Consider the following 112515-nt stretch of genomic DNA (forward strand, 5'->3'; position numbering starts at 1 on the left):
CCCTTCTGGGGGTGCTGAGGAGCGGAGCTTTTCGCGGATCAGGGCTGCGCGTGTTTGAGCGAAGCGAGTTTCGCGCGGACCCCGCGAAAAGTGAGCACCGCAAGTTGCCCGTAGCGAAGCGAAGGGACGCCCACAGCAGGGTCGCCTTTTCTTTGCCTACTTTCTTTTGGCGAAGCAAAAGAAAGTAGGTCGCCCGCCGGGGCGAGACCCGGCCCCCACCCCCAAAACAATAGTCACCTTCCAAGATAAACCTCAATCACCCGCTCATCCGCCTGAACCTCATCCAAGGTCCCTTGAGCCAACACAGCCCCATCACACAACACAGTAACGATCTCAGAAATAGTCCGAATAAAGCTCATGTCATGCTCAACAACCATCAACGAGTGCTTCCCCTTCAACGAAAGAAACAACTCCGCAGTCCGAGCAGTCTCCTCATCCGTCATCCCCGCAACCGGCTCATCCAGCAGCAGCAACTTGGGGTCCTGCATCAGCAGCATCCCAATCTCCAGCCACTGCTTCTGCCCATGACTCAAATTCCCCGCCAACCGCAACACACTGCCGTCAAGATGAATCGTATGGAGCACTTCGGCCAGCCGATCGCACTGCTCCGAATCCAGCCTGAACAGCATCGAAGCCTTCACACCCTTGTCGGTCTTCAACGCCAGTTCAAGGTTCTCGAACACGGTGAGATGCTCGAAGACAGTAGGCTTCTGAAACTTCCGCCCAATGCCAAGTTGCGCAATCTCCGCTTCCTTGTGCCGAAGCAGATCGATCGTGCTGCCAAAGAAAACCGTCCCCTCATCAGGCCGCGTCTTGCCCGTGATGATGTCCATCATCGTCGTCTTCCCCGCGCCATTCGGCCCGATGATGCAGCGCAGTTCGCCCGGCGCGATGTCGAGCGACAGCTTGTTGATGGCCTTGAACCCGTCGAAGCTCACGCTCACGTCTTCGAGGTACAGGATGCGCCCGTGCGTCGTGTCGACTTCGCCCGCCGTCATGTGCCTGCCGTAGCCGGCCGCACGTCCACCCGACTCGGTCTGCAACGCATGGTCAAAGGCCATGTGCCTGGCGACACGCTCAGCGCCGGCGTCCATCAGATCGGGGGTCATGCCCGTGCTCCCTTCGGTTCGACTGCGAGAGGCGGAGTCAGCGCCGCAGGCTCGACACCATGCTCCGCCGCCACGGCTCGCTGTGCCTCGCGCCGGCCTTCGCTCGGTGCCGCTTCTTCGCGCGGCGCCTTTTCCCGCGACGCCCACTTCTTCACCAGCCCGACGATGCCGTTCGGCAGGAACAGCGTGACGGCAATGAACAGGGCACCGAGGAAGTACAGCCAATATTCCGGATAGGCAACAGTGAGCCAACTCTTCGCGCCATTGACGATGAAGGCGCCAATGATCGGTCCGATCAGCGTCGCACGCCCGCCGACTGCCGCCCACACGGCGATCTCGATCGAGTTGGCCGGGCTCATCTCGCCGGGGTTGATGATGCCGACCTGCGGCACGTACAGCGCGCCGGCCACACCGCACATCACGGCGGAGATCACCCAGATCGTGAGCTTGTAGCCGAGCGGGTTGTAGCCCGAGAACATCACGCGTGATTCCGCGTCCCGGATGGCCTGCAACACGCGGCCGAACTTGCTGCCGATCAACCACTTCGAGAACAGGAAGAAGCCCAGCAGCGTGAGTCCGGTCAGCGCAAACAGCGTCATGCGCATTTCCTGCGTCGCCATCGGGATGCCGAGGATGCGCTTGAAATCCGTGAAGCCGTTGTTGCCGCCGAAGCCGGTCTCGTTGCGGAAGAAGAGCAGCATGGCCGCGTAGGTCATGGCCTGCGTGATGATCGAGAAATACACGCCCTTGATGCGCGAACGGAACGCAAAGAAGCCGAACACGAAAGCGATCACGCCAGGCACCGCGACAATCAGGATCAGCGTCGCGATGAAACTGTCGCTGAAGGTCCAGTGCCAGGGCAGCGTCTTCCAGTCGAGAAAGACCATGAAGTCCGGCAAGTCGCTCTTGTAGTTGCCGTCGCGGCCGATCTGCCGCATGAGGTACATGCCCATCATGTAGCCGCCGAGCGCGAAGAACATGCCGTGCCCGAGCGACAGGATGCCGGTGTAGCCCCAGATGAGATCCATCGCCAGCGCGCAGATCGCATAGCACATGATCTTGCCGACCAGCGCCACCGCATAGTCGCTCATGTGCAGCGCGCTGCCGGTGGGCACCATGATGTTGAGCACCGGCGCCAGCGCGCACACGACGATCAGCGCGACGAAGAAGGCTGTCCAGCCCTTACCGCTGAGCAGCGGACCTTTGGACGGTAGTTCGACTTTGCTCATGCCTCTGCACTCCGACCCTTCATGGCGAAGATTCCTTGAGGCCGCTTCTGGATGAAGATGATGATGAAGACGAGCACTGCAATCTTCGCAAGCACTGCGCCGGCCCAGCCTTCGATGAATTTGTTCAGGATGCCGAGACCCATGGCCGCGTAGACGGTACCGGCGAGCTGGCCGACGCCGCCCATCACGACCACCATGAACGAATCGACGATGTAGCTCTGCCCGAGATCAGGACCCACGTTGCCGATCTGCGAGAGCGCGCATCCCGCCAACCCGGCGATGCCGGAACCGAGCGCGAATGCGTAGGTGTCGATGCGCGCCGTGTTCACGCCCATGCACGAGGCGATGGGACGGTTCTGCGTCACGCCCCGCACGAAAAGACCGAGGCGTGTGCGGCCGATGAGCCAACCCATCGCCAGCAACACGAGGCCCGCGAAGATGATGATGCAGATGCGGTTCCACGGCAGCGTGACGTTGCTGAGCATCGTGAAGCCACCGCTCATCCAGGCCGGGTTTTCGACGCCGACGTTCTGCGCGCCGAAGATCGAACGCACCAGTTGCTGCAGCATCAGGCTGATCCCCCAGGTGGCGAGCAGCGTCTCCAGCGGCCGGCCATAGAGGAAGCGGATCACACCGCGTTCGAGCACCGCACCGACCAGCGCCGAGGCCAGGAAGGCGACAGGAATCGCGGCGACCAGGTACCAGCCGAAGGCCGATTCAGGAAAGTAGCGTTGAAAGATGCCCTGCATCACGTAGGTCGCATAGGCCCCGATCATCATCAGCTCGCCGTGGGCCATGTTGATGACGCCCATCAGCCCGTAGGTGATCGCAAGCCCGAGTGCGGCGAGCAGCAGCACCGAGCCCAGGCTGATGCCGCTGAAGATGGCATTGATGCGGTCGCCCCAGACAAGCGAACCGTCGATGCTGCTGATCGAGGCCCCGATGGCGGCCTTGACGTCCGCCTCCGTCTCGTCGGCAAGGCGCTGATTGAGCAGAAGCTTGGTGTCCGGGCTGCGGCTTTCACCGAGCTCTTTCGCAGCGGCCAGGCGCTTGCCCTTGTCGGTGCTGTTCAGCATGCTCGCTGCGCGCACCAGTTCGAGCTGTGCCTTGATCTTCGGATTCGTCTCCGCGGCCAGCGCTTTCTCGACCATCGGCAAGCGCGACTCGTCAGGCTCCTTGAAGAGTGCCTGCGCGGCCTCGGCGCGCACCGCATCGTCCTTGCTCGTGAGCTTGAGCGCCGCCTGCGCGGCATCGAACGCCCCGCGCATCATGTTGTTGTTGACCACGTCCTCGGCATCGTCCGGCAGCTTGAGCTCCGCACCGGTGACCGGGTCGTAGGCCTTGTCGTCCTTGATGACGAAGACCTTGTTCTCAGTGAATTTGACAGCATCGTCCGACATCGCCTGGATGAACGCAGCAGTCTTCTCATCGGCGGTAAGGACAGCCTGATTGAGCGCAGCAATACGAGCTTCCGTATCGCCGGAGGCAATCGCCTTGGCCTCATCGCCAGTCAGCGCGTAGCCCGGAAAAGCAGCAGTCAGCAAAACCGCCGCCAGCCAAAAGTAGATAGAGCGCATAAAACAGTGCACGGCGTTCCCATTTCCAGAAACACCGCGGATCCGGCTTTGCCGGTCCGCTGGTGTTGCCCCCTGAAAGGGGGTGGGCGGCTACACGAAGTGAGCCAACCTGGGGGTTAGAGAGATTTCCCGGCCGGGTAGTCAGGCTTCTTGTCGTTGCCTTCGATGTACGGGCTCCAAGGCTTCGCCTTGACCGGGCCCGGCGTCTTCCACACCACATTGAACTGGCCGTCGGCCTTGATTTCGCCGATGAACACGCTCTTGTGCAGGTGGTGGTTCTTCTCGTCCATCTTCGAGACGATGCCCGACGGTGCAGTGAAGGTCTGGCCGGCCATCGCGGCGATCACCTTGTCGGTGTCGGTGCTCTTCGCCTTCTCGACCGCTTGCTTCCACATGTGGATGCCGATCCACGTGGCTTCCATCGGGTCATTGGTCAGCGGCTTGTCCTTGTGGCCGGCGATGTTGTGCGCCTTGGCGTAGTCGCTCCACTGCTTGATGAACGCCGTGTTGGTCGGGTTCTTGATGCTCATGAAGTAGTTCCACGCAGCCAGGTGGCCGACCAGCGGCTTGGTGTCGACGCCGCGCAGTTCTTCCTCGCCCACGGAGAAGGCAACCACCGGCACGTCCTTGGCCTTCAGGCCGGCGTTGCCGAGTTCCTTGTAGAAGGGCACGTTGGAGTCGCCGTTGATGGTCGACACGACGGCCGTCTTGCCGCCGGCCGAGAATTTCTTGATGTCGGCAACGATGGTCTGGTAGTCGCTGTGGCCGAAAGGCGTGTACTTCTCGTCGATGTCCTTGTCGGCCACGCCCTTGCTCTTCAGGTAGGCGCGCAGGATCTTGTTGGTCGTGCGGGGATAGACGTAGTCGGTGCCCAGCAGCACCCAGCGCTTGGCGCCGCCGCCTTCCTTGCTCATCAGGTAGTCGACGGCGGGGATGGCTTGCTGGTTGGGCGCGGCACCTGTGTAGAACACGTTCTTGCTGAGCTCTTCACCTTCGTACTGCACGGGGTAGAACAGCAGGCCGTTCATTTCCTCGACCACCGGCAGCACCGACTTGCGCGAGACCGAGGTCCAGCAGCCGAAGATCACGGCGACCTTGTCCTGACCGAGCAGTTGCTTGGTCTTCTCGGCGAAGAGCGGCCAGTTGGAAGCCGGATCGACCACCACGGGCTCGAGCTTCTTGCCCAGCACGCCGCCCTTGGCGTTGATGTCGTCGATGGCCATGAGCACCGTGTCCTTCAACACGGTTTCAGAAATCGCCATGGTGCCGGAGAGCGAGTGCAGCACGCCGACCTTGATGGTGTCCTGCGCGAATGCGGGCACGGCAGACAAACTCGCCAAAGCGACGGCGGCGGTGAGTGCCTTGAGGGTGAAACGACGTTGCATGATGACTTCCTTCTCCTGGTGTGTGAACGATGGAGAGGAGTCTGCGGAAGAGGTCGCGAGCCGGAAATACGCCGGGTGGCGTACAGGATGTTGCTCAGGCGAGCAGCGCTGCGTGGTGTCGCTTCAGGTGTTTCTTCACCAGCACCAGCAAGGCCTTGGCCTGCGCTGCACATTCCACCACCATGTCTGAAGTGACGACGTCACCCGTGTAGTCGTTCGAATTGCGCTTGCGACGCAGCGCATCGAGCACGACCCAAGCGTCGCGGGCAAGGCCAAGGGTTAGCGGCAACGATTGAATCAGCGTCGAATGGTGTCCAGGTTCGCTGGTCGAAGGTCGATATCCGGAGGCCGTCATGGCGGCCAGTGCGCACTGCATCACGGCTTTGTACGCGGCATCGAACCGCGTTTCGTCGCTGATCTCGGTCACGGCCGCATCGGCAATGTTCCGCTCGGCAGCCACCAACAGCTTCTTGATCTCAAGCGCGGTTGCGACGTGCGCCTTGAGCCTCCCGATGCTCAACAAGTTTTGCAAAGTCATTCTCATCCCCCTTGATCCATATCTTCGGGCTTGCGGCGACGCCGGCCGCAAAGCCCTGCTCTTCCTTCAGCTTCTTTGCAAAGTCCGCGACGCTCATGGGCGTGGGATTTACTTCCCGCCCCAGAATGGATTGCGCTTCACCCAGAGCGATCGCAGCATCGGCAAAGCCAGCGCTTCCAAGAATCATCACGTCGACATCGCTGCGCGCGCTTTCATTTCCCGCGGCGACCGAGCCATAGACGAACGCCAGGGAGACCGTCTCGCCAAGGGGCGACAACGCGTCGCGCAACACATCGGCAACGCCGGCCGTCTTGCGCAGCAGTCCAGTCAGCTCCTGGAAGACCGGACTTTGAACGTTGGCTTGGTAATGCACCTGGCGACCGACTTCGGTCCGCAACAGTATTCCGGCATCGCTCAACCCTCGAAGGTCCCGGTGGAGCGAACCTGGGGAAGCGCCAGTCACACGGGCAAGTTCGCGCACGTGCATGGTCTGCTCCGGATGGAGCAGCAACGCCGCCATCACGCGCGTACGTGTCTGACCCAGAAGATATTCAGCGACGCCCATCTTGTTCTCAAAATTGCTTCAAATGTAGCAATTTTGAGAACGCAATGAAAGCGATTTTGAGAATCCGATAACTGCAATGTTGCTTACGCAAAAAAGGCGCGCGCGTAGTTGATTGGGGCATGGTCCGCCAACTCGCGCAGCAGCACGGAGCCCGTTTTCCATGCATGCTCCGACGCGTAGCGGGCCCGGCCCTGGGCGCGGTCGGCCTCGATCATGGTCGGCGCGGGATCGTCGATGCACTGGCCGTCGACGCAGGTGATGTAAGTCACCGCCCCGGCATGCGCGTAGAAGGACAGCGCAGGCGGCAGTTGCGTCACCACGTCGCAGCCGTCGACCAGCCGCATGATGCTGACGTCCGCAAGCGCGGCCACGAATTCCGCATCGCCTACGCGCGGCGAGCCGAGGGTGACGAGCAATTCGGGCTTCAGCACAGTCGAGATCAACGTCGCGAGTGCGGCGCCGAGGCTGTGCCCGGCGAAGATGAGACGGCTGCGCGGGCTGCCCTCGCCGGCCAGCCAGTCGAGCACTTGCGGCAGCACGCCGCGCGCCGCTTTCGCGAAGCCGGCATGCGCGCGTCCTCCGCTTTCGGTCCAATCGACCTGCTGCGCCTGGAGATTGGTCGCGAGGTGACGGATGTCGTCGGGCTGCGTGCCGCGAAACGCGATGAGCGCGCTGCCATCCCCCGTGTGCAGCGCGCCGAACGCGAAGATGGCCGCGTCGAGAAAAAGGCTTGGCTCCCCGAAGCCCGCTTGTGCCAGCGCGTCAGTCAGACGCTGCAGTTCGGTCGGCGCATGCTCGGCGCGGTAGTACGCGAGCCGCGCAGCTTCGATGGCCCACTGGACAGGCATGTACGCGCGACCCTTCTCGAACAGCGTCTCGTGACGTTCCGGCGAGTAGAGCGCGGTTCGGCTGGCGTCGTAGGGGATGGTCGGCATCAGGTGGGACCTCCGCTCAGCCGAAACTGTCGCGCGGCGAATGCCCACACCAGCTTGGTCGCGTCCGGCCCGGCCGGATCGGTGAAGAGCATGCTGGAGAGGCCACCGCTCCATGCATGACCGAGGCCCGCGATCTCGCACAGCGTGACCACCGTGCGGCCCCGGCGCGCGAAATCCGTGACGCGCATCGGATGGCGTTTGCCGCGCTGCAACACGCGGGTCACGCCGGCCTTGGCACCCGTCGCCATCGCCCAGACGGCCGCGCTGCTCGTGGCGTTGCTCGCGGAGACCACGCCGTCAGCGTCGCCGTGCAGCACGAGCAGAGGCGGTAGCGTGGTGAAGACGGCCGCGGCGCCCATGGCCTTGCCCACCGCTGTGGCCGTGATCGGCGGCACGTGCTGACCGCGCATGGCGCCAAGCGCCGTGACCGGCGATCTGGCAGCGCCCGGCGCGACGCCCGAATGCATTGCAACGGCCTTGAAGCGCGCCGGATAGCGCGTCGCGAGCAAGGCCGCCATGCTCGCACCCGCCGAGAGGCCGGCGATCGCCACGCGTTCGCGGTCCACGGGATAGAGCATTTGCACCTGGTCGACGGCGATCATCAGCGTCGCGGCCTCGGCATCCGCCTTGCCGGATCGGCGGTCGTACCAGTTCCAGCAGCCCTGCGCATTCGCAAGCCGGTCCTGTTCGGGATAGAGCACCATGAAGTGCTCGCGCGCGGCCAGTTGGTTCATGCGGGTGCTCACGGCAAAGTCGCGCCCGGTCTGGCCACAGCCGTGCAGCATGACCATCAGCGGCACCTTGTCGCCCGGCGGCAGGCCGGGCGGGCGATAGAGGTGATAGCGACGCGCGCCCGCCGGACCCAAGGCCACGCCCGGCAGCCAGTCGCCCTGCCCGGGAGGCGGCTTGAGTTGCTTCACGGCCGCACGCTGGACCTGGTTCGCAATGCGCTTGCTACTGCTGAGGGTCGCCTTGGTGAGCGCCTTCAAATTGCGCTGGTAGGCGCGCGTGAGCGGGGAAAGTGAGCGGCGGGACATCGATAGGCGGAGAGCGATCGGGACACGGTAGCAGCTTCGACCGCTGCGATCTACCGGACGATCGCCCTATCGCGGCCCGCGCGGGGCCGGATCAGTACGCCTCGGGCACGTACATGCTGGCCGGCACGGGATGCCGCAGGTAGTCCTCGTTGCGAACGCGGGCAGGCAGCGTCACCGGCGGGTGCTCGACATCGTGGTACGGCAACTGGCCAAGCAGATGGGTGATGCAGTTCAACCGGGCCTTTTTCTTGTCGACCGCCTGGACGACCCACCAGGGCGCTTCGGGGATGTGCGTGCGCTCGAGCATCGTCTCCTTGGTCTTGGTGTATTCCTCCCAGCGACGGCGCGATTCAAGGTCCATGGGGCTCAGCTTCCACTGCTTGAGCGGGTCATGGATGCGGCCGAGAAAACGCATGTGCTGCTCTTCGTCGGTGATCGAGAACCAGTACTTGATCAGCTTGATGCCGGAGCGCACAAGCATCCTCTCGAAGTCGGGCACGGTACGGAAGAACTCCTCGTACTCGTCGTCGGTACAGAAGCCCATCACGCGCTCGACGCCGGCGCGGTTGTACCAGCTGCGGTCGAAGAGCACCATCTCGCCCGCCGCGGGCAGATGCGCCACGTAGCGTTGAAAGTACCACTGGGTGCGCTCGCGATCGTTGGGTGCCGGCAGCGCCGCCACGCGTGCCACCCGCGGATTGAGCCGCTGCGTGATGCGCTTGATGACGCCGCCCTTGCCCGCCGCGTCGCGGCCTTCGAACAGGATCACGACCTTCTGCTTGCTGTGTTGCACCCAGTCCTGCAGCTTCACGAGTTCGCCCTGCAGGCGGAACAGCTCCTTGAAGTAGGCCTGCCGGCCCGCCTTGTCGGTGATCCTGCCCGTTTCGAGCTCTTCGAGGCTGCGGTCTTCGAGTTCGAGTTCGATCTCCTCGTCGTAGCTGTCGACCAGGTCGCGCGCGATGCGCTGCATCAGGTCTTCATGGTCTTTCAGGGTGTCGGGAAGCGTCATGGTCGTCTCTCGGACAGGAAAAACAGCATCGTGGGCCCGACGAATGACCGTCCTGTGACAGAAAGTGAGCAAACGCAACTGCCGTCACGAGACTGACATGTCGCGGGAGGAGCATCCGGCGACTCATCACGACACGCCAAACACCATGAGCTCGATTTCCACCGCGCCATCGCTTGGCACCTCGCCGCCCCCGTCCGGCCGCCCGCACCTGGATTCGAAACCCGGGCCGGCCACGCTGGTCATCTTCATCGGCCTGCTGGCTGTCGGGCTGCTCTACATGGCCTGGAGCCTGGTGGAAGACGTGAGCGCTACGGGCACACGGGTCACGACCTACGTCCCGTTCATCCTGCTCGGCGTGGCGCTGCTGATCGCGCTCGGCTTCGAATTCGTCACTGCTCGCGCTGCGGGCGCTCGTGAAGAACAAGGCGCTGTACGAGGAGCCCAAGGGCAACAAGCCGCCGCCGTGGTGGATTCGAGGCCTGCTGGTGCTGACTTGCACAGGCGTGTCCTTTGCCCATGGATCGAACGACGGCCAGAAGGGCATGGGGCTGATCATGCTGATCCTGGTCGGCACCGTGCCGATGGCCTATGCATTGAACCGCGCGATGCCCGCTGACGAGATGGTCCAGTTCGTCGCCGTCGCGGAAGTGGCACAGAACGCGCTCAACCGGAGCGCGCCGGCCGCGCAGCCGTTGCCGAACGATCAGGCGCGCGACGCCGTTTCCACCTTCATCCGAACGCGGGATTTCAACGCCAACGTCGTGCCGTCCATTGCGGTGCTCAGAGGCAGCATCGGCGCGCAGGTCAAGGCGCACGGATCGATCGCCGGTGTCCCTGCCGAGGCCGTCGGCAACGTGCGCAACGACATGTACCTTGCTTCCGAAGCCATCCGCTTGATCGAGAAAAACCCCGCGGCAGGACTGGACGAGGACGCAAAGGCCAAGGTCAATGCTTTCCGCAGGGAGATCGACGATGCGACCAAGTTCATCCCGCTGTGGGTCAAGGTGGTGGTGGCGATTGCGCTGGGCCTCGGCACGATGGTCGGCTGGAAGAGGATCGTCATCACGGTGGGGGAAAAGATAGGCAAGACCCATCTGACCTACGCCCAGGGCGCCTCCGCCGAACTGGTGGCGATGGTCACGATCGGCGCGGCGGACATGTATGGCCTCCCGGTGTCGACCACGCACGTGCTGTCCTCCGGCGTGGCGGGCACCATGGCGGCCAACCGCTCGGGGCTGCAGTGGTCGACGCTGCGCAACCTCGCGCTGGCCTGGGTTCTCACGCTGCCGGCTGCCATCCTGCTGTCGGGCTCGCTCTACTGGCTCTTCACCCATTTGTTCTGACCTTTCTGACATTTCCCGACCTTGGCACTTCTTCAGGATTGGACGACCGGCGCCTACGGCAGCGATGAAGCCGGCTTGATCTGCGGCTATCTCTTCGACGCGGCCGCTTCAACGCCGGCTCGCGCCGTGAACTCGGTACAAGCAGCGCAATGGCTGACTGACCACCCAGCCGACGCAGACGCCCCGCCCGGCGGCGCCTACATGTGGCTGCACTTCAATCTCAGCCACGCACAGGCCGAGCGCTGGCTGGCGCGGCACGCCGGGCTCTCTGACGTCTTCTTCGAGACGCTGAAGGAAGGACTGCACTCCACGCGCATCGAGCGCGCGGACGATTTGCTGATCGCCGTCATCAACGACGTGCATTTCGATTTCAGCTTCGAGCCGTCGGACATCTCGACGCTCTGGATCAGCGTAGGCCCGCGCCTGGTCGTCACGGCCCGCGCCCAGCCGCTGCGTTCGGTCGATGCGCTGCGAACCGCGGTCAAGGCCGGCGACGCACCGCGCTCGACCACCGAATTGCTCGAACACCTGCTGCGCGCGCAGGCCGATGTGCTGGTGAACGTCGTGCGCGGCGTGACGACGCGCATCGACGCGATCGAGGACGAACTGCTCACCGGCCGGCTCGTCCACAAGCGCGCCCAACTCGGCATGCTTCGAAGGGTGCTGGTGCGGCTGCAAAGGCTGCTCGCACCGGAGCCGGCGGCGCTGTTTCGCCTCCTGCAGAATCCGCCCGCCTGGATCGACGACTCGGACGCACAGGAACTCAGCGGTGCCACGGAAGAGTTCTCGGTGGTGCTGCGCGACATGGCCGCACTGCAGGAGCGCATCAAACTGCTGCAGGAAGAAATCGCGGACAACGTGAACGAGGACAACAACCGCAGTCTCTTCGTGCTCACGGTGGTGACGGTGCTGGCATTGCCCATCAACATCCTGGCCGGGTTATTCGGCATGAACGTCGGCGGCATCCCGCTGGCCGAGCACAAGCACGGCTTCTGGATCGTGGTCTGCATCGTCGTCACCTTCACGGCTGCGGCGGCCTGGCTGGCGTTTCGCAAGAAGCGCTGAACGCCCGTCGGCGTTGGCTGCTATCTATTCGATAGCGCATCTCTCAGACGCCATGCGCCCTGCAGGCAACTTCGAGAAAGAATAAGATCGTGGCGTGACTTCCATCCTCAACGCCGACCTGCATTGCCATTCCGTGGTCTCGGATGGCACGCTGACTCCCGAGGAACTCGCGGCACGCGCCGCCGCCAATGGCGTCGAACTCTGGGCGCTGACCGACCACGACGAAATCGGCGGGCAGCACCGCGCCGCCGCCGCCGCCCGAGAGCACGGCATGAAGTACCTCACCGGCACCGAGATCTCGGTGACTTTCGCCGGCGAAACCGTGCACATCGTGGGCCTCGGCTTCGATCCCGATGACGCCGCCATGTCCGAAGGCCTCTACGACACCCGGGGCGGCCGCGGCAAGCGCGCACAGGAGATGTCCGAGGGCCTGGCCAGGGTGGGCATCCATGGCGCTTACGAAGGCGCGCTCAAGTTCGTCGGCAATCCCGAACTGATCTCGCGCACGCACTTCGCCCGCTTCCTGGTGGAGGCTGGCCACTGCCGCGACACCTCGGAGGTCTTCCGCAAGTTCCTCACCGAAGGCAAGCCCGGCTACGTGCCGCATCGCTGGGCCTCGCTGAAGGATGCGGTGCGCTGGATCACCGCCGCCAACGGGCTGGCCGTGATCGCCCACCCGGGCCGCTACAGGTTCACCGCGAACGAGGAGTACGCGTTGTTCGTCGAATTCAAGGCGCACGGCGGTCGCGCGATCGAAGTCGTGACCGGCAGCCACACGCCCGCCGAATACGTCGAATACGCCGACAAGGCGCTGGAATTCGACTTCGCCGCCTCGCGCGGCAGCGACTTCCACAGCCCCGACGAAAGCCATTGCGACCTGGGCAAGCTGCCCTGGCTTCCGGGAAAGCTCACGCCCGTCTGGGAGTTGCTGGAGAACCGTATCCAGTGACGGCGTTGAACAGCGGCGTCGTGGCCGCGAGAAAGACCACCCGCGACATCGAATCCGAGCGCATCCTCGCCGGCATCGGTCTGGTGGTGCTCGCCGTGGCCTGCTTCGCGACGCTGGACACCGCCACCAAGGTGTCGACCGCCGCGGTGCCGATCCTCATGGGGGTGTGGGTCCGCTACGCCTTCCAGGCAGTCGCGACGACGCTTGTGCTGCTGCCGAAGCACGGCACGGCACTGCTGCGCACGCGGCATCCGCGCTATCAGTTGCTGCGCGGCGCATTGCTGCTGGCGTCGAGCACGCTGGCCTTCTTCAGCCTGCGGTACATGCCGCTGGCCGAGTTCACCTCCATCGTGCTGATCGCGCCGCTGGTGATCACGCTGTTGGCGGCCACCACGCTCAAGGAGCACGTCTCGCCGCTGCGCTGGGCCCTGGTGGCAGGCGGATTCACGGGCACGCTCGTGATCCTGCGACCGGGCGGCGATGCCTTCAGCTGGGCGATGCTGCTGCCGATCGGGCTGGTGCTGACCAACGCGTGGTTTCAGGTGCTGACCAGCAAGCTCGCGCAGACCGAGAACCCGCTCACCATGCACTTCTACACCGGCTGGGTCGGCACGCTGCTCGCGTCGTTCGTGGTGCCCTTTGCGTGGGCCGCGCTGCCTTCCTGGCACTGGTGGGCGCTGCTTTGCCTCATGGGCTTCATGGGGACGGTCGGCCACTTCATCCTCATCCTCGCGTACCAGCGCGCGCCGGCATCCACGCTCACGCCCTATCTCTACGCACAGATTGCCTTCGCGATGCTCGGCGGGTGGGTCATGTTCTCGCACGTGCCCGACCATCTCTCGCTGGCCGGCATGGGGATGATCGCCGTCTGTGGCGCCGCCGGCGCATGGCTCACGGTGCGCGAGCGCCGCGTACCGATCGAGCCGGCGGAATCTTGACCGCCGTGTTCACGGCAGAATGTCGCCCTCCCACCCACGCCCGGTCCCATGGCCCAGTTCTTCGAAGTCCATCCTGACAATCCGCAACCGCGCCTGCTCAAGCAGGCTGCTGCCCTGCTCGCGCGCGGCGAGATCGTTGCCGTGCCGACAGATTCCAGCTATGCGTTGGCCTGCCACCTCGACGACAAGGACGCGGTCGACCAGTTGCGGCGCATCCGCCAGGTGGACGAGAAGCATCACCTGACCTTGATCTGCCGCGACCTGAGCGAACTGGCCAACTACGCGCGGGTCGACAACAAGCAATACCGGCTCCTGAAGGCGGCCACGCCCGGCCCCTACACCTTCATCCTCGAAGCCACCAAGGAAGTGCCGCGCCGCGTGAGCCATCCGCAGCGCAAGACCATCGGCCTGCGGATGCCCGACCACAAGGTGCTCTGCGAATTGCTCACGCTCCACGGCGAGCCGTTGCTGGCCACCACGCTCATCCCGCCCGGTGAAAGCCACGCGCTGAACGATGCTGCGCTGATTCGCGAGCGCTTCGAGAAGCAGATCGGCGCAGTGATCGATTCCGGCGCCTGCCCGTCGGAGCCGACCACCGTGGTCGACCTCACGCCGATGGGCACGGGCGGCGATCCGGTGCTGGTGCGCCAGGGCCGCGGATCGCTCGCGGTGCTCGGCCTCTGAGTCGCCCAAGGGACATCCGACCGGTCTGAGACAATCCGCCAGTGGATATATCCAATCTCATCCAGACCGTACTCATCTACGCGTTGCCCGTGGTCTTCGCCATCACCGTGCACGAGGCCGCACACGGCTACGTCGCCCGCTATTTCGGCGACAACACGGCCTATGTGCTCGGGCGCGTCACGCTCAACCCCTTCAAGCACATCGACCCGGTCGGCACCATCCTGATGCCGCTGCTGCTGTACTTCGCGACATCGGGCGCATTCCTGTTCGGCTATGCGAAGCCCGTTCCGGTCAATTTCGGGCGCCTGCGCAACCCGAAGCGCGACATGGTCTGGGTGGCACTGGCCGGTCCCGCGTCCAATTTCATCCAGGCGATCCTGTGGGGGCTGTTTCTCGTCGGCCTCGTCGGCGCAGGCATCAATGAAACCTTTTTCATCAAGATGGCGCAGGGCGGCGTGCTCGTCAATCTCGTGATGTGGGCTTTCAACCTGTTTCCGCTGCCTCCGCTCGACGGTGGCCGCGTGCTCGCCGGGTTGCTGCCGCGCGGCGCCGCGCAGAATTTTCTGGCGCGCATCGAGCCCTACGGGTTCTTCATCGTGATGGGGTTGGTCCTCGCCGGCATCGTCAGCAACTACTGGCTGCGTCCGCTGATGGCGGTGGGCTACAGCGCCGTCAACCTATTGCTCACACCCATCATCGCCTTGATCCGCTGAGTCTTTCTCCATGGCCTCCTCCTCCGATCCCGATCCCATTCGCTTCCTCACGGGCATCACCACCAGCGGCACGCCTCACCTGGGTAACTATGTCGGCTCGGTGCGCCACTCGGTGCGCTTCAGCCGGCGTGCGGACGTGCAGAGCTTCTACTTTCTCGCGGACTACCACGCGCTGATCAAGGTCGACGAACCCGCGCGCATTCAGCGTTCGACGCTCGAGATCGCCGCGACATGGCTCGCCTGCGGCCTCGACCCCGACCGCGTCACGTTCTATCGGCAATCCGACATCCCCGAGATTCCGGAGCTGACGTGGTTCCTCACCTGCGTCACGGGCAAAGGCCTGCTGAACCGCGCGCATGCCTACAAGGCATCGGTCGACAAGAACACCGCCAAGGGCGAGGACCCCGACGCCGACGTGACGGCAGGCCTCTTCATGTACCCGGTGTTGATGGGCGCCGACATCCTGATGTTCAACGCTCACAAGGTGCCGGTGGGCCGCGACCAGGTCCAGCACATCGAGATGGCGCGCGACATGGCGCAGCACTTCAACCATCTCTACGGCGAGCACTTCACCCTGCCCGAGGCCGAGATCGACGACGCCGTGGCCACGCTGCCCGGCCTCGACGGCCGCAAGATGAGCAAGAGCTACGACAACACGATCCCGCTCTTCACGCCACGCGCCCACTTGCAGAAGCTGATCGCGGGCATCGTGACCGACTCCCTCGCGCCCGGCGAACCCAAGGACACCGAGGGCTCGGCGCTGTTCCAGATCTACCAGGCCTTCGCCGACAGCGAAGAGACCGAGACGCTGCGCCAAGCCTATGCCGACGGCATCGGATGGGGCGACGCGAAGCAGATCCTGTTCGAACGCATCGACCGCGAAATCGCGCCGATGCGCAAACATTACGACGACCTGATCAACGACCCGGCCCAGATCGAAAAGATCCTGCGGGCCGGTGCGGAGAAGGCACGCGCGATATCGCGTCCGTTCGTTGCCGAGCTTCGGCAGGCCGTGGGGTTGCGCAACCTGGCCGCCAGCGACAAAGGCACCGCAGCGCGCAAGGCAGCCAAGGTCTTGCGGCCCAGCTTCAAGCAGTACCGCGCGAGCGATGGTCTTTTCTATTTCAAGCTTCTCGACGCGAGCGGCACACAACTGGTACAAAGCCGGGGGTTTGCGTCGCCGCAGGAAGCAGGCCGGGCGATCGCCACGCTGAAACAGCAGCGCCGCGCCGCACTGGCGCAGCTGACCGAACAACTCGAGCCGATGGGCAACGAGGAAATGAGTGCGGCATCCGCCGCACTGGAGGCGCTGGCTGCGGATGCAGCGAGTGAAGGTTGATTTAAAGTGACAGCAATGCGCGGCGATGGGATCCAGTCCACCCGACCCGCCGACACAGTGAGAAAACCATGAGTATCTACGTCATCGATGACCACCCCCTGATGCGCGACGCCATCGTGATGGTGCTGCGGCGCCTTCGACCGGCCGAGAACATCGTCGAGCTCGAACGCCTCGACAAGCTGGCTGGCGCGGTCAAGCAGCACGGCGCGCCGGGCCTCTTCTGCCTGGACCTGAAGCTGCCGGACACGACCGGTGTCTCCGGCGTGGTCGCGGTGAAGCATGCCTATCCGGACGTACCGATCGCGGTCTATTCCGCGTCGCCCTCCGCCGACATGGAAGAGGCCTGCATCGAAGCTGGCGCCGACACCTACATCGAGAAGTCCGCCAGCTCGGCGGAACTCACCGCCGCATTGCGCGGCCTGCTGATGGCCGATTCCGAAACCGAGGAGCCGGTGGCAGCAGCCAACAGCAAGCTCTCGAAGCGCCAGACCCAGCTCATCGCGATGCTCGATCAAGGCATGAGCAACCGCGACATCGCCACCGAACTCGATATCAGCGAGCACACCGTGAAGGTGCATCTATGGCGCCTGTTCCGTCGGCTCGGCGTGAAGAGCCGGACGCAGGCCCTGCACCACGCGCGCACCAACGGATTGCTCTCGTCTTCGAGCTAAACCAGGCTTGCCCCCTGCCAGGGGCAATGCCTGCGGCTCCGGCGAAGTCAGCCGACTGCGCCTGAAATTCTTGTCTGGGCTTGGGTTTCGTCCGCGTCGTGCAATGCGACGCGGAACACGCTGCCGCGGCCGAGGCGGGATCGCACGCTGACCGGATGGCCCAGGGCGTGCGACAGGCGCGCCACGATGGCGAGGCCGAGGCCAAAGCCGTCAGAGGTGCCGGCATGGTCGGCCACCTTGTAGAACTCCAGGAACACGTCCCGCAGGTGCTCCCGCGCGATGCCGATGCCGGTGTCCCATACCTCGACGCGCAATCCGTCGCGCGTCTGCCTCGATGCCAGCAGCACACCGCCTTCGGCGGTGTACTTGATGGCATTGGCGAGCAGGTTGCCGATCATGCGACGTACGCGGATCGGATCCGTCAGCACCGTCCCGGGCGTCACGTGGATCCTGAAGGTCAGGCCCTTGGCTTCGGCAACAGGGCGGTACTGCAGCTCCAGGTCGTGCAGCAACTGGGCAACGTCGACCCGCTCGATGTGCAGCCTCACCTGCCCTGAATCGATGCGCGCAAGGTCGAACAGCGAATCGAACAGCGCATTCACCGCGTGCGTCGCACGGACGATCTTCGGCGCGATCTCGGCGACCAACTCGGGCTCGTTGCGCAACCAGTCGGCGTAGAGCGAAAGCGCAAGCACAGGCTGGCGCATGTCGTGCGCCGCGCTGGCGAGGAAGCGGTTCTTCATCGCCACGGCCGACACGGCCGCTTGCCGCTGCTGCGTGAGCGAATTGATCAGGATGTGGTTGTGGAACAGCAGCTCGAAGCTGTTGCGCGCGGTCTCGTGGATGCGCCGCCCCGCCCGCAGCAGCAGCCACCAATGCAGGCCCGGCAGCATCAGGAAGCCGTAGTGGAAATGCGGCCGCTCGAAGTTGAGCTCGATCATCCGCAGGACGATCGACGCCAGCATCGTGAAGAACAGCGTGTTGACGTAGCGCTTGAGCAGCGGCGGATGCAGCGCGAGCCCGTTGAGCGGAAAGGTCGCCACGCCGGCGACGATGAGCCAGCTCATGAACTGATTCACGAGCGGCGTGCGCTCGAAGAAGATCAGGATCGACAGGCCCCATGCGAACGCGCTGGTGGCCCAGAGAATGCGATAGTGGTCGACGAAATACTGCTGCGCCGCGGAGTCCCGGTCGGCGTAGTGACGCGCATAGATCTGCTCGCCCCAGATACGGCAACCCGTCGCGGCAATGCCGATGCACAGCCACGCGATCAGTTGCCAGCTCGGTACGTAGCCCCAGCTCAAGCCGACCATCGCGGGCATCAACGCCGCGGCCAGCAGGTACGAGCCGCGCGAAGCCCGCATCAGGCTGCGAATCAGCTCGCCACGGACCCACGGTTCGGCCTCGTCGGCGGAAGCAGGCGCCGGCGTCAAACTCGCAAAAGACGAATTACCCAGACCCGCGAACGACGAATTTCCCATCATGGCATTACTGCCCCCCTGTCAGTCAGGCCGCAAAAAAAGGCCCCTCGCGAGGGGCCCTGCATGCGGCTGCAGACCGCCCACCAAGCAGCGGCCTGCCACGCGCTCCATCTTAATTGCCCGCGCTCGGGTCTTCAGTCGAGACCTTCCCGAAATCGTCGCGCGCGCACAACGTGCCCGCGGCAACGCTAGATGGTCAGGTCGGCAAATCCCGTATTGCCTGTATGCGGACGAGAAGTCCACTCCGACACGAAGTATTCCGCTCGGTATTTCACGCGCCCCAACGCTGCCTCGCGGCTCGGCTGTTGGGCGATGACGAGAACGCAGCGCTGTGCGCCCTTGAAGCTCAACTCCGCCTTGCCCGAGTACGTGCCCTCCGGCGAGGGATTCAGGTCAATTCTGCAAGTCCAGCCAGCCGGAAGGTCTGGCTCAAGTGATGAGTCGAGCATAGCCCTCCAAGCATAACAACGACAGTCGATGGCATCGGGGAACCGCCCGGTCCGGGCGGCTGCCGAAGCATCCCCTACCAGCGCCGATCGACTGTCTACAAGGCGCATCTTGCGGCAAGCCTGTTTCAAGCCCAGGACATCCGGCAGGAGGCCCGCCTGGCGGCGGGGTATCTCAGCCCGTCGTCAGAATCCCGCGCGCGGCGATCCGATGCCTGCGCCCGGACGAGCTTACAGTTGGCGGCCATCAACCCTGGAACCACCATGAGGGAGTTCAGTCGCCTCCATCGCCGCCTGGGCACTGACGCCCAGGTGCGGCAACTCAGAGTCACGATCGCACTCGCGTTCGCCGGGAGCGCGTTCATTGCGGTGTGCAAGACACTGGCAGCCTCGGCGACAGGTTCGGCGTCGATGCTCGCAGAGGCCGTGCATTCGTGGATCGGCACGGTGTCCGAGATCTTCCTCGTGGTCGGCTACCTTGCGGCGCGCCGTCCGGCCGACCCACAACACCCGCTGGGCTACGGCCGCGAGTCCTTCGTGTGGTCTCTGTTCGCTTCGATCGTCATGTTCGTGGTCGGCGCCCAGATCGCCATCTGGCGCGGCATGGCGCAGCTCGGCAGCGCCGAGACGCCCAACGACTACCGCTTCGGATACGCCGTCATCGCGGTATCGCTCGTGCTCCAGCAAGTGTCGTTCGTGCGGGCGGTCCGCTTTGTGCGGGCGCGCGCCGCCGAACGAGACTCGGGCATCTTCAAGCACGTGTTCGACACGTCCGATTCCCAGCTGCGTGCGGTGGTGATCGGTGACTTCATCTCTCTCGTCGGCCTGATCGCGGCCGGGCTGGGCATGGCATTGCACCAGCTCACCGGAAAGGCGTTCTATGACGCGATGGGGTCGATCCTGATCGGGCTCCTGATGGGCGTGGCGGGCTTGTTCCTCATCAATCAGAACCGCCGGTTTCTGGCTGGCGTCCCGTTGTCGGATGAACGCAGCGCGATGGCCGTGCAAGCGATCGAGAAAGATCCCCGCGTCGAACGCGTGACCTACTTCTTCGCCGAATTCGTCGGGCCGGACCGCCTGCTCGTCGCCGCCCGCGTCGTGATCGCGGGCGAGCCGACGCAGACCGAGCTTGCGCGCATCCTGCACGATCTGGAATTGCGCGTGATGGAGCACAAGTCCGTCGCGCGCGCGATCTTTGCGCTCGCCACGCCCGAGGATGTTGGCGTTGCTATTCGATCCGCGCGATGACGGCGCCGACATTCACGTACCCACCGGCCTCGACGCTGCGCGTCAGCCGACCGGCACGGTGCGCGCAGACCTGCATTTCCATCTTCATTGCCTCCATGACGGCAATGACTTCTCCTTGCGCAACCTCCGCGCCTTCCTCGCTCTTCCATGCGCGCAGGGTTCCCGCAACAGGGGCTGCCACAGCAGCCTCGTCGCGATCCGATGCGGCCTCAGGCGCGAGTTTCGGGGAGGCATCCGCGGCGCCGGCAGACTGAGTCCCGCGCAGCAGTTCGGCCGGCAAGCCCAGCGCAACGCGGCGGCCGTCGATTTCCATGACCGTGCGATGAAGCGCCGTAGCGGGTAGAGGCTCGGGGCGCGCCGCCGCCGCCAGTTCGGGAGCGAAGTCGGTCTCGATCCAGCGGGTGTGCACCTTGAAGCCGTCGCCTCCCACGAAGTCGGAATGGGCCACGACGGCGCGATGAAAGGGCAGCACCGAGGCCACGCCTTCGATGCGGAACTCCGCCAATGCACGCCGGGCGCGGGCCATGGCCTGCTCGCGGGTGGCACCTGTGACGATCAGCTTGGCCATGAGCGAATCGAAAGTGCCGGGCACCGTCGAACCGGACACCACGCCGGTGTCCAGGCGAACACCGGGGCCCGACGGCGGCTCGAACGCGAGCACACGGCCGGGTGAAGGCAGAAAGCCGCGGCCCACGTCTTCGGCATTGATGCGGAACTCGATCGCATGGCCGCGCGCCGTTGGCGTCTGCGCGACCGACAGCGGGTGTCCGTCGGCGATGCGCAGCTGCTCCACGACCAGATCGATCCCGCAGGTTTCCTCCGTCACCGGGTGCTCGACTTGCAGGCGCGTATTGACTTCGAGGAAAGAGATGGCGCCCGACGCACTGAGCAGGAACTCCACCGTACCGGCACCCACATAGCCCGCCTTTGCGCAAACGTCGCGCGCGGCCTGGTGAATGCGCTCGCGCTGTGCGTCGTCGATGAACGGCGCGGGCGCCTCTTCCACCAGTTTCTGGTTGCGCCGCTGCAGCGAGCAATCGCGCGTGCCGAGCACGACCACCTGACCGTGCGTGTCGGCAATCACTTGCGCCTCGATGTGGCGGGGTCGATCGAGGAATTGCTCGACGAAGCATTCGCCGCGGCCGAAGGCCGTCACGGCTTCGCGGACGGCCGACTCGTAGAGATCGGCCACTTCATCCATGCGCCAGGCCACTTTGAGCCCCCGACCGCCGCCGCCGAAGGCCGCCTTGATCGCGATGGGCAGGCCATGCTTTTCCGCGAAGGCCAGCACGTCCTGTGCGCCGCTCACCGGATCGGCGGTGCCCGCAACCAGCGGTGCACCCACTTGGAGCGCGATCTTGCGTGCCTGCACCTTGTCGCCGAGCCGCTCGATCGCGGCGGGCGGCGGCCCGATCCAGGTCAGGCCAGCATCGATGACGGCCTGGGCGAAGGCTGCGCTCTCCGACAGGAAGCCGTAGCCGGGATGCACTGCATCCGCACCAGAGCGCGCTGCGACGGCGAGCAGCTTGTCGATGCTCAGGTAAGTATCGGCCGGCCTGTCGCCGTCGAGACCATGGGCCTCGTCGGCCATGCGCGCGTGGAGTGCATCGATGTCGGCGTCGGCATAGACCGCGACCGACTGCACGCCGTAGTCGGCGCAGGCGCGGGCGATTCGTACGGCGATCTCGCCGCGATTGGCAATGAGGACTTTTTTCATGAGCGTGGATGGTTGACGAGCGGTATCGGGCGAAGGCGGACGCGGGCGCCGATTGGCAACTGCCCTGCGCGGTCGAGGTGATAGGTGGCGACCGATGCGATCACGGGATAGCCGCCCGTCAGCGGATGGTCGGCCGTGAACAGCACGGGCTGCCCGTTGGGTGGCACCTGCAGCGCACCGAGCGCCGTGCCTTCGCTGGGCAGTTCCGCGCCTTCCATGGTTGCGGTGCGTGCCAGCGGCCGCTCACCCGAGAGGCGGACGCCGACGCGATTGGATTGGGGGGTGACCGTCCACGTCTGGCTGGCGAGCAACTCGATGGTCTCGGGCGTGAACCAGTCGGTGCGCGGTCCCATCACGACATCGAGCGTGATGACTTCGCTGAGCGTCGGCAGGTCGTCCGGTGCCGACTCGGGCGGCGCCACCACGGCACCGCGCGCCACCGGCCGTATCGGCAGCACATCGCCTGCGGCGAGCGGGCGGGGTCCGATGTTCGCCAGGGTGTCGGTCGCGCAGCTGCCGAGCACGGGCGTCACTTCAAAGCCGCCGCGTACCGCCACGTACGAGCGAATGCCAGCGCGTGGTTCGCCAAGCAAGAGGGCGTCGCCATCGGTCAGCGCGACAGGGGCATGGCGCGGCACAGGCCAGCGCGCGTCATTGCCTGCAATGAGTTCGAGCGGCGCCTCGGCACCTGTGACAGCCACGACTGCCTCACCGCGACAAACGAGTCGGAAGCCGCCGTAGACGATTTCAAGACAAGCTGCGTCAGGGTCATTGCCCACCAGCCGATTGGCTGCGCGCAGCGAGGCCCTGTCCATCGCGCCCGATGTCGAAACGCCCTGCCCCGCCTGGCCGTGCCGACCCAGGTCCTGGAAGAGCGCCAGCAAGCCGCTCTGGCGGACTTCCAGCGCGGCGCCGCCTGCGGGCGCAACAGACCGCACCTCGCTGAGCGCGGACTCCGATGCGGCGGGTGCTGCCGCTTGCGGCCCCACGTCGACGAAGCGCACGCGCTGACCAGGCTGCAACAGCGCAGGCCGTTCACGCGAGAGGTCCCACATGGGCGTGGCGGTCACGCCGATGATCTGCCATCCCCCAGGGCTCGCCTGCGGATAGACGCCGCTGAAACTGCCCGCCAAGCCCACTGCCCCCGCCGGAATACGCGTGCGCGGCGTTGCGCGACGTGGCACGTTGAGACTCGGATGGCCGCCGCTGAGATAGGCGAATCCCGGCGCGAAACCGGTGAAGGCCACGGTGTAGTCGCTGCCCGTATGGCGGCGGACCAGTTCCTCGGGCGAAATCTCCAGCAGCCGGGCCATTTCGTCGAGGTCTTCGCCGTTGTAGGTGACGGGAATCTCGATCCGGTCGCCGGCCACCTCGGCGCGTGCGTCGACGCTGCAAAGGCTGATGCGCTCTATCAGCTCCGAACGCGCAATCGCGGCGGGGCGAAAGCTCACCAACAGCGTGCGCGCAGCGGGCACGATTTCGCCCACGCCTGCGATGGGTTCGGCCTGCAACGACGCCAGCAACGCCAGCGTTTGAGACAGGTCGTCCAGCTCGACGAGCACGGCGTCGAGATTGACGGGGAGGAAGCGCATCAAGCCCCCTGATCGGCGTCGGCCGTGCCGGCGAACGAGCGAACGACGACGCCGGCGCCTTCGAGCAGCAGGCGCACCTGCCGCGCCATCTCGACCGCGCCGGGGCTGTCGCCGTGGACGCAGATCGAATCGGCCTGGATGCTCACCGTGCTGCCGTCGATGGCCGTGACGACGCCTTCCCTGGCGAGGCGCAGCATGCGCTCGGCGACTTCCTGCGGATCGTGCAGCACCGAGCCGGCCTGCCGCCGCGAGACCAGCGAGCCGTCCGGCATGTAGGCCCGGTCGGCAAAGGCTTCCGCCACGACGCGCAAGCCCTGGTCACGCGCCCAGCCCAGCAACGGCGAGCCAGCCAGTGCGACGAGACTCAACCCGGCATCGATCTCGCGGATTGCTGCGATGACATCGTTCGCCTGTCGCTCGTCATGCGCGATGGTGTTGTAGAGCGCACCGTGCGGCTTGACATAGCGCACGACCGTGCCGGCCGCCGCGGCGAGGCCTTTCAGTGCGCCGATCTGGTAGATCACATCCGCCCGCAGGTCGGCACTGGCCACGTCCATCGCACGACGCCCGAATCCGATGAGGTCGGGATAGGACACGTGAGCGCCGACCGCGACGCGCTTGGCCTTGGCCCGCCTCAGGGTCTGGAGAATGCCGGCCGGATCGCCCGCATGAAAGCCGCAGGCCACGTTGGCGCTGCTCACGATGCCGAGCATGGCGTCGTCGTCGCCCATGCGCCATGCGCCCAGGCTTTCGCCGAGGTCGCTGTTCAAGTCGATGTTCATCTGGAGCCCCTGAATGACCACGGCGCGCGATGCGACGCGGTCGGATTTTTCTTCAAGCGGTCAATGGAGTTGACCGCCGGTTTCCCGCGCATCTTCGCGCTCGGTGAGCGCGGTTCGCAGCAGCATGCGCAAACCCTCGATCTGCGTGGCGAGCGCCATGCTGGGTGTACCACCGAGGCGGGCCGCCTGCTCCGGCAAGCAAGGCAGATGGACGAAGCCACCACGCGCGGCGGCCAACTCGGGCCGCGTCGCCAGCCGATGCATCAGCGCATAGAAGATGTGGTTGCAGACGAAAGTGCCCGCCGTGTTGGACACCGATGCCGGAACGCCCGCCGCGCGCATGTCGCGCACGATGGCCTTGATCGGCAAGGTCGAGAAATACGCCGCCGGGGCGCCGCGCACCACCGGCACATCGATCGGCTGGCGCCCGTCGTTGTCGGGGATACGGGCATCGTCGACATTGATCGCCACGCGCTCGGGCGAGATCTCGGCGCGTGTGCCGGCCAGGCCCAGCGCGACGATGAGCGTCGGGCGGTATTCGGCCAATGCGCTGTCGAGCCGATCGATGGCGCTGCCGAACACGCACGGCAACTGCGCCGCCTTGACTTCGGCGCCCTCGCAGACCCAGCCGTCCAGGGCCCTGGCGACTTCCCACGAGGGGTTGACCGTGTCCCGCTCGAAGGGCTCGAAGCCCGTCACCAGGACGCGGCGGCCCGATTCGCGTGGTTGTTTCATGACAGGGTCCTCAACGGAACATGAGGAAGTAGAGCAGGAAAACGTTCACCGTGAGCAGCGTCAGCGCCGTCGGCACCTGCACGCGGATCACCGCGTTCTTGTCGGGCAGTTCGAGCAACGCGGCCGGCACGATGTTGAAGTTGGCGGCCATCGGCGTCAACAGCGTGCCGCAATAGCCGGACAGCATGCCGACCGCGGCCATCACCGCCGGGTTGCCGTGGTACACGCCGACCAGGATCGGCACGCCCACGCCGCCGGTCATCACCGGGAACGCCGCGAAGCCGTTGCCCATGATCACGGTGAACAGCGCCATGCCGATCACATAGACCGCCACCGCGAAGAAGCGCACGTCCATGTTGATGTAGCTGGTCGTGAGATACGCGACCGCCTTGCCCACGCCCGCGTCGGAGAACACCAGCCCCAGCATGCCCAGCATCTGGGGCAGCACGAGCGCCCAGCCGAGCGCATCGGTCAGACGGCGCGATTCGCGGATGGCCTGCGCCGGCGTCTCGCGGGTCAGCCAACAGGCCAGCCCCAGCGCGACGATACAGCCGATACCGAGGCTCACGAGCGTCGTGTTCTTCGGGTCCAGTAGCGGCACGCCGCCGATGATCAAGTGGCTCGCCGACAGCGTGCCCGCCATGGTCAGCAGCGGAATGGCCAGCGCCGGGATGAAGAGCTTGTTGCCCAGTCGCTTGGCGCTGGCGGCGTATTCGGCGACCGAGCGCGCGGCATGGTGGCCCACACCGACGCCGCCGAACCCGGCGATCAACGCCATCACGATCGCGCCCACGCCGACCCAGACGGGCGGCAATTGGTCGCCGACGAGAAACACCAGCGAGTACAGGCCCCAGAACAGTGCGCTGGAGTAGCGCTTCGGATGCTGGCGGTCGGCCAGCGTCATCACTGCGGTGAGCGCCAGGATCGCGCCGACCAGGTAATAAAGGTGAACGATGGACAGCACCATGATCAGACCCCTTGCTTGCTGACGGCGGCTGGCGCCGCATCGGACTCGGAGGCCGCAGGGGCCTTCGCCAGTTCATCGGCCAGCAACTTGTCGAGCCTGCGCAATCGCCAGGCATGGATGATGAACGCCGATACCGCCGTCGGGATACCCCACACCGCAACGTGAATCGGCTCGACATCGATGCCTGCCTCGTGAAGGAAGGTGGTCATGAGCACGATCGCGCCGAAGGCCACGAACATGTCTTCACCGAAGAACAAGCCCACGTTGTCGGTGGCGGCCGCGTAGGCACGCAACTTGTGCCGCACACGCTCGGGCAGCGTGCCGTAGCGGGCTTCCGTCGCACCCTCGGCCATGGGCGCCAGCAGCGGGCGGACCATCTGGGGATGCCCGCCGAGGCTGGTCAGCCCCACGGCGGCCGTCAACTGCCGGGCGCCCAGGTAGACGATGAGCAAACGCCCGGCGGTCGCCGATTTGAAGCGGCTGATCCAGTCTTGTGCATGCTGGCGCAACCCGTGCCGCTCAAGCAAGCCGATCACCGTCAGCGGCAGCAGGATGATGAGCGGCAGATTGCGTGTCTTGACGAACCCGGTGCCGATGGTGGCGAGGATCTTGTCCAAAGGAAAGCCTGCGGCGAAGGCCGTCACGATCGCGGTGACGATCACGACCAGCATCGGATTGAAGCGCAGGATGAAGCCCGCAATGATGACGGCCACCCCGATCAGGGGCCATAGATGGATGTCGCTTGCCATGAGGATCGCTCCTTGAAAACGTCGATGGGATTGAACAGAACCGGTTTCAACGATCGCAAAATGCGTGCCAATCGATCAATCATCTAATTTGATTGACTGGCTTAAACATCTAATATTGTTGAACAATACATAGATTGTTGATCCATCATCGAAGGTCAATCATTGGTGCAAACCCGCAATCCGAGCGGCAAAACTCGTTGACTGATTGGCCGATCTGCTACAACCGCTGGCAACCTTCATCGAATAACTCACCAATGAAACAACCTGCGCCGATGCCGTCGACTCTCTTGACGCTGAGTGAACGCATCGCCGAGCAACTTCGGCGGATGATCACCCAGGGCGAGTTTTCTCCGGGTCAGCGCCTGTCCGAGCAAGCGCTCAGCGAGAAGCTGGAGATCTCGCGCAACACGCTCAGAGAGGTCTTCCGGGTGCTGACCAAGGACGGCCTCCTCAAGCATGCGCCCAATCGCGGTGTGTTTGTTGCGATTCCCAGCATCGCGTCGATCATCGACATCTACCGCGTCCGCCGGCTGATCGAATGCCAGGCGCTGCGGCAGGCGTATCCGCGCCATCCGGCCAAGGCCCGCATGCGCGAAGCGGTGGAAACGGCAACGCGCAGCCGCGCCGCGTCGGACTGGCTGGGCGTGGGGACGGCGAACATGGCCTTCCATATGTCAATCGTCGAATTGGCCGACAGCGAACGCCTCAACCTCATGTTTGCGCAGGTGCTGGCCGAACTTCGGCTCGCCTTCGGACTGCTGCAAGATCCCGAGTTCCTGCATGCGCCGTACGTCGACATGAACATGAAGATTCTCGAGTTGGCCGAAGCGGGCGAGTTTGCCAAGGCCGCGATCGAGCTTGGCGACTACCTGGTGCATTCCGAGCGCATCGTTCTTGCCGCCTACGCCCGTCGTATCGAGAGCGCGGATTTGAGCGGGATCTGAGCCCTCGTCGAGCCTTTCATCCAGTCGACGCGCGCCACGGACCCAGCGATAAACTCGCCCGCATGCAATGTCCTCAGTGTCTGCATGCGAACTCGTTGGGCGCCAAGTTCTGCGAGGAATGCGGCACTGCCTTGCCCCGTCAGTGTGCGAACTGCGGTCATGCGCTTCCAGCGCAGGCCAAGTTTTGCAGCGAGTGCGGGACGCCAGCCCAACGCGCGGCGCCGGGAATCGCCGCGGCCGCCAAGCCGGCACCCGTTACGCCCGGAGGACCCGGGCTCCCGGAATCCGCGACCGCCGACCGCCGCCAGGCGGCCGTGCTGTTCGCGGACATCAGCGGCTATACCGCCATGTGTTCGCGCAGCGATCCGGAGCAGATCCGCGAGATGCTCGGACGCTTCTTCGATGCAATGGACGCGGTGGTCGAATCACATGGCGGCAGCGTCATCGACCGGGCCGGCGATGCGGTCATGGCAGTCTTCGGCGCGCCCGTTGCGCACGGCAACGACGCGCAGCGGGCGGTGCGCGCCGCGCTCGCGATGCACACCGCTGCCGCTACCGTGCTCGACTGCGCTGGCGTTCCGCTGCGGCTTCACATCGGCATCTCCCGGGGCGAGGTCGTCGCCGCGACCATCACTGGCGGCGGCAAGTCCAAATACTCGGTCACCGGCGATACGGTCAACCTTGCCGCGCGTCTCGACGCGCTCGCGAGATCCGGCGAGACGCTGATCTCCGACGCACTGTTTGGCGAGATCTCCACCATCGTCGAAACCCAGGCCGCCGGAGAGCAAGTCGTGAAGGGTTTCGACGCTCCGGTGGTCGTATGGCGCGTGCTCGGGCTGCACGCGCCGCGCGCCGAACGCATGAATTTCGTGGGCCGCCAGGCCGAGTTGCGGCAGCTCGTTGGCGTGCTCGATGCGGCGCGCGAGACGGGCGTCGGATCGGCGGTGCTGGTTCGCGGCGACGCCGGCATCGGCAAGTCGCGGCTGGTCGAAGAGTTCCGCTCCCGCGCAAGTGAACAGTCGTTCGATACGCCTTCGGGGCAGGTGTTGGACTTTGGCGTCGGCAAGGGTCAGGATGCCATAGCGACGCTGTTGAAGGCCGTGTTGCGCGTGGGCGCGCTCGATGACGAGGCGTTACGACAGACGGCGGTCGACGCGGCGACCCAGAGCGGCCTCATGACCGACGATGAATTGCCTTTCGTCACCGAGTGGCTCGACCTGCCCCGGCCGAAGGCGCTCGAGGCGATATTCGAGGCAATGGACAACGAGACCCGACAGCGGCGTCAGAGCGATGCGCTGACAGCCGTGTTGATGCGCGCGGCCACCGTTTGCCCGCAACTCATTCTGGTCGAAGACATCCATTGGGCGTCGCCGGAACTGCTGCGTCTGCTGGGAGCCGTCACGCGGGCCGCGGCGCGCGCGCCGATGATCCTGCTGCTCACCTCGCGCATAGAGGGCGACCCGATCGACAAGGCATGGCGCGCGTCGATCCACGGCAGCGCCTTCATGACCATCGACCTTGCGCCGCTGCGGCCTCATGAGGCGCAGTTGCTGGCAGGCAGCCTGGTCGAGGCATCGAGCCGCTTCGCGCTTCTTTGCATCGAGCGCGCCGAGGGCAACCCGCTGTTCCTCGAGCAACTGCTGCGGACCGCGAAGGCGAACGAGACGCCGGGGCTCATGCCGGCGGTGCCGCCGACCATCCAGAGCCTGGTGCTCGAACGCATGGACCGCCTCGCTGCGGCCGATCGCGGCGCGCTGCAAGCCGCGGCCGTCATCGGCAAGCGTTTCTCCCTCGCCAATTTGCGCGGCGTCGGGGCCGAGCCGAACGCGAACTGCAATGTTCTCCTGGCGGCCGATCTCGTGCGGCCTGATGGCCCTGATTTCATGTTCGCGCATGCGCTGATCCAGGAGGCGGTCTACGCCTCGACGCTCAAGAGCCGTCGACGCGAATTGCACCTGGCAGCGGCGCGGTGGTTCGGCGACGACGATTGCGTGCTTCAGGCAGAGCATCTCGACCGAGCCGAAGACGCGGCCGCCGCACCGGCCTACTTGCGCGCAGCCACGCAGGAAGCCAGCCGGATGCGCTTCGAGTCCGCCCTCCGGTTGGCCGAACGTGGCAGTGCACTGGCGGCCGACCCGGCGCGGGGCGATGCGCGCGTCGGCTGCCAACTTGCGCTTCTCTGTGGTGAGGTGTTGCGCGAGATCGGACGCTCCAGGGAGTCGATCGTCGCCTACCAGGCGGCGCGCGAACTGGCGGGCGACGATCTGCAGCGTTGCAGCGCCTCGATGGGCATTGCCGCGGGCTACCGGGTCACGGGCGAATTCGCGGCGGCGATGGAGGCGCTCGGCGCTGCGGAGCCGATCGCCGAGCAACTGGCGCTGACCGTCGAGCGCTCGCGCATCCATCACACGCGCGGCAATCTCTACTTTTCGCAGGGCCGCATCGAGGAGTGCGACGCCCAGCATGTGCTCGCCTTGCAGTACGCGGAACAGTGTGGCGATGCCGAGAGCCAGGCGCGCGCGCTCAGCGGCCTGGGTGACTCGCGCTACGCGCAGGGGCGCATGGGCAGCGCCCTCGAATACTTCAGGCGCTGCGTCGCGCTCTGCAACGGGCAGATCAGGATCGCGGGCCCCAACCGCTGCATGATCGGTCACTGCCTCTGGTACGAGAACCAGTTGCCCGACGCCCTCGTCGAAGCACGGTCGGCATGCGATGACGCATTGCGGTTCGGTGTCGTGCCGGTGCAGGTGTTCGCCCAGGCGACGGTGACCCAGGTTCTCACCGAAGCCGGACTCTTTGACGAAGCCAGAGTTGCCTACGCGCAGGCGCTTGCACTGGCGAGAATGGCTGGTTCACGGCGCTACGAGGCGACCGTGTTGTATTTTTCGGCGGAGCACAACATGCGGCGAGGCGACCGGGCGCAGGCCCGCGACGATCTCGATCTGGCCTTTGAACTCGCCCGGCAGACCGGTCTCGGATTCATCGGCGCCGCCCTCCAGGGGCGGCTTGCACGCGTCGCCGCGACCCCTGAGCAACGCAGACAGCACTTGGCCGAGGGCGAAGCCCTGTTGAAGACCACCGGCCTGGCGCACAGTCATCTCTGGTTCTACCGGGATGCCATCGAGGCGAGTCTTGCGGCGCGCGAAACGGGAGCCGCGCTGGACTATGCCGGCAAGCTGGAGACCCAGTTCCGCAGCGAGCCGCTTCCCTGGATCGAACTCATGGTCGAGCGAGCGCGCGCCATTGCCGCCGCGATGGAATCAGGCGTGGACGTGGCGGCGCAGGCGCGCTTGGCCCGGGTCCGGGCGAGCGCCATCGCTGCCGGCAACGGCTGGGCCCTGTCGGGCATCGATGACGTCCTGGCATGACCCGCAGGCGAAAAAAAACCTAGGTAAATCAATTACCTAGGTTGTTTTTCTGGAGGAGAGGGAGGGATTCGAACCCTCGGTACGTTCGCACGTACGCCTGATTTCGAGTCAGGTACATTCGACCACTCTGCCACCTCTCCGGTGTCTGTCGAGCCCGCGATTCTAGCAGACCCGAAATCGCGTTTTTTCAGCCGCGCAGCACTTCGATGCCGCCCAGATAGGGGCGCAACGCCGCCGGCACGTTGATCGAGCCGTCTTCGTTCTGGTGATTCTCCAGAACCGCCACCAGGGTGCGCCCCACCGCCAGACCCGAGCCATTAAGCGTGTGGACGAGTTCGTTCTTGCCCTGTGCGTTCTTGAAGCGAGCCTGCAGACGGCGGGCCTGGAATGCCTCGCAGTTCGAGACCGAGCTGATCTCGCGGTAGGTGTCCTGGGCCGGCAGCCACACTTCGAGGTCGTAGGTCTTGGTGGAGCCGAATCCCATGTCGCCCGAACTCAACAGCACGACGCGATATGGCAAGTCCAGCGCCTGAAGCACGGCCTCGGCGTGACCCACCATTGCTTCCAGTGCCTCGTAGCTCATCTCGGGGTGCGTGATCTGCACCATTTCAACCTTGTCGAACTGGTGCTGGCGAATCATCCCGCGTGTGTCGCGGCCGGCGCTGCCTGCTTCCGACCGGAAGCACGGCGTATGCGCCGTGAGCCTGATCGGCAACTGCGACTCGACCACCACTTCGTCGCGCACGAAGTTCGTCAGCGGCACTTCGCTCGTCGGAATGAGGTAGAGCGCTGAATGGTCGGGTGCCGGTTCGCCGTCCTGCCCGCCCTTCTTCGCGGCGAACAGGTCGCCTTCGAACTTGGGCAACTGGCCGGTGCCGCGCAGCGTATCGGCATTGACGATGTAGGGCACATAGCACTCGGTATAGCCGTGCTCTTGTGTCTGGATGTCCAGCATGAACTGCGAAAGCGCACGATGCAGGCGCGCGATCGGGCCTTTCATCACTGAGAAGCGCGAGCCGGAGAGCTTGGCGCCCGTCTCGAAGTCGAGCCCGAGCGGTGTCCCGAGATCCACATGGTCCCTGGCCGTGAAAGACAGCGGCGTTGCGGACCCGCCCGCGCCGCCCTTCGGGCTCCAGCGACGGATTTCGACATTGGCCTGTTCGTCCTCGCCGACCGGCACGCTGGCGTGCGGCAGGTTCGGCACGGCCAGCAGCAGTGCGTGGAGTTCGGGCTGGATTTCGTCGAGACGCGTGGCCGAGGATTCCTGCTCCGCCTTGAGCGCGTTGACTTCCGCCATCAGCGCATCAACCGATTCGCCCTTGGCCTTCAACGGCCCGATTTGCTTGTTCAGGGCATTGCGGCGAGCCTGCAATTCCTCGGTGCGGGTCTGCAAGGTCTTGCGTTCGGCCTCGAGCGCGCTGAACTTGGCCACGTCGAGGTAGGGCTGGTTCTTCTTGCGCGTTTCGAGGCGCGCGACGACCGAAGCGAGGTCCTTGCGTAACAGAGTGATATCGAGCATTGCGCGATTTTAGGTGCGCGTAGGATCGTCTTCCCCTGCCCGTTCACCTCAAGGAGATCGCATGGAAGCCTATTTGACATTCAACGGCAATGCGGCCGAAGCGCTCGCGTTCTACGCCAAGTGCCTCGGCGGAAAGATCGCATTCAGCATGACCTTCGGCGAAAGCCCCATGGGGGCCGACACGCCCGCTGACTTCAAGAACAAGATCATGCACGCCACGCTGGAGGCGCGCGGACAGAAGCTGATGGCCTCCGACGCGCCGCCCGGTTTCAAGTTCGAGGGCTACAAGGGCTTCTCGCTCTCGGTGCAGGCCAAGGACGTGAAGGAAGGCGAACAGCTCTTCAACGCCCTGTCGGCAGGCGGCAAGGCGACGATGCCTTATGCGGCGACTTTCTGGTCCGCCGGTTTCGGCATGCTGGAAGACAAGTTCGGCGTACCCTGGATGGTCAACTGCGAGCAGGCGCCCGCGCAAAGCTGAGCTCTCAGGCGAGCGTTGCCGGATCGACGTTGGCGCCGCAGACGATGAGGCACACCTTCTCGCCCTCGCGCGGCACGTAGGCCCCGCACTGCAACGCGGCCAGCGGCAAGGCGGCGGCCGGCTCGACGGCGAGCTTGAGTTCCTTCCACAGCCACGACTGCGCCGTCCGGATTGCATCGTCGGACAGCAGCAGCGCATGGCGCACGTGGCGCTGTGCGATGTCCCACGCAATGTTGCCGATGCGCCGCGCACCGAGCGAGTCGGCCGCGATACCGCCGACGTCGACATCGACCGGCTCACCTGCCTGCTGCGCGCGAAACAGCGTCGGCGCGCGCTCGGGTTCGAGCGCGACCACGCGCGCGCGTTGCTCGAACCACGCCGCGAGACCGCCGATCAGGCCGCCTCCGCCAACGCTGACGAGCACCGCGTCCGGCAGCCCGCCTTGAACCTCGATCTCGCGCCCGAGCGTGCCTGCACCGGCCACCACTTCGGGCTGGTCGTACGCATGCGTGAGCAACGCCCCGGTTGCGCGCTGGCGCTCCAGGCAGGCCGCCAATGCGTCGGCATAGGCCTCGCCGCCCACCACGACCTGCGCGCCGAGCGCACGCAGCCTGGCGCGCTTGGCCTCCGACGAGACCATGGGAAGAAAGACCTCGCAATGAACGCCGAGTGCTTGCGCCGCGGCCGCCGTTGCGATGCCTGCGTTGCCGCCCGACGCCACGATCACACCGCTGGCCGGGATGTCGTTGGCCAGCAACCGGTTCATCATTCCGCGCGCCTTGAAGCTGCCGCTGGTCTGCAGATGTTCGAGCTTCAGCCAGATTTCGGTGCCTTTCACCCTCACACCAAGAGCGGAGCCTTCGAGCTTCCACAGCGGCGTTTCGCGCAGAAAGTTCGGTGCGCGCTCGCGAATGCGCGAGGCTGCGGCTTCGATGTCCGCGCGCCAGTCGGTTTCAGCGCCGCTCACGAAATGTGTCCCGGTGTTGGCATGTCGTCGAGCTTCAGGCCCTTGGGCAGCGGGAACTTGAGCGTTTCCTGGATGCCGTCCATCTTGCGAACCGACACGGCGCCAAGCGCCTTGATGCGGTCGATCACTTCGTGCACCAGCACCTCGGGTGCCGACGCCCCCGCGGTCAGGCCGACGCGGATCTTGCCGTCGAACCATTCGGGCTTGAGCTCGGCCGCGGAGTCGACCATGTAGCTCTCGGTGCCCAGGCGCTGCGCCAGCTCGCGCAGGCGATTGCTGTTGGAGCTCGTCGGGCTGCCGACCACGATCACCAGGTCGACCTGCGGGCTCAACATCTTCACCGCATCCTGGCGATTCTGGGTCGCATAGCAGATGTCCTGCTGTTTGGGTTCGCGCACGCTCGGGAAACGCGCGCGCACCGCGGCGGAAATCTCTGCCGCATCGTCGACCGACAGCGTGGTCTGCGTGACGACCGCGAGCTTCTCCGTCTGTGCGGGCGAGACGCGCGCGACATCCGCCACGTCTTCCACCAGGTGGATGCCGCTGGAGAGCTGACCCATCGTGCCCTCGACCTCAGGGTGGCCCTTGTGGCCGATCATGATGAACTCGTAGCCTTCCTTGGCCAGCTTGGCGACTTCGACGTGGACCTTGGTCACGAGCGGGCAGGTCGCGTCGAAGATCTCGAAGCCGCGCTCGCGCGCCTCGGCCTGCACCGCCTTGCTGACGCCGTGGGCGCTGAACACCAACGTCGCGCCTTGCGGCACATCCGCGAGGTCCTCGATGAAGACCGCACCCTTGGCCTTGAGCTCGTTCACCACATAGGTGTTGTGCACGATCTCGTGACGCACGTAGATCGGCGCGCCGAACTTCGCGATGGCACGCTCGACGATCTCGATGGCGCGGTCGACGCCCGCACAGAAGCCGCGCGGCTCGGCGAGGATGACTTCTTCGACGCCGCTCACAGAACACCAACCAGCTTGACCTCGAAGGTCACCGGCTGACCCGCGAGCGGATGGTTGAAGTCGAAGCGCACGCCCGTCTCGTTCGATTCGATCACCGCGCCCGCATAGCTGCCGGTGCCGTCGGGCGTCGGGAACTGTACGACGTCGCCGACGGCGTATTGCTCGTCGGGGTCGCCCATCTGCGCGAGCAGCTTGCGCGCCACCCATTGCTGCATCTCGGGATTGCGTTCGCCGAAGGCATCGCCGGCCGGGAGCTCGAAGGTGGCGTGCGTGCCTTCTTCCATGCCGATCAGGCGCTGCTCCATGGCCGGCGAAAGTTCGCCCGTGCCGAGCGACAGCGTGGCGGGCTTGTCCTGGAAGGTGTTGATGATGTCGCCCGCGGGTCCGGCCAGCCGGTAGTGCAGGGTGAGGAAGGAACCGGCCGTGACGACGGCGGGGCGGGTGGTCGAAGACAAGGTGAGACGTCGCTATAGACTGGGGCCCACATTTTAGGGAGTGGGGCTCGAACCCCGTAGAAGACATGTCTTTCAAGGAATTGATCGAGGAATCGCGGCCGCGCGAAAAGCTCATTGACCACGGCCCGGGCGCGCTGGCCGACGCCGAGTTGGTCGCCCTGCTGCTGCGCACGGGCATTGCCGGCAAGAACGTGCTGCAACTGTCACAGGAACTGCTCGAGCTTTTCGGCGGCCTCGCCGGGCTGCTCAACGCCGGACTCGATGACCTGAAGCGCGTCAAGGGCCTCGGCGGCACCGCCAAACGTGCAGAACTCGCGGCGGTGCTCGAACTCTCCCGCCGCGTGCTCGCCGAACGCCTGAAAGAAAGGCCCGTCTTCGATTCGCCGGAAACAGTGGGCCACTACCTGCAGCTTCATCTCGGGGCGCGTCCGCACGAAGTGTTTGCCGCCCTCTTCCTTGACGCGCGACACCGGCTGATCGCCATGGAAGAACTGTTTCGCGGCACGCTCACGCAGACCAGCGTCTACCCGCGCGAGGTGGCCACCCGCGCCCTGCACCACCACGCTGCCGCCGTGGTGTTGGCCCACAACCATCCGAGCGGCTGCGTGGAGCCCTCCCGCGCCGACGAGACGCTCACCCGGACGCTCCAGTCCGCGCTGGCGCTCATCGACGTGCGCGTGCTCGACCACGTGATCGTCTCCAGGGGTTCCAGCCTGTCGATGGCCGAGCGCGGGCTGGTGTGACAAATTCACAGCTTTCCGTGATTCCCAAATGTGAAACTTTATGTAAAAGTTCGCGCGCCTCAGAAACCTTGACCGGCCGCCCTCCAAGGGTCGCATTTCGCAGCCGGTGCAGGGCCTCTTCGGGGCAGCGCACATGTCTTTCTCCTTCTCACGTCCTGACCCGCATCCCCGCCCCACGACCCGGTTACAGATCGCGTCACTGCTGGCCTTACCTGCACTCCTGACGGGCCTGACGGCCCAGGCGCAGATCGATCCCCGCGCAATCGACCGCCAGAACCAGGTCATCGAACGCCAGCAGCAGGAAAGACTGCGCGAAGAACAGGAACGCGCCCTCCAGCAAGCCCCCCGCGGCGGCACCGACTTGCGTTCTGTCGAGCCGAAGGTCAGCGTGCCGGACCTTGGCGTCCCCTGCCGCGACATCCGCGAAATCCACATCAATGGCGCCACCCTGCTGCCCGACGATGTGCGCCAAAGCGTCATCCGCGACAACGCGGGCCACTGCCTGGCCGCGAAGGATCTCGAAGCCATCCTCGCGACGCTGACCAAGAGCTACATCGACCGCGGCTACATCACGACCCGCGCCTACCTGCCCGCGCAGGACCTGCGCACGGGCGTGCTCGAAATCACCGTGGTCGAAGGCACGATCGAGCGCTTCGACCTCCAGCAATCGGGCCGCCAGGCAAACGTCTCGGTCCGCGGCGCCTTTCCGGCCCGGCCCGGCGATCACCTGAACCTGCGGGACCTCGAACAGGGCATCGATCAGCTCAACGGCCTGGCGTCGAATTCGGCGACGCTCGACGTGCAGCCGGGCACCCAGCCGGGCCAGAGCGTGGTGGTCGTGCGCAACCAGGCGACGCTGCCGGTCAACCTCTTCGCGACCTACGACAACCTGGGCACGCCATCGACCGGAAGGGAAAGCGCCTCGGCCACCGTGAGCTTCGACAGCCTGCTCGGCCTCAACGAACTCATCGCGGTCACGCGCCGCCAGTCGGTGCCGCATGACAGCGATCACAACGCCGACGCCACCGCGCTGCACGTCGCCGTTCCGTACGGCTACAACAATTTTTCCTTCGATGCGAGCGAGAGCAACTACGTCAACACGCTGCAATTGCCGAGCGGCAAGAGCCTGGCCTCCGAAGGCACGACAACCACACAGAGCCTCGCGGCCGACCGCGTCATATTTCGAGACCAGGCGACTCGCTTCTCGCTCGTCAGCCGGCTGACAACCCAGGACACCCGCAACTTCCTCGGCGGCGAATATCTTGCCGTCAGCAGCCGCCAGCTCACCACGCTCGACCTCGGCGCGAGCACCTTCACCCAGGCGGCGGGCGGCATCGTCAACGGACGTTTCGTCTACGTGCGCGGCCTGCGCCTGCTGGGCGCGATGGAAGATCCGGCCTACCTGCCCTCCGATCTTCCCCACGCCCAGTTCGGCAAGTTCGCGCTGGACCTGGGATTCAACCGGCGCTTCGAGGCCGGCAGTCAACCGGTGCTGTGGTCCAGCCAGTTCAGCGGCCAGTACGCCACCGACACGCTCTACGGCTCGCAGCAGATCCTGATCGGCGGCGCCAGTTCGGTGCGCGGCTTCATGGTCAACACGCTGAGCGGCGACAACGGCTTCTTCTGGCGCAACGACGTCTCGCTGCCATGGCAGACAACGCTCGGCGATCAGCCGCTGGCGGGCCGGGCCTACGTCGGCTACGACATCGGCAACGTCACCAACAGGGTGCCCGGGGTGCCCTCGGGTTCGATTTCGGGCGTGACGCTGGGCGTCGCCTTCGTGTGGCGCAGCCTGAGCATGGATCTCTTTGCCTCGCGCGCCGCGCACCTGCCGTCCTCGATGACGAGCGAAGGGACGCTCTACAGCGTCCGCCTCTCCTACTCGCTGTGAATCCGACCAAGGAAACGCCATGAACCACGTCTATCGAATTGTCTGGAACAACGCCGTTCGCGCCTGGGTCGCCGTCGCAGAAACCGCCCGCGGGCGCGGCAAGAGCAGCAAGTCCGTCCGCCCGGCCGTCGTCCTGGTCGCCGCCGCGCTGGGCGCAGGCCTCGCACACGCCCAGATGCCGCCCTCGGTCGTTGTCGCTCCGGGAGCGCAAACCAACGCCTATGTCGCGGGCAACGGCGTCACGGTGGTGAACATTGCCAACCCGAACGCGGCGGGGCTTTCGCACAACCGCTATCAGCAGTTCAACGTGAACGCGATGGGCCTGGTGCTGAACAACACGACCACGCAGCAGGTGGCGTACACCTCGCAGCTCGCCGGCCAGATCATGGCCAACTACAACATCGCGAATCCGGCGAGCGTGATCCTCAACGAGGTGGTCGCCAACAACCGAAGCACGCTCGCGGGCTTCACCGAAGTGCTGGGCCGCAAGGCCGACGTGGTGCTGGCCAATCCCTACGGCATCACCTGCTCGAGTTGCGGCTTCATCAACACCGACCGCGTGACGCTCACGACCGGCCTGCCGTTCATGCGCGCGGACGGCAGCCTCGGCGGCTTCAACGTGAGCCAGGGCGACATCCTGGTGACCGGCAACGGCCTCAATGCGACGGCTCAGCAGGTGCTTGATCTTGTCACGCGCTCGGCACGGATCGAAGGGACCATCAACACGCAGGACCTCGGCATCCACACGGGCACGAATTCATGGGACTACGGCACGCGCGCCGTGACCGGCAGCGTGGACGCGCAGGGCACGGCGCCTACCTACGCGATCGACAGCTCCGCACTGGGCGGCATGTATGCCAACCGTATCAAGCTCACGGCGACCGAGGCCGGCGTGGGCGTGCGCATGCTTGGCGATGCGGCGGCCAGCGCGGAAGACTTCACGTTGTCGGCCGCCGGCAGGATCGAGCTGAGCAACAAGATCTCGGCGCAACGCGACGTGCTGGTCGCCAGCAACAGCAATGACGCCGCGGCAATCGCGCTCACCGGCGCGACGCTGACCGCCGCGCGCAACACTAACATTGCCGCGAGCCAGGGCGGTTTGGGCGTCAATGCCAGCACGCTGATCGCGGGCGGCGATCTGCAGGCCAACGGCACGCGCGTCGACACCGGCGAAGGCACGCACCTGCAGGCCGGCGGCGCGCTGAATGTCGCCAGCACGGCAGGCGACTTGAACCTGGGCGCCGCCGCATTGCGCGCCGCGGGCGACCTGCATCTGGGGAGCACCGGCCAGGTCTCCACCGCCGACGGCGAAGGCCAGGGCGTACAAAGCACCAGCGGCCAGATCGGCATCGACGCCCGAACAGGCCTGACCAACGCGGGCGTGGTGAGCGCGGACCAGGGCAGCGTCACACTGCGCGCCGGATCGCAGATCGCCAACAGCGGCACGATCAACGCCGGCCAGAACCTCGACATCGCCGACGCGGCCGGCGGCGCCAGTCAATCGCTCGGCAACACCGGCAACTTGCTGGCCGGGCAGACGATGACCACGCGCGCCGCAGCGATCGGCAACAGCGGCTGGATGCAGGCCGGTGGCGCCAACGCCATCGAGGCCGTGAGCCTGGACAACAGCGGAAAGATCATTGCCGTCGCCGGCTCTGCCGCGCTGAACGTGGCAGACAAGTTCGACAACAGCGGCAGCGTGCGCGCTGCGCAGGACATCACGGCGAAGGCGGGGCAGTTGAGCAACAGCGGCGATCTGCTGGCCGCACGTGCCATGGACCTGCAGGCCGGGGCGATCACGAACAGCCCCGACGGTTGGATCCAAGCCGCGACCCAGAGCAAGATCGCGGCCGGCTCGCTGGCCAACGCGGGCTCCTTGCTGCTCTCGCAGGAGGCCGGGTCGACCGATCAGGTCGATGTGACCGGCAGCCTGACCAACACGGGCGTCGTGCAGTCGGCCGGCGATGCCGCCTTCGCCGCGGGCGACCTGGAAAACCGCAAGGTGATCGCAGCCGCTGGCAAGCTCGACATCGCAACGACCAGCACGCTGAACAACGCATCCGGCGCGGTGCTGCAGGCCGGGCAGGCGCTGTCGCTGGACAGCGGCGGCGCGATCGGCAATGCCGGCGGCACGCTCGCGGGCACGAGCGTCGTGCTGAGCGGCAAACAAGGGCTGGACAACGCCGGTATGGTCACCGCTTCCGTCGGGGACACCACCGTGCGCGTCGATGGCGTGATCACCAACAGCGGCCAGATTCACGCAGCCTCCAACCTCGACATCGCCGACCGGAATGCCGGCGCCAACGAATCGCTGGTCAACAGCGGCCAGTTGCTCGCGGACGGCACACTGGCACTCAAGGCGGATTCGGCGCAGAACCAGTCAAGCGGATGGGTCCAGGCCACGAATGGCAGCAACATTGCTGCGGCAAGCCTCGACAACCAGGGCGTGTGGGTGCTGTCGACCCAGGCTGACAGCCCCGCAAGCCAGGTGAACGTCGCAGGCACGCTGACCAACAGCGGCACGATGCAGGCGCAACAGGACGCCGTCTTCACGGCCGGCCGCATCGACAACAAGACGCTTGCGCTGCTGCGCACCGGTGGCAACCTGCAGGCCAATGTCAACGGCATCAACGGCTTGCGCAACGCCGGCACGATGCAGGCCGGCAATGGCCAGGCGGGCAATGGCGCGACGCTCGGCATCTCGGGCGCCGCGAGCCAGGTCGACAACGTCGATGGCGGCGTGATGCTCGGCGACAAGCTGGCGATCGCGGTCGGCAGCCTCACGAACGCGGGCAATATCCAGGGCGGCGGCAGCGCCGCTTCGAGCATTACCGCCAGCGGCACCGTCACAAACCAGGCCGGCGGCGTGATCACGATGGCAGCGACCTCGACCGGCGGCGGCACGCTGTCGGGCAAGGGCATCGTCAATCAGGGCACGCTGCAATCTCTCGGCGCGCTCACGCTCGGCATCGGCAGCGACGGCTTGCAAAGCCAGGTCGACGGCACCGCCGGCAACGGTGACATCCTGGCCAATCAGGCGCTGACGCTGCAGGCCCTCGGCAACAACAGCTATACGGCGACCCTTGACGGGACGCTGCAGAGCGGCGGCGCATTGACGATCACAGGCAATGGGCAGTCGACGCTGGCGCTCAACGGCACCGCGCTCGGCGACAGCGTGACAGTAAATACCGGCAATGTCGCGATCGGCGCACAAGCGGCGCTGGTCTCTCAGAAACAACTCGACCTCAAGGCCTCGACGCTGTCGCTCGCGACCCAGGGGTCCGGCTCGTCCACCAAGACCGGACGGATCATGGCCGCGTTGAGCGGGAACGGCGCCAGTTCCGTCGAGGTCGCCCAGGCCTTCACCAACAACGGTCTGGTCTTCTCGGCCACCGACCTGGACGTAAAGGCACCTTCCATCTCCGTCGGGGCAACCGGTGCCCTCTCGGCCCTGGGCGCGCTGAATGTGGATGCCAATGGTGGTGCGCTCGACCTGAGCGCCGCCACACCCGCGGCCTCCGCGGGCAATCTCGACAATGCCGGCTTGCTCTACGCCGGCACGCAACTCACCGCAAAGGCCAACGGAACCTTCACCAACACCGGCGACATCAATAGCGAGGGCAATCTCTCGCTCACCGCCAATACATTGGTCAACGGCCGCATCATCAACGCCACGTACGATGCCAACATCGTCGCGGCCACGTTGCGCAACGAGATCATCGGCCTGCAGCGCATTGACCATCAGGGCGCCAACAGCGCTTCCGTCGAGATCGATTCGCGCGACGACAAGGTCTCGCCAGGGGTCTACGACGGCGGCAACAAGGACGTTGCCACGCTCTACCAGTACAGCTACACGGTGACGCAGACCTACTCGCAGCCCTTGCCGGATATAGTGCCGCAGATCACCGCCGGCCGTGACATGACGCTGGCCTTCCATGACGGCAAGAACACCGGCGGCACGATCTTCGCCGGCAACAGCATGACGCTGCAGGGCTTCTCGTACGATTCGGCGCAGGGCAACACGGCGCTCTATGCGGGACAGGGCATCGCTGACGGCGTCCACGGCTTCAAGCTCAGCGGCGCCAGCTTTACCAATGACAACCTGGCACTGACGACCACCGACCACGTCGTGCGCTACTCGCTCACCACGAAGTACAAGGCGGCAGGCGGCATCGGCACCATCTACGACAACGCGCTCTGCGACAGGGGCGGCACCTGGGATTCGGTCTGCTACACCAGCGGCTACGAAGACTCACCCCAGACACCGACTGCCAACAACGTGCTGAATGCCGGCCTGTACACGAAGAGCCTGTACGGCTCGGGCTTCAGCCTGGTCAACAACGGATCGACCGCGCGCAATGTCGGCGCCAACGAAGATCTGACCAGCGTCACCGAGGGCGTCAGCGCGACCAAGGCGACGGCACGCAAGGGCGATGCCCAGTCAGGGCCCTCGGCCGCCGGCACCCAGGCGCTCGACGTCGCCGAGGGCGCCAAGACGGGCATGGCCTTCGGCGGCGCGGCAACAACGCGCCCCGTGTCCGGCATCTCCTTCCTCGATGCCAACGCCGCCAACGGCGTCAAGGGCACTTCCTTCGGCGGCATCAACGTCGTCCTTCCGACCAACCCCAACGGGCTGTTCGTGACAGTGCAGGAGCCCGGCGCCAAGTACCTGGTCGAGACCAATCCTCTCTACCTGACCGGCACCGCCACGATGGGCTCCGACTATCTGTCGAAGCTACTTGGCTACAACCCCGACGAGTTGTCGATGCGCCTGGGCGATGCGAGCTATGAAGCCTGGCTGGTCAAGCAGCAGTTGATCACGCAGACCGGCAGCGCCGTGCTGGCGAGCTACCAGAACGCCGACACGCAGATGAAGGGTCTGATGGAAAGCGCCGCCAGCCAGAGCGAGTCGCTGGGCCTGACCTACGGCAAGGCGCTGACGCCGCAGCAGCAGGCTGCCCTCAAGCAGGACATCGTCTGGATGGTGCAGACCGAAATCGACGGCAAGGCCGTGCTGGCGCCGGTGGTCTACCTGGCGCAGAGCACCAAGAACAACATCGCGAGCGGTGCCGTCATCTCCGCGCAGGATGCGAACCTGAGCCTCACGTCGCTGACCAACACCGGCGGCACGATCGTCGGCGGCAAGTCACTGGTAATCGCCTCGACCGGCGACATCACGAACCTGTCGGGCACGATCAAGGGCGGCAACGTGAGCCTGACGTCCACCGACGGCAGCATCATCAACAAGACCGACAGCCAGGGCGGCGGTGGCGAGCACTTCTACAGCACGGTGCTCGGCAAGACGGCGGGCATCGAATCCACCGGCACGCTGACACTCGACGCGAAGAAGGACATCACCAATATCGGCGCGACGATGAATGCCGGCACCGATGCCAACCTCAAGGCGGGCGGCAACGTCACCTTCGACACCATCGAGAAGAAGGACACGAACAGCACCTACGCCAACATCGACGTCAAGAACGGCAACGGCTACACCTCCACCACGACGACCACCGTGCAGCAGGTGAAGTCGGGCCTGACTGTCGGCGGCAACCTGAGCGTCGACGCCGGCAAGGACATCACGCTGGCCGGCACCGATGCCAAGATCGGCGGCAATGCCGACCTCAAGGCCGGCGGCGACCTCAACATCGTCGCACGCGAGAACAGCACGACCACGCACACCGAGAGCAAGGCCAGTGGCCTCGGCATGAACAACTCGCTCTACGGATCGACCAGCACCACGACCGACAGCCTCTCCGTGCGCAACGTCGGCAGCACCCTGCAGGTCGGCGGCGACGCCAGTTTCACCGCTGGCAAGGACATGACGGTGCAGGGTTCGAACCTCGACGTGAAGGGCAAGGGCGACATCAACGCCACCAACCTCAACGTGCTGGCCGGCCGCAACTACGACGAGACGCACACCACCACCAAGACGACCGGCGTGATGCAGGTGAGCGCTTCCGGCAAGGGCTCGGCCGATGCGGGTGCATCCGCCGAGGCGTCCTCGGGCCGCGGCAGGGCCTCGGCCTCCGCAGAGGCTTCGGCCGGAGCGAAAGGCACCGGCGCCGCGGGCCTGGCTTTCAGTTCGACGACCACGACGCAGACGGACACCACGGACCTCAGGCATGTCGGATCCAACCTCAACTTCGGCGGCGACCTCACCGTCAACGCATCGAAGGACGTGAACCTGCAGGGCTCGACCATCAACACGGGCGGCACCGCCACCGTCAACGCCCAGAACGTCAACCTGCTCGCGGCCGAGGACAAGAAGACGTCCAGCACGACCACCACGTCGACATCGGTCGGCTTGATGGCGAGCACCGACAACAAGGCCGAAGCCAATGCAGGCGCGAGCGCACAGGCATCCGGCGGCAAGGGCACGCCGAGCGCTGGCGCACAGGCGAGCGCGGACGCGTCGGCAACGAGCGAGAACCACCTCGACCTCGTGCAGCACACCAAGACCACCACCGACACGCTCGACACGACCCACCAGGGCTCGGCCATCAATGCCGGCGGCAATCTGAACGTGAACGCCACCGGCACGCTGGCGCTCGAGGGATCGAGCATGAAGTCCGGCGGCGACATGAACCTGAACGCGAAGGACATGAGCTTCAAGGCCGTGGACGACGTACACCAGGTCAGCACCACGAGCGACAAGACAACCGCGGGCCTCTACGCGACGGGCAAGGCCGAAGCGAGCGGCAGCGCCGGCGCGAACGCATCGCTGGGCGCCCAGGCAGGCGCGAAGGGCGAGGCCTCGGCGTCGATCGAAGTCGGCCTCTACGGCTCGAACACGAAGAGCAGCAGCGTCGACGGCTCGACCAAAGCCATGACCTCCAGCCTCTCATCGGGCGGCAACATCAACCGGACCGCGACCAACAGCATCACCGACCAGGGCACGCAGATCGAGGGCGCGGGCAGCCTGAACCAGTCGGCGAAGACGATCACCAGCCAGGCCGCTGCGGACACCACCTACAGTTCGTCGAGCAGCACGACGCACACGGCCAAGGTCGGCGCGTACGCCGAGGCCGGCGTGAGCGCCTCGGCCGACGCTTCCATCGGTCCGGGTGCGGGCAAGCCAGCCGAGAAGGACAAGGGCGCCGGCGCCGGCATCCGCGCGAGCTACCAGTACGACAGCTCGTCCGACCAGTCGAACAGCAGCACGGCAGTTGTCTCCACGATCCGGATGGGCGGCGGCGTGAACAGCACTTCCAGCGGCAAGACGACGCTGGAAGGCACGCAGATTTCCGCCGGTCAGGATGTCTCGCTGAGTGCGGGATCGCTCGACTACAAGGCCGCGCAGAACACCAGCAGCTCGACCTCGAAGAGCACGAGCGCCGGCGCTTCGGTCAGCGTGGACCTCGTCAAGAAGGAAGCGAGCGTCGGCGTCAACTACGACGGCAGCAACAGCAGCAGCAATTCGAGCACCGCGGTCGTCGGCGGTATTCAGTCTGGCGGCAACCTGTCGATCAAGACCACGGGCGACACCCGGCTCGAAGGCACCAACCTCTCGGCCGGCGGCGCAGCCAGCGTCGATGCGGGCGGAAAGGTGGACTTCGCGGCGGCCAAGAACACAGCCTCGTCGAGCAGCCAGGAAACCGGCGTCGACGTCGGCGTCACGGCGGGCAAGTCCGGCGGCAGCGGAAGCGCGGCGGTCGGCTACTCGCAATCGAAGAGCAGTCTCAACGAAGACGTGGCAGGCAGCATCCAGAGCGGCAGCGGACCGCTGACCATCAAGAGCGGCGGCGACGCGAACTTCACCGGCACGCAGATTTCCAGCACGAACGGCGATGTCTCGGTCTCTGCGGGCGGGGCGCTGAACTTCAATGCCGCGCACAAGGTGGAAAGCAGCAGCAGCCTCGGCGTGGATGTTTCCGCATCCGCGTCGGGCGGCAAGAAGGAGAACGTCGGCGGCACGCGCGGTACCGATGGCAAGAAGACCGGCGGCGAGACCATGGACACCCGCAGCGGTGCAGCTTCGCTCGGCGTCGGCACTTCCAAGTCCGACAGCGACACCGCGACCGGCGGCGGCATCACGAGCGGCGGCGCGATCAAGCTTTCGTCCGGCGGCAACACGACGCTCGAAGGCACGCAAGTGAAGGCGGTCAACGGCGTCACCGCCGACGCGGGCGGCGCCTTCATCCAGAAGGAAGCGAAGAGTACATCGAGCTCGCAGACGGTCGGCTTCTCGGCATCCGCTTCGGGTTCGAGCATGACGCCGACCAAGAAGGGCACGAGCGGATCCACCGGCTCGTCCACTGCGCCAGCTTCCACGCCCGCGGCGACCCCTGCGCCAAAGCCGACCGGCACCACGACCGGCGCCAGCAAGCCGCCTTCGACGCCGCCACCGGCCACTCCCGCGCCCAAGCCGGCGAGCGCGACAGCGAAGAAGACCACGACGACGACCGGCGCGAGCAAGCCGCCGTCGACGCCACCGCCGCCCACTCCCACGGCCGCGCCTGCGCCGACCGCCAACGCCCCGGCCGCCGCCAAGGCGCCGGTCTCGCCCAACGCCCAGCAGAAGGGGAGCGGCGTGGTCGACGTCTACGTGGACAATCAGAAGAGCAGCAGCTCGCAAGCCACGCACATCGACGGCGGCACGGGCGGCGTCGTGATCAATCAGGGAGTCTCCAAGCCGAAGTAAGCGACAAGGCCGCCATGACCGTGGAAGACATCCTGATCGTCGACGATGACCGCGCCGTCCGCCAGCGCCTCGAGCGCGTGGCGGCGACGGCCGCCCCGCAGGCGCGCTGCGCCATGGCCTCCACGCTGGCCGAGGCACGCGAACATCTCGCCAACGGCAGGTTCGACCTGGCCCTGCTCGACGTCAGCCTTCCCGACGGCAGCGGTCTCGAACTGCTGCCGTGGCTCCAGGCGAACGCGCCGGAGGTCGATGCAGTCGTGGTCTCCAGCCTGGGCGACGACGCCACCGTCCTGCAGGCGATTCGCGGCGGCGCGGTGGGCTATCTGCTGAAGAACGGCAGCGACACCGAGCTCGAACTCTCGCTGGGCAGCATGCAGCGCGGCGGCGCGCCCATCGATCCGGTGATCGCGCGCCGCATCCTCCAGCTGATGGCCGCTCCCCAGCCCGCGGCCGCCGCACTTGCTACCATCGACGCCGCGCCGGGCCTTGCACCGGCTGCGAAACTGAGCGAGCGCGAACTGGATGTGCTGCGACTGGTTGCACAGGGCCATAGCAATCGCGAGATCGCGAACAGCCTGTCCCTGTCCATCAACACCGTCGAATGCCACGCCAAGAACATCTACCGCAAGCTCGCGGTGCGGTCACGCGCTGGCGCGGTGCACAGTGCGCGCACGCAGGGCTTGCTGCCCTGATGCGCGCGGCGGGCGCCCTTCTTTCCACACTTCTCGCCTGCATCTTCTTCCTCACGGCCGCGCACGGCGCTCCCGCCGATGCAGCCGGCGTCCGCAGCTTCGAGCAAGTCGAGGCCGTGCGTTCCGACTGGAACGCCACCGCTCCCCCATCCGAAGGCTGGACCCGCGTGACCCTGCCCGACAGCTGGACCACGCGGTGGCCCGGCTTCGACGGCGTGGTGTGGTACCGACTGCGATGGAACGAATCCACCGGGTCCGGCCGCGTGTCCCCCATGGGCCTCGCGATCGAATACTTCAACATGGCTGGGGCGGTGTATCTCAACGGGGGCCTGATCGGGAGCGACACTCGCCTGACGGAACCACTCTCGCGCTCCTGGAACATGCCGCGCTTCTGGGTGCTCGATGAACCTCTGCTGCGGCCCGGCGCCAACGAACTCCTGATCCGCGTCTCGGGCCTGTCGGCGTACCAGCCGGGGCTCGGTCCCGCGCAACTCGGCCAACTCGCCGAGGTGAAGAGTGTGTATCACCAGAGCCGGCTCACGCGCCAGACACTGCCGCTGCTCGGCATCGGGCTGACGCTGGTCATGGGCGTCCTCTACGGCATGCTCTGGCTTCTGCGGCGCAAGGAGGTGTCGTACGGCTGGTTCAGCCTTTTCACGCTGCTGTGGGCGCTGTATTCATACAACTACGTAGCGGTCAGCCCATGGCCGTTTACCAGCACCGAGGCCTATCAGCGCACCGACCACATCCTGCTGCTCGCCAGCATCGTGTGCTTCTTCATGTTTGCGCTGAGCTTTTGCCATTTCGACTGGCAACGATTGCGGCGGGTGGTCTTCGCGTCCGGTGGCCTGTGCATCGCGGCGGTCGCCCTCGGCCCGCCCGACATGCAAGTCACGGTGCGCAACATCACCGTGCTCGCGGCACTGTTCACCTATCTCGGCGGCTGCGCGTTGATCGTGCGCCACGCCTTCGCCTCGCGCCGGCTGGAAGCCGTCGTGCTGGCCGCGTGCCTGATGATCCCGTTGGTGGCCGCTGCGCACGACACGCTCGTGTTGCTCGAATGGCTTCCCGGCAATCGCTACTATGCGGCGCTATCGTCGAGCGCCACGCTGCTGGGCATCTCCTTCGCGCTGACCTGGCGCATGGTCAAGGACATGCGGCTGGTCGAGCATTTCAATGTCGAGCTCCAACAGCGCGTGGACGAAGCGACTCGGCGCCTGGCCGAAGGCCTGAGCCGGCAACACGCCGCCGAGCTGATCCAGACACGACTGACCGAACGCCTGAGCCTCGTGCGCGATCTTCACGACGGACTGGGCATGACCTTGAACAGCCATATCCACACGCTCGGCAATCGGCAGGACAGCAGCGGCGACATCGCGCTGTGGGCGCTCAGGGAAGTCAATGACGACCTGCGCCTGATCATCGAGAGCTCGGCCTTCGACGACACGGACGAGCTTGCCGAGCGGCTGGTGCCGCTGCGCCATCGCTGCACGCGTTTGCTGGAGGCCGCGGACATCGAATGCCGCTGGCACCTCGAAGGCCTGCAAGCCTGCCGACTCGACGGCAAGCGCGGCCTGGACTTCCTGCGCGTGCTGCAGGAGGCGCTGGCCAACGTGCTCAAGCACAGCGGCGCCGACCACGTCGACGTCAGGATCGAAGCGGTGAACGGCCAGCTCAGCCTCTCCGTGCGGGACAATGGACGCGGCTTCGCCCACGAGACCACGTCGCGTGCTTCCGGCGGCATGGGACTCCAGAACATGCACGCACGGGCCGCGCGCCTGGGTGGCACGCTGGAGATCCGCTCCAGCGCCATCGGCACCACCCTCGAACTGCGCTGCCCGATCGACACCGCCATCGCCGCCTGAACCCGCCCGTCACGCATGCCCTCCAAGCCCAAGAACCTCAAGAGCCTTGCAGACCTCAAGGACGTTCAGCGCTCGCTCGCCGAACAGCGCGAACGCGAGGCCGCCGAGGCCGCTGCACGGGCCGCGGCGCACAAGAAGCGCGCCGCCGACCAGGACCTGTTCGCGCGTGCGATCGGCGCGACCCAACCGCTGCGGCAGAAAGCCGCCGTTCCTCTCGCGCCCGAACCGCCAGCGCCGATACCCGTGCAGCAGCAACTGGACGAACAACGCGTGCTGCGCGAATCGCTTTCCGATGAATTCGACGTCAGCACGCTGCTCGACGCCGACGACGCGATGAGCTTTCGCCGCCCCGGCATCAATACCGACGTGACCCGCAAGCTACGCGCGGGTGAATGGTCGATCCAGCGCCAGATCGACTTGCACGGCATGCGCAGCGACGAGGCGCGCGAAGCGCTCGGCGCATTCATCCGTGAAGCGCACAAGCAAGGAGTCCGCTGCGTGCGCGTGGTGCACGGCAAAGGGCTGGGCTCTCCGGGCAAGCAGCCTGTGCTCAAGGCCAAGGTGCAGCGCTGGCTGATCCAGAAGAACGAGACGCTGGCCTTTGTGCAGGCCAAGCCGGCGGAAGGCGGTGCTGGTGCGCTGGTGGTGCTGCTGGCGCCGTCGCGGCGCTGATTCGCCTCATTCCCCTCTGTTGCGCATCCAGTCGGCCGTCTGGAAGAAGGACCCGCGCAGCCGTTCGCGCAAATCTTCGGGCACGCCGGTCTCACCCATCGCCTGGTCCATGCACGCCAGCCACTGGTCGCGCTCCTTGATGCCGATGGAGTGGCCGCCGATGCTCTGCGGCAGATGCCTCGCGCGCAGCATCGGATGCCCGAAGCGGTCGGTGTAATGCTGCGGGCCGCCCAGCCATCCGCAGAGAAACCAGAAGAGCTTCTGGCGCGCGTTGTCGAGCGTCGTGCCGTGCACGGCCCGCAATTGCGCATAGGCGGGTTCGAGGTCCATGAGGTCATAGAAACGCTCGACCAGTGCGTGGACCTTGGTTTCGCCGCCGATCCACTCGAACGGGGTGTCGAAAGGCGGTTTTTCCTGAATTTGCATGGTCGACATTGTCCCCAAGAGTTGGAGCAACATCCGGGGATGCGAGATATGTCCCTTCCCTCCGCCGGCGGCAGCTTGCCGGTCATCGATGTTTCCGCACTCACCATCGGCACCGGCGACGCCGACGCACGCAGCGAAGTCGCGGCGCGGATCGGCGCCGCGTGCCGTGCGCACGGGTTCTTCTACGTCGTCGGGCATGGTGTCGACGAAGGGCTCGTTCATCAGTTGGAAGACCTCAGCCACCGCTTCTTCTCGCTCGACGAACCCGCCAAGATGCGCTGGCGAATGGCGCTCGGGGGCCGTGCCTGGCGCGGCTATTTTCCGCTTGCGGGCGAACTGACTTCCGGCCGGCCCGACTGGAAGGAAGGCCTCTACCTCGGCACCGAACTGCCCGCAGACCATCCGTTGGTGCGCGCCGGCACGCCGGTGCACGGGCCCAACCTGTTTCCCGACATCGACGGATTCCGCGAGACGGTGCTCGCCTACATCGACCAGGTCACGCGGCTCGGCCATCGCCTGATGGAAGGCATCGCATCGAGCCTCGGCCTGCCCGCCGCGTACTTCGCACAGCGCTACACGGCCGACCCGCTGATCCTGTTCCGCATCTTCAACTACCCGACCCAACCCGTGCCCGAGGGTATGGACGTGCATTGGGGCGTGGGCGAGCATACCGACTACGGCCTTCTCACGATCCTGCACCAGGACGACGTCGGCGGCCTGCAGGTGCGCACGCCGGAAGGCTGGATCGAGGCACCGCCGATCGCGTGCTCCTTCGTCTGCAACATCGGGGACATGCTCGACCGCATGACGGGCGGGCTCTACAAGTCGACGCCGCACCGCGTGACGCGCAACACCTCGGGTCGCGACAGGCTCTCGTTCCCGCTCTTCTTCGATCCGAACTTCGAGGCACGCGTACAGCGCATCGAAGGACTCGCGGGCGCCGACGCGCACGACGACAGCGCCGCGCGCTGGGACCGTGCGAACGTGCATGCGTTCAACGGCAAGTACGGCGACTACCTGCTGGCGAAAGTGTCGAAGGTGTTCCCGCAATTGCGCGACGAAGTGCTATAGGGAAGTGTTGCGCTCGAGGCACTTGCAACCAGCACGCTGCCGGTCGTGGCGGTGGGCGGCTCACATGCCGAACCGGCCGGCTACCCCGTTGGCGTGCCCTATGCGGCCACCGACAACTTCAAACTCGTCAAGCTCACGCGCGACCACTTGGTCGAAGCCGGCCTGCCACGGCTCGCGATGTACAGCCTGCCTGAAGTCCGGGGCAACAGCTGGTCGCAGGAACGCGAGAAGGCCCTGGCCCACCTGACGCCTGGGTGCCGTGTCTACCGCGGCGTGCAAATCAGCGCCATTGATGCCGGTGTCGTGGGATGACTCGGCCTACGAGCACATTCTCAATTCGCTCGAGAAATTTCTCTATTTGCTGATCAGTACTCCCCGACATAGTCGCACTCGCCAAATTCGGGCTAGATTCCAAACCAATACGCGACAGCGCTACAAACGCTGATTCAAGCAAAGGGAGGTGAGCAATGGAAAATTCAGAAGCAGAAACGAGGCAGTACCTTGATCACTTTTCTTCCGAAAGGGATCGGCTTGCGCCGCTGTTCGATCACATTAAATCGACCAGTGGGAAAAACTCGTTCGATCGCAAAAATACTCCCGGCCACATCACTGCAAGTGGCATCGTTCTACAGGGTGACTCACTCTTAATGATCGCACACCCGGTGCTTGGTAAATGGTTGCAGCCGGGCGGACATGTTGAAGCGGGGGAAACACCTATCGCCGCAGCAAAACGTGAGGTGCGAGAAGAAACAGGGCTGACATCGAGTATCCACTCGTGGCATCACACAAACCGTTTCCCTATCGACATTGATATTCACGAAATACCAGAAAACACCAAAAAATTGGAGCCGACTCATCTCCATTTCGACTTTCGATATTTATTGAGCACAATACCGCACGCCGCAATGAATGGCGAACATCACGCTTCTTGGATTGAGATACCGAACATTAGCGAGCCGAACTTAAAACGGCTCATCAAAAAAATAAAAACACTACGAATCACAATAAATTAATGTATTCACAGCAATTTTTCCAATCATTCTTGTACGGCTTGCAATAGCGCAGCGCGCAGCCACCTTCGAACAATGCTGCGCATGCCATGGTGATCGGCGCTATAGGGACGAGGCGTCGCCGCGCAGCCTATAGAGCTTGTGCAGGCGCAGCGCGTGGCCCACCGGCAGCGCTGGATGCGCGAACACGCCATCGGACGTCATACCCAGACGCTTCATGACCGCCTCCGAGCGCAGATTCGGCACCGCGGTGAACGAAACAATCTCGGAGAGCGCGAGGCGCTCGAAGCCCACGCGCAAGGCGCCGCGGGCGGCCTCCAAGGCGTAGCCCTGGCCCCAGTACCGTTGCGCCAGCCGCCAGCCGACTTCCACGCAAGGAGAAAACGGCAGATCCGGCCGCGGCACCGTGATGCCGACGCAGCCGATGAACGCGCCCCTGGCACGCTCCTCGACGGCCCAGAACCCCCAGCCCCTTTGAACGATGCCTTCTGCGCAGCGGTCGACCATCGCATCGCTCTCGGCGCGCGAGAGCGGCGCAGGGAAGAACTCCATCACGCGCGCATCGGCGTTCAGTCGAGAGAAGGGTTCGCGGTCGCTTTCGCGCCATTGCCGCACCCGGAGACGCTCCGTATCGAACTCGATGCACTCGGCCATGGCGCGATGGGCTCCTATTCCGAAGCCTGCCGCAAGGTCGCGACGACCGGCCGCCGCAGCACCTCGCGCAACCCCCACCAGCCCGCCGCCCAAGCCAGCACCGCGCCCGACAGCGCGCCGGCGATCGGCACGAGCGGCGAAGCGGTCCAGGTGAAGTCGAACACATAGCGCGCCAGCGCCCACCCGATCACCGAAGCGACGATGCTCGCGAGAAAGCCCGCCATCAGCCCCACGCCGGCCAACTCGGCGCGCTGGACCTGGCGCAGCAGGCTTCCCCGGGCGCCCACCGCACGCATCACTGCGAACTCGCGCGCACGTTCCTCGCGCGTGGCCGTGACCGAAGCGAACAGCACCACGAGCCCCGCCGCGAGCGTGAATCCGAAAAGAAACTCGACGGCGCGGATGACCTGGTCGAGCACCCGCTGTACCTGGTTGATGGTGGCGCTCATGTCGACATTGGTGACGTTCGGATAGGTTCTCACGAGCGCGTTGTCGAAGCCCTTCACGTCGGGCGCCCGGAACGCGCCCATGTAGGTGACCGGCACATCGGCCAGCGCAGCGACGGTGTACATGACGAAGAAATTCGCATGCATCGAGCCCCAGTCGACCTTGCGCAGCGAGGTGATTCGCGCCTCGTTCTGCATGCCGCCGATGTCGAAGCGCAGGGTGTCGCCGAGTTTCAGGCCGAGCGTGTCGGCGAGCCCTGCCTCGACGCTCACCTCGCCGGGCGCATCGGGCTTCCATGTGCCGGACGTGATGATGTTGTGCGGCGGCGCATCGGCGCTGTTGCTGAGGTTGAACTCGCGATCGACCAGCCGCTTCGCGCGATCGTCCGCGTAGTCGTCGGGCGACACGGGCTTGTCGTTGATCGCGACCAGCCGGCCGCGGATCATCGGGTACCAATCGAACTTCTTGACGCCGTTGTCGCGCAGGGTCTTCTGGAATTCCGCACTCTGATCGGGCATCACGTTGATGACGAAACGATTCGGCGCGTCGGGCGGCGTCGCCTTGCGCCAGCTCGACACGAGGTCGGTGCGCAGCAGGACCAGCAGGATCAGCGCCAACAGACCGACGGCCAACGCGCTGACCTGCACCACAGCATACGCAGGCCGCGCGGAAATCTGCCGCGTGGCCAGCACCAGCCATCGCGGCGCCGTGGTCTCGTTGACGCTGCGGCGTAGAAGGAGCACGGCGACCCAGCTCAGCAGCGCGAACACCGCCACTGCCCCCGCGAATCCGCCGACCGCGATCAGGCCCAGCTTCAGGTCGCTGCTCGCGGCCACCAGCAACGCGGCGAAACCCACGACGCCCAGGCCAAGTACCGCGATCGATGCGGGCTTGAGGCTGCCAACATCGCGGCGAATCACGCGCAGGGGCGGCACGCGGGCCAGTTGCAGCACCGGCGGCAGCCCGAACGTGAACAACAGCGTGAGCCCCACACCCAGGCCGAATGCGACGGGCCAGATCGTCGGCGCGGGCAGCGCACTCTCGACCAGCCCGGCCAGCAGCAGCACGAACGCGTAGTGCACGCCGAATCCGATCGCGACGCCGAGGCCGCTGGCGATCACCCCGATGACGGCAAACTCGAAAGCGTAGGCGCCCGCGATGGTGCGCTGGCTCTGGCCGAGCACCCGCAGCATGGCGCAATCGTCAAGGTGCCTGGCCGCGAATCCGCGCGCCGCCAGCGCAACCGCCACCGCCGACAGCAGCGCGGCGAGCAGCGCGACGAGGTTCAGGAATTTCTCCGCGCGATCGAGCGTCTGGCGCATCTCGGGGCGGCCGCTTTCGAAGGATTCGAGGCGCACGCCGCGCAGTTCGCCCTTCTTGATCGCTTCGTCGGCCCAGTCGCTGAACTGCTTGACCGCGCCTGCCCCGCCCGCGACCGCAAACCGGTAGCTCACGCGGCTCGCCGGCTGCACGAGGCCCGTGCGCGCCACATCGGCCTGATTCAGCATGACGCGCGGCGCAAAGCTCATGAAGCCGGCGCCGCGATCGGGTTCGAGCGTGATCACGCGCGCGATGCGAAGTCCCGTGTCGCCGAGAAGCAGCGTGTCGCCGACCTTGAGGCCGAGCGAGTCAAGCAACGAAGCATCGACCCAGGCATCCCCCGGCGCTGGAACGTCGCGGGTCGTCTGGCCGGGCCCGGCCGGGTCCTGGCTGACCTGCAGGCTGCCGCGCAACGGATAGCCCGCAGTCACCGCCTTGAGCGCTACCAGTTTGCTCGTGCCGCCCTGCGCATCGCTCGCGCGTGCCATGGTCGGGAATCCGTAGGTGATCGCGCCCTGCAAGCCGAGCGCACGGGCGCGTTCAATGAAGACGGGCGGCGTCGGGTTGTCGCTTGCCAGCACGGCGTCGCCGCCCAGCAGTTGGCGCGCGTCGCGTTGCAGGCCGCCCTTGAGCCGGTCGGCGAAGAAGCCGACGGCAGTGAGCGCCGCCACCGCAAGCAGCACGGCGACGATGAGAAGGCGAAGCTCACCCGCGCGGAGATCGCGCCAGAGCGTTCGCCAACCGAGACGGAGGGAGGCATTCATGGGGCATCACGATAGCCCACAGGCCAACCCCCACCAAACCGAAGGATGATTTCGACTCAACCCAGGAGGCCGAGAACCTTGGTGAAGAGCGCGCTCGCGGGCGACGCGAACGGACGCAGCAGGCTGAAATGATCCGCGTGCGCTTCGATGTGCAGGCTGCTGCGGTTGCCTGCCTCGATCCACGTCTCGTGCATGCGCTGGCTTTGGTCGACGAAGGCGGGGGTCTCCGCGCCGCCGACCACCATCAGCGCCGGCGGTGCGCCGCCGTGCACGCGATGGAGAGGCGAACAGGCTGCGGCGGCGGATTCGTCCAATCGCAGCTTGTCATTGAGTGACGTCGTGACCAGGGGAGCGAGGTCGAAGATGCCGCTCATGGCGACGATGCCGGCAATCTCGGGCTCTGGCGAGGACGAAGGCCAGCGCGTCAACCCCATCTCGACCGCGAGATGGCCGCCCGCGGAATGGCCCGACGCCACCAGCGCAGGCGAAGCGCCGCCACTGGCAGCATGCGCGTGGATCGCCGGGACCGAGAGGCGCGCGGCTTCAACAAGTTCGGCCAGCGACACGGTGGGGCATAACGGATAGTTCACGAGCGCCACGTTCAGGCCGGCCGCACTGTACGCGGGCGCAATGAAGCGAAAGATCGACTTGTCCCGCGTCTGCCAGTAGCCGGCATGAAAGTACAGCAGCGTTCCGCGCGGATGGCCGCGGGCGACAAAGAAATCGAAGGTCTGCCGCTCGAGCGGCCCATAACGCACGTCGAGTACGCAGTCTTCGCTGGTCACGGCAGCGTGACTCTCCGCTTCGTAGGCGGCGAGCAGCGCCGGAAAGGTCTCGCGCATCTGCCCCTGAACGTATTGAAATTGAGGGTCGCTCATGTCGTCGATCGATCTTTCAGGCTGCGGCCGGCGCCCGCGCGCCAGCCAGCTCCGGTTGAAGCACCAGCCGTTGCGCGCCCGCATAGCAGACGAAGCGCCGGTGGGTCGCACGCCCGATGGCGCACAGGCCCACGCGCGTCGCGACCTCGTGGCCCATCTGCGTCATGCCGCTGCGCGAAATCACGATGGCCACGCCCATCTGGGCGGACTTGATCACCATCTCGCTGGTGAGGCGTCCGGTCGTGTAGAACACCCGCGCGTCGCTGAGCGCGTGCGGCGGCTGCATGGCGATCCAGCCGGCAATGGTGTCGATGGCGTTGTGGCGGCCCACGTCCTCGATGAAGCAGCGCATGCGCACGTCTTCGGCACCGTCGCCCAGCGTGAAGAGCGCGCATCCGTGGACCGAGCCGGCCGACTTGTAGGTGCTCTCCTGGAGCCGGATCGCGTTGACCAGCGCATAGAGTTGGGCCTGCGTCATGCGGGTGTCGGGCAGGCGGAGCTTGTCGATGCCGGCCATCAGCTCGCCGAACACGCTGCCCTGGCCGCAACCGGTGGTGACGACCTTCTTGGCGGTGCGCTCCTCGATGCGATCGATGCCGGTGTGCGTCCTGACGGCAGCGCCGCCGACCTCCCAGTCGACAGTGATCGATTCGACATCCCGGGCCGATTCGATCAAGCGCTGGTTGAGCAGGTAGCCGAGCACCAGCAATTCGGGCTGGGCGCCGAGCGTCATCAGCGTAACGAGTTCGCGGCGATCCACGTAGACCGTCAGGTCGCGCTCCGCCGGGATGGAGACCATGCCCGTGTCGCCATGCTCATCGACGATCTCGACCTCGCGCGTGAGCGGCGCCCGGGCCTGCGTCAGGCGCGGCAGCTTCACTTGTTGGGCGCGGGATTGATGTCGGCCGAAGGCTGGGTCGTGCTGGGCGGCGAAGCGGCCGTGGAAGCCGGCGAATGTGCGCCCGAAGCCTCGATCGGCTTGGCCTCTTCCGGCGGCGCGAAGGCAAAGGAGCCTGGATCGGCACAGGGTGGCGTCGGCGTCGCGGTGGGCACGGGCTTGCCTGCTGCCACGAGGTCATCGCGGACGCGGGCGGCCACGCGCTCTTGCGCGCGGCAGAGCAGGAAGCCGTCGACCTTGGCGCTCCAGGCGGTCTTGGCGGCAGCTTCGGCCGCCTTGGCCTTGGCTTCCGGCGTGGTTGCCGGGGCGGGCAGCTTGGCAAAGGCCCCCGGCGCGAACGCCAGGCCCATAACCACGCTGCAGAGAATCAACGAAGACTTCTTCATGAGGGACTTCCTTCAACCCGCGCGCCGTGCCCCGGCGCCTGGGCGCGTGCCTCGGCACTGCGCTGCGCCGGAATCTTGCCCGCGACGATGTCGTTGTACCAGAGGGCGTGATGCTCCTTGGCCCAGGTTTCATCGACATAGCCGTCGCGCATGGCCGGGTAGGCGCCCTTCATGCCGAGGGTTCCGATATAGATGTGGCCCATGATGAGCGCGATCATGAGGAGCGTGGCGACCGCATGGATCATGTGCGCGATCTGCATCTGGCCGCGCGTGTAGACGAAGCCGGGCAGCAGCTTGTCCAGGAAGAGGCCGGACCCGATGACGAAGGCCCCCAGGAACAACACCCCGCCCCAGAACACCGCCTTTTCTCCCGCATTGAAGCGATGCGACGGCGGCTCCGAGCCGCCGAAAAGCCCGCCGCCGCGCTTGAGCCACGCAATGTCGTCCTTGCCGGGCCAGTTGCTGCGAATGAACGTGAACACCATGAAGATCGTCGTCACCACGAACAGCGGCCCCACGAAGTTGTGCACGGTCTTGAGCACGTAGGTCAGCCAGCCGAACAGCGCGCCGCCGATGACCGGCAGCAGGAAGAACTTGCCGAAGGCCATCACGAGGCCCGAGATGGCCAAGATGACGAAGGCGATGGCATTTGACCAGTGCGTGGCGCGTTCGAAAGGCGTGAAGCGTTCGATCTTGCGGCCGGTTTCCTTGCCGTGCAGGCCGATGGTCCCGCGCGTGAAGTAGAAGATCGCCAGCGCGAGCAGCATCACGAACAGCAGCGCGGCCCCGTACGGGATGATCAAGGTGTTGCGCGCCTGCCGCCAGGCTTCGCCCGCGTTGGTGTAGTACGAGCCCGGGTACTTCACGAAACGCTGGATCAGGTTGCCGGCCTCGGGCGCCTCGCTCCGCGGCAGGCTGGTGGTGCCGGTCACGCCGCTGCTCACCTGCCGCCACATCGGCGCGTTGTTGCCCGGCTGCACCCGCTGGCGCTCGCCATTGGTCTGGTTGAGGTAGTCAGGATCGGCGCTCGCGTCGGGCTTGACCTCGAAGATGTTCTGGCCGCGGATGCCGCCGGCGGACTCGGCGGGTGCAGGTGCAGCAGCCGGAGCGCTGGGAGCGGCGGGCGGCGCCTCCGCGGCGGCAGGTGCCGGCGTCTGCGCAACCGCCAGGCCGCAAGCCAGCGACGCGGCCAGGACCAGGGCGTTAAGCACTTGTCTCATGCAACCTCCTCCGGTTCACCTGATCCGGTTGTATTCGTTCTGGCCGTATTGCATGCGCGTCTTGAGGCGCTCTTCCCACGAGGCCCTGTCGCCCGGCGTCCAACCGCTGGCGGTGAAGGCTGTGCCGGTATTCGGCTGCACGCCGGTGCCGGTCCACGGCGGCGCATCAACCCTGACACCGTGAGCATTGGTTTGCGGCTTCTCACCGCAGGCAGCAAGGAACACGGCCGCCGAGACCAGCGCGACGGTCGCCAGTGCGCGCTTCACTTCGTGCCTCCGTGGGTCGGCGTACCGGCCTGCCGAGATCCGTACGCAGTGCCCCAGCCCCAGACTTCGGCACCCTTGCCGCGCTGGACCACGCGTGTGCGAAAGATGTCGGCGACGACATCGCCGTCGCCCGCGAGCAGTGCCTTGGTCGAACACATTTCCGCACAGGCCGGCAGCTTGCCTTCGGCGAGGCGGTTGCGCCCGTATTTCTCGAATTCGGCCTGCGAGCCGTTGGCCTCGGGGCCGCCGGCGCAGAAGGTGCACTTGTCCATCTTGCCGCGCACGCCGAAGGTGCCTTGCTCCGGAAACTGCGGCGCGCCGAAAGGGCAGGCATAGGAGCAATAGCCGCAGCCGATGCACACGTCCTTGTCGTGAAGCACAACGCCCTCTTCGGTGCGATAGAAGCATTGCACCGGGCACACCGCCATGCAAGGCGCGTCGGAGCAATGCATGCAGGCCACCGAGATCGACCGCTCGCCCGGCACGCCGTCATTGAGCGTGACCACGCGGCGCCGGTTCACGCCCCACGGCACCTCGTTCTCGTTCTTGCAGGCCGTGACACAGCCGTTGCATTCGATGCAGCGCTCGGAGTCGCAGATGAATTTCATTCTTGCCATGACGACTCCTCTAGGCCTTTTCAACGTTGCAGACGGTGGTCTTGGTCTCTTGCATCATCGTGACGCTGTCGTAGCCGTAGGTCGTGCCAGTGTTGATCGCCTCCCCGCGCACGATCGGGTGCGCGCCAGCCGGGTAGTGCGCAAGCAGGTCGACGCCCTGCCAGTGACCGGAGAAGTGGAAGGGCATGAACACCGTGTCGGGCCCGACCCGCTCGGTCACCAGTGCCTGCACATTGAGCCGCGCACCGGTGGGTGTGTGGACCCAGGCGCGCTCGCCGTCGCGAATGCCCTTCTCGGCCGCCACCTTCGGATTGATCTCGATGAACATGTGCTGCTGCAACTCGGCGAGCCAGGGGTTGGAGCGGGTTTCCTCGCCGCCGCCCTCGTATTCGACCAGCCGCCCTGAAGTCATCACGTAGGGGAACTTCTCGGCGATCTTGTCGGCGATGTTGCGCTGCTGCACGCTCTTGAAGAGCGTGGGCAGACGCCAGAACGCCATCTTGTCGTCGTGCGTGGGGTACTTGGCCGCGAGGTCGGGGCGTGTGCCGTAGAGCGGTTCGCGATGCTGCGGAATCGCATCGGGGAAGTTCCACACCAAGGCGCGCGCCTTCGCGTTGCCGAAGGGATGGCAGCCGTGGTTCTGCATGAACACGCGGATCATGCCGCCCGAGCTGTCGGTCTTCCAGTTCTTTCCATCGGCCTTGGCCTTCTCGGCGTCGGTCAGCTCATCCCACCACCCGAGCCTTTTCAGCAGAAGGTGGTCGAGTTCGGGGTAACCGGTCGTGATCGCGGCGCCCAGCGAATGCGAGCCGTCCTCGGCGAGTAGGTTCTGGCCATTGCGTTCCACGCCGAAGTTCGCGCGGAAGTTGCCGCCGCCGTCCATCACGTGCTTGGAGGTGTCGTAAAGGTTCGGCGAACCCGGATGCTTGAGTTCGGGCGTTCCATAGCAGGGCCACGGCAGGCCGAAGTAGTCGCCCGCGATGTCGTAGCCGTTGATCTTGTCCTTGACCGAGCCCTTGGCCTTGAGCGTACGCACGTCGAACGCCGCCATGTTGCGCATGTGCGCCTGCAGTCGCTCGGGGCTCTGCCCGGTGTAGCCCACCGCCCAGCAGCACTTGTTGATCTCGCGAAGGATGTCGTCCGGCACGGGTTCATCCATGCCCTTGACCTTCTGCATCTTGTAGTTCTTGCTGAGTTCCTTGCCGAAGCCGAGGCGGTCGGCGAACTGCTGCATGATCATGTGGTCGCTGCGGCTTTCCCACAGCGGATCGATCACCTTCTCGCGCCACTGGAGCGAGCGGTTGGACGCCGTCACGGACCCGCTGGTCTCGAATTGCGTGCAAGCCGGCAGCAGGTAGACCGCGCGATGGGGGTTCAGGTCTTCCGGGCGGCCGGGCATGGCGGCCATGGCCGCGGTCGCAGAAGGATAGGGATCGACCACCACCAGCAGATCGAGCTTGTCCATCGCCCGTTTCATCTCGAGGCCGCGCGTCTGCGAGTTCGGCGCGTGGCCCCAATAGAACACGCCGCGCAGGTTCGAATCCTGGTCGATCAGCTCGTTCTTCTCGAGCACGCCGTCGATCCATCGCGAGACGGTGATGCCGGGCTTGGTCATCATCGCCGGCGAGGCGTAGCGGCTCTTGATCCATTCGTAGTCCACGCCCCAGGTCGCCGCGAAATGCTTCCACGAGCCTTCGAGCAAGCCGTAGTAGCCGGGCAGCGAATCGGGGTTCGGCCCCACGTCGGTGGCGCCCTGCACGTTGTCGTGGCCACGGAAGATGTTGGTGCCGCCGCCTGAAACGCCGACGTTGCCGAGCGCCAGTTGCACGATGCACGAGGCGCGAACGATCGCATTGCCGATGGAGTGCTGCGTCTGCCCCATGCACCAGACGATGGTGCCGGGGCGGTTCTCGTTGAGCCAGGTCGCCACCTTGAGAACCTGCGCCTCTTTCACACCGCAGGCTTCCTCGACCTTGTCGGGGGTCCATTTGGCCATGACATCGGCGCGCACTTCGTCCATGCCGAAGACGCGGTCGTGGATGAACTTCTTGTCTTCCCAGCCGTTCTTGAAGATGTGGTGCAGCACCCCGAAGAGGAAGGGGATGTCGGACCCCGAGCGGATGCGCACGTACTCGTCGGCCTTGGCAGCCGTGCGCGTGAAGCGTGGGTCGACCACGATCATCTTGCAGCCGTTCTCCTTGGCATGGAGCATGTGCAGCATGCTCACGGGATGCGCCTCGGCCGCGTTCGAGCCGATGTAGAGCGCCACCTTGGCACTGCGCATGTCGTTGTACGAATTGGTCATGGCGCCGTAGCCCCATGTGTTCGCGACGCCGGCGACGGTGGTCGAATGGCAGATGCGCGCCTGGTGGTCGCAGTTGTTGCTGCCGAAGAAGCTCACGAACTTGCGCATCAAGTACGACTGCTCGTTGCTGTGCTTGCTGGAGCCGATCCAGTAGATCGAATCGGGACCACTCGCCTTGGAGAGCTCCTTGAGCTTGGCGGTGATCTCGTCGAGCGCGGTGTCCCAGCTGATGCGCTCGTACTGGCCGTTCACGAGCTTCATCGGGTAGCGCAGCCGGTATTCGCCATGGCCGTGTTCGCGCAGGGCGGCGCCCTTGGCGCAATGCGCGCCGAGATTGATCGGCGAATCGAACACCGGCTCCTGGCGCACCCAGACGCCGTTCTCGACCACGGCATCCGACGCGCAGCCGACCGAGCAGTGCGAGCACACGGTGCGCTTGACTTCGACCTTGCCGGCACCGATGGCGACCGGCCGCCCATCGGCCGCGCGTGCCTTGCGGATCAGCGTGAGTTGGCCTGCCGCGAGGCCGACCCCGACGCCGAGGCCGGAACGCCGCAGGAAGGCGCGCCGGTCCATCGTCGGCAACGCGCTGGAAAGGCCGCGGCGCAGGCTGTGCACGAATGACGAGGAGGACGGAGAGGCGCCATCTCGCGCGGCGCCGGACGCTTTCTTGGTCAATAGCATGGGTTCGGCTCCCGTTCTCAGGTCGACGCGGTCTTGTAGTAGCGTTTGACGTGCTCGCTCAGCGAGTAGCCGCCGCCCTTCTCGGGCGGGGGCGGCAGTGCGGAGGCTTCGGAGGTGGCGGGCGACTCGACGACTTTGGGCAGCACCGTAACGGCTGCGGCGGCGGCGCCGACCGTGGCGGCGCCGACAAAGAACCTCCGACGAGAGGCCGGCCGAGGGCCGGATGTTTGGCTGTCCTGCATGACGATCTCCAGGATTGGCTGAACTGATGTTCCAGGTCAGATATGAAACCAGTTACATATGTTTGGATAGTAGTCCAGACCCTAATACGCGCCTGTCGGAAATCACCCCGATTTCAGTCGAGCATGTCGAAGCCCTGCGTTTCGACCTCGGCGAAAGCCCGCGTCAGCGCTGCCAGCGTGGCGTAAAAGCGCGCCTTCGGGTGCCGGGACACGGCATCGCACATGGCCGGCAGCCACGGCTGCACGTGGGTCGAGAAAAAGGCCTGCTGCCGGCTGAGGTTCGCCACCGCGATGTCGTCCCCGGCGATCAGGTAGCGCATCACCTCGAACAGGCAGGCGATGTGATCCTCGGTTTCCGGGATGGCCTCTTCGCGCGCCAGGCCGAGGCGGTCGAGATCGCTGCGGAGTTTCGCCAGCGGCTTGTCGTTGAGGAAGCCGCTCAGGTAGTGCGAGCCGAACAGGTACACCTCCGGCTTGCCGATGCCGCCGAAGAGCGCGTCGTATTCGCGATGCGCCGCCGCTGCGTCGATCCCGCGCGCCGCGCCGACGAGCTGCCGCCACGGCTCTTCCAGAAAGGCGCCGGCGGCCGGCGCTTCGGTGGGCGCGACCTGGAAGGCTTCGAGCAACTCGGCGTCGGGCGCGGCGTACCAGAGGCGCGCCAGCAATCCATAGAGTTCCGCGCGGGCGACTTCTTCGTCGAGAGCCGAGGAAACGGGAACGGGAACGGAAATACGGTCGCTCATTGGCGTGTGATCTTCATTTCGTTCTGCGCGCTGTAGAGGTCGATGACCCGGCAGTCGCTGCACATCTTGAGGCGCTCCAGCGCCTCGCCCTGGAACATCGCGTGGCCGGCCAGCTTGCCGAGCATGGCTTCGATGGCCTTCTCGGTCCCGAACGGCTTCCCGCAGCGGATGCAGGCCCACGGCCTGGCTTCATTGAGCACGACCGCCTGCTTGCGCTCGGCAGAGGCAAGGAGTCGCGGCACGAGCGCGATCGCGTCTTCGGGACAGGTGGTTTCGCACAGCCCGCACTGCACGCAGTTCTTTTCGATGAACCGCAGTTGCGGCGTGTTCTGATTGTCCTGCAGGGCGCTCGCGGGACAGGCGCTGACGCAGGCGAGGCACAGGGTGCACTTGTCCTTGTTGACCGTGACGGCGCCGAAGGGAGATCCCTGTGGCAGCGGGATGGCGAGCGGCGCGTCGGCCGGCGTCTTGAGCGCCGGCGAAGCCTCCAACAGCTGGTCGAGCGCGAGTTCGAACGTGCTGCGTTTTTCGTTGCCGACCGCGAACCGGGCCGCCTTGGGAGGAATCTGCTGACGCGTATCGCGCAGTGCAGCGAGCGCTCCGTCAAGCGTGGCCGGCGATGCCGCCTCGATCACCCGGAAGTGCGTTCCCGCATAGCCCAGCCCGTTCAGCAACGATTGGGCAATCGCCGCCTGCGCCTTCAATGCGGCGAGATACTGCGGCGCTTCCTCGCCCGTGACCAGCACGCAGACCTGCGACGCGCCGAATGCCACGGCGCTCAGCCACAGGTCGATGCCCGTGCTCGCCGCATGGAAGAGAGCGACCGGGATCACGTTCCCCGGCACGCCCTGCGCCTTCCCGAGTTGTGCGTGGCGCCCCAGTTGCGCGACCAGCGCCTGGCCGCCCTCTTCGCTGTGCAGCAGGAGCACCGCATCGCGCCCGCCCGCACCCGCATAGGTGGACAGCAGCGTCCGCAGCTTGAGCCCCTGGTCGGGCGCGCGCGGGTAGGTGTAGCCCAGCGCACCGGTCGGGCACACCGTGGTGCACGCGCCGCAGCCGACGCAGAGGTTGGGGTTGACGACGATGCGCTGGCGTTCCTTGTCGCTGCTCACGGCATGCGCCGAGCACACGTCGATGCAGGCGCTGCAGCCCACGACCTCGTTGCGGCTGTGGGCGCAGAGCTTCTGCTTGTAGTCGAAGAACTTCGGCTTTTCGAATTCACCGACCATGTCGCGCAGGCGCAGCAAGGTCTGCACGCCCAGCGGATGCGCCACGCCGCCCGGCAGATGGAAATAGCCCTGCGGCGGCGCGTGCCAATCGATCCGCGGCGTAGCACCGAGATCCAGCACCAGGTCGAAAGCGCCGTCGAGTGACTCCGGCGCCCGGTCGAATCGGATCGCCCCGGCCACGGTGCAAGCGCGCTCGCAATCACGGTGCGAGGTGCATTTCGCGGCATCGATCTGGTAGTCGAAGCCGATGGCCTGCTCCGGGCAGACGGCCACGCAGGCATTGCAGCGCGTGCACAGGTCGAGGTCGATCGCGTTGTCGCGCGTCCAGTGCAGCCTGAATGCGCCGAGCCATCCGTCGAGCGCGTCGATCCGGCCCGCGATCACCGGCCAGCGCCGTTCCTGCGCGCCGCCCGAAGCGCCCGGACCTTGCGAGAAGATCGTGACGTCGAGGGTGTCGGCGACCAGTGCCGCAGCCTTCTCCGCCTCGTCCAGCGGGCCGACAATCAGCAACCGGCCCTGGCTCGCATAGCTGACGGTCGCGACCGGGTCGGGTTCGGGCAGGCGGGCGGCAGCCAGCAGCGCGGCGATCTTGGGGCTCGCGCCTTTCGCGTCGCGGCTCCAGCCGCCCGTTTCGCGGATGTTGACGAAGCGGATCGTCGAAGTCGCTTCCGGCGTCTGTTGCGCGAGTTCGCCGAAGAGCCGCTTTTCCTGCGTGCAGGCAACCACCACGTCGTCGCCGGACTGGATGGCCCGCTGGAACGAAGAGGCTTCGCGGCGGCAGAGCACCGAGTGGAGGGGCAGTGTTTCAGCCAGTGCCGTCCCGAGCGTCTTCGGGTCGAGGGGCATCGTCTGGTTGCAGTCGCAGATCAGCGTGGTGGTCATCGGTCTCTTGGCTTGCGGGTTGCACATGAGCAACCGGCTGGCTGGGAAGGTCTCCTGAATCGCCCGACTGTGCCACGTCGGGCAATCCACCATCCCCCGGAGTCTCTTCCGGCGTTTCGTCGAAGAGTTTCAGGAACTTGGCGCTCGCCATCTGGCGCAACACGCTCTCGGGCAGGGGCGTCGGCTTCGAATAGTCGTCGACATAGGTGTCCAGGCCATCCATGGCATTGAAATGCGGATCGGCGAAAAGCTTCTTGAAGGCCGCGTTCTTGACTTCCGGCGCCACGTCCTTTGCAACGAAAGGCCTGAAGTCCGAATCGATGGTCAGCGCCTGAGCGTCGGCCAAGGTGAGTGGCGCCGGCGCATCGGGCGCTTCGTTGATCGGATCGGGGCTGGCCTGCACCACTGACGTTGCCGGCGCTTGAGACGGCTCGACAGAGGCGGACAGCGGAGCTTCCGGCTTCGGCTCCTCAGGCAGTTCGCCCGTCCGGGCCTGCTGCTTGCGGCGCGACCACCGATCGAAGAAGCCTTCAGACATCACCCGCTCCCCTGCCACGCCGCTTCTCGGTCGACACGCTCGCGGCGTTGCCGAAGCGATCCACGAGCGGGCGGAAACTCTCGGGCCGCTTCCGTTGCTTGGGCTCGACCACGTAGTGTTCCTCGATGAAGGCGCGCAGCCAGTCGACCACTTCGACCGGCGCCGGCACCTGTTCGACGGTTTCCTGTGCGTCGAGCCAGCGGCCAGCCTCGTAGTAGCTCAGAGTCACGACGACCGGCCTCGGGATCGGTTCCGGCGCCAGGGTCGCCACCTCGTCCATGCGCCACAAGACGAACCAGCACGGCGCCGGGGACGAGGCGTTGAGGTGATAGCCCTCCGCTTCGTCGCGGAACAGCTCGACCTTGAAGCCGGGGTGAAGCCAGCGCTGCCCCTCCGCACCCTCGTCCAGCAGCCGCGGCTCACGGCCGAAGCCCGGCTCGTCGGGCACCACGGCTTCGAGCGCCCAGCGCCACGGCTGCCAATGGCTTGACGGGCCATGCAGCCTTTCGCGTCGCATGATGACCGCGACGTCCAGCGGCGCGCGCTCGACGGTTGCGGGTGGTTCCTCAGAGATCGCCATGTGCCGGACGATAGCCGATGCGCCGCGAGTGACAGCCAACGGGGGATTGGCCGTCCGTCCGGTTTCAACCGCTTGTTGTAGTACTTTTGTGACAAACGTCGCCAAACAATGCTAAACCATAGTTCTCATTTTTCAGCGAAGGGCCGTTTGTACGCTCCAATGAAGCCATCAAGACAAAGGTCCCCGCCATGAGCTACTACAACGATTGCAACTACGCCCACGACGCCCTGGAGGTCAAGGTGTCGGATCTGCTCATCGCAACGCCGGACCTTTGCGACCCGCTGGTCGACCCGGGCATCCATCAGGTTCTGAAGCTGCTGCGCGAACAGCACGGGATGGAAGCCGCCTACGCCTGCGAGGTCATCGACGGCCGGCGCGTGTCGCACCGTTCGCAACCCACGCATCGCGCCCAATTCATCGACGAACAGGCCGAACCGCTGGAGCTGGCCTTCTGCAAGCAGGTGCTCCGCGCCCGTGTGCCCGCCGGCTGCTACCTCAGCGCGCCCGTCGTGCTCGCCAACGGCAGCACGTACGGCAGTCTCTATTCGTTCAGCTTCAGTCCCGATCCGGCCGTCGAAGCCCGCGATCTCAAGAAGCTGGAAATGGCCTCGCAGCTGGCCGCCCGCCTGATCAATGAACGCCGTCCAAGCCCTGCCACGCCAGTGCCGCAGCGCCAGGCCGCTTCCCTGGCGGCCTGAGCGCGCCGCCGCCGGATTGCGGACTACCGGACCGAAGCGAGCTGCAGGAGATCGTCGGGCGTCGTCAGGAGCCGCAACGCTTCGGCTTCCGGCAGTTCCATGCTGCTGTACAGAAACCGCAGTTGGCAGTCGCCGATCACGATCGCGTCGCCGTTCCTCAATGCGCGCGCCCTGACCTTCACGTTGTTGACGAAGGTGCCGTTGCGGCTGCCCATGTCGGTCAGCATGAATCGGTCGCCCGTCCACTGGATGGCGGCGTGGTGACGGCTCACCCTCTCGCTGTCGATGCACACGTTGTTGGAGCCGGATCGCCCGATGGTGGTGATCTGGGCCGCGATGTTGACCTGCCGCACGCTGTTGCGCCGGGCCAGGATGATCAGTCTTGCCATAGCTGTTCCTGTCGTTCATTGCACTGGCAAGGAGCTTAGGCGGGCAGGCTCTGGCCGAAAGACCGAAACAGAAGGATTAATCCATTCCTGTTCGTGACAAGCGGGTAAGTTTCGGCATTGCGCTTCCGCTTCGGAAAACGCGAAATCAGAGCGCGGAGCCCGGCGCGTACAGAACGCCCCGAGGCGCCCTGCACAAGCCCCACAGACGCAGCCCTGCGAGCTGTGCCACCTGCACACCGGTCGCGGTCGGCGCCGAGATGGTGGCCAGCGCCGCGATGCCGAGTCGGGCGCACTTGCGCACCAGTTCATGGCTGCCACGGCTCGACATCACGACGAAACCAGGCTCGCTCAGGCGACCGGCGCGGGCCAGCGTGCCCAGCAGCTTGTCGAGCGCGTTGTGACGGCCCACGTCTTCCATCACATCGGTCAGCTCGCCGCGCAGGGTGGCCCAGCCTGCAGCATGGATAGCACCGGCTTCGGCATTGAGGATCTGCAGCGCGGGCAGTTCGCCGAGCGCGCGCAACACGGTCGGCAGGTCGACCCGATCGATCCAGCCGCGCCGCGCGACGGGCGTGGGCGACAGATCAAGCGCCGCGAAGCTCTCGACGCCGCAGACACCGCAGCCCGTGCGTCCCGCCATGCTGCGGCGACGTCCCTTCAGCCGCTCGAAACTGCGGGTCGAGATATCGAGATGCACTTCGATGCCATCCAGGCCGTCCGGCAACCCGGCGTCCGCCGCATCGACTGTGCGAACCTCGATGTCGCGGCAGTCGCGCACTTGGTCGAGGATGCCCTCGCTGAGCACGAAGCCGAGCGCGAAGGCCTCCAGGTCCCGCGGCGTGGCCATCATCACGGCATGCGACACGCCATTGAAGACCAGCGCGACCGGCACCTCCGCGGCCAAGGTGTCTTCGCGCACGAGCCCTTCGGCGGGCACGCCGGCCTCGCCGATCACGCGCACGGCATAGCGCGAAAGCGGCGCCACGACCGCGTCTTCGACCCTCTCGAAGATCGCATTCAAGCGGCGGCTCCCACGTGCGGCGTCAGGACGACGGGAATGGACTTGGAGGCCGGCGTGCCGGCATCGCGCGCCACGGCAGCCAGCGGCACCAGTGGATTGGTCTCAGGGTAATACGCCGCGAGGTTGCCGCGCGGGATGTCGTAGGCCACCAGCCTGAACCTGTCGGCCCGCCGCACCTGCCCATCGTCCCACACGGTCTGGATGTCGACCCAGTCGCCATCCTTCAGCCCCAGCGCCCGGATGTCTTCCGCGTGGATGAAGACCACGCGGCGCTGGCCGAACACGCCGCGGTAGCGATCGTCGTGGCCGTAGATCGTGGTGTTGTACTGGTCGTGCGAACGCGTGGTGAGCAGCGTGAAGACAACCGCGTCGCGCACACGTGCCCGGGCACGATGCGAGGGCGTGTCCTGCGGCACCGCATGCGTGAAGAAGGTCGCCTTGCCCGCCGGTGTCTCCCACAGCCGCTCACTCGCGGCGTTGCGCAGCCGGAATCCGCCCGGTGCAGCCACACGGCGGTTGAAGTCCCGGAAGTCGCCGAAGACTGCCTCGATCTTGTCGCGGATGCGGCTGTAGTCCTCGACCATCCAGCACCACGGCGTTTGGCTGCGGTGGCCGATCGTGGCGGCCGCCAGCCGCGCCACGATGGCGGGTTCCGACAGCAGGTGCTCGGAGGCCGGCGGATTGATGCCGGAAGAGATGTGCACCATGCTCATCGAATCCTCGACCGTCACGCCCTGCGGGCCATTGGCCTGGATGTCGATTTCGGTCCGGCCCAGGCAGGGCAGGATCAGCGCCTCGCGGCCATGCACCACATGGCTGCGATTGAGCTTGGTGGTGACATGCACCGTCAGGTCGCACCGGCGCAGCGCCTTCCAGGTCTCGGGCGTGTCCGGCGTGGCGGCGGCAAAGTTGCCGCCGAGCGCGAAGAAGACCTTGCCCCTGCCATCCAGCATCGCGCGGATGGATTCGACCGTGTCCCAGCCGGTCTCGCGCGGCGGCTCGAAGCCGAACACATCGCGCAAGCGGTCGAGCAGCGCAGCCGGCGGCTTTTCCCAGATGCCCATGGTGCGGTCGCCCTGTACGTTGCTGTGGCCGCGCACGGGGCAGGCGCCGGCGCCGGACCGGCCGATATTGCCGCGCAGCAGGAGCAGGTTGCCCAGCATCTGGATGGTCGCGACGGAATCCACATGCTGCGTGATGCCCATGCCCCAGCAGACGATGGCTCGCTCGGCGTGGCGATACACATCGGCGGCCGCGCGGATCTGCGCTTCGGTCAGGCCCGACTCCTGCGCCAGGAGCGTCCATGACTCGGCCCGCAGGTCGGCGGCCAGCGCGTCGAACCCCACCGTGTGCTGTGCGATGAACGCGTGGTCCAGCGCGGTCTCGCCCGCGTCTTCGCGCTCGATGAGGTGCTTCATCATCCCCTTGACCAGCGCGAAATCGCCGCCGACGCGCAACTGAAAGTAGTGCGTGCTGATCGGCGTCGAGCCCATCGTCGCCATCTCCAGCTTGTCCTGCGKATCGGCGAAGCGCTCCAGTCCGCGCTCGCGCAGCGGATTGAAGCTGACGATCTTCGCGCCGCGCCGGTGCGCCGCCCGCAGCTCGCCGAGCATTCGCGGATGGTTCGTGCCGGGGTTCTGGCCGAAGATGAAGATCGCGTCGGCCTTCTCGAAGTCTTCGAGCGTGACGGTGCCCTTGCCCACGCCGATCTGCGCCCGCATGGCGTTGCCGCTGGGCTCGTGGCACATGTTCGAACAGTCGGGGAAGTTGTTGGTGCCGTACTCGCGCACGAACAGCTGGTAGAGAAAGGCGGCCTCGTTGCTGGCACGGCCCGACGTGTAGAAGATGGCCTGGTTCGGGTCCGGCAGCGCGTTGAGATGCCGCGCGATCAGCGCGAAGGCGTCGTCCCATTCGATGGGCCAGTACTTGTCGCTTGCCGCGTCATAGACCATCGGCTGCGTCAGCCGGCCCTGGTCTTCGAGCCAGAAGTCGCTCTGCGCGGCCAGTTCCGTCACGGTGTAGCGAGCAAAAAACTCAGGCCCGGCACGCCGCGCAGTGGCCTCGGCCGCCACGGCCTTCACGCCGTTCTCGCAGAACTCGAAGCTCGACGCGTGGTTGCGGTCCGGCCAGGCACAACCGGGACAGTCGAAGCCGTCGGGCTGGTTGGCCGACAACATCGTTCGCGCGCCCTTGACCGCGATGTCCTGCTTCAACAGAGCGTTCGTCACGCTGCGCAGCGCGCCCCATCCTCCGGCCGGCCCTTTGTAGAAGGCGATCTTTTCTTCTTGCATCGGGCGAGTGTTCGTGCCGCCCACCGCAGCGTCAAATTGAATCGGGACATGCGGCGATTCGAAATGGAAATGGCGCAGCCTGTCGAAATCAGGCGGCGCGGAACGTCATTGATGCAAGCGACCCATCCGGGCCGCCTCCATCGAAAGGAATCCCATGTTCGCCACCATTCCAATCACTTCGGCCATCTATGTCGCCATCCACGGCCTGCTTGCGGTCGTCCTGACCGTGCGGGTCATCCTGTACCGGGTGAAGAGCAGCATCACCGCAGGCGATGGCGGCAACGCCGGCCTCGCGCAGGCCATCCGTGCCCACGCGAACTTTGCCGAACAGGTGCCGATGGCCCTCCTCCTGATCGTGCTGGCGGAGATGCTCGGCACGCCGGCCGCCATGATTCACGCGCTGGGCGCCGTGCTGGTGATCGCACGACTGTTCAACGCGGTCGGGCTCAGCCGATCGCTCGGGCCGACGATGCCGCGCCAGAGCGGCGCCGGCCTGACGATCCTGGTGGTCACTGCCGCGTCGCTGTCGATCCTGTACCGGCTGGCAATGGCGCACTGACCCGCGAGCCCGACGGGTCAACTTCTGGTCTTGGTCCGCCCGCTGAAGCGCAATTCGAGGAAGTCGAGCAGCGCGCGCAAGGCCGCGCTGTTGTGGCGCCGCTGAAGGTAGGCGGCCGAGAGCCACATGTCGCTGCGCGTGTAGTCCTGCAGCACCGGCACCAGCTCGCCCTGGTCGACGTGCGGCTGCACCAGCATCTCGGCCATGTAGATCACGCCGAAGCCCTGCATCGCGACCTGGATGAGCGGCGCAGATTCGGTGGCGTCCATGCGGCTGCGCACAGGCACGTCGAAGGGCTTGCCGTCGACCTCGAAGCGCCATTCCGGATGCAGGCCCAGACGTGATTGAGTCAGCGCGTCATGTTCGGAGAGCTCGCTCGGATGCGTCGGCTTGCCGTGCTTCTTCCAGTACACCGGCGAAGCGCACACCACGAGGTTCCGGCGTGCCAGCCTGCGGACGATCAGGTTCTCGTCCTCGATGGGACCGAAGTGGAGCGCGAGATCGATGCCTTCCTCGGCCATGTCGATCGTGCGGTTGGTCAGGTGCAGGCTGATGCTGACGTCGGGGTAGTGGCCCATGAACTCGCCGATCATCTTCGGCAGGTCGCCCTGCCCCGCCCCCAGCGGCGCCGAGATGCGCAGCCGCCCGGTGGGATGGCTCGCGTGCTCCTGCACCTCGGCCTGGGTGAGTTCGAACATCTCCATCATTGGCTTGCTGCGTTCGAGCAGCAGCGAGCCTGCATCGGTGAGGCTCACCGCGCGCGTCGAACGGTTGAGCAGCCGTACACCGAGGCGCGACTCGAGCTCGGCGATGTATTTGCTTACCGTGGCCTTCGATACGTCGAGCTTGGTGGCTGCGCGCGAGAAGCTCCCGTGGGAGGCGACTTCGCGAAAGGTCCTGATCAGGTCGAGGCTGTCCATGTCTGGGGCGCATTGTCCCCTGTTACGCCCGTTCCGTAACCTCTCGGCGCCATCGGCACGCCGCCACGCTCGATGCTCACCGCGCAGTATTTGAACTCGGGAATCTTCCCGAAAGGATCGAGCGCCGCATTGGTCATCAGGTTGGCGGCCGCCTCGTAGTAGGCAAAGGGCACGAACACGGCGCCGTGCGGTGTCCCGTCGTCGCGCCGCACGTGGATCGCCACTTCGCCGCGTCGCGAGCGAATCGTGATCACGTCGCCCGGCTGGAGGCCCATCGCAGCGAGATCGGCCTGGTTCATCGACGCCGTCGCCATCGGCTCCAGCGCGTCGAGCACCGTCGCGCGGCGCGTCATGCTGCCGGTGTGCCAATGCTCGAGCTGGCGCCCGGTGATGAGCACGAACGGATAGTCCGCATCGGGGCGCTCGTCAGCCGGGATGATGTCGGCCGGCACCAGCTTCACGCGGCCGTCGGCGGTCGGGAAGCTTTCGATGAACACGGTCGGCTGGCCTGGATCGTCGGCGCTCAGGCACGGGTAGGTCACGCTCGATTCGCGTTGCAGGCGGTCCCAGGTGATGCCGCTGATGGCGGCGTGCATGGCCTGTCGCATTTCCTCGTAGACCTCTGCGACGCCCGATTCTTCTCCCTGGTAGTTCCAGGCGAGGCCCATGCGGGTTGCAATCTGCTGGATGATCCAGAGGTCGGGCTTCGCATCGCCCGGCGGGTCCAATGCCCGCTTGCCGAGCTGCACCATGCGGTCTGTGTTGCTCACGGTGCCGGTCTTCTCGGGCCATGCGCTCGCGGGCAGCACCACGTCGGCCAGCCACGCGGTCTCGGTCATGAAGATGTCCTGCACCACCAGATGCTCCAGGCTCGCGAGCGCATGTCGGGCATGATTCAGGTCAGGGTCGCTCATGGCCGGGTTCTCGCCCATGATGTACATGCCGCGGATCTTGTGCGGATCGTCGTCGGGCGCGAGCACCTTGTGCATGATCTCGACGACCGTATAGCCGGGCTTCTCGTCGAGCGGAACACCCCAGAAGTTCTCGAACCACGCATGCGCGCCGGCGTTGTCGACGCGCTGGTAGTTCGGGAACATCATCGGGATCAGCCCCGCATCGCTCGCGCCCTGCACGTTGTTCTGGCCGCGCAGCGGATGCAGGCCGGAGCCGGGCTTGCCGATCTGCCCCGTGACCGTGACCAGCGCGATCAGGCAGCGCGCGTTGTCGGTGCCGTGCACGTGCTGGCTGATACCCATGCCCCACAGCACCATGGCACCCTTGGCGGTTGCGAAGGCGCGGGCGACCTCGCGCAAGGTCTCGGCCGGGATGCCGCAGATCGGTTCCATCGCCTCGGGGCTGTAGCCCTTGACGTTCTCGCGCAGCGCCTCGAAGTTGCTGGCGCGATCACGGATGAACGCCTCGTCCACCAGGCCCTCGTCGATCACCGCATGGATGAGCGCATTGAGCATGGCGACGTCGGTGTCCGCCTTGAATTGCAGCGTGCGCCATGCATGCTTGCTGATGTCGGTGAGGCGCGGGTCCGCGAGCACGATCTTCGTGCCGCGCTTCGCGGCGTTCTTCATCCATGTGGCGGCCACCGGATGGTTGGCGGTCGGGTTGGAACCGATCACGAAGATCAAGTCAGCATGCTCGACATCGTTGACCTGGTTGCTCACCGCCCCCGAGCCCACGCCTTCGAGCAGCGCCGCGACGCTCGACGCATGGCACAGCCGCGTGCAGTGGTCGACGTTGTTGCTGCCGAATCCCGTGCGCACCAGCTTCTGGAACAGGTAGGCCTCTTCGTTGCTGCCCTTGGCAGAGCCGAAGCCGGCCAGCGCCTTCTTGCCGTGCGTGTCGCGCAAGTCCTTGAGCTTGCCCGCCGCGAAGGCCAGCGCCTCTTCCCAGCTCGCTTCGCGGAAGGCCTCGCCCCAGTCGCCGGGACGCGGCGCGTCGTCGAAATTCTTGGGCACGCCGGGCTTCCGGATGAGCGGCTTGGTGAGGCGCTGCGGATGATGCGCGTAGTCGAAGCCGAAGCGTCCCTTGACGCACAGGCGACTGTGATTGGCCGGACCGTCGCGGCCGTCCACGCTGACGATCTTCTCGTCCTTGACGTTGTAGGTGATGAGGCAGCCCACGCCGCAGAACGGGCACACCGAATCGACCTTGCGGTCGACCTTCTGCGAGCCGATGTGGCTCTTGGGCATCAGCGCGCCGGTGGGGCAGGCCTGCACGCATTCGCCGCAGGCCACGCAGGTGCTGTCGCCCATCGGGTCGTCGAGATCGAAGACGATCTTCGAATGCTCGCCGCGCATCGCATAGCCGATCACGTCATTGACCTGCTCCTCGCGGCAGGCCCGCACGCAGCGGTTGCACTGGATGCAGGCGTCGAGGTTGACGGCCATGGCGGGGTGCGAGACGTCGGCAGCGGGCTGCTCGCGGCGCAGGACCTTGAGCTCGGGGCGCACGGCCACGTCGAGCTTCGCGGCCCATTCGCTCAGTTCGCCGTGCTGCCGCGTGATGTCGTCGCCGATCCACTTGTAGCCGTCGTCGGGCATGTCCGACAGCAGCATCTCCACCACCATCTTCTGGCTCTTCAGCGCGCGCTCACTGGTGGCCTGCACTTCCATGCCGGCGGTCACGGCACGGCAGCAACTCGGCGCGAGCGTGCGTTCGCCCTTGAGTTCGACCACGCAGGCGCGGCAGTTGCCGTCGGGACGCAGGCCATCCTTGAAGCAAAGGTGCGGGATATCGACGCCGTTACGTTGCGCAGCCTTGAGGATGGTCTCGCCCTCGAAGCCCTGGATGGTCCGTCCGTCCAACTGGAAGTCGATGGTCTGCGGCATCAGTTCCGCAAGATGGGCAGGCGCGTTCATGCGATCTCCTGCGGAAAGTATTTGCGGATGCTGCGGATCGGATTGGGCGCCGCCTGCCCCAGCCCGCAAATGGACGCGTCGCCCATCACCTGCGCGAGGTCTTCGAGCGTGGCGTTGTCCCAGTTGGACGCCTGCATCAGCGCCGCCGCCTTGGCCGTGCCCACGCGGCACGGCGTGCACTGGCCGCAGCTCTCGTGCGCAAAGAAGCGCATGACGTTGAGCGCCGCGTCGCGCGCGCGGTCGTGCTGGCTCAGCACCATCACGGCAGCCGAGCCGATGAAGCAGCCATAGGTCTGCAGCGTGTCGAAATCCAGCGGAATATCGTTCATGCTCGCCGGCAGGATGCCCCCGGATGCGCCGCCCGGCAAGTAGGCGTGCAGCGTGTGCCCTTCCTGCATGCCGCCGCAGTACTCATCGATCAGTTCCTGCACCGTGATGCCCGCCGGTGCGAGCTTGACGCCCGGCAGCTTCACCCGACCGCTCACGCTGAAGCTGCGCAGCCCCTTGCGACCGTGGCGGCCGAAGCCGCTGAACCACTGCGGCCCTTTCTGAACGATGTCGCGCACCCAGTACAGCGTTTCGAAGTTGTGCTCCAGCGTCGGCCGGCCGAAGAGGCCGACCTGGGCGATGTAGGGCGGCCGCATGCGCGGTTCGCCGCGCTTGCCTTCGATGCTTTCGATCATCGCGGACTCTTCGCCGCAGATATAGGCGCCGGCGCCCCGGCGCAATTCGATCCTCGGCAGCGCGCAGGGTGGATCGGCCTGCAGCCTGGCCAATTCCGTCTGCAGCAGCTCGCGGCAGTCGTGGTATTCGTCGCGCAGGTAGACATAGCAGGCCTCGATGCCCACGATGTGTGCCGCGACGAGCAGGCCCTCGAGAAAGCGATGCGGATCGCGTTCGAGGTAGGTTCGGTCCTTGAATGTGCCGGGCTCTCCCTCGTCGATGTTCACGGCCATGAGCTTGGGCGCCGATTGGTCGCGCACGATGCGCCATTTGCGCCCGGTCGGGAATCCCGCGCCGCCCAGGCCGCGCAGGCCGGAGTGCTCCAAGGCCTGGATGATGGCTTCCGGGTCCTCGTCGTTATGGGCCACCGCCACAGCGAGCGCATAACCGCCGTGGGCGCGGTAGGTGGCGTAGTCGGTGTACGCGGGCCTCGCGTCGATGGACTCGGGCAGCGGCGAGACGCCCTGCTCCGCCAACTCGGACGGCTCGAAACGGACAGTGCCACGGGCCGGGTCGGGTGTCTCGGCGCACAGCGAGTCGCCGGACCGAACCACCGCCAACACCTTGTCCGCCGTCGCCAGCGGAACGGCGCATTGGTGGACGGCAACGGCGGGCGCCTGCTCGCAACGGCCAATGCAAGGCGCCGCGATCACACGGACATCGTCGCGCCCCGCCGCGCCCAGCAAAGCCGGCAAGCGAGCGAGCAGGTCCTGCGCGCCGGCCAGCTCGCACGAGAGGCTGTCGCACACGCGCACGGTGAGGCCGGGCGCCTGCGCGTCGCCGCGAACGACTTCGAAGTGGTGATAGAAGGTTGCGACTTCGAACACCTCCGCCATGGGGATGTTCATCAGCTTCGCCAGGGCGACCAGGTGATGGTCGCGCAGACACCCGTGCGCGTCGTTGATGCGGTGCAGGAATTCGATCAGCAGATCACGCGGGTAGCCATCGCCAGCCGGCGGGCCGATCCATTCGCTCACCTGCTGCAGCGATGCTTCTTCGGGCTGCCGCCCCTTGAGCTTGCTCTTGCGCCGAATGCGCTCACGCAACTGGTCGGGCGTTGCAACGGCGACTTCCCTGATTTTTTCTGCGGTGCCTGGGTATTGCATTTGCCTCGGCCTTGGGGCGCCCGCCGTTCGGGCGGGCGCCGGTCTCACACGGTCAGTTGAAGAATTTCGCGGCGGCCACCAGTGTCCGGTACGTGCCCCAGGCCAGCGGGATGCCGACCGCCAGCCACGCCAGGACCACCACGAGGGGGCTGACCGCACCGTTGCCGCGCGCTGACGCCGATCCCATCTCGGCGGCCAGCGCCTTTTCATGGGCGAGCTTCTTCTCTTGCGCGAATTCTTCCTCGGTCATGAAGTGCTTGTCCGCCACGGGCCGCACCAGCAGGTTGCAGATCAGCCCGATCACGAGCATACCCACCAGGATGTACATGGTCTGGTTGTAAACCTGCTCACGCGGAATGCCAAGCCCCAGCTGGTATTCGCGCATGTAGTTCACGACGACCGGACCCAGGATGCCGGCCGTGGCCCATGCGGTCAACAGGCGGCCGTGGATGGCGCCGACCATCTGCGTGCCGAACAGGTCGGCCAGGTAGGCAGGCACGGTCGAGAAGCCGCCGCCGTACATCGACACGATGATGCAGCAGGCGCCGACGAACATCAGCTTGCTGCCGAGGTTCGCCGAGCCCGGAATGCTCCAGTACAGCAATCCGCCGAGCACGAAGAAGACGGTGTAGGTCAGCTTGCGGCCGAGCTTGTCCGAAAGGCTCGCCCAGAAGAAGCGCCCACCGATGTTGAAAAGCGACAGCAGTGCCGCAAAGCCGCCGGCCACCGCGGCGATCGAGGCGAGTTGGGTCTTGTCGAGTTCACCGAACTTCTTGGCGACGCCGATCAGGTTGCCGCCGAACACTTCCTGCAGCATCGGGCTGGCCATGCCGATCACGCCGATGCCCGCGCTCACGTTCATGGTGAGCACCATCCAGACGAGCCAGAACTGGGGGATGCCCCACACCTTCTTCACGTGCACGTGGCGCTGCGTGATCATGGCGTTGGCGGCCTGCGCCGGCGGCGGTGTCCAGCCCTCGGGCTTCCAGCCGGTCGCCGGCACGCGGTAGCCGAACGCACCGCCCAACATGAAGACGAAGTACACGATCGCCATCACGACGAAGGTCTGCATCACACCGACGTCAGTCGGTGTGGAGAAGCGCTTCATCAGGTCCACCGCGAGCGGCGAACCAATCATCGCGCCGCCGCCGAAACCCATGATCGCCATGCCGGTCGCCATGCCGCGACGGTCGGGGAACCACTTGATGAGCGTGCTCACCGGCGAGATGTAGCCCAGGCCGAGGCCGATGCCGCCGATGACACCCGAGCCGATGATCATCAGCCAGAACTGATGCAGGTGGATGCCTACGGCGGACAGCAGCATGCCGCCGCACCAGCAGACCGCCGCCACCACACCGGCCTTGCGTGGACCCGCGCGTTCGAGCCAGCCGCCCCACAGCGCGGCCGCGCACCCGAGGAAGACGAAGAAGAGCGTGTACATCCAGCCCAGCGTGGCGATGCGCCAATCGCAGCCGGTGGCGAACAGTTCGGCGAAAAAGCTCATGTCCTTCGGGCAGGCCTGCGCGCCGGTGCCAGCGGCCGACAGCGCCTTCGACAGCGGCAGCCAGAACACCGAGAAGCCGTAGGCCATGCCGATGCAGAGGTGGATGGCCAAAGCCGCCGGCGGAACCAGCCAGCGGTTGAAGCCGGGCCCCGCGATGATGCGTTCCTTGTCGAGAAGGCCCGGTTGGGGGCCGTAGTCGCCGATGCCGCCGTCCCCGTCGAGGACGCCTGCGTTGGAAGCTGCCATGTGGATTACTCCTGTTGTGGGATTGACACGCCCTCTCTGGGGCCTGCGGAGTGTCGACGGGATTGTTACAAAGCGTCAAATAGGTTTGCCCTATGTGACGATTCAAAACCCAAATGAACGTAACGACGCGGCAGGCGCCGCCGGCCCCGGCTCGCGACCGCGCTCAGTTGTCGAGCGCGCCACTGTGCTTCTTGACCTGCTCGCGCCATTGCGGCGTCTGCAGCATATCCAGCGCTGCGGCGAGCGCGCGTGAAGGCCGCACCCCCTGCTGCGTCATGAAGCCGATCGGCGTCTTCACATCCGGCGACACCAGCGGCAGCGCCTCCAGTTCGCGATGGCTGCGCACGGCGGCAACCATGGCGCCCGGCAGGACGCTGGAGACATTGCCGGCCAGGACGCCGAGCACCAGCGTGAGCACCGAGTTGGTCTCGATGGCCGGTGCGACGGTCACGCCGGCGGTGCGGAAGGCCTGGTCGATGATGAAGCGGTTGTGCATGTCCGGCGTGAGCAGGCACAACGACTGAGAGGCGGCTTCGGCCCAGGTGATGGGCTCGCCGATCCGCAACACATCGGCCGCGGGATTTGCCGCGCGACGCAGCAAGAAGTAGTGCTCGATGCTCTGCGGCCAGGCCTCTAGCTTGACGTCCCGCAGATGCATACGTTCGGTGTAACCCAGTGCGAGATCCAGCGACAGGCTTTCGAGGCCCGTCTCCAGCTCCTGTGAGCTCATCGTCAGCACCGCGGGCACGATGCCGGGATGGCGCTGCTGCAGCATCGCCGCGAAACGGGCCAGCATCGGGATCGCGGTCGGCACCGCCGCCATGCGCAGGTTGCCGCACGGCTTGCCCTCCTCGCTGCGCAACTCCTGTTGAAGGATTTCGCTTTCGCGCAGCATCCGCTGGGCCGCCGCGAGCACGCGTTCGCCTTCGTGCGTCAGGCCCACGTAGGTGCGGCCACGGCGGACGATGACGACACCGTACTCCGTCTCCAGCACGCGCAGTGCATTCGACAGCGCCGGCTGCGTGATGTGGCAGGCCTGCGCCGCGCGGCCGAAATGGCGATGCTCGTCCAGCGCGACGAGATAGCGCATCGAGGCGAGGAGGTTCAGAGCTCGCCCCCAGGCTCCGCGCACTTCGTGTCGCTTCTCCAACCCCCTGCCGGGGGCAACACCGGCGGCCCGGCGGAGCCGGTTCCGCGGTGTTTCCCGAAGTTGGTTCGCCTTGCTGGGCGGGATGCCATGTCAGGTGTTCTTGCTGACTGTGATGGTCGGGAACTTGGCGGAAAAGTCTTTCGCCTTTTCAGCGATACCCACCGCCACGCGCCGCGCGACGGCCTTGTAGATGCCCGCCACTTCGCCGTCGGGATCGGCCACCACCGTCGGCTTGCCGCTGTCGGCCTGCAGGCGGATGTTGATGTCCAGCGGCAGCGCGCCGAGGTAGTCCATGTTGTATTGCTCGGCCATCTTCCTGCCGCCGTCGGCGCCGAAGATGTGTTCGACATGGCCGCAGTTGGAACACACGTGCACCGCCATGTTCTCGACGATGCCGAGGATCGGCACGCCGACCTTCTCGAACATCTTGATGCCCTTCTTCGCATCGAGCAGTGCGATGTCCTGCGGCGTGGTGACGATCACCGCGCCCGTCATCGGCACGCGCTGCGAGAGCGTGAGCTGGATGTCGCCGGTTCCGGGCGGCATGTCCACGATGAGGTAGTCGAGGTCCTTCCAGTTGGTCTGCCGCAGCAACTGCTCCAGCGCTTGCGTGGCCATCGGGCCGCGCCAGATCATGGCTTCGTCCTGATCGACGAGAAAGCCGATCGACATGACCTGCACGCCATGGTTTTCGAGCGGCTCCATGGTCTTGCCGTCCTCGCTCTCAGGGCGGCGGTCGATGCCGAGCATCATGGGTTGGCTCGGACCGTAGATGTCGGCATCGAGCAGACCCACCTTCGCGCCCTCCGCCGCAAGCGCGAGCGCCAGGTTGGCCGCGGTGGTGCTCTTGCCCACGCCGCCCTTGCCCGACGCCACGGCGACGATGTTCTTCACGTTGGGCATCAGTTGCACACCGCGCTGCACGGCGTGGCTGATGACCTTGGTGGTGATGTTGACCGAGACGTTCTCCACGCCCGGGACCGCCTTGGCGGCTGCGACGAGGGACTTGCGCAGCTCCGGCACCTGGCTCTTGGCCGGATAGCCCAACTCGATGTCGAAGGCCACGTCCCCGCCGTTGACCTGGAGGTTCCTCAACGCCTTGCCGCTGACGAAATCCTTGCCCGTGTTCGGGTCGAGGACGGACTTGAGCGCGTTCGTGACCGCCTCTTGTGTAACTGCCATGGGTAACTCCTGAATGACAGCTAGTCTAGTGCGGCGCGAAACCGGCACCCCACGGCGGATATCTTGACCCTACGCCGAAGCCGAAGGACGGGTACGCTTGGGCGCGTCACATGCCTTCCGTCCCGCCCATCCAACTTTCCGACCTTCCTCCCGCCACAGGCCTGGTGCTGACAGGCGGCGGCGCACGCGCGGCCTACCAGGTCGGCGTGCTGCAAGCCCTGGCAAAGCTTCGCCGCGACGCCGGCGCGTCCGCACACGCGAATCCCTTTCCGATCATCACCGGCACATCGGCGGGCGCGATCAATGCGGCCGCGCTGGCCTGCGGCGCCGACGACTTCGATACGACGGTGCGCAAGATCGCGCACGTATGGACAAGGCTCGAGCCGACGCAGATCTACCGTGCCGACGCCCTGACCGTCCTGCACAGCGAGGCGCCGTGGGCCCGGTTGTTGTCCGCCGGCTGGCTGGTTGCGCGCTGGCGGCGCAGCGGCTTGCGCTCCCTGCTCGACAGCGCGCCGCTGCGGCAGCTTCTGGAGCAGCTCGTGTCGCTGGAACGGCTGCCCGGACTGATATCGCAGGGCCACCTCGATGCCCTGGCCGTCACGGCGTCGAGCTACAGCTCGGGCGAGCACGTGACCTTCTACCAGGCCGGTTCGCAACAGCTACCCTGGGTCCGGTCCAAGCGGCAGGCGGTGCCGGTGCAGATCGCACACGAGCATCTGCTGGCGTCGTCCGCGATCCCGTTCGTGTTTCCGGCCACGGCCTTGGAGGTCGGGGACCACGTCGAGTACTTCGGCGATGGCTCCATGCGCCAGTCGGCGCCGCTGGCTGCAGCCATCCATCTTGGCGCGCGGCGCATCCTGGCTGTCGGCGCCGGTCGCATGCAGGAACCGGCCAACGTGCTGGCGCCCAACGCGCTGAGCGGCTATCCGTCGCTGGCACAGATCGCCGGCCATGCGCTGTCGAGCATCTTCCTCGACTCACTGACGGCCGACGTGGAGCGCCTTCAGCGCATCAACGCGACGCTCTCGCTGATCCCGCCCGAAGCACGCGCCGCAACCGAACTGCAGCCTGTGGAACTGCTGCTGATCGCGCCGTCGCAGCGCATCGATCTCATCGCCGCGAAGCACGCCCATGCACTGCCGGCCGCCGTGCGCAGCCTGCTGGGCGAACCGGCCGTGCCCGCCGAGACGACCGATCTCAAGGGCTCGGCGCTCGCGAGCTATCTGCTGTTCGAGTCGGCCTTCACGCGGGAACTGATGGCGCTGGGGCGCAAGGACGCGTTTGATCAGCGCGAGGCGGTGCGTGCCTTCATGGGCTGGAGCCGCGCCGCCTAGGTACAGCCGCGCTCAGGCTCGCCGATGCGCGGCAATGCGCTGCAGCAACTCGAAGAGAAGCGCGCTTTCGCCCGGCGTCAGATGACCGAGGAGCTCCTCTTCCATCGAGGTAGCCACGGCCTCGGCCTTCTTGACCAAGTCGGCGCCTTTGCGCGTCAGCCGCACATGCTGCGAGCGCCGATCGACCTCGCTGCGGCTGCGACCCAGCAAGCCGCGCGCCTCGAGCCGGTCGAGCGTGACGGTGAGATAGGGCACCGACACCGCAAGAGCACGCGAGAGCTGCTTCGGGGTGACATCGCGGTTCGAGTCGACCAGCACCAGGAGCGAGTATTCGACCCGGCGGAGGTCGAAAGGCTCGCCCACGTGCTTGAGGAACAGGTTGGTGGTCGGGATCGCCGCTTGCACGAGGCTGTAGCCGAGAAGCCGGCGCAAGCGCTCGTCTTCCAGGACCCCGCGAGGGGAATGCAGTGCGGCCTCGTGCGTCGGATTGGGGGTGCGTGCCGTCATGTCGGCGGCCAGTGTAGCGGCCGCCTCCCGGGGTTCATGCCGGCACGCAACGCGGCTTCAGGGCGTGCAGACGTAGTTGGCCGGATCGTTCTGCGCCGTCAGCGCCGCAGGCGAGCTACCCGTCGCGCCGGTGTACTTCGCATACTGCGGATAGGGGCACAGCGGCCGCACACGGGTCGTCGCACCTGCAGGCAAGGCCCAGCCGAACTGTGCCGGCGTCGCGGTGCTCGAACTCGCAATCAGGCGGTCTGGCGCCTGACCCTTTTCGACCCAGTTCACGACGGCGGTGAAGGCCGGGAACGAATCCGTTGCCGGACCGCCCGAGCAATGATTCATGCCGGGGACCGGAAAGAGGCGCGCGAAGTCCTTGACCGTGCCGTTCGCGGCCGTCTGGCTCAGCGCGTTGTACCAGTTGGCCGTGTAGTTGAACGAGAACACCGGATCGCTGGTGCCGTGATAGACGATCAGCTTGCCGCCCTTGTTCTTGAGCGTCGACAGGTCGGTCGAATGCGTGCCCATGAAGTCATAGGCCGACGTGCCGTAGATGCCGCTGGTGGTGGTGATCTTCGGTGCGTCGTTGTCCCAGTCGAAATTCAGTTGGTACTGCACCAGCGAGTTCGCCGTCGACAGGCCTTGCGTAGGGGGCGTGGTGAAGATCAGCGGACCGGCACCGCCGCCGAGCGTCACGTTGATCGCGCCGTTCACGCCGGGTGGGCCGAAGGCTCCCGGGATGCCCACTTTCCAGATCAGCCAGCCCGGCGCGCCGATCCCCGCGTCCCACGGCCAATCCGCATAGAGCGCGTCGCCGGCGCTGTTCTTCGGACCGCCCATGACCTTCTGCATGGCCGTGACCTGTGCGGCGCTGAGGCAGGCCGGAGCGGTCGGAGCGCCCGCAGTGCCGCACGCCAGGGTGCTCACATCGAAGGTGCAGGCCTTGTTGATCATGCCGTCCACCAGGCCGTCGTCCGCATCGCACTTGGCGAGGATCGCGTTCTGCATGGCCGACCACTGCGCCGACGTGAATGCCGAGGAAAGCAGTGGCGTGCCAGCACTCGCCCCCGGGCCGTTCTCGAAGAAGCCCTGCGCCGCCGCTGCCGCCGCGAACTGCTGGGTGTCCCAGGCTTCGGCCAGCCAGGCCTTGGGAAGATCCGAACCGGGATCGCCGGCCACGACGCCGTCGAACTCGTCGCCGAAGCGCTGCGACACCATCATCGCCTCGCGTCCGCCCTCGGAGCAGCCCATGAAGTAGGCGTAGTCCTGTTTCTTGCCGTAGTAGCGCGCGATCAGTTGATTGGCCAGTTGCTTGGTCTGGCCGATGGCGTTGTAGCCGAAGTCCAGGCGCGCCTGCGGATCGAGACCGAATGCCGAACTGCCGGCATTGTTCGGATCGCTGTTCACGCTGTCGCTGTGGCCGCTGTCGTCCGACACCGTCGCGTAGCCGGAAAGCAGCGGGTTGACCGCCTCGCCATTGGTGATGACACCCGTCGTGTCGGGAATGGATCCGTCCGTTCCGCCGCCGCCGCTGAAAAAGAGACGGCTGTTCCAGGTGCTCGGCAGGTTGATCTGGAAGCCGATCGCATAGGTGGTCTGCGCATCGGTCTGGCCCGCGGCCTTGAAGCCCGCTCGGCCGCCGTTGATGGTGCCGACCACGGCGCAATAGGTCTGGGGATTGCCGCTCGCATCGGTGGCGGTGGTTTTTGACAGGGTTGTTGACGTGATGCTCACTGTGCGGCCTGTCGCCGACAGCTCCGACGCCAGCGTCGCCACCGCATCGCAGCCGGCCGCGGCGTTGGGATTGTTCAGGAGCGGCGCCGGTGTGGGGGCGGGAGCTGGGGCCGGGGCCGGAGGAGCGCCTGGCGCAGGTGCCGGGGCCGGGGCCGGAGCGGTCGCGATCGGCAACGGAAAACCGCCGCCTCCACCGCCGCAACCGCTCAGTGCGACAGCGGACAAGGCGCCCGCGACCAGAATTTTCAACGTGGCATGGGACTCCATGATGTCTCCTGTTGTTAACTATTCTTTGCCCTGAATCCGCCTTCCAATCGCCTATTCCGATTGGAAAACTGGCACTGCGATGCCCACTATGTGCATCGCAGAATAGTTATTTCAGCTAATCATTTGCTCAGGAGATACCCGCATCGGGGCCAAGTCGCTTCATCATGCGCACCGCATCCTCGACGTCTTCGTAGTAGCCGGGGCTCGACGCGTACTCCGTGAAGCCATGTCGACGATAGAACGATTTCGCCGCAGCGTTCCCGGCCCTGGCTTCGAGGCGGATCGTGTGGATGCCGGCGATGGCAGCCGTCGCTTCGAGCCACGCCAGCAATGCGGCGCCCAGGCCGGCGCGGCGCTGCGATGCCTCGACTGCGAAGAGCGCGATGTGCGCTTCTTCGTCCCCGTACTGCATGATGGCGAAGCCAAGCAGTGCGCCAGCGCGCCGGGCGACCACGACATTGGTCACCGGGTCCCGGATGGCCCGCAACACGCGCCGCTGGGTCCAGCGCCATGAAAGACCGCGTTCGATGGCATCGCGCGACAACGCCGCGATATCGGGCGCGTCGGACTCCTGGGCGAGGGTGATTTCGTAGGCGGCAATCACTGGGAACTCGGGTTGGCGGGACGACTATAGCCCCGCCACCTAAAATGCCGGGTCCTCTCTCTCGTCCCGAAAGCGCCCCTCGCGATGTCCCAGCGCAAACTCTTCGTCACCACCGCCTTGCCCTACGCCAACGGCAAGTTCCACGTGGGCCACATCATGGAATACATCCAGGCCGACATCTGGGTGCGCTTCCAGCGCATGCAGGGGCACATGGTGCACTTCGTGGGCGCTGATGACGCGCACGGCGCGCCGATCATGATCGCGGCCGAGAAGGCCGGCAAGACGCCGCAGGAATTCGTCGGCGAGATCGCCGCGGGCCGCAAGGAATACCTCGACGGCTTTCACATCCGCTTCGACAACTGGCATTCGACCGACAGCGCCGAGAACACCGAACTCGCCCAGGGCATCTACAAGAAGCTCAAGGCGGGCGGGATGATCGCCAATCGCACCATCGAGCAGTTCTACGATCCGGTCAAGGGCATGTTCCTCCCCGACCGCTACATCAAGGGCGAATGCCCGGTGTGCCACGCCAAGGACCAGTACGGCGATGCCTGCGAGGTGTGCAGCAGCGTCTATTCGCCGACCGAGCTGATCAATCCGTACTCGACGCTGACCGGTGCGACGCCCGAGCTGCGCAGTTCCGAGCACTTCTTCTTCAAGCTCTCCGACCCCAAGGTCGTCGACTTTCTCAAGACCTGGACGCAGGACGGCAAGCTGCAACCCGAGATGGCCCGCAAGGCGAGCGAGTGGTTCGAGGCCGGCCCGGACGGTGGAATGAGCGACTGGGACATCTCGCGCGAGGCGCCGTACTTCGGCATCGAGATCCCCGACGAACCCGGCAAGTACTTCTACGTGTGGCTCGATGCGCCGGTGGGCTATCTGGCCAGCCTGAAGAACCACTTCGACAAGGGTCAGGCCGCCAGGCACTGGCACGAGGCATCGCGCACATCGCAGAGCTTCGACGACTTCGTGGCCGATCCGGCTGTGGAACAGGTGCACTTCATCGGCAAGGACATCGTCTACTTCCACACGCTGTTCTGGCCCGCGATGCTGCAGTTCAGCGGCCGCAAGACACCGAGCCAGGTCAACGTGCACGGCTTCATCACCGTCTCGGGCGAGAAGATGAGCAAGAGCCGGGGCACCGGCATCGATCCGCTCAAGTACCTCTCGATCGGCATGAACCCCGAGTGGCTTCGCTACTACATCGCGGCCAAGCTCAATGCCAAGGTGGAAGACGTCGACTTCAACCCCGACGACTTCATGGCGCGCGTGAACGCCGATCTCATCGGCAAGTACATCAACATCGCGAGCCGCGCGGCAGGCTTCATCGCCAAGCGCTTCGGCGGCAAGCTCGGCACGGTCTCGGCCGACGGTGCGGCGCTGCTGTCCGCGCTGCAGGCCGCTTCCGCGCAGATGCAGGCGCTCTACGACGGACGCGACTACGCGCGGGCCCTGCGCGAAATCATGCTGCTGGCCGACAAGGTCAACGAATACGTCGACCAGAACAAGCCCTGGGAGCTTGCCAAGAAGGAAGGCATGGAGGCTCGCCTCCATGACGTGTGCACGGCGTGCATCGAGGCCTTCCGCCTGCTGACGATCTACCTCAAGCCGGTGCTGCCCACGCTGGCCGCACAGGTCGAAGCCTTCCTGGGCACGACGCCGCTGCTGTCTGCGGACGCGGGCAAGCTGCTCGGCGCGGGTCATGCCATCAACGACTACAAGCACCTGATGCAGCGCGTCGACGCCAAGCAGCTCGACCAGCTCTTCGAGCCGCCAGAGCCGGTCGCCGAAAGCACTGCCGCAGCGACGGAGCTGCCGGGCGGCGAAGGCATCGCACCGACCATCAGCATCGACGACTTCGCCAGGATCGACCTCCGCATCGCGAAGATCGTGGCCTGCCAGAAGGTCGAGGGCTCGACCAAGCTGCTGCACCTGACGCTCGACGCCGGCGAGGGCAAGACGCGCAACGTCTTCTCGGGCATCGCCTCGGCCTACCAGCCCGAACAGCTTGTCGGCAAGCTCACCGTGCTGGTCGCCAACCTCGCGCCGCGCAAGATGAAGTTCGGCATTTCCGAAGGCATGGTGCTGGCCGCGAGTCACGCGGACGAGAAAGCGAATCCGGGCATCTACGTCCTCGAACCGTCGCCGGGCGCTGTCGCCGGCATGCGAGTCAGATGATGAATATCCTCAGACTGGTCTCCCGAATCGGAGTACTCGGTGCGGCATGGGTCTGTACCGTTGTACTGGGCGGATGTGCTGTCGCCGGTGCGGCGGTCAGCGTCACGAGCACTGCGGTGAGCGTGGGCGCGGGTGCCGTGGGGCTCGCCGCCGATGCCGCGATCGGAACGGCCCGCATCACGGGCAAGGCCGTCGGTGCAGCAGCCGATGCGGTGTTGCCGGGTGACTCGAAATAGGGCCTGAACCCCGGGCGCATCCACAATAGCGCCCATGACCTCGCCCCTGAAGTTCGCACGCTTCCGGCCGCAGCTGATCGACGCGCTCGCGGACTACAACAAGGAGCGCTTCCTCAAGGACATCGGCGCGGGTGCCACGGTCGGCATCGTCGCGCTCCCGCTCGCAATGGCGTTCGCCATCGCCTCGGGGCTCAAGCCCGAAGCCGGCATCTGGACGGCGATCATCGCGGGCTTTCTCATCTCCGCACTCGGCGGTTCAGCGGTGCAGATCGGCGGCCCGGCCGGTGCCTTCATCGTGATCGTCTACGGAATCGTCGAGCGCTACGGCGTGGCGAACCTGCTCATCTCGACCGCCTGTGCCGGCGTGTTGCTGTTCCTGATCGGGTTGTTTCGTCTCGGCACGCTGGTGCGCTACGTGCCGCTGTCGATCGTCGTGGGCTTCACCAACGGCATCGCGGCGCTGATCCTGATCTCGCAGATCAAGGACTGGCTTGGACTGTCTACACCCAAGATGCCGGCCGACATGTTCTCGCAACTGCACACGCTGGCCACGCACCTCGACACCTTCAACCCCTATGCCTTCGGACTCGGCCTGGCCTGCCTTGTCGGGCTTTTCGCATGGCCGAAGCTGCTCCACGACAAGACGCGATTTGGCTACGCGGTGCGCTTTGTGTTGGGCCGAGTGGCCGATACGCGTGCCGCGCGCGCAGGCTCGCGCGTGCCGGGGCCGATCATCGCGCTGGTCACGCTCACGCTGGTGTCGTGGGGGTTCGGCCTGAAGGTCGAGACGATCGGCACGCGCTTCGGCGGCATCCCCGAAGGGTTGCCGGTGTTCGCGCTGCCGGAGTTCACGTGGACGACGGTCAAGCTTCTGGTCACGCCCACGCTCACCATCGCCATGCTCGGGGCGATCGAATCGCTGCTGTGCGCTCGGGTTGCCGATCAGGTCAGCGGGCTGCCGCGGCATGATCCCAATCAGGAGTTGATGGCACAGGGCATTGCGAACGCGGTCGCGCCGTTCTTCGGCGGCATGCCGGCAACTGGCACCATTGCCCGCACCGTAACCAACGTGCGCGCAGGCGCGAGTTCACCGATTGCCGGCATCGTGCATGCGATCACGCTCATGGTGGTCGTGCTGCTTGCCGCGCCGCTCGCGCATCTCGTGCCGCTGGCGGTGCTCGCGGGCATTCTCATCTTCGTGGCATGGAACATGGGCGAATGGCGCGAGTTCTCGCCCTACATGCTGCGACGCTTCAGCAGACATTACAGGCTGTTGATGCTGGGCACCTTCTTCCTCACGGTGGTGTTCGACCTCACGGTGGCGTTCCAGGCAGGCGTCGTGCTGGCCTGCGCGCTCTTCATCCGACGCATGAGCGAGTTGTTCAGCATCGAGATGGTGTCGCTGGAGCCGCCGGTGCTGACCTTCAGGCTCTATGGCGCGCTGTTCTTCGGCGCAGCGGCCAAGCTGGACCCGGCGGTGCAGGCAGTCGAACGCGCGCCCCGCGGCATGACGGTGGTACTCGACGCACTCCATCTCATCTCACTGGACGCCACCGGGCTCGATGCACTGCGACAGGTTCACAAGGCCGTGCTGTCGCGCGACGGCGTGCTGCGCATCGAATCGCTGCAACCGCAGCCGCTGGAAGTGATCGTGCGCTCGGGGTTTGCCGACGAGCTGACCGGCGGCGCGACGAGCGCGGACAGCGACGAAATCTAGTTCGCCTCGGTCGCGCGGTCCGGCGAGGAACCCGCACTCACCACGCGCTGGTCGTCATTGAGCGTGGCGGTGAACACCATGGGCGAATTCGGCGGCTGCACCCAGCGCCATTCCCATTCGGTCTGGTTCTTGAGCGGATACGGCGTGCGCTTCGCGGGCTTGCCGAGCAGCTTGCGCAGGTCTTCCATCGGCATGCCGGCCTGGACCTTGTTGAAGTTCTCGGGCGTGAGCACCTGGCGCAAGGCGCTCATCTTGCCGTCGCGCCCGATGGTGATCATGTAGTTCTTCTGGCCCTGGGGCTGGCGGTTGTATTCGAAGACCCTGCCCTGGGGCGCATCCCAGATGTTCTCGGGCTCGCCGAAGCGCGCGCGCACGTCGGCTTCGGTGGACACGCCCTCCTCCAGCTCGCTGATGTGCTTCGGATCGCAGCCCGTCAGCCACAACGTGGCGCCCAGCAGCAGCACCGCCAACGCCGAACGGATCACTTGTCGCTCCATGCCTTCCTCGGGAAATCAGATGGGAGCGGCCAGTCTATCCGCCGGCCCGGCGCTCAGTTCACCGCGAAACAGTAGAGCAGTCCTGCGCCGCCTGTGCTCTTCAGCGCATCCATGCTGCAGCCCCGGGTGGGATGCGAGGAATTCCACGACATCGAAGCTGGAGGGGCGTTGGTACCCATGCGGTTGTGATGCCCGACGATGGCCGAGCCGTCGCCGCTCTTCGTCCAGTTGCCGCAGGTCGTGTCCTTGGTGTCGTTGATGGCGCGGCCGTCGGGAGACGAACCAGTCAGGATGTCATGCTGATTGACGGGATCACCGCTCGCGCTGACGACTTCACCCTTTTCGGTCAGCGCGGTTTCCTTGTTGATCTTGTTCACGCCGTGCAGTTCGTCGAGGTTGCTGGCGATCAGCACGCCCTTGGCATTGAACCACGGGCCATTGCCGATGCGATCGCGGGCATTGACCGCAGGGTTGCCCGGTGTGGCCGTGGTGCTCAGATAGGCCCGCCATGTTCGATTGCCGGCACCGACGTTCGCCGCAAGACTCTGGCAATGGCGGTCGGCGCCCGCGAGGCCGCCAAAGTCGGCGCCTTTCCCCGGATTCACGCTGGTGATGAAAAAGCTCATCTTGCTCTGCGGCGTGGCGGGCCCGGTGGTGCTGCAAGCCACCAGCAGCACGCCGGCTGCAGCGGTCGCGGCAAGGAACATCGAGTAACGGCGCTTCATCGGCAGTCTCCTTGGGTGGATGGGAGCCGCCACGCTAGCGCATGCCGACGGTGGCTTCAATGCGGAATCCACCCGTTTATGCGCCCCTGTCCGGCCCACCCGGTAAAATCCGCGCCCAAAGGTCCTATTGCCATGTCCATCTTCGCCCGCCCCCACTACACGTCCGAAATCACCAATTTCATCGAACAGATGAAAGAAAAGAAGCCGACGCTGGAGGCCGAACAACGCGCCGGCCGCGCGCTCCTCTGGGACAAGCACCTCGACCGCAGCCTGCTCGAGGAATACAGCGAAGCAAACGTTCCGCAGCAGCCCTACGTCTACCAGACCCAAGTCAAGTAAGTGACCATCCGGGCCATTCCGGGCTCCGGCGCCCGCCGGCAAGGTGATGGCGCCGAAACGGACGACTCCGTCCGTTCCGTCCAGGACGAAGTCATCGCGGACGACGGCGCCGCCGTGGTGCCATCGATGCCGGACGTGGTCGACCAGGTCGCGCTCGCCCGGCTCTATGGCGAACCGCTGTTCGCCCTTCCGAACGACCTGTACATCCCGCCCGAGGCCCTCCAGGTCTTCCTCGAAGCCTTCGAAGGCCCGCTGGACCTGCTGCTCTACCTGATCCGCAAGCAGAACTTCAACATCCTCGACATCCCGATGGCGGGACTGACGCGGCAATACCTCAGCTACGTCGACGAGATTCGCCAGACCAATCTCGAACTCGCCGCCGAATACCTGCTCATGGCCGCGATGCTGATCGAGATCAAGTCGCGCATGCTGCTGCCGCCGAAGAAGACTGCCGACGGCGAAGAAGCCGAGGATCCGCGCGCCGAACTGGTTCGCCGTCTGCTCGAATACGAACAGACCAAGCTGCAGGCCGCCTCGCTCAGCGCGATGCCGCAGGCCGGACGCGACTTCTGGAAGGGGCAGGTCTACATCGAGCAATCGCTCAAGCCGCGCTTCCCCGATGTGAACGTCGTCGACCTGCGCGAAGCCTGGGCCGACATCCTCAAGCGCGCCAAGCTGGTGCAGCACCATAAGATCTCGCGCGAGGAACTGAGCGTGCGCGAGCACATGAGCATCGTGCTGCGCCATCTGCAGGGCCGCAAGTTCGTCGAGTTCGAGAGCTTGTTCGACGTGACGCGCGGTACGCCGGTGCTGGTCGTGACCTTCATCGCCATGCTCGAGCTCGCGAAAGAGACGCTCATCGAGATCACCCAGGCCGAAGCGTTCGCGCCTATTTACGTGCGGCTGGCGTACTCGCCGGCCTGACTGTTCTCCCCTCCTCTTCACCGTCTTCACTTTCATCGCCCGATCAAGGGCTCACCGGAATTCCGATGGCACTGCACGACTTCGACGTCCTCATCGTCGGCAGCGGGCTCGCTGGCCTCAGCACCGCACTGCACCTGGCGCCCACGCATCGCGTGGCCGTGATCACCAAGCGTTCGTTGCACGACGGCGCGAGCCATTGGGCGCAGGGCGGCATCGCTGCCGTGCTGGCCGAAGGCGACAGCATCCAGTCCCATGTCGATGACACGCTGGTCGCCGGCGCGGGGCTGTGCGACCTCGCGGCCACCCGCTTCGTGGTCGAGCATGCGCCCGACGCCATTGCCTGGCTGCGCGAACTCGGCGTACCTTTCTCCCTGGAGCATGGCGACCTGCACCTGACACGCGAAGGAGGCCACAGCCAGCGCCGCATCGTGCACGCGGCCGATGCCACCGGTGCGGCCGTGCAGCACACCCTGATCGAGACGGTGCGGCGTACGCCGGGCATCACGCTGTTCGAGGAGCACACGCTGGTCGACCTGATCGTCGGCCGCAAGCTCGGCCTTTCCGATGCCGGCTGCCTGGGCCTTCATGCGCTGGACGCGGCGACCGACGAGGTCGTCACCTTCCGCGCACCCCACACCGTCCTGGCCACGGGCGGCGCGGGCAAGGTCTATCTCTACACGACCAATCCCGACACGGCCACGGGCGATGGCATCGCTGCAGCCTGGCGCGCGGGCTGCCGCGTGGCGAACATGGAGTTCATCCAGTTCCACCCGACCTGTCTATATCACGCCGACGCGAAGTCCTTCCTCATCAGCGAAGCGGTGCGGGGTGAAGGCGGGCGACTCCTGCTGCCCGACGGCACGCGCTTCATGTCGGCGCACGACGAGCGTGCCGAACTCGCGCCGCGCGACGTGGTGGCGCGCGCCATCGACTTCGAGATGAAGAAGCACGGCCTGGACTGCGTGTACCTCGACATCTCGCACCAGAGCCCGGCTTTCCTGAAGGAACACTTTCCGAACATCCTCGCGCGCTGCGCCGAACTCGGCATCGACATCACGCGCGAGCCGATTCCTGTGGTGCCGGCGGCGCATTACACCTGCGGCGGCGTGCTGACCGATCTCAGCGGGCGCACCGACGTGCCCGGCCTCTACGCCATCGGCGAAACCGCATGCACTGGCTTGCACGGCGCCAACCGGCTGGCCAGCAATTCGCTGGTCGAATGCATGGTGTTCGCGCGTGCAGCGGCGAAGGCCGTCGCGGATGCTCCGGCACGTGAGCGCGTGGCATTGCCCACGTGGGACGACAGCCGCGTCACCGATGCCGATGAAACGGTGGTCATCTCGCACAACTGGGACGAACTGCGGCGCTTCATGTGGGATTACGTGGGCATCGTGCGCACCAACAAGCGGCTCGACCGTGCGGCGCACCGGATCGCGCTGCTCACCGGCGAGATCCACGAGTTCTATGCGAACTTCCACGTCACGCGCGATCTGCTGGAGCTGCGCAACCTGGTGCAGGTGGCGGACCTGATCGTGCGCTCCGCCCAAGCGCGCCGCGAAAGTCGCGGACTTCATTTCAGCCGCGACTATCCGGCGCTCGCCGCACCGGCGGCGCCGACCATCCTGGTGCCACCCGCGGTGTGAGGCGGTGCCATCCTTCAACCTGTTCGACCGAGAGCACGCCATGTACATCGCCCGCACGATTCCTGAACTGCGCGACCATCTGAGTCGCTTCCGTCGCCCGGCCTTCGTTGCCACCATGGGCAACCTGCACGACGGCCACCTGGCGCTGGTGCGGCAGGCCAAGCCGCTGGGCGACGTGACGGTGGCGAGCATCTTCGTCAACCGCCTGCAGTTCTTGCCGCACGAGGACTTCGACACCTATCCGCGCACCTGGGAGAGTGACTGCGAAAAGCTGCGCTCCGCCGGTTGCGACGTGCTCTTCGCGCCCGACGAACGCGCGCTCTACCCCGAGCCGCAGACTTGCAAGGTGCATCCTGATGCCGCTTTGGCCGACATCCTTGAAGGCCACTTCCGACCTGGCTTCTTCATCGGCGTCTGCACGGTCGTCATGAAGCTGTTCGCCTGCGTGCAGCCCGCCGTTGCAGTGTTCGGCAAGAAGGACTATCAACAACTGATGATCATCCGGCACATGGTGCGGCAGTTCGCGCTGCCCATCGAGATCGTGGGCGGCGAGACCCGGCGAGCGGACGATGGCCTGGCCCTGTCGTCACGCAACGGCTATCTGGGCGAGACCGAACGCGCGGAGGCCGTGCAACTCTCGGCGGCACTTCGGGCGATGGCGGCAGCCATCCAGGCCGGTGAGCGCGACCTGGGTGCGCTGGAGGCGCGTGCGATGCAGATGCTCGAACAGCGGGGCTGGAAGCCTGACTACGTGGTGCTGCGCCGACGCTCCGACCTGCAAGCGCCGACGCCGGGCGAACCGCTGGTCGCGCTCGCCGCTGCACGGTTGGGAACAACGCGCCTCATCGACAATCTGGAAATCGATCCTTGAGATTGCGATGACCTACAGCGTCAAGGAAATCTTCTACACATTGCAAGGCGAAGGCGGCCAAGCTGGCATGCCCGCCGTGTTCTGCCGCTTTGCAGGGTGCAATCTGTGGACCGGACGCGAGAGCGACCGCGCCAGTGCAGTCTGTCGTTTCTGCGACACCGACTTCGTGGGCACGGACGGTACGCTGGGCGGCAAGTTCGCGAGCGCCGATTTGCTGGCCGATACCATCGCCGCGCAATGGCCGGCCGACGACGACGCCCATCGGCTGATCGTCATCACCGGCGGCGAACCGCTTCTGCAACTGGACGCTGCACTGATCGACGCGCTGCACGCACGCCGCTTCCGCATTGCGGTGGAAAGTAACGGCACGCTCGCGGCACCCGACGGCATCGACTGGCTCTGCATCAGCCCGAAAGCCGGCGCGCCCTGGATTCAACGCAGCGGACAGGAACTCAAAGTGGTCTGGCCGCAGCCCGGCCTGGACCTGGACGTGCTGTATGCCGAAGGTCGCTTCGCGCACCATTTCCTGCAACCGATGGATGGTCCCGCCCAGGCCAACAACATCGCGTTGTGCATCGACACCTGCATGCGCCACCCCGGCTGGCGGCTGAGCCTGCAGACGCACAAGCTCACCGGGATCCGCTGAGGTCCGCACGGAAACGATCATGTCCTCGCAGCAACTCACCGTCAGTCAACGCATCTTTTTCGATGCCGCCCACACCTTGCGGCGCGAGATCGAAGCCGAAGGCAGTCGCCGCATTCACGGCCACACCTATCACGCGGAGATCTCCATTCGCGGGCCGCTCGATCCCGAGACAGGCATGGTGCTCGATCTCGGCGTGCTGCGCGCACGTCTGCAGGATGTGCGCGCGCGACTCGACCATCATTTGCTCGACGATGTCCCGGGCCTCGGCATTCCCACGTTGGAAAACCTCTGCCTGTTCATTGCCGCGGCGTTGGGCGACATGCAGCCGCGAATCTCGCAAGTGCGCGTCTGGCGCGACGCGCTGGGCGACGAGTGCCTGTTGAATCTGGCTCAGACCGCACCGATCCCTGCGACGATTGCGCCGGTCGGCTGACCGCTCTTCAGCGCGGCGGTAAAGGCCAGCATGCGATCGATCGGCACGCGGGCGCGCCGGCCGAGCGCCGGGTCGACGTGGATTTCACCGGCCCCCGTCTCCAGCACGCGCGCCAGATCCGCGAGGCCGTTCATGGCCATCCACGGGCAGTGCGCGCAGCTCTTGCACGTGGCCGAATTGCCGGCGGTCGGCGCCTCGATGAAGGTCTTGCCCGGGTTGAGCATGCGCAGCTTGTGCAACATGCCGTTGTCGGTCGCGACGATGAACTCGGTCGCATCCATGCGCTGCGCGGCGCTCAGGATGGCGGAGGTCGACCCCACCGCGTCGGCCAGCGCGATCACATCGGCCGGGGCCTCGGGATGCACGAGCACCTTGGCATCGGGATGGTCCTTCATCAGCAGTTCGAGCTCCAGCGCCTTGAATTCGTCGTGCACGATGCAGGCGCCCTGCCAGCTGACCATGTCGGCGCCGGTTTCGCGGCGGATGTAGTCGCCCAGGTGGCGGTCGGGCGCCCAGAGGATCTTCTGGCCCTGTGCCGTCAGCGCGCGCACCACGTCCAGCGCGCAGCTCGATGTGACGAGCCAGTCGGCCCTCGCCTTCACCGCCGCGCTCGTGTTCGCGTAGACGACCACGGCGCGATCCGGGTGCTGGTCGCAGAACGCGCTGAACGCATCCTCCGGGCAGCCGAGGTCGAGCGAGCAAGTGGCGTCCAGGTCGGGCATCAGCACCCGCTTTTCCGGCGACAGGATCTTGGCGGTTTCGCCCATGAAACGCACGCCCGAAACCACGAGTGTCTGCGCCGCATGGTCGCGGCCGAAGCGCGCCATTTCGAGCGAATCGCTGACGAGGCCGCCGGTTTCCTCGGCCAGGTCCTGCAGGTCCGGATGAACGTAGTAGTGGGACACCATCACTGCATTGCGCTCGACCAGCAAGCGGCGAATGCGGTCCTTCAGCGCACCGCGCTCCGCGGGCGATGGTTCTGGCGGCACGCGGGCCCAGGCCCGGCGCGTGTCGCACACGGCGGCGTCGTTCTCGACGACGGCGTCGTCTTCGGGGCGGTACAACGCCGGTTGTTCGTAATCGACGCTGATGACGGCAGATGACATGGTCAGGCTTCCTGGAATCGCATCGAGAAATCGACCGCCTTCACATCCTTGGTGAGCGCGCCCACCGAGATGCGGTCCACGCCGGTTTCAGCCAGGGCGCGAACGCTGTCGAGCGTTACGCCGCCGGAAATTTCGAGCACGGCGCGTGCATCGCCCGCTGCGTCGTTGCGGCGCACGGCTTCGCGCAGGGTGGGGAGGTCCATGTTGTCCAGCAGCACCATGCGGGCGCCGTTGGCAAGGGCCTCGTCGAATTGCGCGAGCGTCTCGACCTCGATCTCGATGAACCTGGCACGCGCCGCCACCTCTTCGGCAGCACGCAGCGCGGCACGGACGCCTCCTGCCGCGGCAATGTGGTTTTCCTTGATCAGGATCGCGTCATAGAGTCCGATGCGGTGGTTCGTGCCGCCGCCGACGCGCACCGCGTACTTTTGCGCGAGGCGAAGGCCCGGCAGCGTCTTGCGCGTGTCGACGATTTGCGCGCGCGYACCACGGATGGCCTCGACGTAGGTGGCGGTCCGCGTCGCCACCGCACTGAGCAGTTGCAGAAAGTTGAGCGCGGTGCGCTCGGCCGTCAGGATCGACCTCGCACTGCCCGAGATTTCGAGCACCGTCTGGTCGGCAGCGACGCGAGCGCCTTCCTTGTCATGCCACAGCACGCGCGCCTGGGGATCGAGTTGGCGCACGACTGCCTCCACCCAAGGCGCGCCGCATAGCACTGCCGACTCGCGCACGAGCACGCGGGCCGTCGCACGCGTCTCGGTGCCGATCAACCCAGCGGTGAGATCGCCGTCGCCGGCGTCTTCCTTGAGCGCGCGCGCGGCATCCGCCCGCGCCAGTTCGGCCAGTTGGGCCTCGGAAAAATCGAAGAAGGAATTGTTCATGCTGATTCTGCAAGCGGGCGCGGATTCAGGCGGATTCGACGCCCGGCTCCCGCCCCATAAGTTCAGCGACCGCTTCGGCCGGCCGCACCCGGCCGTCGAGTACCGCGACCACACTGTCGGAAATGGGCATCTCGACACCCAGATGCCGCGCACGCTGCACGACCGTGCGCGCGCAATAAACGCCCTCGGCCACGTGGCCGAGCGAATCCACGGCCTGGGCAAGCGTGCGGCCCTGGGCCAACAACAGGCCGACCTTGCGGTTGCGAGAAAGGTCGCCTGTCGCCGTCAAGACGAGATCGCCGAGGCCGGAAAGACCCATGAAGGTATCGACCCGCGCGCCCAATGCGACGCCGAAGCGTGTCATCTCCGCGAGACCGCGCGTGATGAGCGCAGCGCGGGCGTTGAGACCGAGCGCCAGGCCATCGGCAAGGCCGGTGGCGATGGCGAGCACGTTCTTGACCGCCCCGCCGACTTCGACGCCGACGATGTCTTCGTTTGCATAGACACGCAGCGAAGGACCATGAAAAGCCTCCACCAGCGCCTCGCGCAGATGGGCGTGCGGGCTGGCAGCGACCAGTGCGGTGGGCCGGCCCTGCGCCACTTCCAACGCAAAACTCGGGCCGCTCAAGACGCCCGCCGTCAAGCGCGGCGCAACCCTGGCCTGGATTTCGTGGGCAAGAAGGCCTTCCTCGCCCGAATCGACAAGCGCCGGCTCCACGCCCTTGGACAGCCAGGCCAGCGGACACGCCAGTTCGCGCAATACATGGAGCTGCTCGCGCAATGCTGCCATCGGCGTCGCCACGATGACGAGGTCGACACCCGCCACCGCTGCCAGCGGGTCGCCGGCGCAAACGGTCAGGGAAGGAGAAAGCGCGATGCCGGGCAGGTAGCGCGCGTTTTCGCGCGCCGCCGATATCGCCTGCGCCTGAGCGGCATCACGGGCCCACAGGGTGACCGCGTGCCGGCCGGAGGCATTGACCGCCAGCGCCGTACCCCAGGCGCCGGCGCCGAGCACGCAGATTTTCATCGGCGGCGACGGAAGGTGACCGGCTTACTGCGCGAGGGTCGGCGCGCCCTGGGCGGCTGCCTGGGCTTGCTGCTGCTCGAACATCGCCTGGAAGTTGACTTCGGCGAGGTGCACGGGCGGGAAGCCGCCGCGCTGGATGATGTCGGCCACGTTGCCGCGCAGGTAGGGGTAGACGATCTGCGGGCAGGCGATGCCGAGGATCGGGCCCATCTGCTCGTCCGGCAGATTGCGGATCTCGAAGATGCCGGCCTGCTTGGCCTCGACCAGGAATACCGTCTTCTCTTCGATCTTGGTCTGCACGGTGGCCGACACGACGATCTCGAAGATTCCGTCAGCCACCGGCTGGGCGTCGATGCCGAGCTGGATGTCGACGGTGGGTTGCTGCTGCTCGAGCAGGATGGCCGGCGAGTTGGGTTGCTCGAGCGACATGTCTTTCAGGTAGACGCGCTGGATCTGAAAGACGGGATCTTGGGCTTGCTGGTCGGCCATGGCTGAACTTTCTAGGGTCAAAACAACGCCCGCCCCGGGAAAACCCCCGGAGCGGGCTTCTGGATGTAGCCGGGGATTATCGCCCGCGCGCGTTACAGGGCTCAGGCGCCCTGAAGCAAAGGTATCAGGGCGCCGCGACCATCGAGCGCGATGAGGTCATCACAGCCGCCGACATGCGTGTCGCCGATGAAGATCTGCGGGACGGTGCGGCGCTGAGTGATGTCCATCATCGTGGCGCGCGCCTGCGGGTCGCTGTCGATGCGGATCTCTTCGATCTGCTCCACGCCCTTGGACATGAGGATTTGCTTCGCGCGAATGCAGTACGGGCAAACGGCGGTGGTGTACATCTTGACAGCTTGCATCGGGGGTATCTCTGGGGTTCAGGCCTTTTCGACCGGCAGGTTAGCGTCTTTCCACGATTTGAGTCCGCCGGCGACTGCTTGGGCCTGCTCATAGCCGAGCTTCTTGGCCGTGGCCACGGCGCGTTGAGCGCGCGCGCCAGTTGCACAGATAAGCAACAAAGGCAACGATTTGTTTTTGACCGCTGTCGGGAGCTTTTGCTCCAACTGATCGAGCGGCACGTTCTTCGCGCCGGTGACGTGACCCGCGGCGAATTCCTCAGGCTCGCGAACGTCGACCACCACCGCACGCTCGCGGTTGATGAGTTGGACTGCGCCCTGCGCCGTCAGCGAGCCGGCATTGGCGCCGCGCAGCATCGGCCAGGCGAGCATGCCGCCCGAGCTGAGCGCGATCAGGATCAACATCCAGTTGTCGACGATGAATTTCACGGTGTTCCTTGAGTGGCAAACCCCGGATTTTAGAATGTCGGGTTTCCGCACGCGTTCCCAAAGGCCTCCCCCATGCACAAACTGGTACTGATCCGCCACGGCGAATCGACCTGGAATCTCGAAAACCGCTTCACCGGCTGGACCGACGTCGACCTGACGGCGACCGGCATCGAACAGGCCAAGCAGGCCGGTCGACTGCTCAAGGCGGAGGGCTACGACTTCGATGTGGCCTATACCAGTGTCCTCAAGCGCGCCACCCGGACGCTCTGGCACACCCTTGACGAACTCGACCGCACCTGGTTGCCGGTCGTGCATTCCTGGCGCCTCAACGAGCGCCACTACGGCGGTCTGCAAGGCCTGAACAAGGCCGAAACCGCCAAGAAATACGGCGATGAGCAGGTCCTGGTCTGGCGCCGGAGCTACAACACCCCCCCGCCGCCGCTTGAAGCGAACGACCCGCGCAGCGAACGCGGCGACGTGCGCTATGCCAAGCTGAGCCCCGAGCAGATCCCTTTGACCGAATGCCTGAAGGACACCGTGGCACGCGTCCTTCCCTTCTGGAACGAATCCATGGCGCCCGCGATCCGGACCGGACGACGCCTGGTTGTCTCAGCGCACGGCAATTCGATTCGCGCACTGGTGAAATACCTCGACGGCATCTCGGACGACGCCATCGTCGGCCTCAACATCCCCAACGGTATCCCGCTGGTCTATGAGCTCGACGACGACCTCAAGCCGTTGCGACACTATTACCTCGGCGATGCCGACGCGGCCGAAAAAGCCGCGGCAGCCGTCGCAGCGCAAGGCAAAGGCTGACGAAAAGTCGGAAATAGATTGAAGGGATTCACGGAACCCCGGCACACAACCAGCTTCCAAGCTGTGTATATTGGTTTGACAGGCGACAAGGACTCTTACACATGGGCCAGAAATTGAAAATCACCGGCTGGGTTGCCGCGGGCGCCTTTGCCGGCGCGCTGACCACGGTCTCATTGCAAACCGTTGCACGCGGGTCACTGGCTCCCCTGCCACTGGAAGAACTACAGCAACTCGCTGCCGTCTTCGGCATGGTCAAGAGCGACTACGTCGAACCCGTCGACGAAAAGAAGCTCATCTCCGACGCGATATCGGGCATGGTCGCCGGGCTCGATCCGCACTCCCAGTATTTCGACAAGAAATCGTTCAAGGAATTTCGCGAAGGCACCACCGGCCGCTTTGTCGGTGTCGGCATCGAGATTTCGCAGGAAGATGGCCTGATCAAGGTGGTCTCCCCGATCGAGGGTTCGCCGGCATTCCGCGCGGGCCTCAAGCCGAACGACCTGATCACCAAGATCGACGACACCGCTGTTCGCGGACTGTCGCTCAATGATGCCGTCAAGCGCATGCGCGGCGAGGCCAACACCAAGGTTCTCCTCACGATCTACCGCAAGGACGAGAACCGCACCTTCCCGGTCACGATCACGCGCGAGGAAATCCGCACGCAATCGGTGCGAGGCAAGGTGATGGAGCCCGGCTATGCGTGGATCCGCCTGTCGCAGTTCCAGGAGCGCACGGTCGACGACTTCGTCAAGAAGGTCGAGGAAATCTACAAGCAGGACCCCAATCTCAAGGGTCTGGTGCTCGACCTGCGCAACGATCCGGGCGGCTTGCTCGACGCCGCCGTCGCGGTTTCCGCTGCGTTCCTGCCTGAAAACGTGACTGTCGTCTCCACCGACGGCCAACTCGCCGAAAGCAAGGCTGTCTACAAGGCTGCGCCCGAGTTCTATCAGCGCCGTGCTGGCAGCGATCCGTTGCGCAACCTGCCCGCCGGGCTCAAGACGGTGCCACTGGTCGTGCTCGTCAACGAAGGCTCCGCGTCGGCCAGCGAAATCGTCGCCGGTGCGCTGCAGGACCACAAGCGCGCCACCGTCATGGGCAGCCAGACCTTCGGCAAGGGCTCGGTGCAGACCGTACGGCCGCTCGGCCCGGACACCGGCTTGAAGATCACCACTGCGCGCTACTACACGCCGAGCGGCACCTCGATCCAGGCCAAGGGCATCGTGCCGAACGTGCTGGTCGACGAGAGCGCCGAAGGCAGCCCCTACGCCGCATTGCGCATGCGCGAGGCCGACCTCGAAAAGCATCTGGCCAGCGGCCAGGGACCCGAGGCCAAGGACCCCGAGCGCGAAAAGGCACGGGACGACGCCCGCAAGCGCCTCGAGGAAGAAGCCAAGAAGCCGCCGCAGGACCGCAAGGTGCCTGAGTTCGGTTCCGACAAGGACTTCCCATTGATCCAGGCGTTCAACCGGCTCAAGGGCCAACCGGTGCTCGTGAGCAAGACGCAGGTGATCGTCGACAACAAGGAAGAGAAAAAGGAGAACTGATCCCGGGGCGGGCTCCGCAAAGGAGCCCTGGCCGCCCTGGCGATCCACGAGGCGCATGGAAGACCACGACCTCCTGCGCTATTCGCGCCACATCCTGCTTGAAGAATTCGGCATCGACGGCCAGGCGCGGGTGAGTGCGTCGCACGCGCTCGTCATCGGTGCCGGAGGGCTCGGTTCTCCGGCCCTGCTCTATCTCGCAGCAGCGGGGGTCGGCCGCATCACGCTCGTCGACGACGATGAGCTTGACCTGACGAATCTCCAACGGCAGGTGGCACACACGACCGCGCGCGTGGGGATGGCCAAGGTCGACTCGGCTGCCGAAGCCATGCGGGCCATCAATCCCGATATTTCCATCGAAACCCGCAAGCTGCGCGCCAACGACGAGTTGCTGGCGCAATGGGTGACGGCGGCCGACGTCGTGATCGACTGCAGCGACAACTTCCACACGCGCCACGCCGTCAACCGTGCGTGCGTGGCGCACGCGAAGCCCTTGGTGGCCGGCGCGGCCATCCGCTTCGACGGACAACTGAGCGTCTATGACACGCGCGATCCTGCCTCCCCATGCTATGCATGCCTGTTTCCGCCGGACGCGGAATTCGAGGAGACCCGTTGCGCAGTGCTCGGCGTATTTGCGCCAGTGGTCGGCACCATCGGCACCTTGCAGGCCAGCGAAGCCTTGAAGCTTCTCGCAGGGATCAGCCCCTCGCTGGCGGGCAGTCTGTTGATGTTCGACGGTCGCCGTACAACCTTCGACACTCTTCGCGTTGCGCGCGATCCGGACTGCAGCGTTTGCGGCCACCGCCCCGGGCCCTGAGCACTAACTGCCGTTCCCGATGGGCGGCGACTGCTTCCTTGCCTTGGCCGCGCCAGCCGCGGCTTCGCGCGATTCCGGCCGTTTCGCCTGCGTCAGGACGTCCTGGCAGTCGACGTCGCGCCCGGGGCCGGTTTCGATGGTCGCGGCAAGCGCAAGCAGAGGATTGATGACGCTCAACGCCGCGGCGGCCACACCGCGCGTGACCAATGGCCCCATCTCGATGCCGACCTTCGGCGATGCAAACGTGCCGCGGATGAGGAGCGGCGTGCGCACCGCCAGGATGCTCTTGTCCTTGGGCTGCTGCCGAACGACAAGATTCATCGTCTCGTCCCGCAGGCTGACGTTCCCGGCACCGTAGAACACTGTGTCGCTCGTATCGAAGACGAGGCTGCGGCCGTTCATCACGCCCTTTTCGACATCGAACGCCAGCGCTGCGCATCGCAGCGTCACATTGCGATCGCCCCTGAGCAGAAACTTGATGATCTCGCCGCCGTCGAGACCGAGAACCTCCATCAGCAGATTGCTGATCTGCCCGCGGCCCGTGATGGCCGCGACGTCGCCAGACGCGGCACCCAACCAGCCAGCCACCGAATTGCCGCGTCCGGAGAGGTTGATTCGCCCGTCCAACTTGTTGAAGCTCGTCTTCAGCGTTTCGACCTTCGGGATGAGGCGACTAAGCTGTATTCCCCGCACGTCGAGCGACGCGCGGATGTCGGCCGGATTCCGAGTGCCGTCGATACGTATCGCGCCGGCCACCTTGCCGCCGGCGACGCCCAATTCAAGCGGGTCCAGCATCAGCACGCCGTCCTTGAGCGTCACTTGCACGCTTCCCTTGTCCAGCGGCAGTTCCCGCACGTTCTCGATGCGATCGGCGGTGTATTTCACGTCGGCATTCATCGCATGCACGCGCTCGAAGTCGAGCGGCGCATCGGGCAGCACCTTGCGCCCGGCATCGTGCTTCGACCGACTGACCTGCTCGATGGTCGGGGGCGGCGCTACGCCTTCGACCGCGTTGACTGAACGGGCGGTCGGTGCCAGACCGATGAACGGACCGAGGTCGTCCATGTCGAGCACGCGCGAGCGGAGACTGCCGCTCAGGTGCGGCACCTCCTGGGCCTTGTCGAACGCCATCTCGCCGCCGATGTCGGAGAGCCCCAGCCGGCCTTTCATGCCCCGAATTTCCCACAACGATCCTTGTTTGTGGAGATTGCCGCTGAGCGCATAGGGCGGAGTCTGCGGCAGCGCTATGCCAAGAATGGGAAAGAGATTGCCGAGGTTCTGCCCCCTCAGCTCGACCTGGGCATCCAGACCATCCAGGGTTGCCAGCTCGACGACCGTGCCCTTCGCCTTCAGCCGGCCATGGCCGGCCCGGAGATCGATCTCGATCGGGAACGGCGACTTTCCCGGTGTATTGAGTTGCAGCACGTTGCCGGTGCGCCCATCGGCCGAAACCGGCTGATGCCGATAGCGGCCCTTGATCTCGAAGCTCAAGGGCATGTCGCCCCGGCTGCTGTCCAAGGTAAAGGCTGCATGCAGATCCACATCCTCGTGCTTCGCGAAAAAGTCGACAGTGCCGCCGTCGACCTGCAGCAAACCGATGGTCGGAACAGAGTCCTCATTGGCCGTGTCTTGGCCTAGCGCCCATGTGCGCCGCCCATCCTCTTCCACCTGAAGCCCGAGCGTCGGCGAACTCAGCACGAGACGCGGCAGCACAACCTTGCCAACGAGCAGCCGCCAGAATTCGACATCGAACTCCGCGCCTTCAGCCCGCACCAGGTACGGGTCTCGCGCCCAGGAAGGATTGGCGAATTCGACGCCATCAAGCTTGACCGTCGCAACGTGCCAGCCCGGCTTCACATCCAGCCGGCGCGTGATTTCGAAGTGACGGCCGGTGCGTTCGCTGACATAGCGATTGAGCGGCTCACGAAGAACGTCCCACGGGAAAAGCACCACGCCCAGAACGAGCACGGCGAACAACCCCAGCAATGGAACGCCCAGCCTGGGCCAAACCGATCGACGCTTTGGCTTTGACGTTGGAGCCATCGCGGTCAAGGCAGAGCACCCCTTTCATTGGCGATGTCGGGATCGCCGCAACCACGGCGACCGAATGTAACCAGCCTAATGTGAAACGATGCGCACAGCAGGTCGGCGCCTGGCCGCAGCCGCTGTGAGGCCGGGCCTACGAGCGAGACGCCCGGGAACTCGTAAGAACAAGCCTACATCTGCAGACCGCGGAACCTTGCATCATCTGGGCCAATAAACGGTAGCATTTGCAACGACAGCTTTCCTTGGGGAGCAAGCAAGTACTCGCATGGCTCGCCAAGGGGCAGTGGTTCTTATGGACCCAAGATTGAAAACCTACATCGTCGAAGACAACGTCACGATCCGAGAGAATCTCGTCGGCACTCTGGAAGAACTCACGTGCATCTCGGCCATCGGTTTCGCGGAAACGGAAACCGAAGCCAGCCAATGGCTGAGTGAAAACGCCGACGCATGGGAACTGGCCATCGTCGACCTCTTCCTGAAGCAGGGAAGCGGCTTGGGCGTCCTTCAAGCCTGCATGTCGCGCCGTCCAAACCAGAAAGTGGTGGTTCTCAGCAATTACGCCACTCCCGACATCCGCAAGCGCTGCGCCCAGTTCGGCGTGGACGCAGTCTTCGACAAGTCAAACGAAATTGACGCCCTCATCGATTTCTGCATTGAGCAAGCCTCATCTCGCACCAAGCAGCACACCACCCGGAACTGACCCGGGCGATCTCAGGTTCGGGAGGCACCGCGGAACCGGCTCCGCCGGGCCGCTGGTGCCGCCCCCGGTAGGGGGTTGGCGAAGCGACACGAAGTGCGCGCAGCCTGGGGGCGAGCTTAATCAATCAATTTGTTTTTAAGGGCGTAGTACGTCAGGTCGCTGTTTGAAGACAGATTCATCTTCTCCATCAACCGCGTGCGATACGTACTCACGGTCTTGACCGACAACGACAGCGTCTTGGCGATATCCCCTGCCGTCTCGCCCTTTGCCAGCTTGAGGAACACTTGGAACTCGCGTTCAGAGAGTTGTTCGTGAGGCGCAGCGTCGTCCTTGCGATCAAGCTGGCGGGCCAGCAGTTCGGCCACTGCCGGCGTGATGTACCGACGGCCCAGCGAAATGGTGCGGATCGCGTTCACGATCTCGATCGGATCGCACTCCTTGTTGAGATAGCCGCTCGCGCCCTGACGGATGAGGTTCATCGCGTAGTGCTCTTCAGGGTACCCGCTCAGGATAAGAATTCCGACATCCGGCGCCTTGGCGCGAATCATCGCGAGCGCATCGATGCCGCTTTGGCCCGGCATCGACAGATCCATCACCAGCACGTCCAGTTCGGTCGTACGCACAAGTTCGATGGCCTCGCGGCCACTCGCTGCTTCACCTACCACGCGCAGGTCAACGTGCTCGGAAAAGAACTGCCGCAAGCCGGACCGCACGATGGCATGGTCGTCCACAATTCCGATCTTGATCATCTGTTACCTTCGTCGTTCGTCACGGCCATTTTGCGCCGCAACATGTCGATCCCTGGTCGATTTCGATTATTCCCGAATTTGAGATGTAGGCACCCCTCGGAGACCTCATGCGCTGGTTAGCTTTCCCGAAGATGGCCCTGAGCCTCACGCTCGCCACACTGGCAGCGCTGGCGCTTGTGAGCATCAACGAGGCCAGCTACCGCCAGTCCTACCAGGCCCTCGTCGAGGTCAGCGACGCACAGCGGGCGCGCACGGTGCTCAATCTGATGCTGCAGAACATCCTCGATGCTGAAACGGGCCAGCGGGGCTACCTGTTGACAGGCGAGGCGCGTTATCGCGAGCCCTACGACCAGGCGGTCAAGCAGGTCGACGGTCATTTGGCCGCGCTGCAGATCCTCTACGCCCAGCGGCCGGCACAGCTTGCTCAGTTGAGCCAGCTTTCGAAGCATGTGTCACGAAAGCTTGCTGAAATGGACATGAGCGTTCGCCTGCGCCAAAGCGGCAACGAGGACGCATGGAAATTCGTCATCACGACCGATGTGGGCCGCGAGGAAATGGACGCCATTCGCAACGAGGTCGGCGATCTCATCGCGATCAGCAGCGACGAACTCACGCGCGGGCAGCTCCAGATTACAAGGTCCCTCCGCTTTGCCCGCATCGGCATCGGCATCGTGGCGCTTGCCGGACTCATCGCTTTCTATCTCTATCTGAGACAGACGCATGCGCTGCGCTCGGTCGGCGAGCGTCAGCAACAGGCGCTGGAACGCGAACGCAATACGCTCGAGGGCGAGGTCCGCGAGCGCACCGCGACGTTGGCGGAGCTCGCCACCCACCTGCAACAGGTGCGCGAGACCGAGCGCGGCTATCTCGCGCGCGAACTGCACGACGAGCTGGGATCGCTCTTGACCGCCGCGAAGCTCGACGTCGCCCGCCTGAAATCCAGGCTGGCCGATTCGCCGGACGCGACGCAGCGGCTGCAGCATCTGAACGACCTGCTCAACAGCGGAATCGCGCTCAAGCGCCGCATCATCGAGGATCTCCGGCCGTCTTCGCTGGCCAATCTCGGGCTGGTCGCTTCGCTCGAGATCCTCGGGCGAGAGTTCGCTGAGCGCTCGAACATGGAAATCGAGATGGTGCTCGAGCCGGCCTCTCTCGATGAAGCGAACCAACTCACGGTCTATCGCATGGTGCAGGAAGGCCTCACCAACATCAGCAAGTACGCGCAGGCCACCGAGGCCAGCATCGTGATGAAGAACTACGGCAATCACGTCGTCGTCGAAGTCACGGACAACGGCAAGGGCTTCGACCCTCAGCACAGCCGCCCGTCGACCCACGGCCTCCAGGGCATGCGGCACCGTGTCGAGGCAGCCAAGGGCAAGCTCGCCATCGCGTCGAAGCCGGGCGAGGGTACGCGCCTGAGAGCCGTCCTGCCGTCGTCGCCAACCCGCTAGGCAAGCGCCGGCATTCGGCGATCGATCTCATTCGACCCTCTCCTACGCCCCGCGGCCATTGCTGCTGACAGGGCGCGAACGACGGCGCACTTAACGTCGGTTCCACATCAACGAGACCAATCTCGGAAGGAGTTCAACATGTTGCACTACGCAGTCGTGTTCCTCGTCATTGCCTTGATCGCCGCCCTCTTCGGATTCGGCGGCATTGCGGCAAGCGCCGTCGGCATCGCGAAGATCCTCTTCATCATCTTCCTGATCCTCGCGCTAGCAAGTTTCATCGCGGGCTTGATACGACGCGGGTAGCGTCGTTACGATGGGCAGGCACTCGCAACAACTCCCCTGGAAGGAAAACTTTTCATGAACACGACCGTGAAGACCCCCGCCCAACTGGCAGAAGACGCCCGACAAACTGCCAACGACGCCATCGACACAACGCGTGCCTATGCGCAGAACGCGGTGAACGCAGCCGGGGAAAAGGTTCGTGACCTGCGCCGTGATGCGGAGCCGGCAGTCGAACAGCTCGCCGCCCGGGTCCAGCAGGCAGTCCAACGCGGACTGGATGCGGCCTCGACCACCAGTGCCCGCGCGCAGCGCCGCCTCGAACAGGCCGCCGACGTCACCGGCAAGTACATCGCGGACCAGCCCGTTCGCTCCGTGCTGGTTGCCGCCGCAGCCGGCGCCGCGATCGCGGCGCTCATCGTGCTGGCCAGCCGCCGCCGGGACGACTACTGACCTAAGCCGTTTTCATTAACGGCTCCCAGCGAGCCTCAACCCGCCTGGCACCATGCTCCATCCCATTTACTCCACGGTGCTAGGGCATCCGGAGTTGATCGCTGATCACCTTGCGAACTATGGCGCGCTCCTTCGGCAGGAGACTGAAGAAGCAAGCCGCGACCTGATCGCCCGAACGGTCGCGGGCGTTCTTGCCGCAGTGAGCGCCATGCTGGCACTTGGCCTGATCGGCGTCGCCGTCATGCTCGGCTTTTTGCATGGCACGTTTCATTGGGTGCTCGCCGTCGTGCCGGGCGTTGCGGTATTGATCGCACTGATATCAGCCGGTATTGCCATGCGGCCGCGCGAATTCCATGCGTTCTCGGATCTGCGCGCGCAACTCGACGCGGATCTGCATGCGCTCCATCTGGCGGGAGAGCGGCATGAACATTGAACGAGACCAGCTCACTCCCCAGGAACGCCTGACGGTCTCGCGCCAGGCCCTGATCGCGCAGCTGTACGGCGAACAGTCCCATCCTGACGAGATCGATGCGGCCGAAGGGCCGCCTCCCCATCGCGGCGGCAAAGCCGGCGCCCGCCCCTACAACTGGAGTGCTGTGGCCGGCAATGTGGTCCGTCGCTGGTGGCGCAGACACCCGGCAAACGCTGCCGGCCAACTCGCGTTACCCGTGCTTGAACGATATGCACGCGAAGAACCCGCAAAGCTCGTCGCCGCGGCAGCCGCGACCGGCGCGCTGGTCGTGCTCGTCAAACCTTGGCGGCTGCTTTCCATCACTGCCGTGCTGGCGGCCGTGCTGAAGACTTCGGACGTGGCCGATCTGGTCACCACGCTCATGAAGAAAACCACGAACCCACGAAAGGATGCGCCATGAACACTGCTGTCAAAGAACGCCCGACCCGCTTGGTGCTCGATCAACGAGCCATCGATGCCGCGGCTTCCAAGAGCCTTGATGAAGGCGCCGTCACGCCCAGCTACGGGCCGTGGCGCGACGACATCGTCAAGCTGTTGAACGACGCGCTGGCAACGGAGCTGGTCTGCGTGCTGCGCTACAAGCGCCACTACTTCACTGCCAATGGCGAGGCATCGCCGAAAATCGCCGAGGAATTCCTCGTTCACGCGAACGAAGAATCCGGCCATGCGGACAGGATTGCCGAACGCATCGTGCAGCTTGGCGGCGAGCCGGATTTCAACCCAGCGTCCCTGCAAGAACGCAGCCACGCCGACTACGACGAATCCAGCGAGCTGCAGGCGATGGTGCGCGCCAATCTCGTTGCGGAGCGCATCGCGGTGGAGACCTATCGCCAGATGATCTCGCTCATCGGGGACAAGGATCCGACGACGCGCCGCATGCTCGAGGAAATCCTCGCGGACGAGGAGGAACACGCGGACGAACTGAAGGATTGGCTCGGCCACTGAGTCGCGGTCCGCCGACTTTTCCATCAAAAAAACCCGGCAGATGCCGGGTTTTTTGATGCGCGAACGCACAAGCTACATCGCCTTCACCTGAAGGTTGTTGTTGACCGCGCCGACGCCCTTCACGGACTTCGCGATCTCCTCTGCACGTGCCTTGGCCGCCGCATTGGGTGCCGGTCCGCTCAGGCTCACGACGCCGCCCTTGGTGTCGACGTCGATCTTGATCGCGCTCAGGTCAGGGTCCTTGGCAAGGCCCGTCGACACGCCGGCAGTGATGGCTGCATCGTCCATCGTCGCCGACGCATTGGCCGCAGTGGATTCCGTCTTGGCCCTGGCTTCACTGGCCATCTGGCCAGCCTTCGCCTTGGCATCCGCGCCCGCCTGCTCGGTCTTGGCAATTGCCGAATCCACCTTTTCACCCGCGGTCGGGCCCCCTGCCTTGTCACCGCAGGCCGTCAGCGCGAGGGCGCCGCCTGCCAGCAGCACAAAGAGGTTTTTTCGGAACTTTCCGGATGTGGGGTCGAAATCAGTCATGGAGAACCTCCTGTTCCTCGAAGAGAGGTGCCCGTGCATGGCGCGGGCCCTCGGTTCACAACTTGTCCGCATCGTCCTTGAGGGCGTCCTTCACCTGTTCCTTGGTATCGCCATAGGTCTTCTGCACCTTGCCGGCCGCCTGGTCGACGACGCCTTCCGTCTTCAACTTGTCGCTGCCGACCACCTTACCGGCCGCTTCCTTGACCTTGCCCTTGGCCTCCTCGACGCGGCCTGCCACTTGATCCTTGTTCATGTTGAACTCCTTGGTGAATGGGTTGATGGATGGTTCGCCCGAACCACGCAAGTCAATCTAGCCAGCAGCACCCGTCGTCGCGCGGCGGCAGCGGCGCGACCTGCTGTAGGACATGGGGAAGTCAGGCTGTCACGATCCAGCCCTCGAGCGGATCGAGATCTGCCGGAAGGCCGTAGCCGGGGCCTTCGCTCGCCTTGTGTGCGGCGCCCCATGCGGCCTGGACGAGGCAAAGTGCGGCATCGATGAAATCGCCCTTTGCATCCGCCAGCATGCGTTCTCGCAAGGGGCAGGACAGTGCGAGACGGAGCCCTACGCGCGCGGATCCCTTTTCGAGCGCTGCAAGGAGATCGCCACGTGCGACACGGCGATCGACCGTCTGGGATGCCGCATCGTCGCTCTTGTAGCTTCGCCGGCCGATCAACTCCCGCGCCAGCAGTCCCGGATAGCCCTCCAGCGCAATGCGCGATCCGCCCCCTGACGGCATGTGAAGCCCCGGCAACTCGGCACCGGCTTCGATCAGGCAGGGCACGCCAGCGTGCAACATGAAAGCCACCGGCGGATTGACCCACTTCATCGACGGACTGGAGCCCGCCGGGCCATCCGTCACACGATGTGCGAACTTGCCGCCGATCGGGCGCGCCGCGCAAAACGCCGCGAAGGTGCTGCGGATTTCGGACCGTTCGAGCGCAGCGTAGT

The 112515-nt window shown here is 65.5% G+C and carries 102 protein-coding genes, 1 tRNA gene and 2 pseudogenes (1 of these 105 only partly in view); 43 read left to right on the forward strand and 62 right to left on the reverse strand.

Annotated elements, in window-relative coordinates; genetic code table 11:
• Positions 1–233: 233 nt before the first annotated feature.
• From urtD to ppk2, 9 genes are all read right to left on the reverse strand, one after another.
• Positions 234–1109: an urea ABC transporter ATP-binding protein UrtD gene (urtD, locus tag AC1DN9_RS05805; RefSeq protein WP_478098155.1), complete on the reverse strand. Its 876-nt coding sequence runs from the start codon at positions 1107–1109 to the stop codon at positions 234–236.
• Positions 1106–2338 (reverse strand): urea ABC transporter permease subunit UrtC, encoded by a 1233-nt coding sequence (urtC, locus tag AC1DN9_RS05810; protein WP_478098157.1) that lies wholly within the window; start codon positions 2336–2338, stop codon positions 1106–1108. Before urtC ends, urtD begins: the two co-directional genes overlap by 4 nt.
• A complete protein-coding gene (urtB, locus tag AC1DN9_RS05815; RefSeq protein WP_478098158.1) occupies positions 2335–3915 on the reverse strand; it encodes an urea ABC transporter permease subunit UrtB in 1581 nt (526 codons plus the stop codon). The genes urtC and urtB overlap by 4 nt, the downstream gene beginning before the upstream one ends.
• A 116-nt stretch (positions 3916–4031) precedes the next feature.
• Positions 4032–5300, reverse strand: coding sequence for an urea ABC transporter substrate-binding protein (gene urtA / locus AC1DN9_RS05820; RefSeq protein WP_478098160.1), 1269 nt, complete (start codon positions 5298–5300; stop codon positions 4032–4034).
• Between the two features lie 94 nt (positions 5301–5394).
• Complete coding sequence (locus tag AC1DN9_RS05825; RefSeq protein ID WP_478098162.1) at positions 5395–5838, reverse strand: DNA-binding protein; 444 nt, start codon at positions 5836–5838, stop codon at positions 5395–5397.
• Positions 5777–6403 (reverse strand): nucleotidyltransferase domain-containing protein, encoded by a 627-nt coding sequence (locus AC1DN9_RS05830; RefSeq protein ID WP_478098164.1) that lies wholly within the window; start codon positions 6401–6403, stop codon positions 5777–5779. The genes AC1DN9_RS05825 and AC1DN9_RS05830 overlap by 62 nt, the downstream gene beginning before the upstream one ends.
• Positions 6404–6486: 83 nt before the next feature.
• Positions 6487–7338: a lipase family protein gene (locus AC1DN9_RS05835; RefSeq protein ID WP_478098166.1), complete on the reverse strand. Its 852-nt coding sequence runs from the start codon at positions 7336–7338 to the stop codon at positions 6487–6489.
• Positions 7338–8375, reverse strand: coding sequence for an extracellular catalytic domain type 1 short-chain-length polyhydroxyalkanoate depolymerase (locus AC1DN9_RS05840; RefSeq protein ID WP_478098168.1), 1038 nt, complete (start codon positions 8373–8375; stop codon positions 7338–7340). The genes AC1DN9_RS05835 and AC1DN9_RS05840 overlap by 1 nt, the downstream gene beginning before the upstream one ends.
• A 91-nt stretch (positions 8376–8466) precedes the next feature.
• Positions 8467–9384, reverse strand: a complete 918-nt coding sequence (gene ppk2, locus AC1DN9_RS05845) for a polyphosphate kinase 2 (RefSeq protein WP_478098169.1) — start codon at positions 9382–9384, stop codon at positions 8467–8469.
• A gap of 392 nt (positions 9385–9776) precedes the next feature.
• On the opposite strand from ppk2, the pseudogene AC1DN9_RS05850 reads away from it, so the two are divergent.
• From AC1DN9_RS05850 to AC1DN9_RS05885, 8 genes and pseudogenes are all read left to right on the forward strand, one after another.
• Positions 9777–10727: pseudogene (locus AC1DN9_RS05850) on the forward strand (inorganic phosphate transporter); the annotation flags it as partial.
• Between the two features lie 21 nt (positions 10728–10748).
• Positions 10749–11792, forward strand: coding sequence for a transporter (locus tag AC1DN9_RS05855; RefSeq protein WP_478098170.1), 1044 nt, complete (start codon positions 10749–10751; stop codon positions 11790–11792).
• Between the two features lie 94 nt (positions 11793–11886).
• Positions 11887–12741, forward strand: a complete 855-nt coding sequence (locus AC1DN9_RS05860; RefSeq protein ID WP_478098171.1) for a 3',5'-nucleoside bisphosphate phosphatase — start codon at positions 11887–11889, stop codon at positions 12739–12741.
• Positions 12742–12746: 5 nt separating this feature from the next.
• Positions 12747–13679, forward strand: coding sequence for a DMT family transporter (locus tag AC1DN9_RS05865; protein WP_478098705.1), 933 nt, complete (start codon positions 12747–12749; stop codon positions 13677–13679).
• Between the two features lie 48 nt (positions 13680–13727).
• Positions 13728–14363 (forward strand): L-threonylcarbamoyladenylate synthase, encoded by a 636-nt coding sequence (locus tag AC1DN9_RS05870; RefSeq protein ID WP_478098173.1) that lies wholly within the window; start codon positions 13728–13730, stop codon positions 14361–14363.
• 41 nt (positions 14364–14404) lie between these two features.
• Entirely contained in the window at positions 14405–15076 is a 672-nt protein-coding gene (locus AC1DN9_RS05875) for a site-2 protease family protein (protein WP_478098175.1), read from the forward strand.
• Between the two features lie 10 nt (positions 15077–15086).
• A complete protein-coding gene (locus AC1DN9_RS05880; RefSeq protein ID WP_478098177.1) occupies positions 15087–16415 on the forward strand; it encodes a tryptophan--tRNA ligase in 1329 nt (442 codons plus the stop codon).
• 68 nt (positions 16416–16483) lie between these two features.
• Complete coding sequence (locus AC1DN9_RS05885) at positions 16484–17086, forward strand: LuxR C-terminal-related transcriptional regulator (RefSeq protein WP_478098179.1); 603 nt, start codon at positions 16484–16486, stop codon at positions 17084–17086.
• Between the two features lie 47 nt (positions 17087–17133).
• Here the strand turns inward: AC1DN9_RS05885 and shkS are convergent, their stop codons facing one another.
• The gene (gene shkS / locus AC1DN9_RS05890; RefSeq protein WP_478098182.1) at positions 17134–18570 is read right to left on the reverse strand and encodes a surface-behavior sensor histidine kinase ShkS; all 1437 of its coding nucleotides are present in this window, start codon (positions 18568–18570) and stop codon (positions 17134–17136) included.
• A 185-nt stretch (positions 18571–18755) separates the two neighbouring features.
• Positions 18756–19016, reverse strand: coding sequence for a hypothetical protein (locus AC1DN9_RS05895; RefSeq protein WP_478098186.1), 261 nt, complete (start codon positions 19014–19016; stop codon positions 18756–18758).
• A 261-nt stretch (positions 19017–19277) separates the two neighbouring features.
• Here AC1DN9_RS05895 and AC1DN9_RS05900 point away from each other — a divergent pair, with 261 nt between their 5' ends.
• On the forward strand, positions 19278–20261 hold the full coding sequence (locus AC1DN9_RS05900) for a cation diffusion facilitator family transporter (RefSeq protein WP_478098188.1): 984 nt from the start codon (positions 19278–19280) through the stop codon (positions 20259–20261).
• Here the strand turns inward: AC1DN9_RS05900 and AC1DN9_RS05905 are convergent.
• From AC1DN9_RS05905 to AC1DN9_RS05930, 6 genes are read right to left on the reverse strand one after another with little or no spacing between them, the layout of a single operon-like run.
• The gene (locus AC1DN9_RS05905) at positions 20242–21978 is read right to left on the reverse strand and encodes an acetyl/propionyl/methylcrotonyl-CoA carboxylase subunit alpha (RefSeq protein WP_478098190.1); all 1737 of its coding nucleotides are present in this window, start codon (positions 21976–21978) and stop codon (positions 20242–20244) included. The two genes, AC1DN9_RS05900 and AC1DN9_RS05905, sit on opposite strands and share 20 nt — an antisense overlap.
• Positions 21975–23570 carry a 5-oxoprolinase subunit PxpB gene (gene pxpB, locus AC1DN9_RS05910; protein WP_478098192.1) on the reverse strand — a complete coding sequence of 532 codons (1596 nt, stop codon included), beginning with the start codon at positions 23568–23570 and terminating at the stop codon, positions 21975–21977. Before pxpB ends, AC1DN9_RS05905 begins: the two co-directional genes overlap by 4 nt.
• Positions 23570–24352, reverse strand: a complete 783-nt coding sequence (locus AC1DN9_RS05915; protein ID WP_478098193.1) for a LamB/YcsF family protein — start codon at positions 24350–24352, stop codon at positions 23570–23572. The genes pxpB and AC1DN9_RS05915 overlap by 1 nt, the downstream gene beginning before the upstream one ends.
• A gap of 60 nt (positions 24353–24412) precedes the next feature.
• Positions 24413–25087: a pyroglutamyl-peptidase I gene (pcp, locus tag AC1DN9_RS05920; protein ID WP_478098195.1), complete on the reverse strand. Its 675-nt coding sequence runs from the start codon at positions 25085–25087 to the stop codon at positions 24413–24415.
• 10 nt (positions 25088–25097) lie between these two features.
• Positions 25098–26054, reverse strand: coding sequence for a DUF979 domain-containing protein (locus tag AC1DN9_RS05925; protein WP_478098196.1), 957 nt, complete (start codon positions 26052–26054; stop codon positions 25098–25100).
• A 2-nt stretch (positions 26055–26056) separates the two neighbouring features.
• Entirely contained in the window at positions 26057–26803 is a 747-nt protein-coding gene (locus tag AC1DN9_RS05930; RefSeq protein ID WP_478098197.1) for a DUF969 domain-containing protein, read from the reverse strand.
• Between the two features lie 254 nt (positions 26804–27057).
• Between AC1DN9_RS05930 and AC1DN9_RS05935 the strand changes: the two genes are divergently transcribed.
• Together AC1DN9_RS05935 and AC1DN9_RS05940 are read left to right on the forward strand one after the other, a co-directional pair.
• Positions 27058–27747 carry a GntR family transcriptional regulator gene (locus tag AC1DN9_RS05935; RefSeq protein WP_478098707.1) on the forward strand — a complete coding sequence of 230 codons (690 nt, stop codon included), beginning with the start codon at positions 27058–27060 and terminating at the stop codon, positions 27745–27747.
• Positions 27748–27809: 62 nt separating this feature from the next.
• Positions 27810–31115 carry an adenylate/guanylate cyclase domain-containing protein gene (locus AC1DN9_RS05940; RefSeq protein ID WP_478098199.1) on the forward strand — a complete coding sequence of 1102 codons (3306 nt, stop codon included), beginning with the start codon at positions 27810–27812 and terminating at the stop codon, positions 31113–31115.
• A gap of 50 nt (positions 31116–31165) precedes the next feature.
• Here the strand turns inward: AC1DN9_RS05940 and AC1DN9_RS05945 are convergent.
• Positions 31166–31255 (reverse strand) — tRNA-Ser (locus tag AC1DN9_RS05945).
• 47 nt (positions 31256–31302) lie between these two features.
• On the reverse strand, positions 31303–32634 hold the full coding sequence (gene serS / locus AC1DN9_RS05950; RefSeq protein ID WP_478098200.1) for a serine--tRNA ligase: 1332 nt from the start codon (positions 32632–32634) through the stop codon (positions 31303–31305).
• 61 nt (positions 32635–32695) lie between these two features.
• On the opposite strand from serS, the gene AC1DN9_RS05955 reads away from it, so the two are divergent.
• Positions 32696–33112 carry a VOC family protein gene (locus AC1DN9_RS05955; RefSeq protein WP_478098201.1) on the forward strand — a complete coding sequence of 139 codons (417 nt, stop codon included), beginning with the start codon at positions 32696–32698 and terminating at the stop codon, positions 33110–33112.
• A gap of 4 nt (positions 33113–33116) precedes the next feature.
• Here AC1DN9_RS05955 and AC1DN9_RS05960 read toward each other — a convergent pair whose 3' ends face one another.
• Genes AC1DN9_RS05960 through AC1DN9_RS05970 form a run of 3 tightly spaced genes read right to left on the reverse strand, consistent with a single transcriptional unit; the run spans position 33117 to position 35496 of the window.
• Positions 33117–34079 (reverse strand): threonine/serine dehydratase, encoded by a 963-nt coding sequence (locus tag AC1DN9_RS05960; protein WP_478098203.1) that lies wholly within the window; start codon positions 34077–34079, stop codon positions 33117–33119.
• Complete coding sequence (gene ispH, locus AC1DN9_RS05965; RefSeq protein ID WP_478098204.1) at positions 34076–35041, reverse strand: 4-hydroxy-3-methylbut-2-enyl diphosphate reductase; 966 nt, start codon at positions 35039–35041, stop codon at positions 34076–34078. Before ispH ends, AC1DN9_RS05960 begins: the two co-directional genes overlap by 4 nt.
• Positions 35038–35496: an FKBP-type peptidyl-prolyl cis-trans isomerase gene (locus tag AC1DN9_RS05970; RefSeq protein WP_478098205.1), complete on the reverse strand. Its 459-nt coding sequence runs from the start codon at positions 35494–35496 to the stop codon at positions 35038–35040. Before AC1DN9_RS05970 ends, ispH begins: the two co-directional genes overlap by 4 nt.
• A 65-nt stretch (positions 35497–35561) precedes the next feature.
• Between AC1DN9_RS05970 and radC the strand changes: the two genes are divergently transcribed.
• The 6 genes from radC (at position 35562) to AC1DN9_RS06000 (ending at position 50003) form a co-directional block, all read left to right on the forward strand.
• A complete protein-coding gene (radC, locus tag AC1DN9_RS05975; protein ID WP_478098207.1) occupies positions 35562–36239 on the forward strand; it encodes a RadC family protein in 678 nt (225 codons plus the stop codon).
• Between the two features lie 133 nt (positions 36240–36372).
• Positions 36373–38130, forward strand: coding sequence for a ShlB/FhaC/HecB family hemolysin secretion/activation protein (locus AC1DN9_RS05980; RefSeq protein WP_478098208.1), 1758 nt, complete (start codon positions 36373–36375; stop codon positions 38128–38130).
• A 19-nt stretch (positions 38131–38149) separates the two neighbouring features.
• Complete coding sequence (locus AC1DN9_RS05985; RefSeq protein WP_478098209.1) at positions 38150–46774, forward strand: hemagglutinin repeat-containing protein; 8625 nt, start codon at positions 38150–38152, stop codon at positions 46772–46774.
• Between the two features lie 14 nt (positions 46775–46788).
• Entirely contained in the window at positions 46789–47466 is a 678-nt protein-coding gene (locus AC1DN9_RS05990; RefSeq protein WP_478098211.1) for a response regulator, read from the forward strand.
• Positions 47376–49331 carry a sensor histidine kinase gene (locus tag AC1DN9_RS05995; RefSeq protein WP_478098212.1) on the forward strand — a complete coding sequence of 652 codons (1956 nt, stop codon included), beginning with the start codon at positions 47376–47378 and terminating at the stop codon, positions 49329–49331. The genes AC1DN9_RS05990 and AC1DN9_RS05995 overlap by 91 nt, the downstream gene beginning before the upstream one ends.
• Before the next feature lie 15 nt (positions 49332–49346).
• On the forward strand, positions 49347–50003 hold the full coding sequence (locus tag AC1DN9_RS06000; RefSeq protein WP_478098213.1) for a Smr/MutS family protein: 657 nt from the start codon (positions 49347–49349) through the stop codon (positions 50001–50003).
• Between the two features lie 6 nt (positions 50004–50009).
• Here AC1DN9_RS06000 and AC1DN9_RS06005 read toward each other — a convergent pair whose 3' ends face one another.
• Entirely contained in the window at positions 50010–50429 is a 420-nt protein-coding gene (locus tag AC1DN9_RS06005) for a group II truncated hemoglobin (protein WP_478098215.1), read from the reverse strand.
• Between the two features lie 48 nt (positions 50430–50477).
• Between AC1DN9_RS06005 and AC1DN9_RS06010 the strand changes: the two genes are divergently transcribed.
• From AC1DN9_RS06010 to AC1DN9_RS06020, 3 genes and pseudogenes are all read left to right on the forward strand, one after another.
• Complete coding sequence (locus AC1DN9_RS06010; protein WP_478098216.1) at positions 50478–51500, forward strand: isopenicillin N synthase family dioxygenase; 1023 nt, start codon at positions 50478–50480, stop codon at positions 51498–51500.
• Positions 51501–51527: 27 nt separating this feature from the next.
• Positions 51528–51812 (forward strand): annotated as a pseudogene (locus AC1DN9_RS06015) (xylose operon transcription regulator XylR); the annotation flags it as partial.
• A 155-nt stretch (positions 51813–51967) separates the two neighbouring features.
• Positions 51968–52513 (forward strand): NUDIX hydrolase, encoded by a 546-nt coding sequence (locus AC1DN9_RS06020; protein ID WP_478098218.1) that lies wholly within the window; start codon positions 51968–51970, stop codon positions 52511–52513.
• Positions 52514–52612: 99 nt separating this feature from the next.
• Here AC1DN9_RS06020 and AC1DN9_RS06025 read toward each other — a convergent pair whose 3' ends face one another.
• The 14 genes from AC1DN9_RS06025 to AC1DN9_RS06090 form a co-directional block, all read right to left on the reverse strand.
• Positions 52613–53164, reverse strand: coding sequence for a GNAT family N-acetyltransferase (locus tag AC1DN9_RS06025; protein WP_478098220.1), 552 nt, complete (start codon positions 53162–53164; stop codon positions 52613–52615).
• 14 nt (positions 53165–53178) lie between these two features.
• On the reverse strand, positions 53179–55695 hold the full coding sequence (locus tag AC1DN9_RS06030) for an ABC transporter permease (RefSeq protein ID WP_478098222.1): 2517 nt from the start codon (positions 55693–55695) through the stop codon (positions 53179–53181).
• Between the two features lie 56 nt (positions 55696–55751).
• Positions 55752–56573, reverse strand: coding sequence for an alpha/beta hydrolase (locus AC1DN9_RS06035; RefSeq protein ID WP_478098224.1), 822 nt, complete (start codon positions 56571–56573; stop codon positions 55752–55754).
• A 16-nt stretch (positions 56574–56589) separates the two neighbouring features.
• The gene (locus AC1DN9_RS06040) at positions 56590–57453 is read right to left on the reverse strand and encodes a formate dehydrogenase accessory sulfurtransferase FdhD (protein ID WP_478098226.1); all 864 of its coding nucleotides are present in this window, start codon (positions 57451–57453) and stop codon (positions 56590–56592) included.
• Complete coding sequence (locus AC1DN9_RS06045; protein ID WP_478098227.1) at positions 57450–57857, reverse strand: hypothetical protein; 408 nt, start codon at positions 57855–57857, stop codon at positions 57450–57452. The genes AC1DN9_RS06040 and AC1DN9_RS06045 overlap by 4 nt, the downstream gene beginning before the upstream one ends.
• Entirely contained in the window at positions 57854–59077 is a 1224-nt protein-coding gene (locus AC1DN9_RS06050; protein ID WP_478098229.1) for a formate dehydrogenase subunit gamma, read from the reverse strand. The genes AC1DN9_RS06045 and AC1DN9_RS06050 overlap by 4 nt, the downstream gene beginning before the upstream one ends.
• Before the next feature lie 15 nt (positions 59078–59092).
• Complete coding sequence (locus AC1DN9_RS06055) at positions 59093–59344, reverse strand: LptM family lipoprotein (RefSeq protein ID WP_478098231.1); 252 nt, start codon at positions 59342–59344, stop codon at positions 59093–59095.
• The gene (gene fdh3B, locus AC1DN9_RS06060; RefSeq protein ID WP_478098232.1) at positions 59341–59961 is read right to left on the reverse strand and encodes a formate dehydrogenase FDH3 subunit beta; all 621 of its coding nucleotides are present in this window, start codon (positions 59959–59961) and stop codon (positions 59341–59343) included. The genes AC1DN9_RS06055 and fdh3B overlap by 4 nt, the downstream gene beginning before the upstream one ends.
• A gap of 10 nt (positions 59962–59971) precedes the next feature.
• Positions 59972–62950 (reverse strand): formate dehydrogenase subunit alpha, encoded by a 2979-nt coding sequence (locus tag AC1DN9_RS06065; protein ID WP_478098234.1) that lies wholly within the window; start codon positions 62948–62950, stop codon positions 59972–59974.
• A 17-nt stretch (positions 62951–62967) separates the two neighbouring features.
• Positions 62968–63192 carry a twin-arginine translocation signal domain-containing protein gene (locus AC1DN9_RS06070; RefSeq protein ID WP_478098236.1) on the reverse strand — a complete coding sequence of 75 codons (225 nt, stop codon included), beginning with the start codon at positions 63190–63192 and terminating at the stop codon, positions 62968–62970.
• Positions 63193–63305: 113 nt separating this feature from the next.
• Positions 63306–63935, reverse strand: coding sequence for a TorD/DmsD family molecular chaperone (locus tag AC1DN9_RS06075; protein ID WP_478098237.1), 630 nt, complete (start codon positions 63933–63935; stop codon positions 63306–63308).
• Complete coding sequence (locus tag AC1DN9_RS06080) at positions 63932–66046, reverse strand: 4Fe-4S binding protein (RefSeq protein ID WP_478098239.1); 2115 nt, start codon at positions 66044–66046, stop codon at positions 63932–63934. Before AC1DN9_RS06080 ends, AC1DN9_RS06075 begins: the two co-directional genes overlap by 4 nt.
• On the reverse strand, positions 65970–66584 hold the full coding sequence (locus tag AC1DN9_RS06085; protein WP_478098241.1) for a DUF3306 domain-containing protein: 615 nt from the start codon (positions 66582–66584) through the stop codon (positions 65970–65972). The genes AC1DN9_RS06080 and AC1DN9_RS06085 overlap by 77 nt, the downstream gene beginning before the upstream one ends.
• On the reverse strand, positions 66577–67164 hold the full coding sequence (locus AC1DN9_RS06090; RefSeq protein ID WP_478098243.1) for a DUF3305 domain-containing protein: 588 nt from the start codon (positions 67162–67164) through the stop codon (positions 66577–66579). The genes AC1DN9_RS06085 and AC1DN9_RS06090 overlap by 8 nt, the downstream gene beginning before the upstream one ends.
• A gap of 188 nt (positions 67165–67352) precedes the next feature.
• On the opposite strand from AC1DN9_RS06090, the gene AC1DN9_RS06095 reads away from it, so the two are divergent.
• The gene (locus tag AC1DN9_RS06095) at positions 67353–67862 is read left to right on the forward strand and encodes a hypothetical protein (RefSeq protein WP_478098245.1); all 510 of its coding nucleotides are present in this window, start codon (positions 67353–67355) and stop codon (positions 67860–67862) included.
• Between the two features lie 23 nt (positions 67863–67885).
• On the opposite strand, the gene AC1DN9_RS06100 is transcribed toward AC1DN9_RS06095, so the two are convergent.
• The 3 genes from AC1DN9_RS06100 to AC1DN9_RS06110 all read right to left on the reverse strand — a co-directional run bounded on the left by AC1DN9_RS06100 (position 67886) and on the right by AC1DN9_RS06110 (position 71563).
• Positions 67886–68251: an FHA domain-containing protein gene (locus AC1DN9_RS06100; RefSeq protein WP_478098246.1), complete on the reverse strand. Its 366-nt coding sequence runs from the start codon at positions 68249–68251 to the stop codon at positions 67886–67888.
• Positions 68252–68396: 145 nt separating this feature from the next.
• Entirely contained in the window at positions 68397–69272 is an 876-nt protein-coding gene (gene fdhD, locus AC1DN9_RS06105; RefSeq protein ID WP_478098248.1) for a formate dehydrogenase accessory sulfurtransferase FdhD, read from the reverse strand.
• Positions 69269–71563, reverse strand: coding sequence for an FdhF/YdeP family oxidoreductase (locus tag AC1DN9_RS06110; protein ID WP_478098250.1), 2295 nt, complete (start codon positions 71561–71563; stop codon positions 69269–69271). The genes fdhD and AC1DN9_RS06110 overlap by 4 nt, the downstream gene beginning before the upstream one ends.
• Positions 71564–71717: 154 nt before the next feature.
• Here AC1DN9_RS06110 and AC1DN9_RS06115 point away from each other — a divergent pair, with 154 nt between their 5' ends.
• Positions 71718–72122: an MAPEG family protein gene (locus tag AC1DN9_RS06115; RefSeq protein WP_478098252.1), complete on the forward strand. Its 405-nt coding sequence runs from the start codon at positions 71718–71720 to the stop codon at positions 72120–72122.
• Positions 72123–72139: 17 nt separating this feature from the next.
• Here the strand turns inward: AC1DN9_RS06115 and AC1DN9_RS06120 are convergent, their stop codons facing one another.
• The 6 genes from AC1DN9_RS06120 to apbC form a co-directional block, all read right to left on the reverse strand.
• Positions 72140–73042, reverse strand: a complete 903-nt coding sequence (locus tag AC1DN9_RS06120) for a LysR family transcriptional regulator (RefSeq protein ID WP_478098254.1) — start codon at positions 73040–73042, stop codon at positions 72140–72142.
• Entirely contained in the window at positions 73024–75915 is a 2892-nt protein-coding gene (fdhF, locus tag AC1DN9_RS06125) for a formate dehydrogenase subunit alpha (RefSeq protein ID WP_478098256.1), read from the reverse strand. Before fdhF ends, AC1DN9_RS06120 begins: the two co-directional genes overlap by 19 nt.
• Positions 75912–77744 (reverse strand): NADH-ubiquinone oxidoreductase-F iron-sulfur binding region domain-containing protein, encoded by a 1833-nt coding sequence (locus AC1DN9_RS06130; protein WP_478098258.1) that lies wholly within the window; start codon positions 77742–77744, stop codon positions 75912–75914. The genes fdhF and AC1DN9_RS06130 overlap by 4 nt, the downstream gene beginning before the upstream one ends.
• 52 nt (positions 77745–77796) lie before the next feature.
• The gene (locus tag AC1DN9_RS06135) at positions 77797–79494 is read right to left on the reverse strand and encodes an OFA family MFS transporter (protein WP_478098260.1); all 1698 of its coding nucleotides are present in this window, start codon (positions 79492–79494) and stop codon (positions 77797–77799) included.
• A gap of 163 nt (positions 79495–79657) precedes the next feature.
• A complete protein-coding gene (locus AC1DN9_RS06140; RefSeq protein WP_478098709.1) occupies positions 79658–80602 on the reverse strand; it encodes a LysR substrate-binding domain-containing protein in 945 nt (314 codons plus the stop codon).
• A 132-nt stretch (positions 80603–80734) separates the two neighbouring features.
• The gene (gene apbC / locus AC1DN9_RS06145; RefSeq protein ID WP_478098261.1) at positions 80735–81826 is read right to left on the reverse strand and encodes an iron-sulfur cluster carrier protein ApbC; all 1092 of its coding nucleotides are present in this window, start codon (positions 81824–81826) and stop codon (positions 80735–80737) included.
• 110 nt (positions 81827–81936) lie between these two features.
• Here apbC and AC1DN9_RS06150 point away from each other — a divergent pair, with 110 nt between their 5' ends.
• Complete coding sequence (locus AC1DN9_RS06150) at positions 81937–83163, forward strand: patatin-like phospholipase family protein (protein WP_478098263.1); 1227 nt, start codon at positions 81937–81939, stop codon at positions 83161–83163.
• A gap of 12 nt (positions 83164–83175) precedes the next feature.
• On the opposite strand, the gene AC1DN9_RS06155 is transcribed toward AC1DN9_RS06150, so the two are convergent.
• The 3 genes from AC1DN9_RS06155 to AC1DN9_RS06165 all read right to left on the reverse strand — a co-directional run bounded on the left by AC1DN9_RS06155 (position 83176) and on the right by AC1DN9_RS06165 (position 86266).
• Complete coding sequence (locus AC1DN9_RS06155; protein ID WP_478098265.1) at positions 83176–83670, reverse strand: MarR family winged helix-turn-helix transcriptional regulator; 495 nt, start codon at positions 83668–83670, stop codon at positions 83176–83178.
• 57 nt (positions 83671–83727) lie between these two features.
• Positions 83728–85662 (reverse strand): tannase/feruloyl esterase family alpha/beta hydrolase, encoded by a 1935-nt coding sequence (locus AC1DN9_RS06160; protein WP_478098267.1) that lies wholly within the window; start codon positions 85660–85662, stop codon positions 83728–83730.
• A 127-nt stretch (positions 85663–85789) separates the two neighbouring features.
• Positions 85790–86266, reverse strand: coding sequence for a GNAT family N-acetyltransferase (locus tag AC1DN9_RS06165; protein WP_478098269.1), 477 nt, complete (start codon positions 86264–86266; stop codon positions 85790–85792).
• Between the two features lie 84 nt (positions 86267–86350).
• Between AC1DN9_RS06165 and metG the strand changes: the two genes are divergently transcribed.
• The 3 genes from metG to AC1DN9_RS06180 are packed head-to-tail and all read left to right on the forward strand — an operon-like array spanning position 86351 to position 90397.
• Positions 86351–88444 carry a methionine--tRNA ligase gene (gene metG / locus AC1DN9_RS06170; RefSeq protein ID WP_478098271.1) on the forward strand — a complete coding sequence of 698 codons (2094 nt, stop codon included), beginning with the start codon at positions 86351–86353 and terminating at the stop codon, positions 88442–88444.
• On the forward strand, positions 88444–88680 hold the full coding sequence (locus tag AC1DN9_RS06175; protein ID WP_478098273.1) for a hypothetical protein: 237 nt from the start codon (positions 88444–88446) through the stop codon (positions 88678–88680). The genes metG and AC1DN9_RS06175 overlap by 1 nt, the downstream gene beginning before the upstream one ends.
• Positions 88681–88714: 34 nt before the next feature.
• Positions 88715–90397 carry a SulP family inorganic anion transporter gene (locus tag AC1DN9_RS06180; RefSeq protein ID WP_478098275.1) on the forward strand — a complete coding sequence of 561 codons (1683 nt, stop codon included), beginning with the start codon at positions 88715–88717 and terminating at the stop codon, positions 90395–90397.
• Here AC1DN9_RS06180 and AC1DN9_RS06185 read toward each other — a convergent pair.
• Complete coding sequence (locus AC1DN9_RS06185) at positions 90394–90894, reverse strand: outer membrane protein assembly factor BamE (protein WP_478098277.1); 501 nt, start codon at positions 90892–90894, stop codon at positions 90394–90396. The genes AC1DN9_RS06180 and AC1DN9_RS06185 overlap by 4 nt on opposite strands.
• Before the next feature lie 53 nt (positions 90895–90947).
• Positions 90948–91619 (reverse strand): hypothetical protein, encoded by a 672-nt coding sequence (locus AC1DN9_RS06190; RefSeq protein ID WP_478098279.1) that lies wholly within the window; start codon positions 91617–91619, stop codon positions 90948–90950.
• A 132-nt stretch (positions 91620–91751) separates the two neighbouring features.
• Between AC1DN9_RS06190 and AC1DN9_RS06195 the strand changes: the two genes are divergently transcribed.
• From AC1DN9_RS06195 to AC1DN9_RS06220, 6 genes are all read left to right on the forward strand, one after another.
• Positions 91752–91958 (forward strand): DUF3460 family protein, encoded by a 207-nt coding sequence (locus tag AC1DN9_RS06195; protein WP_478098281.1) that lies wholly within the window; start codon positions 91752–91754, stop codon positions 91956–91958.
• Between the two features lie 126 nt (positions 91959–92084).
• On the forward strand, positions 92085–92882 hold the full coding sequence (locus tag AC1DN9_RS06200) for a segregation and condensation protein A (protein WP_478098711.1): 798 nt from the start codon (positions 92085–92087) through the stop codon (positions 92880–92882).
• A 65-nt stretch (positions 92883–92947) separates the two neighbouring features.
• Positions 92948–94525, forward strand: coding sequence for an L-aspartate oxidase (gene nadB / locus AC1DN9_RS06205; RefSeq protein ID WP_478098283.1), 1578 nt, complete (start codon positions 92948–92950; stop codon positions 94523–94525).
• 40 nt (positions 94526–94565) lie between these two features.
• On the forward strand, positions 94566–95396 hold the full coding sequence (gene panC / locus AC1DN9_RS06210) for a pantoate--beta-alanine ligase (RefSeq protein WP_478098285.1): 831 nt from the start codon (positions 94566–94568) through the stop codon (positions 95394–95396).
• A gap of 7 nt (positions 95397–95403) precedes the next feature.
• Positions 95404–96042, forward strand: a complete 639-nt coding sequence (gene queE / locus AC1DN9_RS06215; protein ID WP_478098287.1) for a 7-carboxy-7-deazaguanine synthase — start codon at positions 95404–95406, stop codon at positions 96040–96042.
• A gap of 19 nt (positions 96043–96061) precedes the next feature.
• Positions 96062–96475: a 6-carboxytetrahydropterin synthase gene (locus AC1DN9_RS06220; protein WP_478098289.1), complete on the forward strand. Its 414-nt coding sequence runs from the start codon at positions 96062–96064 to the stop codon at positions 96473–96475.
• Here the strand turns inward: AC1DN9_RS06220 and nadA are convergent.
• The 6 genes from nadA to AC1DN9_RS06250 all read right to left on the reverse strand — a co-directional run bounded on the left by nadA (position 96433) and on the right by AC1DN9_RS06250 (position 100766).
• Entirely contained in the window at positions 96433–97581 is a 1149-nt protein-coding gene (gene nadA, locus AC1DN9_RS06225) for a quinolinate synthase NadA (RefSeq protein ID WP_478098291.1), read from the reverse strand. The genes AC1DN9_RS06220 and nadA overlap by 43 nt on opposite strands.
• Before the next feature lie 2 nt (positions 97582–97583).
• The gene (gene nadC, locus AC1DN9_RS06230) at positions 97584–98462 is read right to left on the reverse strand and encodes a carboxylating nicotinate-nucleotide diphosphorylase (RefSeq protein ID WP_478098293.1); all 879 of its coding nucleotides are present in this window, start codon (positions 98460–98462) and stop codon (positions 97584–97586) included.
• Between the two features lie 25 nt (positions 98463–98487).
• Positions 98488–99489: an NAD(P)H-dependent glycerol-3-phosphate dehydrogenase gene (locus tag AC1DN9_RS06235; protein ID WP_478098295.1), complete on the reverse strand. Its 1002-nt coding sequence runs from the start codon at positions 99487–99489 to the stop codon at positions 98488–98490.
• A gap of 24 nt (positions 99490–99513) precedes the next feature.
• Positions 99514–99978 carry a protein-export chaperone SecB gene (gene secB, locus AC1DN9_RS06240; RefSeq protein ID WP_478098297.1) on the reverse strand — a complete coding sequence of 155 codons (465 nt, stop codon included), beginning with the start codon at positions 99976–99978 and terminating at the stop codon, positions 99514–99516.
• Between the two features lie 101 nt (positions 99979–100079).
• Entirely contained in the window at positions 100080–100340 is a 261-nt protein-coding gene (gene grxC, locus AC1DN9_RS06245) for a glutaredoxin 3 (protein WP_478098299.1), read from the reverse strand.
• A gap of 18 nt (positions 100341–100358) precedes the next feature.
• Complete coding sequence (locus AC1DN9_RS06250) at positions 100359–100766, reverse strand: rhodanese-like domain-containing protein (protein ID WP_478098301.1); 408 nt, start codon at positions 100764–100766, stop codon at positions 100359–100361.
• A gap of 72 nt (positions 100767–100838) precedes the next feature.
• Between AC1DN9_RS06250 and gpmA the strand changes: the two genes are divergently transcribed.
• The 3 genes from gpmA to AC1DN9_RS06265 all read left to right on the forward strand — a co-directional run bounded on the left by gpmA (position 100839) and on the right by AC1DN9_RS06265 (position 103940).
• Positions 100839–101582: a 2,3-diphosphoglycerate-dependent phosphoglycerate mutase gene (gene gpmA, locus AC1DN9_RS06255; protein ID WP_478098303.1), complete on the forward strand. Its 744-nt coding sequence runs from the start codon at positions 100839–100841 to the stop codon at positions 101580–101582.
• A 101-nt stretch (positions 101583–101683) separates the two neighbouring features.
• Entirely contained in the window at positions 101684–103126 is a 1443-nt protein-coding gene (locus tag AC1DN9_RS06260; protein ID WP_478098305.1) for a S41 family peptidase, read from the forward strand.
• Positions 103127–103181: 55 nt separating this feature from the next.
• Positions 103182–103940: a HesA/MoeB/ThiF family protein gene (locus tag AC1DN9_RS06265; RefSeq protein ID WP_478098306.1), complete on the forward strand. Its 759-nt coding sequence runs from the start codon at positions 103182–103184 to the stop codon at positions 103938–103940.
• A 3-nt stretch (positions 103941–103943) separates the two neighbouring features.
• On the opposite strand, the gene AC1DN9_RS06270 is transcribed toward AC1DN9_RS06265, so the two are convergent.
• A complete protein-coding gene (locus tag AC1DN9_RS06270; protein WP_478098713.1) occupies positions 103944–105908 on the reverse strand; it encodes an AsmA family protein in 1965 nt (654 codons plus the stop codon).
• 370 nt (positions 105909–106278) lie between these two features.
• On the opposite strand from AC1DN9_RS06270, the gene AC1DN9_RS06275 reads away from it, so the two are divergent.
• Positions 106279–106686: a response regulator gene (locus tag AC1DN9_RS06275; RefSeq protein WP_478098308.1), complete on the forward strand. Its 408-nt coding sequence runs from the start codon at positions 106279–106281 to the stop codon at positions 106684–106686.
• 116 nt (positions 106687–106802) lie between these two features.
• Here the strand turns inward: AC1DN9_RS06275 and AC1DN9_RS06280 are convergent, their stop codons facing one another.
• Positions 106803–107435, reverse strand: coding sequence for a response regulator (locus tag AC1DN9_RS06280; RefSeq protein ID WP_028249172.1), 633 nt, complete (start codon positions 107433–107435; stop codon positions 106803–106805).
• 107 nt (positions 107436–107542) lie between these two features.
• Here AC1DN9_RS06280 and AC1DN9_RS06285 point away from each other — a divergent pair, with 107 nt between their 5' ends.
• The 6 genes from AC1DN9_RS06285 to AC1DN9_RS06310 all read left to right on the forward strand — a co-directional run bounded on the left by AC1DN9_RS06285 (position 107543) and on the right by AC1DN9_RS06310 (position 111035).
• Positions 107543–108886: a CHASE3 domain-containing protein gene (locus tag AC1DN9_RS06285; RefSeq protein ID WP_478098311.1), complete on the forward strand. Its 1344-nt coding sequence runs from the start codon at positions 107543–107545 to the stop codon at positions 108884–108886.
• A 138-nt stretch (positions 108887–109024) separates the two neighbouring features.
• Complete coding sequence (locus AC1DN9_RS06290; protein ID WP_478098313.1) at positions 109025–109189, forward strand: DUF1328 domain-containing protein; 165 nt, start codon at positions 109025–109027, stop codon at positions 109187–109189.
• Between the two features lie 54 nt (positions 109190–109243).
• Positions 109244–109618, forward strand: a complete 375-nt coding sequence (locus tag AC1DN9_RS06295) for a hypothetical protein (RefSeq protein ID WP_478098315.1) — start codon at positions 109244–109246, stop codon at positions 109616–109618.
• Between the two features lie 52 nt (positions 109619–109670).
• Positions 109671–110051 carry a hypothetical protein gene (locus tag AC1DN9_RS06300; protein ID WP_478098317.1) on the forward strand — a complete coding sequence of 127 codons (381 nt, stop codon included), beginning with the start codon at positions 109671–109673 and terminating at the stop codon, positions 110049–110051.
• Positions 110041–110490, forward strand: a complete 450-nt coding sequence (locus AC1DN9_RS06305; protein ID WP_478098319.1) for a hypothetical protein — start codon at positions 110041–110043, stop codon at positions 110488–110490. The genes AC1DN9_RS06300 and AC1DN9_RS06305 overlap by 11 nt, the downstream gene beginning before the upstream one ends.
• Positions 110487–111035, forward strand: a complete 549-nt coding sequence (locus AC1DN9_RS06310; protein WP_478098324.1) for a ferritin-like domain-containing protein — start codon at positions 110487–110489, stop codon at positions 111033–111035. The genes AC1DN9_RS06305 and AC1DN9_RS06310 overlap by 4 nt, the downstream gene beginning before the upstream one ends.
• 72 nt (positions 111036–111107) lie before the next feature.
• Here AC1DN9_RS06310 and AC1DN9_RS06315 read toward each other — a convergent pair whose 3' ends face one another.
• From AC1DN9_RS06315 to AC1DN9_RS06325, 3 genes are all read right to left on the reverse strand, one after another.
• Positions 111108–111566: a BON domain-containing protein gene (locus AC1DN9_RS06315; RefSeq protein WP_478098327.1), complete on the reverse strand. Its 459-nt coding sequence runs from the start codon at positions 111564–111566 to the stop codon at positions 111108–111110.
• Between the two features lie 55 nt (positions 111567–111621).
• Positions 111622–111819, reverse strand: coding sequence for a CsbD family protein (locus tag AC1DN9_RS06320; RefSeq protein WP_478098329.1), 198 nt, complete (start codon positions 111817–111819; stop codon positions 111622–111624).
• Positions 111820–111940: 121 nt separating this feature from the next.
• Positions 111941–112515, reverse strand: partial view of a DUF429 domain-containing protein gene (locus AC1DN9_RS06325; protein ID WP_478098332.1) — the 3' portion only. It continues 250 nt past the right edge of the window; only the last 575 of its 825 coding nucleotides appear in the window; its start codon lies beyond the right edge, outside the window; it ends in the stop codon at positions 111941–111943.

This window comes from Variovorax sp. 05L425 (assembly GCF_056397705.1).

What these genes read in the sequence shown, in the direction of transcription:
- AC1DN9_RS06175 (WP_478098273.1), top strand. Translation starts at nt 88,444, where the DNA reads ATGAATATCCTCAGACTGGTCTCCCGAATCGGAGTACTCGGTGCGGCA.
- AC1DN9_RS06090 (WP_478098243.1), bottom strand. Translation starts at nt 67,164, where the DNA reads ATGGCGATCTCTGAGGAACCACCCGCAACCGTCGAGCGCGCGCCGCTG.
- AC1DN9_RS05940 (WP_478098199.1), top strand. Translation starts at nt 27,810, where the DNA reads ATGCAATGTCCTCAGTGTCTGCATGCGAACTCGTTGGGCGCCAAGTTC.
- AC1DN9_RS06220 (WP_478098289.1), top strand. Translation starts at nt 96,062, where the DNA reads ATGTCCTCGCAGCAACTCACCGTCAGTCAACGCATCTTTTTCGATGCC.
- AC1DN9_RS06320 (WP_478098329.1), bottom strand. Translation starts at nt 111,819, where the DNA reads ATGAACAAGGATCAAGTGGCAGGCCGCGTCGAGGAGGCCAAGGGCAAG.
- fdh3B (WP_478098232.1), bottom strand. Translation starts at nt 59,961, where the DNA reads ATGGCAAGAATGAAATTCATCTGCGACTCCGAGCGCTGCATCGAATGC.
- AC1DN9_RS06160 (WP_478098267.1), bottom strand. Translation starts at nt 85,662, where the DNA reads ATGGAGTCCCATGCCACGTTGAAAATTCTGGTCGCGGGCGCCTTGTCC.
- serS (WP_478098200.1), bottom strand. Translation starts at nt 32,634, where the DNA reads ATGCTCGATATCACTCTGTTACGCAAGGACCTCGCTTCGGTCGTCGCG.
- AC1DN9_RS06080 (WP_478098239.1), bottom strand. Translation starts at nt 66,046, where the DNA reads ATGACCACCACGCTGATCTGCGACTGCAACCAGACGATGCCCCTCGAC.
- ppk2 (WP_478098169.1), bottom strand. Translation starts at nt 9,384, where the DNA reads ATGACGCTTCCCGACACCCTGAAAGACCATGAAGACCTGATGCAGCGC.
- AC1DN9_RS05835 (WP_478098166.1), bottom strand. Translation starts at nt 7,338, where the DNA reads ATGCCGACCATCCCCTACGACGCCAGCCGAACCGCGCTCTACTCGCCG.
- AC1DN9_RS06045 (WP_478098227.1), bottom strand. Translation starts at nt 57,857, where the DNA reads ATGAAGAAGTCTTCGTTGATTCTCTGCAGCGTGGTTATGGGCCTGGCG.
- AC1DN9_RS06315 (WP_478098327.1), bottom strand. Translation starts at nt 111,566, where the DNA reads ATGACTGATTTCGACCCCACATCCGGAAAGTTCCGAAAAAACCTCTTT.
- AC1DN9_RS06150 (WP_478098263.1), top strand. Translation starts at nt 81,937, where the DNA reads ATGCCTTCCGTCCCGCCCATCCAACTTTCCGACCTTCCTCCCGCCACA.
- radC (WP_478098207.1), top strand. Translation starts at nt 35,562, where the DNA reads ATGTCTTTCAAGGAATTGATCGAGGAATCGCGGCCGCGCGAAAAGCTC.
- AC1DN9_RS05995 (WP_478098212.1), top strand. Translation starts at nt 47,376, where the DNA reads ATGCCACGCCAAGAACATCTACCGCAAGCTCGCGGTGCGGTCACGCGC.
- AC1DN9_RS06020 (WP_478098218.1), top strand. Translation starts at nt 51,968, where the DNA reads ATGGAAAATTCAGAAGCAGAAACGAGGCAGTACCTTGATCACTTTTCT.
- urtD (WP_478098155.1), bottom strand. Translation starts at nt 1,109, where the DNA reads ATGACCCCCGATCTGATGGACGCCGGCGCTGAGCGTGTCGCCAGGCAC.
- AC1DN9_RS06155 (WP_478098265.1), bottom strand. Translation starts at nt 83,670, where the DNA reads ATGACGGCACGCACCCCCAATCCGACGCACGAGGCCGCACTGCATTCC.
- grxC (WP_478098299.1), bottom strand. Translation starts at nt 100,340, where the DNA reads ATGCAAGCTGTCAAGATGTACACCACCGCCGTTTGCCCGTACTGCATT.
- apbC (WP_478098261.1), bottom strand. Translation starts at nt 81,826, where the DNA reads ATGGCAGTTACACAAGAGGCGGTCACGAACGCGCTCAAGTCCGTCCTC.
- queE (WP_478098287.1), top strand. Translation starts at nt 95,404, where the DNA reads ATGACCTACAGCGTCAAGGAAATCTTCTACACATTGCAAGGCGAAGGC.
- metG (WP_478098271.1), top strand. Translation starts at nt 86,351, where the DNA reads ATGTCCCAGCGCAAACTCTTCGTCACCACCGCCTTGCCCTACGCCAAC.
- AC1DN9_RS05915 (WP_478098193.1), bottom strand. Translation starts at nt 24,352, where the DNA reads ATGAACATCGACTTGAACAGCGACCTCGGCGAAAGCCTGGGCGCATGG.
- AC1DN9_RS06025 (WP_478098220.1), bottom strand. Translation starts at nt 53,164, where the DNA reads ATGGCCGAGTGCATCGAGTTCGATACGGAGCGTCTCCGGGTGCGGCAA.
- AC1DN9_RS06085 (WP_478098241.1), bottom strand. Translation starts at nt 66,584, where the DNA reads ATGTCTGAAGGCTTCTTCGATCGGTGGTCGCGCCGCAAGCAGCAGGCC.
- urtB (WP_478098158.1), bottom strand. Translation starts at nt 3,915, where the DNA reads ATGCGCTCTATCTACTTTTGGCTGGCGGCGGTTTTGCTGACTGCTGCT.
- AC1DN9_RS06265 (WP_478098306.1), top strand. Translation starts at nt 103,182, where the DNA reads ATGGAAGACCACGACCTCCTGCGCTATTCGCGCCACATCCTGCTTGAA.
- shkS (WP_478098182.1), bottom strand. Translation starts at nt 18,570, where the DNA reads ATGATGGGAAATTCGTCGTTCGCGGGTCTGGGTAATTCGTCTTTTGCG.
- urtC (WP_478098157.1), bottom strand. Translation starts at nt 2,338, where the DNA reads ATGAGCAAAGTCGAACTACCGTCCAAAGGTCCGCTGCTCAGCGGTAAG.
- AC1DN9_RS06095 (WP_478098245.1), top strand. Translation starts at nt 67,353, where the DNA reads ATGAGCTACTACAACGATTGCAACTACGCCCACGACGCCCTGGAGGTC.
- AC1DN9_RS06195 (WP_478098281.1), top strand. Translation starts at nt 91,752, where the DNA reads ATGTCCATCTTCGCCCGCCCCCACTACACGTCCGAAATCACCAATTTC.
- AC1DN9_RS06065 (WP_478098234.1), bottom strand. Translation starts at nt 62,950, where the DNA reads ATGCTATTGACCAAGAAAGCGTCCGGCGCCGCGCGAGATGGCGCCTCT.
- nadA (WP_478098291.1), bottom strand. Translation starts at nt 97,581, where the DNA reads ATGTCATCTGCCGTCATCAGCGTCGATTACGAACAACCGGCGTTGTAC.
- AC1DN9_RS06300 (WP_478098317.1), top strand. Translation starts at nt 109,671, where the DNA reads ATGCTCCATCCCATTTACTCCACGGTGCTAGGGCATCCGGAGTTGATC.
- AC1DN9_RS06290 (WP_478098313.1), top strand. Translation starts at nt 109,025, where the DNA reads ATGTTGCACTACGCAGTCGTGTTCCTCGTCATTGCCTTGATCGCCGCC.
- AC1DN9_RS06005 (WP_478098215.1), bottom strand. Translation starts at nt 50,429, where the DNA reads ATGCAAATTCAGGAAAAACCGCCTTTCGACACCCCGTTCGAGTGGATC.
- AC1DN9_RS05990 (WP_478098211.1), top strand. Translation starts at nt 46,789, where the DNA reads ATGACCGTGGAAGACATCCTGATCGTCGACGATGACCGCGCCGTCCGC.
- AC1DN9_RS06310 (WP_478098324.1), top strand. Translation starts at nt 110,487, where the DNA reads ATGAACACTGCTGTCAAAGAACGCCCGACCCGCTTGGTGCTCGATCAA.
- AC1DN9_RS06100 (WP_478098246.1), bottom strand. Translation starts at nt 68,251, where the DNA reads ATGGCAAGACTGATCATCCTGGCCCGGCGCAACAGCGTGCGGCAGGTC.
- urtA (WP_478098160.1), bottom strand. Translation starts at nt 5,300, where the DNA reads ATGCAACGTCGTTTCACCCTCAAGGCACTCACCGCCGCCGTCGCTTTG.
- AC1DN9_RS05880 (WP_478098177.1), top strand. Translation starts at nt 15,087, where the DNA reads ATGGCCTCCTCCTCCGATCCCGATCCCATTCGCTTCCTCACGGGCATC.
- AC1DN9_RS06030 (WP_478098222.1), bottom strand. Translation starts at nt 55,695, where the DNA reads ATGAATGCCTCCCTCCGTCTCGGTTGGCGAACGCTCTGGCGCGATCTC.
- AC1DN9_RS06260 (WP_478098305.1), top strand. Translation starts at nt 101,684, where the DNA reads ATGGGCCAGAAATTGAAAATCACCGGCTGGGTTGCCGCGGGCGCCTTT.
- AC1DN9_RS06130 (WP_478098258.1), bottom strand. Translation starts at nt 77,744, where the DNA reads ATGCAATACCCAGGCACCGCAGAAAAAATCAGGGAAGTCGCCGTTGCA.
- AC1DN9_RS05925 (WP_478098196.1), bottom strand. Translation starts at nt 26,054, where the DNA reads ATGGTGCTGTCCATCGTTCACCTTTATTACCTGGTCGGCGCGATCCTG.
- AC1DN9_RS06050 (WP_478098229.1), bottom strand. Translation starts at nt 59,077, where the DNA reads ATGAGACAAGTGCTTAACGCCCTGGTCCTGGCCGCGTCGCTGGCTTGC.
- AC1DN9_RS06120 (WP_478098254.1), bottom strand. Translation starts at nt 73,042, where the DNA reads ATGGACAGCCTCGACCTGATCAGGACCTTTCGCGAAGTCGCCTCCCAC.
- AC1DN9_RS06000 (WP_478098213.1), top strand. Translation starts at nt 49,347, where the DNA reads ATGCCCTCCAAGCCCAAGAACCTCAAGAGCCTTGCAGACCTCAAGGAC.
- panC (WP_478098285.1), top strand. Translation starts at nt 94,566, where the DNA reads ATGTACATCGCCCGCACGATTCCTGAACTGCGCGACCATCTGAGTCGC.
- AC1DN9_RS05935 (WP_478098707.1), top strand. Translation starts at nt 27,058, where the DNA reads ATGAAACAACCTGCGCCGATGCCGTCGACTCTCTTGACGCTGAGTGAA.
- AC1DN9_RS05870 (WP_478098173.1), top strand. Translation starts at nt 13,728, where the DNA reads ATGGCCCAGTTCTTCGAAGTCCATCCTGACAATCCGCAACCGCGCCTG.
- AC1DN9_RS06190 (WP_478098279.1), bottom strand. Translation starts at nt 91,619, where the DNA reads ATGAAGCGCCGTTACTCGATGTTCCTTGCCGCGACCGCTGCAGCCGGC.
- AC1DN9_RS06235 (WP_478098295.1), bottom strand. Translation starts at nt 99,489, where the DNA reads ATGAAAATCTGCGTGCTCGGCGCCGGCGCCTGGGGTACGGCGCTGGCG.
- AC1DN9_RS05830 (WP_478098164.1), bottom strand. Translation starts at nt 6,403, where the DNA reads ATGGGCGTCGCTGAATATCTTCTGGGTCAGACACGTACGCGCGTGATG.
- AC1DN9_RS06135 (WP_478098260.1), bottom strand. Translation starts at nt 79,494, where the DNA reads ATGGCAGCTTCCAACGCAGGCGTCCTCGACGGGGACGGCGGCATCGGC.
- AC1DN9_RS06180 (WP_478098275.1), top strand. Translation starts at nt 88,715, where the DNA reads ATGACCTCGCCCCTGAAGTTCGCACGCTTCCGGCCGCAGCTGATCGAC.
- AC1DN9_RS05955 (WP_478098201.1), top strand. Translation starts at nt 32,696, where the DNA reads ATGGAAGCCTATTTGACATTCAACGGCAATGCGGCCGAAGCGCTCGCG.
- AC1DN9_RS06275 (WP_478098308.1), top strand. Translation starts at nt 106,279, where the DNA reads ATGGACCCAAGATTGAAAACCTACATCGTCGAAGACAACGTCACGATC.
- AC1DN9_RS06115 (WP_478098252.1), top strand. Translation starts at nt 71,718, where the DNA reads ATGTTCGCCACCATTCCAATCACTTCGGCCATCTATGTCGCCATCCAC.
- AC1DN9_RS06075 (WP_478098237.1), bottom strand. Translation starts at nt 63,935, where the DNA reads ATGAGCGACCGTATTTCCGTTCCCGTTCCCGTTTCCTCGGCTCTCGAC.
- AC1DN9_RS05900 (WP_478098188.1), top strand. Translation starts at nt 19,278, where the DNA reads ATGAGGGAGTTCAGTCGCCTCCATCGCCGCCTGGGCACTGACGCCCAG.
- fdhF (WP_478098256.1), bottom strand. Translation starts at nt 75,915, where the DNA reads ATGAACGCGCCTGCCCATCTTGCGGAACTGATGCCGCAGACCATCGAC.
- AC1DN9_RS06285 (WP_478098311.1), top strand. Translation starts at nt 107,543, where the DNA reads ATGCGCTGGTTAGCTTTCCCGAAGATGGCCCTGAGCCTCACGCTCGCC.
- pxpB (WP_478098192.1), bottom strand. Translation starts at nt 23,570, where the DNA reads ATGCGCTTCCTCCCCGTCAATCTCGACGCCGTGCTCGTCGAGCTGGAC.
- AC1DN9_RS06280 (WP_028249172.1), bottom strand. Translation starts at nt 107,435, where the DNA reads ATGATCAAGATCGGAATTGTGGACGACCATGCCATCGTGCGGTCCGGC.
- AC1DN9_RS05840 (WP_478098168.1), bottom strand. Translation starts at nt 8,375, where the DNA reads ATGTCCCGCCGCTCACTTTCCCCGCTCACGCGCGCCTACCAGCGCAAT.
- AC1DN9_RS06295 (WP_478098315.1), top strand. Translation starts at nt 109,244, where the DNA reads ATGAACACGACCGTGAAGACCCCCGCCCAACTGGCAGAAGACGCCCGA.
- secB (WP_478098297.1), bottom strand. Translation starts at nt 99,978, where the DNA reads ATGGCCGACCAGCAAGCCCAAGATCCCGTCTTTCAGATCCAGCGCGTC.
- pcp (WP_478098195.1), bottom strand. Translation starts at nt 25,087, where the DNA reads ATGAAACAACCACGCGAATCGGGCCGCCGCGTCCTGGTGACGGGCTTC.
- AC1DN9_RS06010 (WP_478098216.1), top strand. Translation starts at nt 50,478, where the DNA reads ATGTCCCTTCCCTCCGCCGGCGGCAGCTTGCCGGTCATCGATGTTTCC.
- AC1DN9_RS05905 (WP_478098190.1), bottom strand. Translation starts at nt 21,978, where the DNA reads ATGAAAAAAGTCCTCATTGCCAATCGCGGCGAGATCGCCGTACGAATC.
- nadB (WP_478098283.1), top strand. Translation starts at nt 92,948, where the DNA reads ATGGCACTGCACGACTTCGACGTCCTCATCGTCGGCAGCGGGCTCGCT.
- AC1DN9_RS05930 (WP_478098197.1), bottom strand. Translation starts at nt 26,803, where the DNA reads ATGGCAAGCGACATCCATCTATGGCCCCTGATCGGGGTGGCCGTCATC.
- AC1DN9_RS06200 (WP_478098711.1), top strand. Translation starts at nt 92,085, where the DNA reads ATGCCGGACGTGGTCGACCAGGTCGCGCTCGCCCGGCTCTATGGCGAA.
- AC1DN9_RS05980 (WP_478098208.1), top strand. Translation starts at nt 36,373, where the DNA reads ATGTCTTTCTCCTTCTCACGTCCTGACCCGCATCCCCGCCCCACGACC.
- AC1DN9_RS06070 (WP_478098236.1), bottom strand. Translation starts at nt 63,192, where the DNA reads ATGCAGGACAGCCAAACATCCGGCCCTCGGCCGGCCTCTCGTCGGAGG.
- AC1DN9_RS05895 (WP_478098186.1), bottom strand. Translation starts at nt 19,016, where the DNA reads ATGCTCGACTCATCACTTGAGCCAGACCTTCCGGCTGGCTGGACTTGC.
- AC1DN9_RS05885 (WP_478098179.1), top strand. Translation starts at nt 16,484, where the DNA reads ATGAGTATCTACGTCATCGATGACCACCCCCTGATGCGCGACGCCATC.
- AC1DN9_RS06035 (WP_478098224.1), bottom strand. Translation starts at nt 56,573, where the DNA reads ATGAGCGACCCTCAATTTCAATACGTTCAGGGGCAGATGCGCGAGACC.
- AC1DN9_RS05825 (WP_478098162.1), bottom strand. Translation starts at nt 5,838, where the DNA reads ATGACTTTGCAAAACTTGTTGAGCATCGGGAGGCTCAAGGCGCACGTC.
- AC1DN9_RS05985 (WP_478098209.1), top strand. Translation starts at nt 38,150, where the DNA reads ATGAACCACGTCTATCGAATTGTCTGGAACAACGCCGTTCGCGCCTGG.
- gpmA (WP_478098303.1), top strand. Translation starts at nt 100,839, where the DNA reads ATGCACAAACTGGTACTGATCCGCCACGGCGAATCGACCTGGAATCTC.
- AC1DN9_RS06305 (WP_478098319.1), top strand. Translation starts at nt 110,041, where the DNA reads ATGAACATTGAACGAGACCAGCTCACTCCCCAGGAACGCCTGACGGTC.
- AC1DN9_RS06185 (WP_478098277.1), bottom strand. Translation starts at nt 90,894, where the DNA reads ATGGAGCGACAAGTGATCCGTTCGGCGTTGGCGGTGCTGCTGCTGGGC.